An 88318-nucleotide genomic window follows, 5' to 3' on the forward strand; every position below is an offset into this window, starting at 1 on the left:
GTGGTCAGTGCTGCAAGCTGCCTGGAGGTCAGGGCGACAACCTGGTCGCTCTTCAACGCGGCGATCTTGTCGGAACCCAGCGATGCGACCTGCGAGGTCGTGAGCAGAGCGATCTGGCTGGACTTGAGGGCTGCGAACTGGTCCGTGTCGAGAGCTGCGAGCGTCGCGGTCGACAGGCCGGCCAGCGTCTTCGTGTTGATGGCGGCGATCTCGTCGGTCGAGAAGCTCGCAATGTCGTCGGTGGTCAGCGCGCCAAACTGCGCGGAGGAAAGCACTGCGGTCTGGGCGGAGCTGAATGCGCCGACCTGGGCGACGTCGAGTGCTGCGAGCTGGTCGGTGGTGAGGGCTGCGACCTGCGTGGTCTTCAGCGCGACGATCTGGTCGGTGTTGAGCGATGCGATGACGTCGGTGGAGAGCGAAGCAAGCTGCTTGGAGCCGAGAGCGCCGATCTGCGAGCCCGTGAGGACGCCGATCTGGTCAGAGTTCAGGGCGCCGAACTGGGCGCTGCTGAGGAGAGCAACCTGGCTGGTCTTGAGCGCGATGACCTGGTCGCTGGTGAGCGCCGCCATGCCATCGGTGCTGAGGCCGCCGAGAGCCTTCGTGCTGATGGCAGCGATCTCGTCGGTCGAGAACAGGGCGATGCCGTCGGACGAGATGGCGCCGAGCTGAACAGAGGTCAGCGCTGCGGCCTGCGAGGACGTGAACGCAACGACCTGATCGGTGGAGAGACCAGCGATCTGCGCGGAGGAGAGCGCGGCGAGCTGTGTGGTCTTCAGAACCGCGATCTGGTTGGTCGTGAAGGCGGCAACGTCTTCCGTGCCCATCGCAGCGATCTGCTTGGAGGTAAGAGCAGCCACCTGACCGGTCGAAAGCGCGCCGATCTGTTCGGAGGAGAGGTTTGCGACTTCAGTGGTGGAGAGAGCAGCAACCTGCGTGGTCGAGAGACCACCGAGCTGGCCCGTGGTAAGAACTGCCAGCTGCTCGAGCTTCAGACCAACCAGCGCGGTCGCCGATACGGCGCTCATCTGCTGGGAGGAAAGAGCAACGAAGTCCTGGGTTTCGATAGCGCCGAGCTGCGTTGAGCTCAAGGCCTTGATCTGTGTCGTCGTGAGCAGTGCCACGTCATCGGACGACAGATTGGCGATCGCGGTCGTCGACAGCGCCCGGATCTGATTGACGGTCAGAGAAGTTACAATGGAAGTCATGGACGAGCGCCCCTCGCGTTAGCTGATCAAAAGACATCATCCCGCTTCGTCGGTCGGACGCGTATAGCCGCACTTAAGCCGGCCACACGGCGTCGTCGGCATCGACGATCCGGGTTTCCTGTCGGAACAAAATTGGGTCAAACTAAACATGGCTCGGACGAGCCAGCGCAAAAGGAGGGCATCATGCGCCCAGAGCCAAAATGGCTCTGATCCCTACGCCAATGACCGCGAACTTCTTAACCCCCGGCACCGTTTACCAGCGTCCATCATGGACAAACCGGCCAACCGCACTCCTCGGTAGAGCTATCGCGAGCAGTAAAACTCTTATTCGGCAGTCTTTAATTTCGAGTTAACGTCGGCTGTAGCGGAGCTGCACTCTTGTTACAGATTCGGTCGCCGGAAGTTTAAATCGTCATTTTTTTAGATGCAATTGGGACACCATGTCTTTTTTCAAGCCGAAACCGTACGGATCGACTGGCGATTGCAACAATGGCTGCATGCACGGGCCGGTGCTTAACGTATCAATTCAAAACGATAGAATAGGAAAGAGAAAAACTGATCCAGAACCATGATTCTCTTTTTTAATTCCCAGATTATCAATTAGAAATACTGTAGAAATAAAAACGAATCACCATGGAAACGCAAGTTACCTGTCGATCCGAAGCGGCGGATAGCAAATGTCGGCGCGACGCTCCAGCAGCATAGCGCCGCCCGCCCGCAATAATTTCCGACCTTTTTTGGGCCTAACGCACAAATCCTGCCCTGGCGGCGGCTCCGGATGCTGCGGCGCACACCGATTCGTCCCCGAGGCAAGCCCGGCACAAGTAAAATGGCGTTCATGGAGCTATTGGGTGATAGGGACGACCAGAATGCGACTGTCTATATTGATTAGAGGCCATAACTTTCTTGAAAAGGATCGTTTCGGCCTGCCGATGGACGGGCGGGACAACGCCGCGTCCTTGCTTGAGAACGTGATCGCGCCGATCCGCGCGAAGAACCCCGACGCCACGGTCTATCTGGCGACATACGAAAGCCCGGCGCTGGCCGAGTTGCAGGAAAAATTCGCGCCATGCGAACTGATCCTGCTCGACCCCAAGGGAAGCTCGCAGGCAGAGACCTACAAGGAAGCGCTGAAGCATATCTTCGAGAAGACCGATTACGATGCGCTTGTCGTGGTCCGCTTCGACCTGGCCTTCAAGAAGCCGTTCGACGCCTGGGACCTGAAGATCGACATCAACAGCATCCATTTCACCTGGAAGGAATATCGCGACTACTGGCGCGATCACCGCCGCGTCGGCGATGCGATCCACGTGATCGGCAAGGCCGCCATTCCCGCCTTCCACAATGCGCTGATCATGAACCAGCTGGCCGGCCGCGGTCATCTGCACATGATGTACTATTATCTGCGCACGATGCACGACAATCTGAAGTTCATCGAGGACGGTTACTTCGACACCAACACGCTGTTCGCCAACCCCGAATGCGTCAACCCGCTCTACACGGTCTTCAACCGGCCGCGGCTGACCAGCATGGCAGGCAGCACCGGCATGGTTCTGCACGAAATCCGCGCGGAATAACAGGCAAGCAGTCAAACAAGAACGCCCGCATCGAGATCATCGATGCGGGCGTTCTGCTTTATAGGCTGCCTTCAAAGTATAGCGCCCGCGAAACCATCCGCGAACGCCTTTCTCCAGGTAGATCAGACCAGATACTTGTCGTTCTTGGCGCTCGGGATCTTCACGACCGTCACCGTCGCATCGGTCAGTGCCTCGAACTGGTTGACCTTGCCGGGCTCGATATCGATGATGCTTCCCGCTTCCCACACCTGATCGATCATCCGCACCGTGCCGGAGACGACGAGCGTGATCTCGCGCGCGATCTTGTGGTAATGCGCCGCATCCTTGTCGCCGGCCACGTAATGCTTCACGCCGACCTCGAACGCATCCGTCTTGACGACGGTGGGGTCGAAGTCGCCGATGAACCAGCCGCCGATCATGTCGTTGAGGGTGAGTGGCTTGTCGCTCATTTGTCACCTTCCGTGACTGATAGTTCGATCAGCTGGCGATCCGACTTGATGGGATGGAAGTCCTTGGCGTTGATCGGGAAGATCCCGATCTTCTTACCCTCGAGCACCATCTCGTTATAGACGGGGCAGACATAGAACATGTTGTTGTGCCGGGCGTCCTTGCGGATCGCGTTCTTCGCCGCGCGCACAAAATCGCGTCCCTGCCGGAAATAGTAGAAGCCGGCCGTCGCGTTGTCGCTGATCGGATGCTTCTCGGCCGCCTCGACCACCATGTTCTGCTCGTCGAGCCGGACGAAGGAGTAGCGCGGATGCACCGACTTGAAGGTCATCGTGCCGCCATCGAGTTCGCGCTCCACGAAGTTCTGGATGACGCCATCGAAGGGAACCGTCAGGAATTCATCACCGTTGAGGATGAGCAGCGGCTCGTCATTGTCGATATAGCCGGCGGCGAGCAGCGCCGTGCAGGCGGCCCCTTCCGTCTTGTCCTCGACCGAGACCACAGCGGCCTCCGGCGACAGCAGGCGCACGACCTCGTCGAGATGGTAGCGCGCCAGGTCCTTCTTCTGCATGGCCACGATGATGCGGTGACCGGGGATCTTGGCGCATTCGGCCAGCTGCCGCTGCACCAGGGGTACGCCGTTGATTTCCACCAGCGCGGTCGGATAGGCCTCCATCGCCTGGATGCGAGGCTCGCCGGCTATCAGGATCAGAATATTCATCGCAAGCTCATCAACCGTGGATTTTTCGAATGGTCTCGGTGATCGCGGGATAGTTCACATCCGCGATATCGTTCACCACCATGACATGCGCGCCGGAACCCTTGGCCGCCTTGATGCCGTTCTCGTTGTCCTCGACGATCAGGCATTCCTCGGGCGTCAGGCCCATCATGGTGATCGCCTTGGTGTAGATCTCAGGGCTCGGCTTGCCGTGCTTGACGTCCTCGTTGCTCAGCTGAAACTCGAGATAGCCGTCGAGTGCGGCTCTCGACATCATCAGCGACACCGTGCTCTTGATCGAGTTCGACGCCACGGCGAGCCGGTAACCGTCTTCCCTTAGCCGCGCCAGCGCGTATTCCTGCTTGAAGGTCGGCTTGCACTTGGTGTGGATCATCTCGGTCGTGTAGAGCTGCTTCATCTCGTTGATGAAGCCGTGCAGCGCTTCGGGAAGCCCGCGCGTCGTCGTCAGGATCTCCAGCTTGCGCCGCGTCGGCAGGCCGTCGAAGATCGTCAGGTGCTCGTGCAGCGGGATGGTGTATCCGAAGAGCTCGAGCGCCCGGTTCAGTGCCTCATAGTGCCATTCGCGTGCATCGATCAGCACGCCGTCCATGTCGAAGATAATCGCCTTAAGCGTGGTCATGCTGCGTCCCGGCCAGTCAATATCAGTTGCGCGCGCTCCGGAAAGTCGGTGCAGACGGAAAGCCCGTCCTGCTCGTTGAGCCCCGAAGACACCAGCCACTGGAGAAATGGTTCATATTCGTCGTGACGACCGTGAAGATCCGGCGCCACCAGCGTGGCCGACTTGCCGTCGGCAAGAATGCGCTCGATCAGCGCCGCGTCGTACCAGCGCCCCGGCAGGAAGTTGTCGATCCAGACACCGGTCACGCCGGGATCGTCGTAAAGCGACGCCTCGCGCTCATATTCGCTGAGACGCGTGAACGAGACCATCTTGCGCTTCACGCCCTGGATGAGATCGGGGACCGACGCGTCAAACAGAAAATAGTTGCTGTAGCCTTCGCTCGACAGAACCTCCGCCAGCATGTCGTGCAGACCATCGGCCTTGATGTTCAGCGCCAGCAACGGCGAGCCGTGTTGCTTGGCGATCCGAAGCAACTCGGCGAACGAGATCTCTCCCCCGCGCGGAATGTCGTGCGAGATGACGATCGAAGGCGCGCCGTCCGCCTGGCTGTCGCGCACATCGGTCTCCGTGCCGAAGCCGAGCGAGAAGGAGCGAACGAAGGCCTCGACCGAGTTCTTCTCCTCAGGCGTCTTCCAGTAGCCGCGATGGCTGAGAACCTCGATCATACCGCAGCACCCAGCGAACGCGTCACGTCGACGGACAGAGGCAGGCTCTGGAAATGGGTGAGGTCCTCCGGAACGCCGAGACCGTACATGCCCGCATCCACCGAGCCGATCGAATAGGCGCCGATCTTCGAGCCGTCCTCGATCATGAAATTATAGACCGGCGCGACGTAGAACTCGCCGTTGACGCGGAAGTCGCGCTCGATCATCCGGTCCGCATAGGAGACGAAGTCGGAGCCCTTGCGGAAATTGTAGATCCCGACAGTCGCGTGATCGGAAATCACCTGCTTCTCGACGACGTTGTCGATATAGCCATCGGCGCCGAAGGAAACGAAGCTCCACTTCGGATCATCCGCCGTCATGGTCATGATCATCCCGTCGAGATCGCCCATGGCCTCAAGATAATCGTCGATATCGACGTCGATATACTGGTCGCAATTGGCGATCATCATCGGCTGATCGTTGTCGATCTCGTCGCGCGCGAGAAGAACCGTGCAGGCGGCACCCTCGGTCACCTGCTCGACGAGAAAGATTTCGCAGCCCGGCGCCCAGGCGCGCAGGTTCTCGCCCAGCCCATGCTCCTGGACGTGGGCGGCCTGGCAAATGAAGATGAAGCGATGCTCGACCGAGGGGCGAAGGTTTTCGATCACCAGCCGGATCATCGGCACGCCGTGCACAGGCAGAAGTGGCTTGGGGAGAGTATAGCCGGCCTTGGCGAAGCGGCTTCCGTGCCCTGCCATTGGTACGACGATGTTCAACATTGCGTATATCCCGAATTGTATCAGCTTACACCGTGACGTGACCCATAACGGCCGAAGCTGGCGTCACGCTGTCCCGGATGGGCCAAATGCCCGGCTGAGCAGAGAAACTTGCCCGAAATGAAACGACCCGCGCGGATCACTCCACGCGGGTCGTTTCATGTATTCTTACTCAGTGTCTGCCAGACGCATGCGGGAAATATTTCACGAGCTTCCGGCTTGCTTGAAGACGATCTCAGGATTTCTTCGTGAAGACGCCGAGATTGATCAGCTGTACGCGCCGGTTGTTCGATCCCGATGTGTCCGTGCCCGGGATCGGCATGTATTCGCCGACACCGACGGCATAAAGCCGCTGCGGATCGACCGCGAAGGTCGTGGACAAGGCCTCCTTGATGGCTGCCGCCCTCTGCTCGCTGAGATCGAGATTGTGCTTCTCGTCGCCCGTCGAGCTCGAGTGCCCGACAACCAGGAACTTATAGTCCCAGAGGTTCGGATGGTGCAGAGCGTCGGCAAGCAGCCCGAGCGTGCGGTAGGAACTCGGCTGGATCGCGACGGAATCGTTCTCGAAATTGATCTCGACCACCATCTGCGGCAGCTTGGCGATACGCTTCCAGTTCGGCAACTCCGACATCTGCTTGCTGCCGCCGCTGATCGCCTCCTGCCGCAGGATTTCGAGATCGATGGCTGGCGCAGCGGAGGTCAGCTTGCCGAGCCCCTTGACGATACGCTCCTGCGACACTTCCTGCGCCGATGCCAGGGCTGGAACGAGGATAACCGCCGCCGCGAGAATGATTGCTTTCGAAAGAACCCGCTTCATCGCCTCATCTCCATCCCGCATTGGTGATTGTCTGATTGCACTCGTCGCTGACGCGCGGCTGCTTCTTGATCAGGCAGGCAAGGACGAAGCCGTCCCCCTTGATGCCGTTGCAGCTCTTCGACATGTCTCGCTGGCAGACGCGCTCATAGGCCGTCTGCGCCTGTTCGCGCGTCGTGATCGATTGGAAGACGGTGGTAAGCGAAGCCTTGCAGCTCGGCGAAACCTTCGCCGCGTTCTGCTGCAGGCAATCGGCGATGCGGCCGCTGCCGAGGTTCAGTCCCTTGCACAGTTTCTGGATGTCGGCGCCGCAATCGCTTGCGAGTTTGGTCACCGCATCCGCATAGCTCAAGGTCTGCGCCGAGGCTCCCCAGGCAGTGCCCATGGAAACACACGCAACGGCCGCTATCAGAATCCCTCGTCTTGATCTTTTCATCCTATCCGTCCCTGACTGGTCACATCGACGGGCGGGACGATGGCATGATGTCGCGCGAATGGAGCGTATATTACCGTAACGCACATCGGCCTCGGCAGGCCAGAATTGGAGCCGTCACACGATTGCAACTAGGGCCGGATCGACCTCGACGACCGGCATTTGAAGCCGTTTCCGGGCCCTAGCCGTAACATACCGTATCTTACAGCCACCCCCGCGTATCATACTGCCTTCGCTTCTCCATCCGCCCTATCATCCCTGAAGGATGAACTTGGAGGACGTAGAGATGACATCGACGCAGACATCCGCACCCCATTCCATGGCCAGCGCCGAAGAACTGCGCAAACGCGCCCTTGAGCTCCAGATCGCCGAAATGGAGCGCGACGAGAAGATCAAGGCGCGAGAGGCTGAAAAGCATGCCGAGTTCGTCGAGGACTTCTTCCGCAAGCATATCGACGAGAAGGAACGCGCGATGATCAAGCGCCTCGTCATGAAGGCCGCGGCGGATGGCAAGTACGAAGCGATGATCTACAGCTTCCCCTCAAGCTTCTGCGACGACGGTGGCCGCGCCATCAACAACAGCCTTCCAGGATGGCAGAAGACGCTTCAGGGGAAGGCAAAGGAGCTTCTTGATCTGTTCGAACAGCTTGCCAAGCCGCAGGGCTATGGCCTGAAGGCCATGATCATCGACTTTCCAGGGGGCATGCCCGGCGATGTCGGCCTGTTCCTGACCTGGGAACCCCCGGTCAAATAAAGCCCTGGGAGGGGCTGCGAGCACTCATCGATTTCGCGGGAGGCGGTTGTTTCGGACAACCGCCTCCCGAATGCGTTTCGGCCTATTCGGACACGACCGACCAGTTGTTGTCGGGATTGAAGGTCTTGATCGCCGCCGCCTTCTTCTCCGTCTCCGGCCCGAGGTCGCGCTGGTAGATGACGCTCATGCCGTTGGCGATGAATGTCTGCACACCCGTCTCCCTGTACTTGACCGGCCAGGCGATCACCGCGAAGCCCGCCGTCATGTGACCGTTGACGATGTAGCTCTGCTTGCCGCCGAGCACGTTGTCGCCCTGCCCCGTCAGTATCCGGTAGCGATATCCGAAGTAGCCCTCGCCGCGCTTGGCCTTGCCGAAGGCGGCGGTTTCGATCAGCGGACCAGCCGGGCTGTCCTCGTCGCCGGGACCAGCCTGCCAATAGAGGCCGTCCCGCTTGCCGGGCGAGCTGATCAGCTTCTGCGCATACTCGTAGATGCCAGAACCAGTCCGATCCTCCGAGGCATAGATGTGCTGGGCGATGACGAAATTATGGATGGTCTCGATCGTCGCGAGTTCGTTCTCGCCGATGCGGCGGTTGACGATCTCCTCCAGTCCGGTGCGCGTGTCGAACGTCCACTTGCCGTCGGCGCCCTTCGTCAGCGGAAACGGCAGCGGCCAGAGCCTGTCGCCGATGGCGACGACCTTGCGCCCATCGAGATCCTCGAGCTTCATCAGCCGCGACGCGCCCTCGCGGATCAGCGCGTAGCTGACCATGGCCGCGTTGTTGTCCTTGAGCTTGTCGGCCTTCAGCCCGAGCAGTTCCGCAAGCCCGTTCAGATCGTTGGCCGCCAGCACCGCCTTCAGCTTGTCGAGCGCCATGTCAGGCGTGTCGAAGGACGGTTGCGGCGCCTTGCCGATGTACGCCGACAGGGCGGTCTGTGCCAAGGACGAACTTGCGAACGTCAAGGGCAGGACCACGCCAACCAGCAAACGCATCAACTTCAGTCGCAATGCCATGGTTGCCTCCATTGGCTCTGGAAACCCGGTCAGATCCTATCGTCTTCCACCGCCGCCACCGCCGCGCCGTGGCGGCGGACGCGAATGACCGCCGCCACCACGCCCGGCTCCACCGGCATAAGACCTGGGTGCCGGGCGGCTCTGCGCCCGCGGCGCGCCGCGCTGACCGCCTCCCATGCTCTGGCCGCCACGCTGGGACGCGATCGCTTCTCGGCGTCCTGACGATTGCGGGTTGCCGAGCGCGTTGGGCTGCCGTGAGCGGTTGTCCGGCCTCGCCGCCATCTTCGGCGCGCCGGAATTCTTCTTCACATTGCCCTTCGATGGACGATTGGCCCCGGCATTGCCGGGACGCGCATCCGGCCGAGATGCATTCGCGGGACGGTTCCCGGCATTCGGCCGGTCCGCCGGTCTGTTGGCGATGCCCGGCTTGCCGTTGGTCTTCAGGCCGTTGACGGTCCCCTTGCGGATGTCATCGGCGCGCGCCGCTGTGTTGCGCCCCCCTGCCCCGATATCCGCCCGACGATCGCCGACCTGGTTCTTCAGCTGGTTGCGCTTGTCACCTTCAAGGCCGGACTTGATCGCCGTGCGATCCAGGTTGGCGAACTGGCTCTTGTCGATGCTGAGCTTGCTGCGATCGACCTTCGTCCAGTCGACATCGTTCCACTTGACCTTGCCGTTGAAATTCCGGTCGTTGAAGCAATTGTTGCAGTCGATATCGACATCACCGTTCCAGCGTCCGCCCCAGACACCCCAGTCGTCCCAGTTGACGATCGCCGCCCAGGCGACACCGGTGACAGCACCCGCGAAGAACGCGGCGCCCGGATAATAATAGTTGTCGTAGGAACTTGGATAATAGGAGATCGGCTCTGCCGCGTAGCCCGGCTCGTAGAGCATCTGCGGCTCATATTGCGGGATGTAGACCTTCTGGGGATCGGTCGGGCGGATCACCACGTTGTTGTTTTCGGTGACGACGGTCACCTTGTCGTCCGTCTTGATGATGTTCTTCGCCACCGCCTCGTCGCGCAGCTGCTGGATGGCAACGAGCACATCCTTCTGCTGGTTGGTCAGCGCATCGCCGAGCTTTTGCGTCCAGTCGAGATCGTCGCTCATCATCTTCACGATGTCGGGATAGTTGAGCAGCGAGATGACGCTGCCGTCCCAATCATCCTTGGGCTTGAGATCGGCGTTCTTTTTCTTGGCGTCCAGGAAGCGCTGCGCCTCGATGATCTGCAGCGGGAAAAGCGACGCCGCCGAAATCGCGGCGACCAGCTCGTCCGGATAGAGCGCGATACGGGCGACCAGCACCTCCAGCTCATCCTCGGACAAGAGGTCGGTCGCAACAGCAGGCGCCGCCGGGGCCGGCGCGGCAGCGGGAGCCGCCGCCGTTTGCGCCAACACGAAGGATGGCTCCTGCATGGAGATGAGCGCCAGCGCCGTCAAACCAGTTGTCAGGCCAGCGGTTAGTCTGAACGATCTTGATTTCATGACGCGTCGACCTTTCCGTGCAAATGGCGATGAATGCTGCTCTTGGCGCGCTCCATGTCCGAGCACTCAGGAGCGCTTGAGCGATACGACGTTCGATTGCGACAGCGCCTCGCCGATTTCGCTAAGAAGCGCTTTCTCCAGTTCCTTGTATTCCTGCCGACGCGCCTCCCGCTCCGTGCGCGGAAGATCGTCGAGGTGGGCCAGCGTCTCCAGGATCACCGCGAGGTCCTCGCACATGCTGCGGAACGTTTCGCTGACCTGGTAGAGATGCCGAACCCTCTTGGCCTTCTCGGGAAAATGGACCTCGGCGACGGCGAGAGCGGACAGTCGCGGTACATTGCTTTCTCTCCAGCTCATCGCACGCCCCCACCGCCGATCTCCCCCCAGGAAGACCAGCTGATTATAGGGCGGTTGAGCGCAGGCGCAGACGTAAGATACGCGAAGATACGCGGCATCCGCGATCATTTCGGCTTGTACTCGATGGTGGCGAACAGCCCGAATTGACGCCGTGAGCTCGCCGAGCGGCGATGACCCCGACGGCGGCGAAAGACCACTCCCCGCCCCTGATCCGATAGATGTTACGTGATGCTACGGGCGTCTCCGCCCACGCAGGTCTATTGTTTTTGCGTATTCCCCGCACCCGCTGAGGTCGACCATTCGTTGTCGAAAGGCAAAAACCGTGTTCCTCGACTATTTCGCACTGGGCGTTCTGTTCTTCGTCGTGATCACGCTGTTCTACGCGGTGATCGCGATCCACGACATCCCGCACCTGATGGCAAAGGCCAGAAACCATCCGCATCAGGATGCGATCCATGTCGCGGGATGGGTGAGCCTGTTCACCCTCCACGCCATCTGGCCGTTCCTGTTCATCTGGGCAACGATCTACCGCGAGGATCGCGGCTGGGGCATCCGCAGCGATGGAAAACTGTCGCCGGCACAGGAGGCCAACGCTGAAATCGCGCGCCTGCATGCGCGCATCGCGGAACTCGAAGGCCAGTCGGAAGGCCAGACATCGGAGAGGGAGAACGCCTGATGGACCTGCTTCTCATACTGACCTACGCGGCGCTCTGCTACGCGATCTTCAAGATCTTCCGCATCCCTGTGAACCAGTGGACGCTGGCGACATCGGTTCTCGGCGGCATCTTCCTGATCGGGACGCTGTTGCTGCTGATGAGCTACAATCATCCCTACACCAGCGACGCCCGCATCTATTTCACTTCGGCGCCCGTCATCCCGACGGTCGGCGGCCAGGTGGTCGAGGTGCCGGTGACGCCCAATGCGCCGCTGAAGAAGGGCGACGTCCTCTTCCGCATCGATCCGCGCCCCTATCAGTTCACGGTCGACCAGAAGACGGCAGCGCTCGCTGAAGCGAAGCAGACGGTGCTGCAGTTGAAGGCTGCGCTCGACGCCGCCAACGCGGCGGTCACCGGCGCCGAAGCCTCCAGGGATCGTTCGCTGCAGGCTTTCGAGAAATTCCAGGCCTCCAACGAAAACGCCAAGTCGAGCGGTCGTGGCGCCGTCTACTCCGAACTCGAAGTCGAAAACCGCAGGGGCCTCTACCTGACGGCCGAGGCCGCTGTCGATACCGCCCGCGCCCAGGCCACACAGGCAAAACTGGCTTATGAATCGGAAATCAACGGCACCAACCCCACCGTCGCCCGCCTGCAGGCCGAGCTCGCCAACGCCGAATACGAGCTCGATCAGACGACGGTCCGCGCCCCCAGCGACGGCTACGTCACCCAGGTCTTCCTGCGCCCTGGCATGATGGCGAACCCGCTGCCGCTGCGCCCGGTCATGGTCTTTATCGACAGCCAGGACCAGATGCTCGGCGCCGCCTTCATCCAGAACTCGTTGCAACGCGTCAACGTCGGCGACGATGCCGAGGTGGCCTTCAAGGCGGTCCCGGGCAAAATCTTCAAGGCCCGCGTGCAGGGCATCATCGACGTGATGGCGCAAGGCCAGCTGCAGCCCTCAGGCGCGCTGATCGACCCGCAATCGCCAGAACGCGCCGCCCCCGGCCAGACGATCGCCAGCATCGAGCTCCTCGAGAGCACCGAGGGCTACCAGCTTCCCGGCGGTGTCGTCGCCGAGGTGGCCGTCTACACCCACCACTGGCACCACGTCGCGGTTCTGAGAAAGGTGCTGCTGCGGATGAGCAGCTGGATGAACTACGTCTTCCTTGAACACTGAGGGGAGAAGGCCGGTCCCGCTCTGACGGGTGGGGCCGGCACCAATACGGGAACAGCGATGACGAAGTGATAAGGAGCCCGTGGTGATAGGCAGTCTTCCGATGTTGCGAGGCCTGAGCGGTTTCAGCAGGGATTGGCTGAAGAGCGATATCCCGGCCGGGCTGTCGATTGCGGCCGTCGGCCTGCCGAGCGCCATCGCCTACCCCGCCATTGCCGGCCTGCCACCTGAAACGGGCATCTACGCCAGCATCGTCGCGCCGATCGCCTACGCGATCTTCGGCCCCTCGCGGCTCCTCGTCGTCGGCCCTGATGCGGCCACCATGACAGTGCTTGCCGCGGCCATGGGAACGATCGTCGCCGCCTACCCCGCCGGCACCCCGGTCGATCGGGTCGCCATCGCGGCAGCACTCGCGCTCGGCGTCGGCATCTGTTGCATCGCCGCCAAGGTGCTGCGCCTCGGCGTTCTCGCAAGCTTCCTCTCGCGCCCCATCCTCGTCGGCTTCTTCGCCGGCGTGTCGCTGTCGATCCTCGTCGGCCAGATCGGTCGCTTCACCGGCGTGAAGATCGAATCCGACGGGCTGGTCCCGCCGCTCGTCGAGATCGCCGGCAAGAGCGGCCTGATCCACTGGCCCTCGCTGCTCCTCGGCCTTGCGATGTTCGCGCTGCTGTGGCTCGTCCGGGCTTTCCAGCTCAAGATCCCAGGGCCGGTGCTGGTCGTCGTCCTCTCGGTCGTGCTTTCGGCCATCTTCGATTTTCAGGGGCGCGGCATCGCCGTCGTCGGCGACATCCCGAGCGGCCTGCCAAGCTTCTCGCTGCCCGCGCTCCACCAGATGCCACTCGACAAGATCATACTCGGCTCCGCCGCGATCTTTCTGGTGAGCTTCGGCGCGGGCATCGTGGCGGCCCGCAGCTTCGGCTCGCGCACCGGCGAAGAGGTCGATGCGAACCAGGAGCTGATAGGCCTCGGCGCGGCCAACATCGCGCCGGGGCTGTTCGGCTCGTTTCCGATCAGCGTTTCGGATTCCCGCACTGCAATCAACCTGTCGACCGGCGGCGTCTCGCAGGCGGCCGGCCTCGTCTCGGCGGCAACGCTGATCGCGGCCCTCGTCTTCCTGCACAGCGCGCTCCGCATCCTTCCCATTCCGGCTCTCGCCGCGATCCTTGCGATGGCGGCGATCAGCCTCATCGACGTCCACGAGTTGCGCAAGATCTGGCGCATCAGCCGCATGGAGTTCATCTTCGCGCTGATCGCCATGTGGGGCGCGATCAGCTTCGGCGTGCTCAACGGCGTCATTGTCGCGGTCGCTGCTACACTGGTCTACCTGTTGCGCCAGACGATGTTTCCGCGCGACGGCCTGCTTGGCCGCATCGAAGGCCGGCACGGCTTCTTCGACCTTGCCCGCCACCCCGAGGCACGCCCGGTCGACGGCGCCGCCGTCTTCGCGGTGCAGGGCAGCATCCTCTTCTACAACGCCGATTACATCAGGAACCGCCTGACTGCGGTGGCGCGCAACCTGCCCGCCGAAACCCGCTGCCTGGTGCTCGATGCCAGCGCGATCACCCATATCGACAGCACGGGCGCCACCGCGCTCGAGGCCGTGGCCGAGATACTCGCCAAGCGAAACATCACCTTCGCCATCGCCGATCTCAGCGAGGAGAGCCGCGGCATTCTCAGCCGCGCCGGCGTCATCAGGACGATCGGCCCGGACAACATCTTCAACGGCAGAGAAGAAGCACTGCGCGCGCTGATCGGAAATTACGATCAGACAGGCGCGACATCGGCAGGCACGACATCGACAGGCAGCACGGTTTGAGACCACGGAGGGAGAACCATGGACGAGATACTGGAAACCAAGGGGCACGACCCGGAGCCATCGGCAAAGTCCAACGGCAAGGACAAGAAGAAAAAGAAGGCTTGGGATTACGACAAGCAGATCGCCCGCCTGCAGGTGGAGCTGGCGCATCTCCAGGCATGGGTCAAGAAATCGGGCGCCCGGGTGGTCATCGTTTTCGAAGGCCGCGACGCCGCCGGCAAGGGCGGCATGATCAAGCGGATCACCGAGAAGGTCAGCCCGCGCGTCTTCCGCGTCATCGCGCTGCCCGCCCCCACCGAACGCGAGAAATCGCAGATCTACATGCAGCGCTACATCAACTATCTGCCGGCCGCCGGCGAAGTCGTGATCTTCGACCGCAGCTGGTACAACCGCGCCGGCGTCGACCGCGTCATGGGGTTCTGCAGCGAGAAGAAGGTGCAGCGTTTCCTCGAGCTTGCGCCGCGTTTCGAGGCGGCGATCGTCGAGAGCGGCGTGACGCTGCTCAAATACTTCCTGACCGTCAGCGAGGAAGAGCAGGAGCGTCGCTTCCGGCGCCGCATCGACGATCCGGTCCGGCAGTGGAAGCTGAGCCCGATGGACGTCGAATCCTACCAGCGCTGGTGGGACTATACCCGCGCCTATGACGAGATGCTCCGGATGACCGACAGCAATCACGCTCCATGGTGGATCGTCCCCTCGGACGACAAGAAGCGCGCCAGGATCAACTGCATCTCGCACATTCTGCAGTCCATCCCCTACGAGCGCATCAAGTTCGAGGAGCCCGATCTCGGCAAGCGCCAGAAGCGGCCGTCGGACTTCATCGAGGACGGCAGCGTCCGCCACGTCGTGCCCGACACGACACAGTAACGTCAAGCGCGCAAGGGGGCTCGCGGCGCGGGATATGACCATGGACCAGACGAACGACGTGGGCATGGCGGCGAAGGACGCCGGACAGATCTCGATCGAGGCACGGGTCAGCGACCTTGTGCGCCTTGGGATCATCGGCCTTTTCGCCTATTGGACGGTGCTTCTCATCGCGCCGTTCGCGCTGATCGTCGTCTGGTCGGCCATCCTTGCCGTCGCGCTTTACCCGATGTTCAATGCGCTCTCGCGGCTGATCGGCAACCGGCCGGTGATTGCCGCGACGGTCATCGTCGTCGCCTGCCTCGTGCTGATCATCGCGCCCGTGGCGCTCGTGGCGGTCAACTTCGCCGATGCGGTGGAAGGGCTGGTCGGCAAGCTCCAGGCGGAGAGCTTCGCGCTGCCGGCAGCACCCGAGAGCATTCGCGCATGGCCCGTCATCGGCGAACGCCTCTATGCCGGTTGGAACAAGGTCGCCGGCGATCTCGCCTCCAACATCATCGAATATCAAAAGCCGATCCTGCATGTGATGGGGATCGTGGTCGCCAAGCTCGCCTCGATCAGCGGCGGCGTGCTGAGCTTCGTCGCCTCCGTTATCCTCTCCGGCTTCTTCCTCACCCAGTCGACGCGGCTGGCCGAAACCATTCAGGTTCTGGCAAGCCGCATCGCAGGCGACCGGGGCGTCGGCTTCGCCAAGCTCGCGGGAACGACGGTCAGGAATGTCTCGCGCGGCGTGATCGGCGTTGCCTTCCTGCAGACGCTGATGTGCGGCCTGTGCTTCGCCTTCTTCGATCTGCCCGCACGGGGCGCACTGACCTTCATCATCTTCATGCTCTGCGTCATGCAGCTGGGGCCGGGGCTTGTCCTCGTGCCGGCGATCATCTGGGGCTGGCTCTCATGGCCGACATCGGTCGCCTTGGCACTGACAGTCGTGGCGGTGCCGATCATGCTTGTCGACAATGTGCTGAAGCCGATCCTGATGGCGAAAGGTCTCTCGACGCCGATGCTGGTGATCCTGATCGGGGTTATCGGCGGCACGCTATCCTACGGGCTGCTGGGCCTGTTTCTCGGGCCGATCGTGCTCAGCGTGTTCTACGAACTGCTGCGCGCCTGGGCCTGGCCGCCGCGTGAAAGCACGGAAGCAAAGCCGCTTATGCCGGTTGATTGAGACGAGACAAAAGAAGGCTGAACGGCCTCACCCCTGAGATCTGAGCCCGCCGGAGCAATAGAGGATAACCTCCTGCTCGATCTCATGACAAAGTTCGGAATATTCCGCGATCAGACTTTCCTGCAGCGGCTTCTCGCTGCGAAACCGGTCGAGTGCGTCGGCGGCGAGTGCGTAGGACTCGAACATGTCACCGAGCGCTTCCGTGGGCACGCCTGACAGCACATGCCGGAGATCCGGCAGTCTGAGCATCAGCCTCCTCCGTCCGCGCTCCCGGTTCATGGCTTACCTCCGCATTCGCTACTTCTTGTACGAATCCCTGAGAGTGTCGGATTGTTCCGCGATGCAACAAATATCGCTTTTTATCGACAAACGGCCATGATGATGCGGGTCGGCATAAGGTTTACTCCGGCAGCGCGGTCTGCCGGAAGAAGGTGACGATCGCCTCGTCGGGCACGCCGAACCATGTCGTGAAGAGGTCCACGAAATCGGCCGAGGCATAAGTCTGGCTGAGCGCGCGATCGACGGCGAGACGGAAGTCTTCGTCACCGCGCGTGAGTTCCAGCCCCAGCGGCTCATAGGTGAAATGCCGCCTCAGCACCACGAGATTGCCGGCATTGTCGCTGCGGGCGGCCGCATCCATCAGGAGCGGCATGTCGCCGAAGAGTGCTGCCGAACTGCCGTCGACGACACGCTCGATACCGATCGCATAGCTTTCCACCGGCACGGATGTCGCCGCCAGCTGGAAGGTCTTGATCCGCTCGGCCAGCCAGCGCTCGCTGGTCGTCCCCGCTATCGACGAGAAGGTCTTGTGCTCGAGGATGGTGCGAGCGGGAGAGCCGCGCCAGATGGGCCGGCTGGTGGGCTGCCCATAGGCCAGAACCTCGGTCAACGCCAGCGGTGCGCTCTTGCTCAGGACCACGCCGGTGCCGCTCGGAAAGATCGGCAGCGAGAAGGACACTTCGGCGCGGCGGCTGAGCGTGATCGGCTCGGCACCGCAGACGAGATCCACCGTCCCGTCCTTTATCGCCGGCTCCCGCCCCTTCTCCGTCAGCGGCACCCATTCGACATTCAGCTGCGGCAGATTCAGCGCCGTCTTCAGGCTATCGGCGATCTTCCCACAAAGCGCGACGGCGTAGCCGCCTGGCGCCGCCTGCTCGGTCTTGAACGAGAACGGCCGGGCATCCGGCTCATAGCCGAGCTTCAGCGAACTGCTCGTCTTGATCCGGTCGAGCGTCTGTGCCTCGGCGGACGACAACCCCGTGGAGGCAGCCGCGCCGGCGAGGATCGACGCGGTCAGCAATGTCTTCAAGCGCTTTTTCTGTTGCATGACGCATCCTCCCCGGAACTATTCTGCCGCCGCGACACGGTTCAGGCCGCTCGCAAAGCGCGGCGCGATCCGGCCGTAGATGATGAAGCTGATGCCCGTCACCAGCATGCCGCCAAGCACCGCGTCCTTACCCGACGCGTAGATCGCGAACACGCTGTAGAGCATGCCGAGCGTGGCGATGATGGAGTTCAGCCGGTACTTCGCCGGCGGCACACCCGCCTTCTTCATCATCACGAAGAGAGCCGAAAGCGCCACGATGTAAGGCAGCACGTTGGTGACGACCGCGAGGTTGACGAGCGCGGAAAACTGCTCGTTGAGCGTCGGCGAAATGGTCATCAGGGCAAGCCCCGTCTGCACGATGCCGAGGATGATCATGCCCTGGACCGGCGCCCCCATCTGGTTCACCCGCGAGAAGATCGCCGGGAACATCCGCTCCTGCGCCGCCGTGCGCGCCGTCTGCGCGATGGTGAACTGCCAGCCGAGCAGCGACCCGACGCAGGCAAGCACCGCGAGCGCCATGATGATAGACCCGATCGTCGGATTGAACATGGTCGCATAGGCAAGCGCGAATGGACCGGTCGAGGCCGCCAGATCGGCGTTCGGCACGATGCCCTGAATGACAGTCGTCGACAGGATGTAGATGACGGCGGCGCCGAGCGTGCCGAACATGCAGGCGAGCGGCACGTCACGCTTTGGGTTCTCGACGGCATCGGAGTTCTGCGCCGCGGACTCCATGCCGAGGAACGCCCAGAGCGTCAGCGAGATGCTGGATCCCATCCCCTGCGCCAGCGTCAGCCCCTTCGGGTTCCAGGCAGCACCGAACGTGCTCGAACTGAACCAGAACCAGCCGATGATCGAGAGCAGACCGACCGGAATGATCACGCCCCACACGGTGATAGACCCGATCCGCCCGGTGATGCGCGGGCCGCCGAAATTGGCAGCCGTTGTCAGCCACAGGAGAGCGATCAGCGCGACGCAGGTCATGACGGGCGTCGAGGTCAGCACCGGAAAGAAACCGGCGAGATAGCCCACCGCCGAGATGCCGATCGCGACATTGCCGATCGCCAGCGACAGGAAATACAGGAAGAAGACGAGGAAATATCCGTCCTTGCCATAGGCATCCTCGGCGTAAGCCGACATGCCGCCGGGCCGCTGGTTGAACAGCCCGGCCTGCGCGAAACCGTAGGCGATCGCCATCGAACCGAGCGCGGTAACGATCCAGGAGAGCAGCGAGATGGCGCCGACCTGCGCCATGTTCGCCGGCAGCATGATGATGCCCGACCCCATCATGTTGACGGCGACGATGAAGGTCAGCTGCATCAGGTTCATCTTCTTCTTGGCCGTGGTATCGGCCGCAGCATGCATTGTGTGATCGGTCATGATGACACTCCCCTCGCCCTACTCGCGCACGACATATGTGTGGAACTTGATGCTCCCATCGATCCGTTCCTGGAACACGCCCTGGACCTCGTAGTTGAAGCCCGGGAAGCGGTTGAAGGACTCCTCGAAGGCCAGGAAATAATCGCGCATCGGCCGCGCCCGGTCGTCCCAGCGCTCTCCGGGCACGATCACGCCGATGCCGGGCGGATAGATCAGCGCCAGCGTCGCCGAGATGCGCCCGGCGGCTTCCGACAGCGGCACGTAGTCGACATTGTTGGCGACCAGCGCCTCATAGGCCTGCTTCGACGAGATCGCCGGCTCCGGAAAGCTCTCAGAGCGGAAGCACAGGCGCTGCAGCTCCTTGACGCCGGCGGAACGGTAGAAGCTGTGCATCTCCTTGCAGACCTGCCGCACCGTATAGCCCTGATAGCGCTCGCGATTGGCGGCGAAGACGGTCGGCAGCACATCCTGCAGCGGCGCGTCGCGATCCCAAAGGTTCTTGAACTTCACCAGCTTGGCGACCAGCGTGTTGAGCTTGCTCTCGTCTTCGGCCGGCGTCAGCAGGAAGAGCAGGCTGTTGAGATCGCATTTCTCCGGCACGACGCGCTGCTCGCGCAGATAGTTGGCAACGACGGTCGCCGGGATGCCGAACTCGCGATATTCGCCCGTCTTCCGGTCGATACCGGGCGTCAGAAGCGTCAGCTTGTTGGGATCGACCATCGTGTAGCCGGGCGCGTAGCCGGCATAGCCATGCCACGTCGCCTCCGGATCGAACCGCCAGCACTGCTGCTCGCGCTTCAAGACATCGGTCGGCACGTCTTCCCACCTTATGCCGGCGAGATCGCCAGTGTGTTTCGAACCCGTGACGGAGATCTTGTCCGGCACGAAGGGATCGAAGAACCACTGTTCCTCGGCGCTAGTCGCCTTGCTCTCGTAATGCTGGACGAAGCCCCGCAGCTTCTTGCGCACCTCGATGCCGAGACCGATACAGCGGTCCCAGAGCATCTCACCCGCCTTGCCCTCATGCACCTTCGCATTGACGTCGAGCGAGGCGAACAGCGGGTAGAAGGGCGATGTCGAGACATGCATCAGCAGCGATTCATTGAAGCGCTTGTGCTCGATGAAGCGGCGCTGGTCGCTGATATGTTCGTCGCGCTTGTGGATCTGCGACGCCTGCGAGAAGCCCGCCCCCTGCTTGTGCACTGACTGCGTCGAGAACAGGCCGGGCATGTCGGGCTTGAGATCCTTGAGCCGCATCGGGCTATGGCCCTCGAACAGCGGATGGAAGGCGTTGTAGCCGATCCAGGCTTCGTCCCAGAGCACGTAGTCGCAGAGATGACCGATCTTCTCCATCACCTGGCGGACGTTGTAGATCGTGCCGTCATAGGTGGCGAGCTGGATGCAGGCGAGCCGGAATGGCCGCTCGGCATTGGCCCGGCTCTTGTCAGCAAGAAGCGGATGGGCCGCGATCTGCTGGCGCAGCCAGCCCTCGTCCCACGCCGCCCAGTCGACGGCGCCGATCATGCCGAAGGAATTGCGCGCCGTCGGAAGATAGATCGGGATAGCCCCCGCCTGCACCAGCGCGCCCTGATGCAGCGACTTGTGATTGTTGCGATCGAACAGCACGAGATCGCCGGCGCGCAGCACCGCGTTGGTCACCACCTTGTTGGAGGTGCTGGTGCCGTTCAGGATGAAATAGGTGCGATCCGCCCCGAATATCCGCGCCGCCTGCTTCTGCGCCTCGACGGCGGGGCCTTCGTGGATCAGGAGATCACCGAGATCGACGTCGGCGTTGCAAAGATCGTTGCGGAAGATGCTTTCGCCGAAATACCTGAAGAACAACTGCCCGGCCGGAGACTTGCGATAGAACTGCCCGCCCTGGTGGCCGGGGCAATCGAAGGCGATATTGGCCTCGCCGTCATAGGCCATCATGCCCCCGAAGAACGGCGGCAGCAGCGACTTGCCGTAGTTGATCAGGCTGGAGACGATCTGCTTGGCATAGAAGGCCGGCGTTTGCTGGCCGAGATAGACGAAGCCATCCACCTCGCCCGCCATCTCCACAACGTCCATGTCCGAGATGCTGAGCGTATCCGCCATCGCCCAGACCGGCGTGCGGAAACCCGCCTCGCGCAGCGAGCGGAGAAAGCCCCGCGCATAGGGAAGCAGACCGCCTTCGACGGAGCCGATATAGGCGCCCACCGAGGCGTCTTCCGAAACGTCGGCCGTGTAGTCATCGCGGAGTTCGACCTCGAAATTGTCTGCCGCGAGCTGCGCCAGCAGCTCCTGTACTTGGCGGTTGCCGCGATCGACGACGGCGACGATCTTCAGCATCTTGTTGAACGGTATCGCAACCGTCGGGGACTTCACGTCGCGCGGGATCATTGGACCGCCCCCTCCGCCACGCAATCGACGAGGTAGCGGCGCCCGTTGCTGCCGGCCTCGAAGCGCAGGCCGTGAATATCGGTCTCGAAGCCCGGGAACTTGCGGTCGAAATCGCGCGCGTAAAGCAGGTAATCCTGAATGGACTTCGTCGTTTCGGTGATCCGCTCGCCTGGCATGATCAGCGGAATACCCGGCGGATAGGGAACGATCATCACCGCCAGGATGCGGTTCATCAGCTTGTCGATCTCGACGCTCTCGATCCGTCCCTTGACGAGATGGTCATAGGCGTCGGCCGGCCGCAGCGCCATCTCGGGCAGCACCGTATACATCTCGCGCTGCGCCTTCGGCACATCGTCCTTGCGGTAGATGGCGTGGATCTGCTCGCAGAGATCGCGCAGGCCCATGTTCCCATAAGCCTCGGGATGAGAGGCGGCCAGCGCCGGCAGTGCGCGCGTCAATGGCGCGTTGCTGTCGTAGAGATCCTTGAAATTGATGAGCTCGGTGACGAGCGTGCTCCACTTGCCGCGCGTGATCCCCATCGAAAACAGCACGAGGAAAGAGTAAAGCCCGGTCTTCTCGATCTCGATCCGGCGCGAGGAAAGGAACTTGGTGATGACAGCTGCCGGTATCCCGTGCTCCTGCATCGTCCCATCCGCCGAAAGCCCCGGCGACAGGATGGTGACCTTGATCGGATCGACCATCACATGGTTTTCGGCAAGCCCGGTAAAGCCGTGCCAGGCGTCGCCGGGCTTCAGCACCCACTCCGCATGCGTATCGCTCGGCGTCTCCTCGGCGATCGTGGGCTCCCACACGTCGAACCACCAGCTCTGCCCCATCTGACCGCGCACCGCGTTCATCGCCCGGCGGAAACTGATGGCCTCGTCGATCGTCTCCTGCACCAGCGCGCGGCCGGCCGGCTGCTCCATCATCGCCGCGGCGACATCGCACGACGCGATGATGCCGTATTGCGGCGAGGTCGAGGTGTGCATCATGAAGGCTTCGTTGAAGCGCGTGACGTCGAGCTTCTTGTTCTCGGCGTGCTGGATATGGATCATCGACGCCTGCGAGAAGGCCGCGAGAAGCTTGTGCGTCGAATGCGTGGCGAAGGTGATGGCATTTTGCGAGCGCGCCGGCTGCGTCGACGAGATGCCGTGGAAGCCATCATAGAACTCGTGGAAGTTCGCGTAGGCATACCAGGCCTCGTCGAAGTGCAGCACCTCGACGGAATCCTTGAGCGACACCTTGATGGCGTCGACATTGTAGCAGAGGCCGTCATAGGTGGAGTTGGTGATCACCATCAGCCGCACCTTGCCGCTGGTCTCACCGGCAAACGGGCTGGCCGCGATCTTCTTTGCAATCGCCTCGGGCGTGAACTGATCCTTGGAGATCGGCCCGATGATGCCGAGCCCGTTGCGCGAGGGGATGAGATAGATCGGCGTCGCGCCGGTCATGATCAGCGAATGCAGGATCGACTTGTGGCAGTTTCGGTCGCAGAGCACGAGATCGCCGCGCCCCACCATGCCGTGCCAGATGATCTTGTTGGCGGTCGAGGTGCCGCCGACGACGAACAGCGTTTCATCCGTGCCGAAGATGCGCGCCGCGTTGCGCTCTCCCTCCGCGATCGGCCCGACATGATCCAGAAGCGACCCGACGCTGCCGACCGACACCGAGATATCCGACCGCAGCGTGTTCTCGCCGAAGAAGGTGTAGAAGAGCTGCCCGACCGGGCTCTTGCGGAAGGCGACGCCGCCGCCGTGGCCGGGCGTATGCCAGGAATACGCCCCCTCCAGCGTATAATCCATCAGCGCCTTGAACATCGGCGGCGGCAGCCGGTCGAGATAATTACGCGCCGCCTGCACGATGGCGCGGGCCATGAACTCGGCGGAATCCTCGAAAAGCCGCAGGAAGGCGTTGGCGTGGCGCAGCACGCTGGCCGGCACGTCTTCGGCCGTGGTGTCGTCGCCGAACAGGAAGATCGGCAGCCGGTCGTTCTTGCGGCGCTTGGCGCTCAGAACCTCCTCCAACACCTGCCAGCGCGACGCCTTGTCCTCCGTCCCATCGACGGAAACCAGCCAGGCGGACTCCGTGTTGAAGATATGCACCAGACGCCTCGCATCCTCGTAAGTGACGCCGGAGACGACACGAAACCCTTCCGCCTCGATGGCGGCCGCCAGATCGCGCATCCCGCGGCCGGCAGCGCTCTTGCCGTCGAAATCCTCGTCGATGACTGCGATCGGAAATGACTTGTGGAATTCCATGCGCCCCTCCAGAACCCAAGTTTGGACAGCGGCTGTCATGCCGCTGCGTGCGTCTGAGATTGGGCGGATGGTACACGGGAGGTTGCGGACCGTCGTTGATTGCAGTCAACGTGAAGGCAAAAGCATAGGGCGAGGAGAAACGATGCCTATTCGGCCCATTCGGCATCGGCGGTAAAGGCGATCGTCAGCCAGCGATTGGCCCCCTCGCCGCCGATCCGGTCTCCGATATCGTCGCGCAGGGCATCCCATTCCTCGATCGTCTTGGCGGGCAGCCCCTCGGGCACGATGAAATAGAGCTCGACCTCGGTCGCCCTTCCGACGCGCGCGACATAGGCGCGGTAGGAGAGGAAGCCAAGGCGCTGAACGGTCTCCGACGCCACCTGGTCGACATGCTCCTGCAGATCGACAGGCGCGATCAGGAGCACCTCGCTCAGCGCCTTCAAGATCGTGCCGATCGGCAGCGGGATCATCACCAGGCAGACGAGGCCGAGCACCACGGGGTCGACATATCGGGCGATCCAGGCCATCGGCGTCGGCAGCACCGCAAGACCGATCACGAAGGCGACAAGCAGTGCAAACGCGATACCGCCGGACATGATCCAGGCCTTGATATCGAGCGCGATGAAGTCGGACTTCAGGCTGCGGTTCAACGCAATGCCGATCGACGCCATGACCACGCAGACGACAAGCGTGGCGCCGGAATAGACGATCGCGGCGCCGAAATGCAGCTCATGCCCGCCATTGATGACGCTGATGACCGCATTGATCAGCGCGTAGACGGCGACCGTCATCAGCAGGCAGCCGTTGAGCAAAAGCACGATGGGCTCCAGATGCCAGAAGCCCATGGTGAAGCGATTGCGGATGCGGCCGGACTTGGCATTGCTCTCCGCCGACCGCACGATCAGGCTCGACACCCAGAGCGCAAGCCCGGTCATCGCGGCATCGGCCAGCGAATAGACGCCGTCGAAGGCGATGGAAAATGAGCCAGAGATAATGCCGAAGACGATGCCAAGAGCCGCCACCACGACGGTCGCTGCGATCGATATGGTCAAAAAACGCTGCTCGTTCCGCATCACTGTCTCCGCTGGCTACCCATCTCATTTTAGCGCGTTCACACAAATGGTGAAGGCTTCAGGCGTGGCGACCTACTACGCATTGATCCGGATTGCGAGCCTTGCGGATTGGGAAGAGGATGCCGATGGCCGCACAAGCCGGGACGCTATCCCGGGCCGTGCCGAGGCTATCGTCCACAGCGGTTTACCGATCTTCGGGAGGGATTTCATGACGACCTCGCAGAACGGCAAAAGCCTCGGGCTCGCCGCCTGTACCGCCATCGTCGTCGGCAACATGGTCGGGTCCGGCTTCTATCTGTCGCCGGCCGCCGTCGCCCCTTATGGCAATCTGGCGATCCTCGTGTGGATGATCATGGGCGCCGGCGCGATCTGCCTTGGTCTCACCTTCGCGCGGCTTGCCGGCATGGTGCCGGCCGTCGGTGGCCCTTATGCCTATACACGGCTCGCCTATGGCGATTTCGCCGGCTTTCTCATCGCCTGGGGTTACTGGATCTCGATCTGGTCGTCGCTTCCCGTCATCGCCATTGCCTTCACCGGTGTGATGATCGATCTCTTCCCCGCGCTCGGCAACCGGCTTGCAGCAACGGTCCTCACACTCGGCGTCATCTGGACGATCGTGCTCGTCAATCTGCGCGGCGTGCACGCGGCCGGGCTCTTCGCGCAGGTGACGACCTATGCCAAGCTCATCCCCTTCGGCGCCGTCGCCATCATCGGTCTCCTCTATATCGACACCTCGCATTTCGCCGAATTCAACCCTAGCGGCCAGTCGTTGCTGCAATCCTTCGCGGCCCTGGCGCCGCTGACCATGTTTGCCTATCTGGGTCTGGAATCGGCCACCGTTCCCGCTGGCGATGTCCGAGACGCGCGCCGAACAATCCCCCGTTCGACCGTGCTCGGTATCTCCATCGCCGCGGCTCTTTATGTGCTCGGCACCGTCGTCGTGATGGGCGTCGTGCCGCGCCCGCAACTCATCCACTCCGTCGCACCCTTCTCGGAAGCGGCGGGGCTGATGTGGGGGCGCGGCGGCGAATTGGCGATCTCTATCGCGGTAGTGATCTCCTCGATCGGCGCGCTGAACGGCTGGACGCTGCTGATGGGCCAGGTGCCGATGGCGGCTGCCCGCGATGGATTGTTTCCGCCCCTCTTTGCCCGCCTCTCCAGCCGCGGCGTGCCTGCCATCGGCATGGTGGTCTCGGCCACCTTCGCGACCCTGCTGGTCCTCGTCCAGGCGGTCGGCTCCGATAGTTTCGCGGCGGTCTACCGGCTGATGGTGGGGCTGAGCACGATGACAGCAGTCGTCCCTTATGCCTTCTGCGCGCTCGCCGGCACCCTTGTCGCATCGCGGCTGAGCAACGGGCAAAAGACGCCCCGCGTCACCATCATCGAATTGATCGCCTTCCTCTTTGCCATGTTCACGCTCTATGGCTCGGGCGCCGAGCCGGTGCTCTACGGCATGGTGCTTCTGATGCTCGGCATTCCCGTCTATGTCTGGCAACGGCGAAACGGCGATGTCGCGCGCACGCAAGGCGTCGAAACGCAAAACGGGGCGCCGATACGCCCCGCTGCCTCGCTCTAATTTTTGCCTCTTCGGTCCGCCCCACTCACCCGTGCCAGCTGAGCCCACCGAAGCGGCCATCGATGATCGTGCCGAGCTCGCCCCGCACCATGCCTGCAATATCCGCAAGCGCCCCGATCGCCGCAGCCTTGCCCGTCGTCTCGGCGAAATGGCAGGCGGCATCGACCTTCGGCCCCATGGACCCAGCCGGAAAGTCGAACTGCTTCATGTCGCCGGGGCGGGCCTTGTGGATCGCCTTTTGCGACGGCTTGCCCCAATCGAGGCAGACAGCAGGCGCATCGGTCGCCATGATCAAGAGATCGGCGCCGATCTCGCGCGCCAGCAATTCAGAGCAGAGATCCTTGTCGATCACGGCTTCGACGCCAACAAGATGACGCTCCTTGCCCTTCTCGTACATGGTCGGTATCCCGCCGCCGCCGGCGCAGATGACGATGGTGCGCTGCTCGAGCAGCCAGCGCACCGGCCGGATCTCGAAGATGCGCTTGGGAAGCGGTGAGGCAACGACCCGGCGCCACTTGTCGCCATCCTGCTTGAACACCCAGTTCTTCTCCGAGCGAATGCGATCGGCATCCGCCTTCTCGTAAACAGGGCCGACGAACTTGGTGGGGTTCGTAAAACCAGGATCGTCGGCATCGACCTCGACCATGGTGAGCAGCGTCGCCAGCGGCTGCTCGAAGGGCAGCACGTTGCCGAGCTCCTGCTCCAGCATGTAGCCGATCATCCCCTCGGTCTCGGCGCCGAGCACGTCGAGCGGATAGGCTTCATCAGGCTTGTAAGCGGCGCCCTGCAGCGCAAGCAAGCCGACCTGCGGCCCGTTGCCATGGGTGATGATCAGCTGATGCTCGGCGGCCAGCGGCGCGATCGCCTCCGCCGCCACCCGCGTATTGCGTCTCTGGACATCCGCGGTCATCGCTTCCCCGCGCCGGAGAAGAGCGTTGCCGCCAAGCGCGATGACGATCCGCATCCTAGTCTCCCAATGTCGCGACAAGCAGCGCCTTGATCGTGTGCAGCCGGTTTTCCGCCTGCTCGAAGGCCACATTGGCCTCGGATTCGAACACCTCGCCGGTGACCTCCAGGCCGTTGCTCATGCCGTAATCCTCGGCGATCTGCTTGCCCAGTGTGGTCTCCGTGTCGTGGAAGGCCGGCAGGCAGTGCATGAACTTGGTCTGCGGATTGCCGCTCGCCTTCATCAGCGCTTCGTTGACCTGATAAGGCGTCAACAGCTTGATGCGCTCGCGCCAGACGTCCTTCGGCTCGCCCATCGACACCCAGACGTCGGTGTGGATGAAATCGACGCCCTTCACCGCCTCCTTCGGATCGTCGGTGATCAGAAGCCGAGCGCCCGATCGCTCCTGCAATTCCCTCGCGATCTTGATGTATTCCTCTGCCGGCCAAAGCGATTTCGGCCCGCAGATCCGGACATCCATGCCCATCAGGCAGCCGACGATCAGAAGCGAATGGCCCATGTTCGAGCGTGTGTCGCCGATATAGGCGTATTTGATATCGGCGATCGGCTTGTCGGCATGCTCGCGCATGGTCATCACGTCGGCGATCATCTGCGTCGGATGATATTCGTCCGTGAGGCCGTTATAGACGGGCACGCCGGCATAACGCGCCAGCGTCTCCACCCCCTGCTGCGCCGAACCGCGATATTCGATCGCATCATACATGCGGCCAAGCACGCGCGCCGTGTCCTTGAAGGATTCCTTGTGGCCGATCTGCGAGCCGGACGGGTCGAGATAGGTGACGTTCGCGCCCTGATCCGAGCAGGCGACCTCGAAGGCGCATCGCGTGCGCGTCGAGGTCTTTTCGAAGATCAGGCAGATCTCCTTGCCCTTCAGGTGCTGCTGCTCGGTGCGGGCATATTTGGCCCGCTTCAGATCGCGCGCGAGATCGAGAAGATAGCGGAATTCACGCGGCGTATAATCCTGCACGGTCAGAAGCGAACGGTTGCGCAGATTGAAGCTCATTGTCTTGCTCCGTAGGGCTGTTTCAGGATGTCTGCTGTCAATAGGCGGGGTCGCGCCAGATCGGGCATGTCATGCAGTGCCCGCCGCCACGACCGCGGCCGAGTTCGGAACCGCGAACGGTGATGACCTCGATGCCCGCCTTGCGAAGAAGCGTGTTGGTGTAGGTGTTGCGGTCGTAGCCGACCACGACGCCGGGCTCCAAGGCGACGACGTTGTTGCCGTCGTCCCATTGCTCGCGCTCGGCCTGGTAGGCGTTGCCGCCTGTTTCCACGACCCTGAGCTTGCCGACACCGAGCGCGTTGGCGACGATATCGAGCATCGGCTCCGTCTCGGGATGAATGTCGAAATTGCCGTCGTCATCCGTCTGCACCATGCTGTAGCAGCGGATCTGATCGACAACTTCGGCAAAGAGCGTCACCACATCGCGGTCGCAGAAACTGAAAACGGTGTCGAGGTGCATGGCCGCCCGGCTCTTCGGCATCAGGCAGCCGATAACCCTAGTGACGGCCTTGCTCTTGAACAGAGCGCGCGCGACCTGGCCGACCGCCTGGTAGGTGGTGCGCTCGCCCATACCGATCAGCACGGTGCCGTTTCCGATCGGCATGACGTCGCCGCCCTCGATCGAGGCGTTGGCGAAGTCCTCGTCGCTGTCGCCCCACCAGATCTTGAAATCGCCGTCGCGGAACGTCGGATGAAACTTGTAGACCGCGCGCTGGATCAGCGTCTCGGGCTGCCGCGCCGGCCAGAACATCGGATTGCAGGTCACGCCATTGTAGATCCAGCAGGAGGGATCGCGCTGGAACAGCGTGTTCGGGATAGGCGGAATGACGAACTCTGTCTCCGACAGCGCGCTCAGCATCAGGGTCTTCGCCTTCACGTCAGGCAGGTCGGAGATCGCGATGCCGCCGATCATGAAGGCCGCGAGCTGTGTCGCCGGCATCTCGTCGAGCCAGGGCCGCACCGCCTCGGCGATCTGCGAGCCGAGCACGTTGGGTGTGATACGGCGATCGAGCACGAAGTCGCGCGCCGACTTGTCGGCGAGCGTCTGCGCCAGCATGTCGTGCAGCTCGAGAACCTCGACGCCGCGCTCCTGCATCTTCAGCACGAAGTCGTAGTGATCCTTCTGCGCCTCGTGAACCCAGAGCACGTCGTCGAAGAGAAGATCATGGCAATTGCCCGGCGTCAGCCGCTGATGGGCGAGCGACGGTCGGCAGACCATCACCGTTCTGAGCTTCCCGACTTCCGAATGAACCCCAAAACCGCGCATCGCGCTCTCCTCCAAGCTGCCTGGGATAGCGATCGCCCTGCTACCCATGGATGGGATGAGCCTAACGGGACGGGTTCGGCCGTGTCATTGATCGCAAGCAATGCGCGAAGCGGTATTGCCGGTCAGGCGGCCATTGCGACGACCGCGATCATTCCACGTAGAAGACGAGATTGCCGTTGCGCGCCCGCGTGACCCATTCGATATCGTCGGGCGTCAGCTTCTTCGCCTTCAGCTGTTCGACCAGCCACTTGTTGGAGCGCGCCGCCGCCCGAACGGCTTTCACCTCATCCGGCTTGCCCGGCTGATGCAGCGCGCCGGTTTCGATCGCCGTGCGATAGCTGACGACCGAGAACCGCTTGCCGTGATAGGCCTTCACCGCATCCGGCAGGTTTTCGGCCCAGTTCATGCGCCGATACTCTTTGCGATCCTGCTGCGCACCGACAGGGGCCGCCATCACGGCGGCGATCGCAATTCCTGTCGCAAGAACCAGCTTTCTCATCGTAGGGGCTCCATTGAGAATTGGGGGCGCGAATTGGGGAAAGTCCCGCGACGATAGGCCGTTCGATGGCAACAGGCATTGAGCCGGATCAACGCATGCGGGCGCTTGAAACGTCCGACATCAATGTTTTCAACGTGTCGGCTACCACAGATGTTACGCGATGCTACGCCTGAAGAGCGCGGTGTAGTGGTAATATACAGTTAGGTAGAGGGTGGATTGGGCAACCGCGCTCTCACGCTTTCGTTGCATTTGAGGGAGAGTTTACTCGATGGCGAATGACCTGACCGTGCACCTCGTCGACGACCAGGAGATACCGCGGCGATCCCTGACGTTCCTGCTGATATCCTCGGGCTTCGCGGTTCGCGCCTATGAGAGCGCGTCGGCGTTTCTGGATCAGTTGCCGGTCTCCGGCAGGGCATGCCTCGTCAAGGTCACGCGGATGTCCTGCACGGACGGGTTGCAGTTGCTGGAACGGCTGAATGCGCTCAACGCAAACATTCCCACGATCCTCGTTGGCGGCGACGGAGACGTGGAGACGGCCGTGCAGGCCATGAAGGCGGGTGCGGCCGATTTCATCAAGAAGCCGTTCGAGGACCAGGCGCTGATCGCCGCGATCAACCAGGCCACATCGCGTCGTACGCCCCCCTCGCCCACACCTGTCGATACCGAAACAGTCGCCAACAGGATGCGGCAACTGACCGATAGGGAACACCAGGTTCTGGCTGCGGTTCTGGATGGTCTACAAAACAAGATGATCGCCTTCAACCTTGGCATCAGCGCCCGCACGGTCGAGGTTCATCGCGCCAACGTCATGGCGAAAATGGAGGCGCGCAACTTGGCGGAACTGCTGCGCATGGTCTTGACGTCGGGCGGCATGCCGCAACCCGCAGCGCCTCGTGGCCCGGCTCTACCAGCGGTACCGGCCAGGCTACTTTAAGCTGCGCTCGACAAAGTCATTGAAACCACACATGGTTATGGGATATGCTCAATTAGCATGGACTAAAGATGATTGCGTGATCGTGTCGGAGGGGCATCATGAGTAGCGCAAAGGTCGAGTTTTCGGGCGAACCAGGACCTAAACCGGACGACATCCTCCAGCAACTCGAGCGTGTTCTCGCCAGCGACGAGTTTCACTCGCCCGAGCGTGGCCGGAAGTTCCTGCGCTTCGTGGTCACCGAGACCCTGGAGGGACGCGCCCAGTTCCTCAAGGCCTTTACCATCGCCAATGAAATCTTCGGCAGGCAAAGTTCTTTCGACGCACAGAACGACCCCGTCGTCAGGATAGAAGCTGGCCGCATTCGCCGTGGCCTCGAGCGCTATTATCTCGTCGCCGGGCAGTGCGATCCGATCGTGATCACCATTCCCAAGGGCGGCTACGTCCCGCATTTCGATTATGCCGAACCATCGCATCCATCCGCCGCTCCGGCGCCTCGTTCCGAGCCAGCGACGATACACGCACCTGCCGATCGCAAGACGCGAGATACCAGATCATTCGCCGCACTGGCCGTTGGCGCAACACTCCTGATCGCCGCGACAGCCGGTTACTTCCTTTGGCCAGCGGGCTTGCTGAACGGCCGGATCGGAACGCAGCAATCCCCGGTCGCCGATACCTCCAGCCCGATGATCGTCGTCGAAAACTTCCAATCGGATGGAGAAGAGGGCGCCACCGCCGACATCGCCCAGGGGTTGAGGGACGAAATCATCGGCCAGCTCGCAACATTCGACGACATCATCGTCGTCGCCGACCCATCTAGGGCCAAGGACGGAAACCCGCACGGCTTTGCCTTGCAGGGCAGCGTGCAGCGCGATGGCAACAGGCTGCGCTCCATCTCCCGCCTGATCCGCCGCTCGGATGCGGCTGTCATCTGGGCGAACAATTACGACGCCGATCTTGGTGCCAAGAGCATCCTGCAGATCCAGGCCGACATCGGGCAGGATATCGCGGTGTCCGTCGCCCAGCCCTACGGCGCGATCTTCGTCACAGATACCGACAAGATCGCCGAACCGTCCTTGAGCGAAGTGGGCGGAGCCTACGACTGCACGCTCGCCTATTACAGCTACCGCCGGGGAATGGATGCAAAAAGCCATGCCGCCGCCCGCGATTGCCTCCTTCGCGCGACCGAGCGCTTCCCTGATAACGCCACATCCTGGGCGCTGCTGTCGCTCGTCTACATCGATGAAATCCGGTTCCGCTACAAGCTCGGCGCGCAACCATCGCCCGAGGCCATGACATTGGCGACCAAGGCAGCGGAACGCGCAACGACAATAGCTCCAAACAATACCCGCGCGCTGCAGGCAGCGATGCTGGTGAGCTTCTTCACCAACGATATCGACAAGGCGCTGAAACTCGGCGCCGCCGCCTATGCCGCCAACGCCAACGATACCGAGGTCGCCGGCGAATACGGGCTGCGGCTCGCCATGTCCGGCAAATGGCAATCCGGCTGCGAGCTCGTCTCCCGCGCCGTCAACAAGGATGCCGGCCCGAAGGGATATTACGAAGTCGGCATGGCGCTTTGCGCCTATATGCGCGGTGACCTGCAGGCCGCCGAGCTGTGGTCGCGCATGTCTGACCTGGAATACAACCCGATGCACCGCCTGGTTCTGCTCTCCATCCTTGGAGCCGAAGGCAAGACCGAAGAAGCCGTGCAATTGAGAGACTGGTTGAACGCCCACGCGCCCGAGATGATGAAGAACGTCCGCGAGGAAGTGTCCCGGCGTCTGCAGCGCCCGGAAGATCTTGAGCGCATGCTGACCGGGCTACGCGCGGTGGGCGTCGGCAACGAGATGGCCGGCCTCAGCGGCGAGCGCCCGAACGCAAGCAGCCCAAAGTGAACCGACAGAGCGCGGGCGGCCAGCCGAACATTGCTAACGCGGATGCGACGCATCCTTGATTTCACTGACCGCCGCGATGTCCTTGACGACCCGCGTCCCGATCGCGTCCTGCAGATCGAAGACGTTCTGCCCGGTCGTGTCGTGATCGAACCGCTTGGCCCATATCACCCGCCCGTCGGCACTGCGGATCAACCGCAGCTGCACATGCAGCGCATCGTCCTCGAAAGTGACATTGCCCTGCAGCGCAAACACCGCGTTCCCCGCCGCATCCGCGGGGGAAGAACTGGCCGGCGTCATGACCACGACGCCATCGAGCTTCGTCAGCTGCGAGATGATCTGGTCGTTGAGCCCCCTGGCGATCTCCGCGCCGCCTGAGGGAGCGCCGAGGACAGCAAGCGGCTCGACGATAACACGCACGCCACCCACCTGGTCCTGCGCTGCCGCCGGTCGGTCCGGCGCGGGCGCAAGATACTCCTCCAGCGGACGAACAAGCGCCAGCATGGCAAGCGCCGCGAAGACGGCGGGAACGCCAACCGGCACCAGAAGATCGCGATAGCCGGGCTTGCGCGCACTCCGCCCCGGCTGTGCCGAGCCGCTCGCCAAGCCTGAGCTCGCGGCGGGCCCATTCACCGCCCCCTGGGTCGCGGCTCGCCGCTCGAAACGCGGCGCGTAATGCCCCTTGGGAATGGTGATATGCACGGGGTCGCCACCACCGCTGACAAGGTAATAGCGCTCCAGCGCCCGCCGGATGCGGCCGGCCTCGATCCTGACGACAGGATCGCTCTGCGCATCGAAATCCGCGCCGCGACCGAACACCGCCTGCGCGATATTATAGGCGGTCAGCCGCTCGGCTCGACCATCGACCGCCTCTTCGACGATATAGCGCAGAAAACGACGGCCACGATCCGGCGCCTGGAACTCGCGACTTCTCAAGATCCGCTCGAGCTGGTCGATGATCTCGGCACGGTTCTGTTCGGCGTCGCGGTTCTCGCCGTCGCTCGCTGCCATCGATCCCTCCTGCGGAAAGACCCGGTCGTTCTGTGGGGCTGGGATTCTCACCTTGGGCCGTTATACACCCCGTGCGCGAAGTGAGCTTCCGTAGCACTACGTAAGGGGAATTTCGAATGTGCCGCGCCGCCCGATTTGCCTATTCTGTGGGGAATGGAGGGAGATACGATGTTGCATGTTCACGATCTGCGACAGGAGCCTATCCAAGTCCCCACGCGTCCGCGCGCTTTTGAACCTGCCGCCCATGCCGACCAGACGATCAGGCTGAAACAGGACCAGATCGTCTATAGCGAGGGCCAGAAGGTGCTCGCCTTCTACCAGGTGGAGGCCGGCGCGATCAGGATCTACCGGCTGATGCCCGATGGGCACCGGCACATCTTGTCCTTCTGCGCCAAGGGCGATTGGTTCGGCCTAGAACAGGGCGACTGCCGCGCCGACTTCGCCGAGGCCGTCTGCGAAGCAAGGATCCGCCCTTTCGCCACGACAGCAAACAGCACCCCCACGGGCAGCCTGCTCAACATCGCCCTTGCCAATCTAGCGAAGGCCCAGTCGCGGCAGCTGGCGATGATCGAACAGAGCGCCTTAAAACGCGTCGCCGTCTTCATCGAGGAGATGGCCGAACGTCACCCCGGCGAGAGCGAATTCGACCTGATGATGTGCCGCAGCGACGTCGCCGATTATCTCGGCCTGACCATCGAAACCGTGGCGCGCTCCTTCACCAAGCTGCGCGAGAGACACATCATCCGCCTCAAGGGCAAGCTGCAGCGGCGCGTGCAATTGATGGACAGGGACGCGCTCGCCGCCCTCGCGCTCTAGGCCTGGTGAACGCGCAACGACAAATCGCAAACGATATCGCACCGGAAAAACAGGAGATCTCGATGACAGATGCTGCGCTTCGACGTTCCATCAGACGCCTCGTGCCGGCATTGCCGCTAGCGGCCGCCACGATCGTCCTGCCCTATCTCGCCGGCACAGCCACGGCTTACGCCGCCGATGATCCCTTGAAGAGCTTCCCAATCGTCATCCACTGCCAGCAGAAGGATACGACCCACATCTTCTACCTCTCCAGAGTCACCGACGCTGGTCTCGCAACCTACGTCGCCTCCGATCGCATCGCCGGCACCATCTCGCTCGACGGACAGGCCAAGGCAGTCGTCGGCGGCGAAGGCGGCGGCAATTGCGTCGGCAAGACGCTCGCGGATCTGAGGGCCGCCCACCAGGCCTATGATTTGAAGCCGCAGTGAGACCAGCTCTGTGACACCAGCCAAGTGACAAGAGCTAAGTGACAAGAGCCACGTGATGTCGGCCAAGTAATGCCGGCCAAGCGATTCAAGCCACAGGCTTCCGCGCCGCTCAAGCCGTCGCGTCGCGACCAGTGCCGCGTCCACGATGCGCTCCGCCCTACCCGCGTACTGCACCGCCCCCGCACCCCGCCGCCAACAACCCAGCTTCGGCAATCTCGTTGCGGCCTTGCCCTATCGGGGCCGTCAGCGTTAGTGTCAGCCGACCATCGCAGCGATCCTTGCGCCAAGAAAGGCCTCTCAGGAGTATCGCGCCGATGCGCATGAGGCTTGCGAGGAGACGCCGATGGACGCCCCGACAATCGTCATCGACTATGCCGGGATCATCCAGACCTCGCTGGCGCCGGTCTTTTTGCTGGCGGGCACGGCGGCCTTCGTCGGCATCTACGCCACCCGCCTCGGGCGCGTCTCCGATCGGCTGAACGAGGTCGTCGAGAAGAATGAGCCCGACGACAAGCGAGAGCGGCAGCTGATCTATCTGCGCCGGCGCACTTTGGTGCTCGAAATCGCCGTCATCCTCGGCGTCATCGCCGGCATCTGCACCTGCTGCGCGATCCTCAATCTGCTATCCGGCGCGCTCGCCATCCGCATCCGCCCGCTGAACCTCGTCTGGTTCTTCGGCAGCGCCATCGTCGCCCTCATGCTCTCGCTGCTGGCCTTCCTGATGGAGCTGCTCTCAGCCGGCCGCAGCATCCTGCTGCAGATCCGCGACAACCGGCCTCCGAAGGTGGGTCGGTAAGTCTGTCGTGTTTGTTTTGGGAAAGGAAGATTGGTTGCGGGGGCTGGATCTAATCTTCACTTGTTGCCCGAGCAAGTAAAGATGGTTGCGGGGACCGGCATCGATCACAACTTGCAATCGACGCCGGTAAAGATGGTTGCGGGAGGCTGCAACCACCATTACTTGCGACCTACTAACATCCATTTTCCTATCAACGCCAAATCCAACTCGGGGAGAATGGTTGCTAAAAATAGCAGCTTTCATTCCGTCCTATTCCGAACAGCAGCGTGAGTATCGGTTACACTACAATTCAACCGCCACGTCTTCCCGGCGAAAAATCCGGCACTGCGCGCCGAACGCGGTCAGCGCAGGTTCGTTTGTCATCTGTCACCTCTGACCGACCTGGAACGGGACGTAGGACATCGCCATGCAACTGCGCCCTCAGTTCCAGCCAACGCGCCTTGAGAACCTGCCAGTTGTGATCGTCGTATGTGCCACTGACGACAACAGGGTGAACCCGAATGCGGGGCGGGAGACCATCACCATGATCCCTCCATTTCCGCCATTCGCGAAGCCAAAGACTGTTCTTGCGATCCACACGCCCAATCTGCTGCTCGACAATGCCGGGATTCCACTCCGCGTGCAGTAGAATCACTGTGCGACAGGCCTCATGCAGATTCAGGCCCTCACGCCCGACGCGGGATTGCGCGAGGAGCACCATCGGCCAACTGGACGACCGGTTGAATGCAGATTGCAGCATACGCCGCGTTTGCGGTGCGGTTGCGCCTGACATCATCCTGGCGAAGTTGCCCTCGCGCCCGGAATAATCGTTCAGCCAGGCATCCAGCCGGGCTTTCTGCGTATCGTTGTTCTCTGCTTCATCATCCCCGGCAAGCTCCATGAGCAGTTTTTCGAACAGCCCGAGCATTTCCCGCCCCGTCCAGGAAGCGCCCGCAACTTCCCGCCTGCCACCAAGTGCCTCGAGCAATGCCCCGAATTGAAGGTCTTGTTTGCCGTCCTCATGGCGCAGAATCTCTGACAGAAATGCGGCAGCTCCTCCCTCCAGCGCAAGGTCTTCCAACTCCCGATGAAGCCGTGCGAGTTCAGCCCGGCGCTCGCTCGCCCACTCCTGATAGCGGGTTTTCAACATCACATCGATTTCGTCGACCCCACCCGACACCGCAAGATCAGGATCCCTCATCGCCGCAATGACGGCTGCTATATTGCTTTCCCCGATCCCACTGGCAGGCCAGTGCTGTCCGTCTCGCAAACGACGCAGCATCTCACGCGCGTCCAGCAGTCTGGTCAGCACATTCATCGGCGTCAGGAACCTGCCGAAGACGAGCACTTTCTCGCCGGCCCGTGTATAGGCCTCGATTTGTCTCACAGCCGCCAGGATCGCAGGGTGGCTATAGATGTCGTTGCTCTCAGCGGTGAAAGCTTCCGTCCAAAACCCCGCCGGACCAACGAGGTTTGCATCTGTCATGCCTGAAGGGCTGTCTTCCTCATCCTCTCCAAAGCCGAACCCATACCCCTGGGCAACGGCGAGCCTGACCCGTTTCACACGCGGATCATCCTGAGGGAGTAACGACAGCGCCTCAGCCGCACAAAAGCGGCGCAACCAGTCACGGGTAAAACCGTCTGCCTCCGGTGAAACCGGGATATCGGTGACCTCACGATAATCACCATGACTGTCTTTGAAGACGCAGAATTCGGGGTCACTTCGTTTGTCCCGGCGCAGGACGTGTGGTCGCAATGCTGCGTAGAACTGCCGGGCGGAGGTCTCGAATTCCCCGGTCAGCGTCTCGTCCAGTTCTTCGGTTTGAATCCGACGAACAACATCCACATAGCCGGTGATCCATTCCGTCAGCTCTGCGAGCGCAGTAATATCCTGATCGTCATCGCGACCATTGAGTCGCTCCAGCGTGTCGATCCACTGGCTGGAGTCCAGCTCGACCGGGGTTGCGGTCATGCCCAGACGAAAAGGATCATCCGCTTCCCAGCTTACCGGGCCGAGAATGCGCGAAAGGCTTGAATCTGCGCCGCGCGCCTTGTGGGCTTCGTCAACGACTATGAGATCAAACTGACCCAGGCCATAGCCGATCAGCGGCAGGATCCTGTTCTTGTAATCGTCCGCCGAAAGCCATTTCTGATCGCCGTTAATGGCATCGCGCGGCAGTTCGTGGTCCAGAATCGTTTGGGCAATGTGCCGCGCCGCACGGCGACTGGCATATACATAGCCCACCTCACCCGAATGGAAATTTTCGCGCATGAAGTTGCGCCGTCGGCCGTCAATCAGGCGGGCGACGTTGGGTAAGAGTTCCCGGCGCCAGCCTCCAGCGGGGCCTTCTCCACGATTGGGAAACTGCATGTTCGCGAAGGAATGAGAGATCATTATGATCTCTTCGGCGGCCCAGCCGTTCTCCGGCAACTCACGCTGCTTGCGGCGATCCGAAAGCCACTCCTTATGGCTGTGTAACCGTCTTGCGCTCCCCTCCGCATCGGTATCGTGCAAGAAACCGGAGATGAAACCATCATAGCTGCGCAGCGGCAGCAATGTCTTGTCGTCGGCGTTGAACCGTTTCAGTTCCTGTTGCCATTGTGCCCCAAGGCCCGCGGGCAGAACAATGGCGCTGCGCCCGCCCGCCTCCCACACCGCTGCGATCAGCGCCGCCGCAATGCGGGTCTTGCCCATACCCACCTCATCAGCCAGCAGGGCCGAGCGTTGGCCCGCCCGGATACGGCACGCTAGTTCTGTGACACTCGCCTTCTGGCCATGATCTAGCAGGGTATCATCAGACGTCCCTGCGATACGATCCAGAATGCTCGCGACCTCGTTCCAGTCCACCATCACGCGGCCTCCCGTTCCCAGAGCGATGGGTAAGCGCTGAGCTCCCACGCGACGGACACTGCCAAAAGCGCATCTCTCAATAGGTCTGGCGAAACCTCTTCCGGGCGCATACGCGGATCTGCCAGAGCAGGCAGAGGATTTGCCCTGGCGTTCCGGAAGAACTCGAGCATCGTTTTTTCGCGAGACGCGATAGCGCAAAGGTTCTGTTGCAACTCCCGACACCACCTTTGCCAGTCCCGCGGGTCCAACCTTGCCTGTGTCTCACAAAGACGCACCAGAAGTTCCATCATCCTGCGAATGGGATAGGCAGCTGGCGGAGCTTCGGTGGTATCTGAGGCGTCGGTGAGCGGCTCTTCGCCTTCCTCACCCTCATCTTCGCTGTCAGCATCACCTGGCTCGGGAAATGAGCCAAGGCTGGCAAGGATATCTTCGACCGACATATCGGAGGGGCGAGCGACAACAAGTGCTTCGGAAGAAATGACAGGCAGCCGCCAGCCGCCCTCCGCGAGTGTCACAATCGCTGGAGCCGGTGCAGGCCATGGACAAGGTGTCTGGGCCTGAGCCGCATCGACACCAATCACCATCACCGATTTGTCTTCGGGGGCCGAGAGCACCCCGTCTTGCCATATAAGCCACGCAACTGGCGGCTGGGTTTCTGGCTCATCGGGGCGCACAAAGCCTTCCCCTTGCTGCAGGGCCTCGGGCGTCACCACATCAGTGAACTGGATCGGCAAAACAGCGGCGATACCGTTCCGCGTGTCTCTGCGTCGCGGCCATTTCAGTCCTCCCGGCAGATCGACGATCACACCTGCCTCAAGGTTTCCCCCGGCGCTTGCGGCACGCTCAAACCCGTTCATGCTCAGATTGCCGGATCCAAGATAAGCCCGTCCCGAGGCCTCGGTCTCGCCCGACGCCAGCACCACAAATTTTGCATGCAGGCACCCATCAGTTCCATGCAAGACAGAGCGCGGAGGGCGCAAGTTCCAGCCTGCGTCAATCAAGGCACCGGCCCGGGCAGCAAGCCCCTGACAGGAGGACGGGTTGAGAAACAGGTCGAGAGCCGCTGTTTTCGTCAGGGATTTCTCCTGCACCAATGCGCGGCGCAGTCGCTCTGGCAGGCCAGCAGCACCATCGCCGTCGCTCTCGAAATAGCCAGACCCGAGGATGAGACGGTCGGCCTTCTTTTTGGTACCCAGGCGCTCGATCACCTGAGGAAACAGCGCCTGATTGCGGCTGTCGATGAAGCGGGGACGCGCGGATGACCTGGGCAAGGCTGTGATCGCGGCCTCCAGCAGGGCGTCTGGCCGGTGCCCGTCAAAACTGCGTTCGATCAGGGCGCAATCTGCCCGCTCGCGCAGCCATCCAAACATCTCATGCGCAGCGCGGATATCGGCAATGTCCTGTGCGTCAGGCACAGCAGAGTCCAGATCGATCAACCAGAACAGGTCGATGCTGCGAGTAAGCGGATCCTGTGTCCAGTTCCCCGTGCTGACAGCGAGGCGAATGACATAGCCATCTCCGCCGCGCTTGCGAAAACCCAGAAGCGCCACCTTGGCATGGAGAAGGTTGTAGCCGCGTCCCACGAGGCGCATCCACATCCAGGCAAGTCCCGGAACGTCCGAGATCGCATTCACTGTTGGATGGATGAAGGCGGCCAGCACCGGGCGCGCCATCTCGCCTGTGAATGTTCGGCGGATCTGCCCCAGGACCTGCCGCGTCGCGGTGAAGCCGCACATAAGGCCAAAGTCGCCATAACAATCTTCGGGCGGCATGAAGAGGGAGTAGAGCGTCGTGTTCTGCATCAGACGGCCTCCTATCCCGCGTCACGGCTGCCCGGGTTCACCTTTCCGGACAGCTCCGTCACCAGACAATGAAGATTGTGCAGCCGGAAAAGCTGCGGCGCGAAGGCCTCGTCCTGAGGGGGCCGATTCTCGTCCTGGGTCTCCGAGCTGCCCCGCAACTCGCCCGCAGCCGGCCCGAGAACAATGTGGCCTTCGCACTGAAAAATTACGGTAGAATCGCGCGCGGCCAGCCTCTGGATCAGCTGCTGATCGGACAGATTTCGGATTTCCGCGATAAATCTGCGGCTAGTCTCCTCATTGCCCTGATCGACAAGCGCGCCTTTTGCCGAGGCCAGATCGCGCAATTGTTTCAGCGGCTCGGCGGCGACTTCGGCTGCCTCCGCTTCTGACAGGCGCACAGGCTGATTATCGTCGCGAAGCTTCAGCAAGTGCTGTTCCAACTGGTCCAACACCGACAACGCAGCATCGCGCAGATCCATAAAAGCCGCTCCTGCGCGCAAATCCGACCAATGATCCGGCGCCAGCCCCGCCAATGCGGTTTCCTGATCCAAATGCGCGGAGCTGGGGCCAGTGCCGAGGCGCGCCAGGGCCCGGCGCCGGGTCGAGCCGGGATCATTTCCGTCGAGCAATCGGGCAAGGATCAGTTTACGCACCGCTTCCGGGACAGCCCCAACCGGGGAAAGCACTGTCAGGGCCTCCTTCAGGCCATGTGGCTGCCTGCCATGCGCCCAGGCACCAAGCAAACGGCGCGGTTCTTTCATCGCATTCAGCTCCAACAGCTCTCTTCCAGCGCTATGTATGCGGAACGCGCCGTAGCGGCTGCCCTGCACGAACCCGAGTGCGACCAGAGGCTGCACCATCGCCATGCGGATCGGCTGAACCACATAAGTTCCGCGACGCCTGAGATTGTGGAAACTGCTATCCTTCAAGCCCTGCATCTTCCGCGCCCCTCGCACGCGGCGATCCTGCGGACCCGCGATGACTTCAAGCATGACACGCGCTTCGACCGCGTTGCCGACAGGCAGTGCCGGCACACCAAGTTCCTCGGCGATAGAGATCGCCAGAACCGACCAAAGGATGGGCATGGGAAACCACATGCCGCCGATTCCGGGGACCGCCCGATCATTGAAATGACGAACCGCCGCCGCAAGCCCGAGGTTCTGCTGGCGCCGTTGCGAAACCACGGTATCGGGCGCAAGTATTCCCCAGGGCATCAGTTAACTCTGGCCTGTGCGAAAGCTCCCGCCGACGCGCCCTCATCTGCCAGTTCCAGCCAACCGTGATCGACCCAGAACACCGCCACGCCCTGCAGCGGATGCTGCGGGTATAGTCCGGCCAACAGTCCAGCATAGCTGGAAAGCTGTGGCCAATAGGGGCCAAACCCGTCACCGCCGCCGCCGGATTTATGGTCGATCAGCATCGCGCCTGCCGGGCCGATGGCGAGAAGGTCGAGGGCTCCGGGGATCTCTGCACCCTCGGGCGTGTGGCCAAGCACCGGAATCTCGGCGCGCAGGTCCGTATAGCCCTGATCGGCAAGCCAGGCTTTCAGCGCCGTGGCGCGCTCGGCCACTAGCGCAAGAGTGGCGTCGTCAAGCCCGGTCGCGAGAGCCAAAGTCGGGGCCAGATCGGGCCGGGTCAGGTATGTGCGCAGCGCCAGATGCAGTGCTGTGCCGCGGTAGGCATCGTTCAGTGCCTTTGGCCAGGGTGCTCCGATGTTGATACGGCGGGACACGGGCGGCACCCCCGCACTACGGGTTTGCGAGGGCTGCAGCCGCCAGGGTGTCAGCGGTGTCACGGGCAACGGCGCAGCGGCACCGAATCGCAGCGCTGAGGCTGCCGCACCGCCTGCGTACTCGGTAAATCCCGCCTCTTCAGGCAGTTGCGTGATCAGCGCCGGGCAATCCACGCCATTGATGCGCAGGCTGCCCGCCCCGATCTGCGGCGCGCAAGTATCGGACAGGATATGAAACAGGTTCGTAGCCTCGGGCGCGTCTTCTTCGCGGTCCTTCAGAAAACCCGGCCATTCCAGCACCATCCGGTCACGGGCACGGGTCAGGGCGACATAGAGAAGGTTTTTCGCATTGGTTTCAAAATCGGCGCGGCGGTCTTCGATGAAACGGCGGGTCGCCTCGGGCGCGGCAAAGCCGGGCGTGTGGATCAGGCTCGCGGACCCCAGCACCACCGCCATATCGTCGATGCGGTCCAGGGCATCGAAACGGGTCGCAGTGGCCCCCGCACGTTCCTCAATGCCATAGTCGAACTCGGCGACGACAGTGATCGGCCATTCCCGCCCTTTGGAGGCGTGCCAGGTGACGATCTCCACCGCCTCGGCGCTGTTGGCGGAAGGATCGGGATGACGGTCGAAATCGCGCTCGCTCCCACGGGCGTCGAGCCAGCCGAGAAATATCTTGGCAGTCTCGCCGTGGAACCCCGAGGCGGATTTGAGATCGCGATGCGCGGCTTCGAACTCACCCGCCTCAGCCTCTAGCCGCAAAAGATCGGCACGGGATTGGGCGGCGTCAGGCTGACGTTCCGCCCAGAGGCGCAGGCCGGCGGCATCCAACACCAGATCAAGGGCCGCACCCACCGGCAGGCGGGCCAAAAGGTTCGACAGAGCGGCGAGCCGCATCAGCACCGGGTCATCCACCAACCGCCCTTCCATTTGGGCGGATAGCGCCTCCTGCAAGGGCAGCGGGTCCGCGCCAAGCGTGCGCAAGAGCAGCCCGGCATGGATATCCGCCGGATTGGCGGCAAAGGCCAGCGCGGCGCGGGCGGCAACAATCACCGGGCTTTTCGCCCAGCCATCCTCAGCGATCCGCACCGGAACGCCGCGCGCGCGCAATTCCTCGGCATAGCGGGCGGCGGTGGTGTGGCGGCAGACCAAGAGCGCGATATCCGAAGGCCGCGCCGGCCGGGCGGCCTTCGTGTTGCGGTCGGTGATGGTCTCAGTATCAGTCAGGATACGGGCGATGCGCTCGGCGATGTGTTCTGGGGGCTGCGAATACTTTTGTGAGCGCCGTCCCTGCGTAGCGTTCAGAACCTCGATCGCGGGACCTGCGACCGCATCGCGGGTCGGCGCCAGCGGGTTATAGCCCTGCCCAAAGAGGCCAGCCCCCATCGCATTGACGAATTGCATGATGGCTGGGGTCGAGCGCCAGTTGCGGTCCAAAGGCTGGGTCGCATCGGGGTTTGCCGCCGCCAGCGCTATGGATAGGCGCGGATCGGCGCCCTGAAACCCCATGATCGACTGTTTGACATCGCCCACCAGCAGTGTACGCGGCGCGTGCTGGCCCAACTGCCACAAAAGCGCGAATTGCACAGGGTTGGTATCCTGGAATTCGTCGATGATGACGCAGTCGATCTCGTCCAGCACCGCTTGCCGCACGGCGAGGTCGGTGCGGAGCAGGTGCTCAGCCCCGGTGATCATATCAGCAAAGTCGATCAGGCCGAGCGCCTTCTTGCGGGTCTCATAGGCCGCCATCACCTCTTGCGCGCAGGCGATCAGGCAGGACAGGTGCAGCTTAGCATCGGCCAGCGGGCCGGGATGGCAGGGCAGCACATCCGCCGCCGCCATGATCGCCGTGGCAAGGTCGTCATATCCCGCAGGCGTCTTGCTGGAGCGGTTAGAGATGAACAGGCTGCGCAGATCGTTCCAGACCTGCCAATCCCGATCCAGAAGATCGGGCGCGCGATCAACACGTTTGAAAAGCGCGAGGTTTTTCTCCAGCTTCTCGACATTGGTTTTGGCGGTGATCCCGGCCATGCCTCCCTCGGGAAAGGCTGCGATCATGACCTGCACGGCCGTCTGCAACGCGGTGGTCGCGGCGATAGGGTCATCCAGAACCGGCCCGTAAACCGTATCCAGCCGCGTCAGTGCCGGAGCGATCAGGCCAGCGTCACGCCCCTTGTCCCCAAGGCCGCGCAAGAGGTCGATCATCGATAGCACCCGGGCGCGCAAACTGTCTTCGACCGTCTCGCCCTTCACGAAGTTCGGGGCGTAACCGAACCGCTCGGGCGCGGCCTTGATCGGGTCCAGCGCCTTGGCATGTGCCAGTGCCTGACGGATCAGCAGATCCCGCTCGGCATCGCCCAGATGGCGCGGCTGCGGCGAGGCGCCAGCCGCCAGAGCATGTTCGGTCAAAAGCCGCAGGCCCAGTCCATGTATGGTCGAGACATAGGCGCGCTCGACCGCCATCGCCTCGGCGACCAGTCCATCGGCCAGAAGGCCGGCACGGATCCTTTCGCGCAACTCGCCAGCCGCGGCCTCGGTAAAGGTGACGGCAAGGATACGTTCGGGCCGGACAATGCCGCGTTTCACCCAATCGGACAGCTGGGTCTTGATGCGGTGGGTCTTGCCCGCGCCGGCACCCGCGGGAACGATGACCAGACCTTGATCTGCATTGACGGGGGCCATGGTCATTCCTCCTCGAGCGTGCGGATGAAGGCGGTGACCAGGGCCGAGCCATCGGTCAGCGCATATGGGGTGAAGCCGGCTTCTTTCTTGAAGAAGGCCGCATCCTCAGAGGTGTTCAGCACGACCCGTCCTGCACCAAGTTCGGCCAAGCGTTCCGCCAGCTTGGCTACCGCCCCGGCATTCACCGCATCGCCCATGTCGCGGGCGGGCGAGCCCTCGGGCAAGACCAAACCCGAAGTCAGCAGCCCGCCATCATTCATCAGGTGATAGGCGACCGCCACCTTGCGGCCGATCAGCGGGTCCATGCCATCACCCTCGCGCCGCATGGGCCGCGCTATCATATCGGCGTAAAGCCCTGCCTGCAGATCCCAGCCCGCCTCCATCCGCTGCCGTCGGCCCTTGGTGCCGCTTTTCTTGTGATCGATGATCAAGAGCGCACCATCAGGCAGTTCAAGGATCGCGTCGGCCTTGCCATGCAGATTGATGCCATGCGCCTCACCGGCCAGCCAGATTTCATTGCCGATGATCTTGGCATTGAGCGCCAGCAAATGGTCGCGCCAGCGCAGGGCCGCCGCCATGATCTCACGCTCCAAACCGTGGCGCTCCATCTCCCATGACGGGCTGCGCAGATAGCCCGCGTGACGGGTGAGCGCACGGTCATAGGCCTCGGCGATCAGTTCTGCCAGCGCCTCGGTTTCCGGGAACGGCTGATCCTTCAGGAAGACATGCTCAAAGACATCATGGGCGATATTGCCCCTTGCCATCACGTCGAGTTCTTCGGTCGACCAAGACATATCCTCGGCCCCAACCTCGGCCAGAAGCCAGGCGAGCGGGCTGACAAGCAGCGTCTCGAGCCGTGAGGGCGATTGCGGTTTGGCGGTGCCGTCATCGCGCCGACGAAGGGACAGAAGGTCATGCCCCGGGAAAGCAAGCTCCTCAGGCAATTCCGCGGGTTCCGGCACCGGCCTCAGATGGTGATACGCAATCGGCCATTCCGCAGGACTCTGACGCGACAGATCGGTGATCAGATCGCTGGCATCCTCAACGCCCGCCACCGCCCGTGCCACCAGCGACAACCCGGCCGAAGGTTGCAAGCGCCCGCCCGCCAGATCGCGCCATGGGATGAGGAAGGTGACGCTGCCGGAAACCGCCTGAAGCTGTTGATCAAGTAACGCGAGGCTTTGCGCCAGCCCCTCGGCCCGACCGCGAAGGTGAACGCCGGTTCCCGCGTGTATCGCAGCGATCTCGCTGTCAAGAAACAGCGGATTGGCACGCGGGCGAGTCGGGTAAAGCCCGTCGGTGAAATCGCTGACGATCAGATGGCGGCATGGGCGCCACGGGCTTTCATGCGCGGACCAGAGACTGACGCCTTCAAGATTGCGGTCGGGGTCCGCAACCATGGGCGGCGCGACCTGAATGCCACGCAGGATTATCTCCCAATCCGGCGTGCCTTCGCCGGGGGGGACAGTCAGCCGCGCGCGGACCTGATCGCCTTTTCCGATCCGCTCGCAGATCCGGTCCAGCAGGAATCGCAGCTGCGGCAAGCTGCCGGCCGAGGCGCGGATATCGTCCCACAGTTCCTTATGTGCGGGCGTGTCCGTGAGGATGGCGCCTCGGAAATCGCCACCCATGAGGCTTTCGGCAAGATCGCGCCCGGTCTGTGCCGCCCAGGGCATCAAGGGAGAAAGCGCGAGGCTCGCCAAGACCATAGCCGGAGTTGGCGGTCGCTTGGCCAGCGCCAGATGTAGCGCGGTCTCGCCAATGACATCTCGCTCGGGTAATTGGCCCGGAAGGCCCGAGAGCGGCACTCCCTGGGCTGAGAAAGCGCGCGCGATCTGGCGCAGATCATCGCCCGACAGCACGGCGATTTCACGGGCCGAAACGCCGGACTCAATCAGCGCCCGGGCTTGGGCGGCGGCGAAATCGGCGCAGGCGGCGGGATCGCGCAGACCATAGAACGCGAGGCTGTCATCCAGAACCCCGGCCTCGATATCCTGCGCTGAAACACCGCCCTGCAGCGCGTGCAGGCGGCTGCCGATTGCGGCCCGGGGCGTATAGGCGCTTGCGGGAACAGTGCCGAACTCGTCCCGCAACCGGGCAAAAAGCGCCTGCAGCGCCGCAGGAGCTAGAGGATCCAGCGAACCTTCAACCACCGGCAACGAGCCCAGGAACGACCCATGCGGCAGGGCCAGCACATGGGAAATCGGTGCCAGCCCCTCTGGCAGCGCATCCCCCAACCTTTGCCACAACGCGACCAGCGCCAAGAGATGCCGCTTGGCGCGGCTGTCTGGCAGGTGATCGACGTTCGGCACCTTCAGATCCGGCGTGGCCAGCACAAGATCCGTCAGCGCGGCGGTCACCGCCGAGATCGTCTCGACAGGCGCATTGGCAAGACTTTCGGCCCAGACCGGGTCAGGCGCCTCGGCAATGGCACGCCCCGGCGCCCATTCGGCAGAAATGGGGGCAAGGGACAATTCGGCAAGACCGGTATCGGTCAGGCGGTATTGCAGGCCGGAGCGCGGATCAGTGACGAGGAAGGGGTAGTGCATGAATGGCCTGCAATCTGCGGATCAGGAAAACTGTAACGAGGATGAGGGCTTGGGCATCGAGGTCGACTTCTTGCTTCCCGCCGAGCGCGTAGCCGAACCTGCACCGTCAACACGGTCGACGAAGCTAAAGGTTCTCGACATAAGTCACGTAGAAACCACGGACCATCCGGTGCTCCTGCATCCGTTCTCCCAGCGAGAAACCGTTCATCTTGCGAGGCGTTGGCTGGAAAATATCCAATCCGCGATCCAGAACCATCTTCCAGCCGGTATCCGTCGTGATGTCGCGTGCATGGAGAGTGCCGCTCCCATCAAAGGCCCATGTGAAATCGACACCCGTGCCTGTGCAGGCTTCAGCAATCCCATCCAGGCACTCTCGCTGCTCCTGGATGTTCCCATCGTCCGGAGCCGTGACAAGATGCACAGCGATCTGATCTTCAGGCTGTTTGCGCCGGATTAGCATCTCGATCAGTTCCATCACGTTGCGCGCCTGATGGAACTTCCGGATATAGGGGTCTGTGATGATAATCCGCGTCGCACCATCCGTCCAAGGACCAAAGATCTTGTCGAAACTGATGCCCTTGCGGTTTTCTGTGAAAACGACATGTCCGGGAGTTGGGGGTGAGTGCGGGGCAGCGGCAACGGCAGGTGCTGCGGAAGCAGCCACCGTTGAGACCGGCTCTGCCGGTACCAACCCAATCTCTTGTTGATTCATACCTTCACTACCATCGTCGGTTGATCGACGGTGGTAGAACTGGGGGAACTCCTCTTCCTCCAGCGTGGCGACGGCGCGCTTTGCGCCATCCGATGCGATGTAATGGAAATCTGCTGCCTCAAAGGTGCTGTCGATCCGCAGGAGCTGATCCTTCACCCGCTTTCGGCATTCAATCGCAAAGCGCAGCAGTTCTTCAACTTCGGCTTCTGTCTCGCCTCCATTCGGGAAGATCAGCTTCAGCAGACCTGACATGGTCTTGTTGATCGCCGCACGGTCCCGGATATGGGTCTGAACCGGAATAGTGAAATAGCGATCTGGCCGGTGTGAGAAATCCTCAGCACGCAGATGGCGCAGGATTTCGGCGAGATAGTCGACAATGAACCCATAGCCAGATGTGAACATCTCACCCCGGATGATGTCGACCTCCCATCCAGGCAGATAGGCGTGCAATCGATCGATAAAGGCGCTGTCGTGGAACTGCGGCGGCAAAGCTTCGAAGAGGTCGGTATTTTTCAGCATCCAAGGCACGTTATGGTCCGTGTTGCCGACAAAGGCGAAGCTGGCCTCGGCGCCCATCGGATTTACACCACGAGAAAACTGCTTGTTCGCCATGTAGTTCTTCATGATATCGACAAGCGCCTTGTTGGCCGTCTTCTCGCGGCCGGCAAATTCGTCAAAGGCCACGACATCCCAAAAGCCGACCAATCCGATCCGGCCATTGGAATTGTTCACGAAAAGCTTGGGAACCGTGATTTCACCGCCCGAGATCAGCTGACCATGTGGTGAAAACTCGGAATAGATATGAGATTTTCCCGTCCCCTTGGGACCAAGCTCGATGAGGTTGTAGTTACGCTCAACAAATGGCACCAGGCGCAACAGTTGCAAAAGCTTTGACCTGCGCCCGAACAGTGACGGATCAAAGCCGATGCTCTGCATCAGCAGATCGATCCATTCCTCGGTGGTGAACTTGTCCCGCGTCTCGCGATAGCCGTCATAGTCCACACGGGCGATCTGGATCGGTTTCAACGTGTCGATGATCCAGGGGGAGATCCGGCTGTCTTCCGAAAATTCGTACTGCACATCGGCGATGCACCAAATACCCGTAACCAGCAGTTTCGGGTGCGCCTTTACCGTGGCGCTGTCGATGGCAACCCGCTTGATACCGAGGTTTTCAAAGACCGCCTCATAGGCATCGGTCTTTTCATTCAGCGCCACGCTAACCTGATCGATGACCTTGTAGCGGCCACGCTCCTTGATCGTTGATTGTACCAACCCCGCTTCGGAACGATGGACGTAGTGCTTGCGCAGGATGTCCTTGACCGTTTCAATGCCTGTCGCAATCGAGGCTTCGTCATCGGTCGCGCAATACTGGCCGAGAAGGTATTCGAGCACATAAGTGGGGACAATGGCGTTCCCCTTCACGGCCTTCACCAGGTCCTTACGGACCACGAAACCGGCAAAATGCTCATTGATCTTGTCATCAAGGGTCGACATCGGCACCTCAGAAATCGAAATCTGTACTGATCCCGCGTTTCAGCAGCAGCGGCTGCGAAGCGTGATCTTCGAAATGGCTGGTCTTGCCGATGCGCGTTCGCAGCTTCAGGAAGACTGTCTGATTGTTATAGGCGTCTGCCGCCCTGGACAGCAGGAAGCTCCGCGACAGCTCACGCTCGCGCGGGTTCTCGGACGCGAAATCGAACTCCAGCTCGGCTTCGTCAGAGATGAGTGTTCCATCGTCGGCAAAGATGGCTGCATGCACCTGCCGGGGCTGCTGCTTGTCGGTCACTGGCTCCGCCTGATAGAAGGTGACTTGGATCTGGCCCGTGGTGATCTGAGCACGGGGTGGCGGAATGATCTGCAACGAAACTTGTCCGACATCCTCTTTACGCTGCTTGCCGACACGCAGGACAGGCAGGACAATCTCCTGCAGGCTCGCCCCACCATGGACAAAGCGGCTGCCTGATCCTTTGACCCGCAGGCGATTGATCGAGTTCGGGATCAGAATGTCCTGCTCACCTTCCAGCCCAAGCTGCGCGGCCGAGAACTTCTTCATCCCGCCGCTGCTGTTGAGGCCTCGGCCGATCACGAAGCGCCGGTTTCGTGTAACGATCTCGCCTTCCGGCTCGCTCAGCGCGAAGCCGCTCTCTTCCAGAGCCTTGTGCTGCCACAGGAAGCCGTGATCGGCGGTGATCAGGATGTTCGAGAAGTTGGCCGAGGTCAGCTTACGCACCAGCTTCACCAGATCCTCGATGGCATCCTCTGCCGCAGCGGGGACATTTTCCTCGGTGGCTAGCTTGTCGCCAATCGCGTCAATCTGGTTATGATACAGATAGAGGACATCATGATCCCGGAAGAGGTCTTTGCCCTCCCATGATCCCAGATTCATGAAATCCTTCGCCGCGAGAACCTTTACCCGGTCTCCAGCCCGGCCCGCAGCAAGCACCTTTTCACGAGCGGCGGCCCCCATGGTGCTTTCACCGTCCAGCAGTACCAAATCATTGTCGTCGCGGATCGCCAGTTGTCGGTGCGGCAACAGCGCCGCCATGCCAAGCTGGGTATAGCTTGGCAAAATCCCGATCATCGGTTTCAACTCGGCATCGAACCGGTTGAGCTTGCGGATTTCGCGCAGTGCCTCTTCGGCCACCTCATAGCGCAGCGCATCCGAGATGATGACAACGACCTTTTGATCCTTGCGCCGGTATTCAGCGGCCTGTTCCCGGTAGAAATCCACCTGACGCGGAAAGCCCGGGACAGCCCAGTCCGTAAGGCGGGCCACCTGATCCTGCCAGGCATCGTTCAGCTTGAGCACGAAATTCGTGGTGTAGCGGTTCTCAACCGCCTCATAGAGCGCGGACAGCAGCCCCGACTGACCGCTTTTCTGCATGTGATAGATGAACTTGCGATAAAGCTGGTCGAGTCGGAACCAGCTTGCGGAATAGCGCTTCACACCATCGGACAGGCTGGTCATCGTCAGATCAGCCTCGGCCAGCGCCTGCTGAAACTCGGTCGCATAGCCAATGGCCTGATAGACATCGGCGTAGCGGCTATACCAATGGCTCTGGCGGCGATCGCGCACCCATTTCAGCACATCTGTCGCGGACAGGCTCTGCCGGGCCAGGCCCTCAACGATGGCGACGACGATCCGCCGATCCACTTCCTCGAAATGATCATGCGGGATGAGGGTGCGGAAATCGCGTGAAGTCAGATTGTCCCTGATCTTCAGCACGTCCTGATAATCGCCCGACAGTTTCTCGAACGCTTCACCCCACCGGCGCGATGCGCTCCATCGGCGGAACATCAGCGCGGCATGGGTGTTCAGGGGGGCAGCTTCTCCCATCGCCCGCGCCCAGGCGCTGCAAAACAGCGTGATGGCGAAATCCTGAAAATCCGGCGCATCCGCCTCATAGCCATAACGCGCAGAAACTTCCTTCCAGAAGAACTCCGCCAGCCCGACCCGATCCACCAGCTTCAGCGCCTCATCACGGCCTTCAGCCAGCTCGGCCAGCAACGCCTCAATCACCGTATCGAGATCGCCATCCGCACCAGCGCAGACTGCCAGCATCTTGCGGCGGACATCGCTGGCGCTTTGCGAGGGCCGCTCGCGCTCGATCGCGCGCAGCGCTTCCAGCCGCTTGCCGGAACGGTAAAATTCGGCGTGATCACGGACGGCGGCTTCGTATTTTGCGGGGATGCCGAGATCCGCCACCCAGATCGCCGCCTGATCGGCGCGGAACACGGCGCTGGCCAGTTGCACATCCAGCAGCCAGTTCTCGGGCATCGGCGGCTCGGGGCCGTCTTTATATAGCAGGAACCGTGCCTTCGGCTCCTGCCGCAGTATGCGGTATTTCAGGCCGAACTCGTTGTTGGCAATCTCCAGTTTGGTGACGCTGGGCAGGTCAACCGCGTCGAACGTGGCGCGCAGATCGCGGGCGGCGTCATACCAGAAGACTATGCGGTGCCCCTGATCCTCATAGAGGCGCATCAGGCCGGCGGTGATGCGGTCAGTCATCCGCAACCTCCAGCCCCTTGATCGGCTTCAGCGCACCGGCGAACAGCGGATAGTTTCGCTTCACGCCGTCATCCAGATCGATGGCGATCTTCTTCTGCGCCATCGGATAGACGACATCGCGTTCCCATTCGGTCAGCTCAGCGATTTGCTTGATGACCGTGGCTGTTTCCTTCTGCGCCTTGGTCTGCTGGGCGGGCGTGGCGGCAGGATCGACGGCCAGCTTTTCCAGCCGGGCGCGCTCCACCTCCAGCTTATGGATGAATTCGCGCACATATTGGTTCAGCACGACCGAAACCGTGTCAGGCCGGTAGCGGTGCATATAGATCAGCGCATTGAAGCTGCCCTTGGGGCTGGAGAACATCCAGTAGATCGGGCGCTTCTTGTAGCGACGCAGATGATAGTCGAAGAAATCCTTGGTGAACCACTTACGCAGATTCTTGCCGAGGGCGGCTTCGATGAAGGCGAGGTTTTCGCGGAACTTCGTCTCACCAAAGGTCACGCGCAGGAAATCGCGGGCGCGGGTGACGATGTCATCGGCGAACCAGTCAACATCCAGCACCGGGATGACGTTGTCACGGTCGGGGGCAAACGTCGGCTCCGACACGCGCGCCAAATATTCCTCAATCCCTTCACCCTGATTGGCAAGGATTAGGCCGGGCGCGTCGAGGCTGTAGCGCCCGAACATGCAGCCCACGGCATAGTGGAGAAATTCGGCCATCGTATCCTGCAACAGCCGCGCCTCGCGCTCTTCTTCCGTCCCCTTCACACCATAGCGATAGGCAGGGTTGCAGGTGAGCGTGATTTCCTCAATTGGCACCTCGGGGGTGAGTTCGTCTTGTAGGCCATAGGCGTCGATGAAGATGCGGTTGTTCTCTTCTTCAAGCCGCTGCATTTCACCCGTCATTCCCCGCCAATGGACGCGGAGGTTAGCGTAGGTAACCGCCAGCGTCTCACCGCGATGGTCGGACGAGAGCAGCGGAACGACTTGAAACTCTCGTGCTCGCTCGTTGTGTGCCCAATCGGCTTCAGACAGCGTAATGATCTGTTCTGTCGTCGAGTGAGCCGATGACAAAGCTTCTGCGACAACTGGAAGGTTCAATACATCGTTCGTTTGTACGTTGATTGTTGGACTCAATCGCTCCAAAATCTCCATACTGACTTTCGAATTTAGAAATCCAATTGCTCCAAACTTAAATGTATCCTTAACTCCGTCGCGAAGAAATACTGAAGGACCACCCGTTTCGGCGATCATTCCAGACTGGAACCATCGGAAAGTTGGCCCCTTCGAACTAACTTTTGTCCAGGTAATTCCATCTCTATCCCAAAGATATTCCGGAGATATTCTGGCGACATGATCCTTCCGGTAATGGTCGCGCGAGGCCGGATGCCAATCAACTGACACATCCGTGTTTCCAAAATGCTTTCTGCTTTCGCCGCCCTTTATGCATGTTCGGAAGCAATTATTGTCGTCGCGCTTATTTTTCGAAATTTCCCAGTGAAAACGTAGAAAACGCTCATTGTCTCCGGTTTTTGTTAAGCCGTCGCTGAACAGAAATGTCGAAATATACTCTTGTCGATGATAGGCGCTAATGATCCCGTCGCTCAAAGCATATGCGAGCGGCTTTCCGGGTACATCCGAGAAATCGTTTAGAGATGCTCGAAAACGATTTGCTGGCCGTTCCCATTCTCCGAAGAAAAAGCTCTGCTTATCTACAGTCGCAGGTACATCGCTGAGGTCGATGTAACAACCTGACGCTCCGGTGACCCCGGTTTTTAGAATGAAGCCTGTACCCCGGTTATAGACATGCCCTTCTGGAAAGCAGTTCCAGCCCACGTGCAACATTCCAATCACAGATGCCGTTTGGGACATCCAGTCCCTAAACTCCTCGAAGGATGAGATAAACATCCAGCTATCCAGAGTAACGAAGGCCATTAGCGTTGGCCGATTTGACAGCAGGGTTGCGCGGATGATGAACGAAGTCATCAAGTCGTTCTTACCCTCTGGAAAGACCCTTGTGATATAACTAGAAAGCTCTTCGTTTAGCCCTTTAGCGCCAGCATAAGGCGGGTTGGCCACTACGACATGATATTTCGGCGACAGCGCCTCAGCCATGTGCAGCAATGCGATGACGCGCTTTTGCACCTCCTTCAGCAGCAGGTCGGAACCGAAATCCCGCGCTTCGACGACCCGCAGCGTCTCGGCCGGATCGCGTAGCTTCGGCATGATCAACGAGCCGAAGTTCTTGGCCTGCTCGAACTGCCCCAGCGTCTCGCGCAGTTCATCGGTGAACAGATCCTTGCCCACCACGGCGGCCACATCCTGCATCTCGGCGGGCGTGAAGTGCACATCCTGCAGCACGACGATGTCGGGCTTCGCCTCCATCCGCAGGAATCGTCGCCGACCCAGCTTTGCCGCCGCCTTCATCGACAACGCGAAGGCCGCCAACGCCCCGGCGCGGTCGTCAATCTCGATACCGGTCAGGTTGTGCTTCAGGATCAGGCCGGGAATATCGGCCGAGTCATGGCCTTCCTCCGCATAGATTTCGTAGAGCAGGTCAAACGCATAGGTCAGCATATGGCCCGAGCCACAGGCCGGGTCGCAGATGCGGATATCCTCGGGCCGGGTAATCCGCAGAAAATCCGTCTCCGGCTCTTCCGGCGCGATGTAATAGTCCATCTTCGCCGCCAGCTTCGATTGCGGACGGTTCAGCAGCCACAGCCGCCCCAGCGAGTTTTCCACCAGGTAGCGGACAATCCAGTGCGGGGTGAACAGCTGTGTTGCGGCGGGGATATTCTCCGCAGTGATCTTCTGGTTCTTCTTCAGGCCTGCAAAGACCTGATCCTTCTTCTCGCTGATATAGAACTGGTACAGCCAGCCGATGATCTCAACATCCTGGCAGGCCTCTTCCGTCATCACGTCGCGCAGGCGGGCAAGGATGCTGTCCGGCGACAGAAGATCGTCGGGTATCAGCAGCTCGGTATAATCCTCGGCCCGGTTGAGCATATCGGCGCGCTCGAACATATAGGGCATGGCGCCATGCCATTCGTTGCAGGCATGGATCAGCAGCAACCGATAGGCTTCGGCCTGCCCGTCATGGGCGGGACGGGTGCCGTTCAGATATTCGGCGATCTCGGGCCGGGCACGATCGGGCAGGTTGCCCGCCATCGCCTCGGCCAGAATTTCTGGCCGGGTGGCGCCATCCGCAGGCGATACCACGCGCGGGTTGGTCAGGCCCGTGACATCCATAAAGCGCAGTGCGGTGAAGCGGTTGAACCATGTATAGGCGGCCTGTTCGATCACCTGGGCGCGGTTGTTGTTGGCGGCGGCCTCCAGCTTCGCAACTGCTTTGGGATGTTCGCGGCGCGCCGCTGCGCCTTCGGCCAGCACCATGTCCAGCCGGGCGGTGACCTGATCGATCAGCAGGTTGCGCGCACTTTGCGCAAATTTCTTCAGGGCGTTGGTATCCATCAGACAATCACTTTCTTGCCCGCGCCGATCTCGGCCAGCAGGGTCTTCTTCATCGCGTCGAGGTAGCGGGTCACATCGTCCTCATCTTCGAGATAGGTTTTCGTGAAGGAAACGGTGATCGACTGGGCTTTGACATATTGGGGTTTCACCGGTGCCGGCGGCACATATGGCGCTGGCTGAGGCTCGGCCACGCCGCCAGCAGGCTGGGGCTGCGGTGCCGGTGTTTGCGCTGGTGCTGGCGTGAGTTCCGCAATGCGGGTCAGCGTGTCAGCCAGAAGATTGGAGCACACCTCGGTCGCCAGATTGCGCAAGGCCGGGATTAGGCTCTGTGCGGCAAGGCCCGATTTCCGCGCAGTAAGCTCTTCGCGAATGCGTACCTGCTGCTCGGGCGGCAGTGCGCCAAACTCCGAAGTCTGGGCGACTTTTCCGGCAACCTCGTCAATCGCCGTGATGACAGCGTTGCGCTCAGCCAGAACGGTTTGCTCGATACGCTCCTTAAGGGCGTAGAAATCCGCCTTCAGTTCCTGAATTGCGGTGCCCTTGTAGCACTGCGGATCCTCGAGAACCTGACGCAGTTTTTCGGCGGCGACACCTTCGGCATAGCCAAGGTTCTGTTCCTGCCTGCTCAGAAAAGCACGCACTTCATCGTAGATTCCTTTTTGCGGCCCGCGCATGAAGCTGCGGACTTTGTCGAAGACATCCTCTTTTGCATCAAGCAGCTGATCTTCCTGTCCGATCGGGCCGGTGATGAACCAGGTGGAAGACTGATCGCGCATCCCATCCAACAAGGTGCGCAGGGGATCGAGGGCGGCGGCAAAAGGATAGGCTGCAATGGCACGGCTCTCCTGCTCGACATCACCAAGCAGCTTGCGCAGTTGCGTCTGCCACTCCGCACCCAGACTGCGCGCGTCATTCCCCGAGGCGGGAAGATCGAACAGCTCCTGAAACAGTTCGCGCGATTTGCGGATCTGGGCGGCAGTGAACTCGATCTGCGGGGAAAGCAGAATGTTGCCAAGGGCATGGCTGTTGCGCAGCCCCTGTATCAGCGCATCGCCCTCCAGGAGAGCGCTGTCGGCCCGAGCTTCGAGCTTGCCGCGCGCAACAAGGCTCGCGGTCAGGCAGAGAACCGCGATGGCGGGCCAGCCATAAGGTTTTGCTCCGAACTTCTCGACCAAAGCCTTGACCGAGACCCGCGTCCCAAGGCGCATCTGAGCCTGAGCATGATTCAGCACGTCCTGCTCGGCTTCAGTCAGACCGCTGCCTTCGCCTCCGAAAAGCCCGCCATCGACGCGTCCGGCTCGCCCAAGATCTGCTTCGGTGTAAGTGGCACCGCGCAGGACAGGCAGGCTGGTATAGACCTTGTCGACCAGGACCTGGAAACCTTTGACCAGCCGATCCTGCGGATCTTCGCCGCCGATCTCCAGCTCGGCACCGCGCACGAAAAGGCGAGCATCCGCGATCAGGCCGCGCAGCCGCTGCACCAGTTCCTTTTCACGCCGTGTATTCTGGTCACGCTTTTCCGCAATGATACGATCACGACCGGGTTGGGCTTCCCCGCTGGTGACCTGACGCGCAAATTTCACGGTCTGGAGCCAGAGGACGAGATCGCGCGTGAAGCGCACATCACGTCCCAGCAGGACAACCATCTCATCGCTTGCCATGCTGTTCGAGCGAACCACATCCGGCGCGTCGGAATCGTCGCTGAAGGGTGAGATGATGTTCACCGACAGCTCATGCTCCCGGTTCAGGCTGTGCCCGTCGAGCTTGCGGGTAAAAGCATAGTCCACACCCGTGCCAGCATGCTTGATCTTGCTGTGACGGAGGATCGCTCCAAACGCCAGTTCATCGAGCTGCCGTTCTATCTCGGCGGGATCGACGGCAATCGCCTTGATCTCGGCCTCGACGTCCTTTTCTTCATTGGTGAGGAATTCATAGACCTCGCCGTTGCGCTGGATCAGCGTCTGACGCTCCAGAAGCGACAAAGCCTCCTCGATATTGCGGCGCTGCTCGGTCTGGTCCGCCTCGAACCGGGACAACAGGAGGATCGATATGTTGCGGGCAGTCGGTTTGAATTCCTTGACGTATTTGACAAGGAACAACACCTTCAGCACCCGCACGGCAAAATCATCGCCAAGGTTCTTTTCAGCCAGTTGAATTGACTGCTGAACCGATGATTTCAGGGCGGTACGGATCCCCTCAAACATCAGGTCAAAGGTCGCCAGCCCCCCAACCGGCGTGTCGGCCAGCTTTTTGGCCACCTCCTGAAACACCCCCAGCATAGAGCGCTCGCCGACCGAGCTGTGCTTGCCCTCAAACGCGTTATGCTGCGAGAGGCCCATGATCGCGCGCTGGAACAGGTCATACTGGTAGTTCGGGAACGGGTAGCTCGCGACGAACTGGTCTTTTCCGGAGAAGTTCCTGAACTTGAGGGAATTATCTCCAAAATCGAACAGGGTGCGCAGGTTGTTCTCCTCAGCATCGTAAAGATTGCCAAGGGTGATCTGACCAGCCTCGGTCTTAGCCAGAAGGCGGCGCTGGATGACTTCGGCCACATCCTGGGAATTCAGAGGCATCCGGTTGGCGAAGCGTGCCTGAATTTTCGAAAAGTCATTTTCTTGCTGCGCGGTCAGATCCCCGATAACCGAACCCATGTCCTGCTGGGCAGTGACAACAATCCAGGCCTGCCCCTTGCACTTAGTGTTCAGGCTTTCGGCAATGGTTTGCAGGTTCGTCATGAGCTTGACGTTGTCAGCGATATACTGCCCCACCTCATCGACGAAGAAATTCAGCCGGAACTTCGGTCCCTGCGCATCGATCCATGACTTCACCATATTGGCAAAATCTTCGATCGAGACCTTCGTATCCTTGCGATACTGACCAAGAATATCCTTGACCTCATCGCCCGTGACCTCGGCAAAGGCGGTGGCAATGTGCTTGCCTTCCATCAGAGCCTGTTCGCGCCCGCGCTCCCAAGGCTTTCCGGAAGACTGCGCAAAGGCCGCTTTGAAGGCATCGAGCTTGCCGCGGCTGTCGAGATCACGCTCGAACTGCGCGATATGCGGGAGCTTGCCATAATAGCCGCACATCTCGTCAAAGACCTTCTGGAAGACGGCCAGAAGTGCATCGACATCCGTCTTCGAGATCACATCCGCCTTCTGGTCTATATTGAACAAGACCGACCGGGACGGGATCGACACTGCCTTGCGCAAGGCCCCCGCCAGCATCGGGTTGCCCGCGAGCTTGCGCTCAAATATCTCGATGGCGTGCTGCCCCTCGACCTCGTCGTTCTCCAGCAGAAGAGCGAGCATCTTCAGCAGGTGAGACTTACCTGATCCGAAGAAGCCCGAAATCCACACGCCGTTCGCGGTATCGTAATTGTTGTAGGCGTCGAGGAATTGCTCCAGTCGGGCGCCGATCTCGTTGGTGATGACATATTCATCAAGCTCGGTCAGGAGGCTGGCCTTGTCGTCAGCCTTGATCACCCCATCGATCGAACGGTCGACCGGCTTGGCAAAGATATCACGCAGAAAAGTAGCCATCGGTCAGACCTCGTAATTCATGATATTGAACGCGCGGTAGTATTTGTCGTCATGGAGCAAGCCGAACAATTCCAGCGATGCTCCTGTCGCCAGCGCGTGTGTGTATTTTCCCGGAAAGAACATGACCGTCGGGCGATCTTTCGCGGTGCTTTGCAGGTTGTTGAGTACGTTGTGCGACCTCAGGTAAGGGTAAACCTCACCTACGCCTGACAGGAAGATCACGTCGTGCGGGACTTCTTCGATGCGCCGCGCAATCTCTGGAATGAGGTGCGCCTGCGGGTCCAGAACGCCCTGCAACAGCTCCTTGAGCTCCGCCTTTTCCGTTTCGACTTCAACCTCAAGGATTTGCTCGAAGATACCCCGGTCTTCGAGGATCCTGATCGAAAGGTCATAGAGATCGATATCAAGTACGCGCACACCGGCGTGGCTCAGCCGGGCGATCAGATCCTCACGATCCTCGCCCAGGCTCAGTCCGTCTTCGGCATCAAAAGCGCAGATGAAAAAGGGAACCTCGTTTCCCAGCCCTTGCTTTTGCAAGAACCGATCGCTGGAAACTACCCTGAATAGGTGCTCGGCGCGGGCGCGCCGATCAGTTTTCGTGCCCACCATTACCCCCCATTTCCGGGAAAGACCTGCAAGTCCGCCGGATTACTCTCCTCAATCAGCCGCTTCATGCGCCCCGATAACCAAATCGGCTGAATTCTACCCTCGACGCTTATCAAACCAACTTCACGCAATATCCGAAACAAGACCTGACGCAATTTCGCGCAGGTTGAAGCTGAAAGAGCGGCGAGGCCGGGATCGCTTTCAGCCTTCTCCGCGAGAAAGCGGTCAAAGACCTCATGGCCCAGGTCGAGCCGCCATGATTGGTAGCGTTCGCTGATCACCTCGACTGCGAATTCGTGGACAAAACGATAGGTCCGGCAGACCGCCAACCACATCATCGCCTGCTGCTCGGCGCGGTCAGCCTCTACCGACAGGTAATGACGTTCGGCATCGGAGAGATGGCCTATCCGGTCGTACACTTCACGAAGCGCGCGGGTTTGCGAGGCCAGTTTGGGTAAGGATGACGCGCCCTGGGCCAGCAAACGCTCACGAGCAGATGCCCAGTTCTCACCGGGTTGATAAGCTTGAGCAATCACGATGCTCTCATTGAGCATCAGCCCGCCCACGCCAAAGGACATCCGATATTTCGCTGCGGCCACCATCATTTAGGTACCGCCCCGCTTGCTGTGTCAGCCTCATCGAATTCATGCTGCGCACGCTCAAGGGCGGCGGCAACCTCGTCTTCGTCAGCCGCAACGATATGCTGGGTCCGGGGATCACGCAGCCTAGCCCCATCAAGGAGTCCTAGCCGCTTGAGCACATAGAACAGCATGGCGTAGCGAACTGTCAGCACAGCGCGCCCGTCCGCCATGTTGTAATCCTTTGCGACCACCGCCTGCTGACCGACCGACAGATTAGGATGCGGCACAAGGGTGATATCGAAGGTTTCCTGCCACAGCCGGTCCTGTGCCGCAGCAGCACCTGGCTCGCCGAACTCGCCGAATCCAAGGACACGCGAGAGCAGGAAATCCTTGAAGCGCTCCGTCTCATGGCACCAGGCCCGCACATGCCAGCGCAGACCATCAAAGCCGAAGGCATGCGGGGTAATCCGCCGCCATGCCGGATCGGGCCGATCGCGGTTCATGGATTGGTAATGAAGGTCCAGCGACCTTTCCTCCCGCACCGCCGCCAGAACTGAACGCAGAACTTCGGTATCGACCTTACGGCGCAAAGTCAGAGCGATATCCATGTCAGGCGGGGCAGCGAGCCAGTTCGCCCCCGCGTCGGCGAAACCTTCCGCCATCGATCGGAGCCGCATGAGATAGGCGTCCGGGTCCGGGTCTAGAAACACCGGCTGAAATTCCGGGCCGGCTACGTAACGGCGAGCGCTTTTGTCATAGACCGCATTCTGCGGCGCACGCTCCTGATAATGGGTCAAGTCCTTTGACGCCTGCGGAACGGAGACGCCAAACGTATCGATCAGGTCAGAGCGATTGACACCCCCCTCCCAGAACAGGCGGAATTCGATGAACTCCAACCGCCTCTCGACACCCCATTTCAGCATTGCTCGTCCCGCCGCACTTGAAAGGATAAAAAGTATATGGGACACCTTGCGATGTCCGTATATTTTCTATTCTAACAAGCCTCAAACTGTCAAGCCCGAGGAAGGCGGGATGCGCACCGTGTCACCGTGCACAAACACGGCGGGGCAAAAGCGCTATCGAAGTCGGTCAGCCTGGACGTGGGCAGCGCCACGACATCTTCGATACCGGCACGGTCGATGTCGATTGCAGCCAATGCTACGGCGTGATCGTACAGTGCCGTCAAACCCTATTTTCGCCGGGCCAGCCCTGTCAGCGATCGTGCCAGGCTCAACAACCGCCGAGACGCCGGATTGTCGTTTTGCGCGGACCAGACCATGCTGAACGGCAGCACCTCATCCGCAAGTTCCCGGTAGGTGATCCCTGGAAACTGGGCGACGGTCGTTGCTTCGCTCGTCAGAGTGAGGCCGCGACCGAGAGCGACCAGCGATAGGATATTGTCGCGGCCGACCTGCTGAGACTGAATATCGAGGTGGCGGCCGAGACCGGCAAGGTGAGCAACCAAATAGTCGTGGATCTCCTGACCCGGCGCAACGTCACTCACAATGAACCGCTCGGAGACCAAATCGCCCCATCCAAGTTCCGGTTTGCCCGTCAAAGGGTGGTTATCGGGCAGCACCACGAAAACCTTCTCGCACCATAAATGCTCCGCCTCACAGCCATCCCATGCCGCGGTTCCCGTGATGAATGCGACGTCCAGACAAAGTTTCCGGACAGCCGCGATGTGCTCGGGCGGATTGCCGTCAATAAGGTCGACCTGCACGTTCGGGTGGCGCGTGCCGAAGGCACGCAACAGATCGAACAGAAATCCTGACGCAAGGGACGAAAATATCCCGACCTTGATCAGCCCTTGCTCCGCCCGGCCAACCGCCGCCACCTTGGTCACCCCAATGTCGATCTGGCGAAGAGCATGGCGAGCGTTGCGCAGGAATTCCCGCCCGGCAACGGTCAACCGCACCCCGCCAGCATGACGCATGAAAAGCGACGCCCCGAGTTCATCTTCGAGATCACGGATTCGTCGGCTGATGGAGGATTCCTGCACAGAAAGCGCGGCAGCAGCCTTGCGAAAACTCCCATAATCGACGGCGGCCACAAAATATCGCAACTGGTTCAGCCGGACCGCAGATGTGCCGGGTTTCCCCTCAACGACCTTTGTGAGGCTATCATCAGGCGAGGTCTGATTGTTCCCGATCACAGCCATGGTGCATCATCCGAAACAGCGTTCGGTTTCTGACGGGCACCCCGCCATCATCAACGCGAAAATCGATCTGTGTGCGTTCATCGGCTCTCCGCACATCCTCAAACTAAACGACGTTCAGTTACCGAATGCTGCTTCTTGACTTCCGGCCCGTCAACGAAAAAAGTAAATGTCGTTTAGTTTTCACGACAAGTTGCAACAGCCATCCGAATGGCCCGTCCCCGGAAAGAGCAAGAACTTGATATTGCTCGTCGCGCGATCGACGAAACGATCCGGCTGCTGTCAGAACGTGGCGACCTCGACGTACCGCTGACTGCGGTCGCGCACGCCATCGGTTGCACAGCGCCAGCGCTTTACGGCCATTTCCGCAACAAAAGCGCCTTGTTGCGCGCCGTTCGGGACGAAGGTTTCAACCAGCTCTACAGGGAAAAGCTGGCGGTCTTCCAGCAGATGCGCGGCAATCCATTCGGCTATTTGCGTGATGGCAGCTATGCCTATGTCCGCTTTGCCCTCGAAAACCCCACGCTGTACCGACTGATGTTCACACCGCCGCCACGGCTCGGAGTCAGCAATGATCCATGGTCGGGCGAAGCTGGAAGACAGATACTAAATCTATTGCTGGCGGGACTTCGCTGCTCTCAGGACCAAGGCTTTTTGCCCGGCATGGATCTGAGCCGTTACAGCTTCATGTTCTGGTCAACGGTACACGGCGCGGTGAGCCTCACCCTTCAGAACCGGGAAATGGATCAGACCGCCAAATGGGATGCGACACGAAAGGCCGTCGATACGTTGATGGAAATCATCGCCGCGACGCGCCATGACTCGCTCGGCACCTCATGAGCGAAACCTTCGGGCGCTGGCAAAGCCCCGATCTGTCGCAATGAACCGTTCCAGCATCGGCACAATCAACCTGACAGGATCGGCAGCGGGCTGGCCGGTTTCGCGAGCCAGCACTTCTGCATAGGCGGCAAGATCGCGGTGCAGCGGCCCCGGCAGTTCCACCGTCACCTTCACGGGCTTGTCTTCGATGAGGGGGCCGAGTTTCAGCTTCGTCATGGTCAGTTCCTATAAGGTTCGAGTACGAGATCGCGGGTAACGATGACCCTGACCGGGTAGCCCGGCCGGATCGTCAGGGTCGGCGCGACCTGCAACTGGCGCTGGACGATCTGTTGCCCGGCCTGATTGATGGTATCCTGCGCTCCGTCGCGGATGGCGCGGATCAGACGATCCTCGTCGTCGGTCGCCAGTTCCGTGCCGATGCCGAGCAGCGTGGACAGCCCCGCCGCTTTCATCAGATCCCACCAGTGGTAATCAACGCCATCTTCCAGCCCGGCATAGCCGGAAGCGTCCGCACCGGGCTGGCGCTCCAGCACGATGGAGCGGCCGTTGGGCAGGATCAGGCGGTTCCAGACCAGCAGCACGCGGCGCTGACCGAATTGCACACCGGCGTCATACTGACCGATGATGCGCGTTCCCTGCGGGATCAGCAGCAGACTGCCGGTCGGGCTGTCATAGACATTTTCCGTGACCTGCGCGGTGATCTGGCCGGGAAGGTCCGAGCGGATGCCGGTAATCATTGCCGCCGGGATTACGGCCCCTGCCTGAAGGATGTAGGGCGAGGCTGGCGCCATGATCCGATCCATGGCAACGGTCTGCCGTTCCACCGGCCCATTCAGAAATGCCGTGTGGCGGTCCTGTGTTGCGGGCTGGCCACCAAGGTCAAGGCCAGCAAGGCCCGGCATATTGGAGCCAGGCGTCGTCGCTGATCTCTGCCCCGACTGGAAGAACACGGTGCTAAGACGTGCGGCTTCTTCCTCGGCAAGACGTCGCTCCTCGGCAGGATCACGGGTTGGTGTTACCATATTGGGCGGCGTAACGGGTTGCCCCCTGTTCTGGGCATCCAGGATCGGGCCACCGAGATCGCCCGGCAATGCCGGCCCCAGGACCGGCCCGGTATAATCCTTCGGCAGACCTGCCAGTCCATCTGCCGTGGCGCGGTTCTCGGTCGAATAGAGTTCTTCACCGTTTCCGCTCATATCGCGCGTCTGGAGCGCATAGATCAGCGCCCCGCCGATGCCGAGGAGCGCGACGGCGCCAACACCGGCCAGCATTTTGCGCGACAGGCGCGTGACGCGCGGCGACTCGGCACGCAGACGCATCGGCGTTGGATTGGTGGTAGCCTCTTCGCTCATGACGGTTGCTCCCTGGTTTTGTCGGGCTGGGCAGCTTGCCTTTGCTCGATGCGAACGATCCTGACCATCTGCTGCTGCTTGCCGCTACCAAGACGCAACTCAGCCGCTCCGAACAGCCGATCAACGATCAAGATGTTCTGGTGAACGCGGGAATTGACGATCTGGGTCTCGCCCTCGGAACCGATGACGAAAATCGGTGGCATCTCTCCCTGCACGATGCCGCGCGGGAAAACGACATAGACACGGCGGCCATCATCGAAGACGGAAATCGGCCGCCATGGCGGCGTATCTCCGGTCAGGCCGTAACGATAGTTGCGTGCCGCCTCGATCGGGATGATGGGTGCTGCGGGAACGGTCTGGCGCTGACCGGCAGGCAGCGCCGGATAAGACCAGGATACGGACGGCATATAGAGCGCCTCGCGGGCGCGCAGCTCGATCATATAGGTGCGCCGATCGGTCGTCACCACGAGATTGGTTGAGATGTCGGATCGGGATGGTTTGACGAGAATATGGACCCGGCGCGACGTACCGCTCCCGCTCTCGGTATCGCCAATGATCCAGCGGGCGGTGTCTCCTGCCGCGATCGGTCCCGCGCCGGTCAGGCTTTCGCCCGGCTCCAGCGCAATATTGGTGATCTGGCCCGGTGCGGCATAGACCTGATAGAGCGCGCCTTCCGACCAGGGATATATTTGGATGGCGTTATAGTAACCCTCGCGGCGCGGCTCGACGCGGGCGGCGGCATTGGCGTTCTCAACCCGGCCTGCCGGTGTTCCGGCAGCGGTTCCGCCGCGTGCGACCGCCCAGGCCGGCGGCGTGTGAAGCGGCCGAGGCCGGTCATCGGTGACAGCGGTCGGCACGACGGGCAACGCTGGCACATCGGCATCATAGCTGAACTGCGGCGTCTTGTTGGTGGCGCAGCCTGCCAGCATGGTGACCGAAAGCAACAAAGCTGCAAAGGCGGGTTTACGGAAAACCGGCAAGGCGGAATTGCGGGAAGACGCGATGGTCATTGGCTCATCTCCCGCGACCATGAAATTGCATTAACGTAGATGCCGAGCGGATTGGCGCGCAGACGCTCGGCATCGCGCGGCGTCTGGATCACGATGGTCAGGATCGCGGTCCAGCGCTCGGTCGTGGAAAGCTGCCCGTTCTCATAGTGACGCTCGGTCCAGGCGACGCGGAAGCTGTCGTTCGAGGCGCGTATGACGCTGGAAACCTCGACTGCGATCTGCTGGCGGCCGACACGGGTGAACGGATCATTGGCGCGGGCATAGTCGTTGAGCGCGGCCGCTCCCCTATCAGTGGTGAACTCATAGGCGCGCAGCCAGTTCTGGCGCACGATGATGGCATCCGCCGGGATCGAGCGCGTCTGCTCGATGAAACGGCCAAGATGGAAGGCGATCTGCGGATCGGTCGGACGGTAATCGGCGGTGGCTGCGGCGACGGTCTGGGCTTGGCCGAGATTATCGACCTGCACCACCCAGGGCACGACGGTCCCTCGCGCCGATTGCAGAACGAGCGCGGCAGCGAAGCCCGCCGAGAGGATCAGCGAGCCGAAGGCCATATAGCGCCAGTTCTTGGCCTGCACGCGAGCCGAGCCGATGCGCTCGTCCCAGACTTGTGCGGCTTTCTGGTAAGGCGTCTCGGGTTCAGGCGATTTGCCGTAATGGGTCGCTGGACGTCTGAAGATGTTCATGAGCGGTCACTTTCGGAAATGTTGACGGAAGAGCCGCCGCCGTGGCTGTCACCGGAGCGGACGGCATGGGCGGCCATGGTCGTGCCGTGATTGAGCGCCTGGCGGCGGTGCATCTGCTGCGCCCATGCAGGCGGTCCGCCCGCCGGTGCGGAGGCGGGTGCGGCACCGGCCACGCTCGCACCGCCAATGGTTCCCTGCGAGGACGATCCACCGGTGACGCCGAGCCCGCCGCGCGCGCCATCGGAGAAGCTGGATTTGACGCTTTCCGCTGCTTTCGAGGCCGCTCGTTTCAGGGGCGATGCGGCGGCGGAGCCTGCCGCGCGGGCAACGCCGCCGAGGCCGGAGGCAACACCGGCAGCCCCTGACTGGCCGAGCGATCCGACACTATAGGCGACGCTCGCCGCCCCTGCCGCAGCAGCACCGCCACGGACGGCAGCAGCTCCACCCGACAGCGCCGCTGCCCCTCCCTTCGCGGCCATGCCTGCGGCAGCGCCGCCGGCAAGCATCATGCCGCCAGCGGCAAGGCCGGTTCCAACTGCTGCACCTGCGCCAAGCTGCGGGCCGCCAGAAACCAGACCGGAAGCAATGCCGGGACCGAAGATGCCGAGGCCGAGAAGGGAAAGTGCGGCCAGCACGATCGCCATTGCGTCGTCGATGGTCGGCGTCACGCCGCCGAAACCGGCCGTAAACTGCGAGAACAATGTCGAGCCGATGCCGATGATGACGGCGAGCACCAGCACCTTGATGCCGGAAGAGACGACATTGCCGAGCACGCGCTCAGCCATGAAGGCGGTCTTGCCGAAGAGGCCGAAGGGAATGAGGACAAAGCCCGCCAGCGTGGTCAGCTTGAACTCGATCAGCGTGACGAAGAGCTGCACGGCGAGAATGAAGAAGGCCAGCAGCACCAGCGCCCAGGCGAACATCAGACAGGCGATCTGGATGAAGTTCTCGAAGAACGACCAATAACCCATCATGTCCGAGATGGATTCGAGCAGCGGGCGACCGGCATCGAGGCCGGTCTGCGCCACCTTGCCGGGCCGCAGCAGATCGGCGGCGGAAAAGCTGGTGCCCGAACCTTTCAGGCCAAGACCGGCGAAGCTGTCGAAGATGATCTGGGCGAGATTGTTCCAGTTGCCGATCAGATAGGCGAAGACGCCAATGAACAGCGTTTTCTTGACCAGCCGGGCGATGATGTCGTCGTCGGCACCCCAGGACCAGAACAATGCCGCCAGCGTTACGTCGATGACGATCAGCGTGGTGGCAATGAAGGCGACCTCGCCACCGAGCAGGCCGAAGCCGCTGTCGATATAACTAGTGAAAACACCCAGAAAGTTGTCGATGACGCCGGTGCCGCCCATGGTTCACTGTCCCCCGTTCTGATGCGGAGCGGCGGGCACCGGCGTCCGGCCGAGGAACCGGTCGCGGTTCTCGGCCCAGGTGGCGAGGCAGCCGGGGTCGTTCACGGCGGCCTCGCCTAACTGCTGGCAGTGGCGCAGGCTCTGGTGCAGCGGATCGGCAGGCGCCTGAAGCGCCGGCGCCGAACGGGGCTGTGCTGGTTCGTCCTCGCGTGTCATTTCGATCACCGTCGCGGTGATGGCGATGGCCACGAATATGATCGCGCCAAGCCGGGCCAGCATCTTGCCGTCCATGTCGCGCCCCTCCTGTCCGGTCAGTTGCTGCCGTTGCCGAACATCCGGGCATTGCCGGGCTGATAGCCCGATCCCGGTGTCAGGAAACGCTCGCGTTGGATGCGGCCCTGGTCGGCGGCGGTGGCGCGCTCGGCTTCGATCAGAGCTTCGGAGCGACCATTGGCGGACATCAGCGCGATCAGGTCGGAAAGCTGCTGCGACTGGAGCGCGAGAAGCTGATTGCCCGCCTGTGTCGCCTGTAACGCGCCGGTGGCGTTCTGGCTCTGCCCGACAAGGGCGGACATTTCAGCGCGGTTGGTGTCGATATTTCCGACGACACCAGCCTGCACGCGCATGGCGTCCTGCAAACCGCCGACCGTATTCTGCCAGCGGGACCGCGCATCGGCGACGAGCTGGGCGTCGGTCGCGGACAGCGAAACCTTGCCGTATTTCTGTTGGAACATTTGATCGACGTTCTGCACGTCGAAGGCAATGTTCTGCGCCTGGGCCAGAAGCTGCTGCGTGCGCTGGACATTCTGCTGCAAAGTCTGGAGCGAGGAATATGGCAGACTGGCGAGATTCTTCGCCTGATTGATGAGCATCTGCGCTTCATTCTGAAGCGAGGTGATCTGGTGGTTGATCTGCTCCAGCGTACGTGCGGCAGTCAGAAGGTTCTGCGCATAGTTGGTCGGATCATAGACGATGCGGCCGAAGCCAAAAGCGTGAGCGGGGCTTGCCAGCATGGGCGACAGTGCAACAGGCATGGCGAGCGTCAGCGCCAGCACGGATGCACTGACATATCGGGAAACGGGGATACGGATCATGGCAGGGTCTCCTTTTCTTGGCTGTCATCTGGATGGATTTGGTCTGGCGCGACCGGCCGAGCGGGCTCTGTCCGTTCGACAAGATTTGTGAGGTTCGGGATCAGATCGACGGCCCATTCGACGCCGCGATGGCGCAGCCAGGCCGCGAGAAAACCGTCCTGCCCATGCTCGGCGACGAGTTCGGCGATACGGGTCTGATCGGATTTGGATGATGCGGCGCAGAGCGCGAGGCCGACTTCGCTGAGGCCAAGCTCGAACAGGCGATTGCCGCGCCGCGATTGGCAGTAATAGTCCCGCTTTGGCGTGGCCCGCGCGAGGATCTCGATTTGCCGGTCATTGAGGCCGAAGCGGCGGTAGATTGCCGTGATCTGCGGCTCGATGGCGCGTTCATTCGGGAGAAGCAGCCGCGTCGGGCAGCTTTCGATGATGGCGGGCGCGATATTGCTGCCGTCAATGTCCGAGAGCGATTGCGTGGCGAAGATGACGGAAGCGTTCTTCTTCCTGAGTGTCTTCAGCCATTCGCGCAGCTGGTTGGCGAACTCCTCGTCATCGAGCGCCAGCCAGCCTTCGTCGATGATGAGCAGGGTTGGCCGACCGTCGAGCCGGTCGCCGATCCGATGAAACAGATAGGACAGGACGGCAGGCGCAGCCCCAGTGCCGACCAGCCCCTCGATCTCGAAGGCCTGTACATCGGCTGATCCGAGATGTTCGGCCTCGGCGTCGAGCAACCGGCCATAGGCGCCGCCAATGCAGTAAGGGCGCAACGCCTGTTTCAGATCGTTGGATTGCAGCAGCACGGCAAGGCCGGTGATGGTCCGTTCCCCCGCCGGGGCGGATGCCAGCGATGTCAGCGCCGTCCAGATGTGCTCCTTCACCTCCGGCGTGATGATCATGCCTTCACGCATCAGGATCGCGGCGATCCAGTCAGCGGCCCATGACCGTTCATAGGCATCATCGATCCGCGCCAGCGGTTGCAGGGAAACGGAAACCTCCGATCCCTCGGTCAATCCACCGCCGAGATCATGCCAGTCGCCACCCATGGCGAGCGCGGATGCCCGGATCGATCCCCCGAAATCGAAAGCGAAAATCTGGCTGCGATCATAGCGGCGAAATTGCAGCGCCATCAGCGCCAGCAGCACGGACTTGCCCGCGCCGGTCGGGCCGACGACGAGGGTATGGCCCACGTCGCCGACATGAAGGGAAAGCCGGAACGGAGTCGAACCTTCGGTCTTGCCGTACAGCAAGGGGGGCGCTCCGAGATGTTCGTTCCGTTCCGGCCCCGCCCACACGGCCGATAGAGGGATCATGTGGGCGAGGTTGAGCGTCGAGATCGGCGGCTGCCGGACATTGGCGTAGGCATGTCCGGGGATCGAGCCTAGCCAGGCATCGACGGCATTGACAGTTTCCGGCATGGCCGTGAAGTCACGGCCCTGAATGATCTTCTCGACCAGACGCAGCTTCTCGTCGGCGATACGGGGGTCGGCATCCCAGACGGTGACGGTTGCTGTGACATAGGCCATGCCGGCGACGTCAGCGCCCAGTTCCTGCAAGGCCATGTCGGCATCGAGCGCCTTGTTGGACGCATCGGTGTCCACCAGCGCCGATTGCTCGTTGGTCATCACCTCCTTGAGGATCGCGGCGATGGATTTTCTCTTGGCGAACCATTGACGGCGGATTTTGGTGAGGAGTTTCGTCGCGTCCGTCTTGTCCATCAGGATGGCGCGGGTGGACCAGCGATACGGGAACGCGAGCCGGTTCATCTCGTCGAGCAGGCCGGGCGTGGTCGCTGTCGGAAACCCGATAATGGTCAGGACGCGCAGATGCTTGTCACCAAGGCGCGGTTCCAACCCGCCAGTCAGCGGCTGATCGGCCAGCAGCGCATCGAGGTGCATGGGCACTTCGGGCACGCGAACACGATGGCGGTTCGTGGAAATCGTGGAATGGAGATAGGTCAGCGTGCCCGCGTCATCGATCCAGTGGCATTCGGGCATGAAGCCGTCGAGCAGCGCCAGCACGCGGTCGGTGCGGTCGATGAAGCCGCGCATCAGCTCCCATGGATTGACGCCGGATTGCTCACGGCCCTCGTAGAGCCAGGTCTCGGCGCGAGCCGCATCTTCGGCGGGTGGCAGCCAGAGGAAGGTCAGGAAGTAGCCTGACACGAAATGCGTGCCCGCTTCCTCGAAGGCAGCTTTGCGCTCGGCATCGAGAAGAGCGGAGGCCGGATCAGGAAATTGGCTGCCGGGATAGGTCGCGGCTTCGCTTCGTTGTGCCTCAACAAAGATCGACCAGCCGGAGCCGAGGCGGCGCACGGCGTTGTTGATACGCCCGGCGACCGCGACCAGTTCGGCGGCAACAGCGGAATCCAGATCCGGCCCGCGAAACTTCGCAGTCCTCTGGAAACTGCCGTCCTTGTTCAGCACGACGCCCGAGCCAACCAGCGCGGCCCAGGGCAGGAAATCCGCGAGGCGGGTAGCGGTACGGCGATATTCGGTGAGGTTCATCATGGCTGCGCCCTCACACCGACAGATGACCGGGTATGCGCAGATGCTTACGGCCCACCTCGACAAAAAGCGGATCGCGTTTGGCAGCCCATACCGCGAGGAAATGACCGACCGCCCAGATGGCGATGCCAACCAGCCAGAGACGAAGGCCGAGGCCGACGGCGCCGGCCAGCGTGCCGTTGACGATGGCAATCGAACGCGGTGCGCCGCCGAGCAGGATATGCTCGGTCAGCGCCCGGTGAACCGGGATGGAGAAGCCCGGCACCGCATCGAGCTGTTCAAACCCGCCCGCCATCAGATGAGCGCCCCGCCGCCGAACGAGAAGAACGACAGGAAGAAGCTCGACGCGGCGAAGGCGATGGACAGGCCGAAGACGATCTGGATCAGGCGGCGGAAGCCGCCGGAGGTATCACCGAAGGCCAGCGCCAGGCCGGTGGCGATGATGACGATGACGGCGATGATCTTGGCGACAGGACCCTCGATCGACTGGAGGATCGACTGAAGCGGGGCCTCCCAGGGCATGGAGGAGCCGGAGGCGTGTGCGGCAGGCGCCAGCATCAGACTGATGGAAACAGTGGCAGCGGCGGTTGCCATGATGCGGCAGCCGCGTGAAATCGTGCGGATCATGAAGGGTTTCCTTTCGGGGTGGTTGCCAAAGTGATGGGATGCGTGATGGCGTAATCGCCGTCCGGCCCCAGCCCATCGACGCGGGCGAGTTCGACCAGCCGGCGGGAAGAGCCGCGTCCGGCAAGAACGGCGACGAGGTCGATTGTCTCGGCAATCAGGGCGCGCGGGACGGTGATGACGGCTTCCTGGATGAGCTGTTCGAGGCGTCGCAGCGCGCCAATGCCGGAACCGGCATGGATGGTGCCGATCCCGCCCGGATGGCCGGTGCCCCAGGCTTTAAGGAGGTCGAGAGCTTCGGACCCGCGCACCTCGCCGACCGGGATGCGATCCGGGCGCAGGCGTAGCGACGAACGCACCAGATCGGAGAGCGTCGCCACGCCATCTTTGGTGCGCATCGCGACCAGATTGGGCGCGGCGCATTGCAGTTCGCGCGTGTCTTCAATGATCACGACGCGGTCCGAAGTCTTGGCGACTTCTGCCAGCAGCGCGTTGGTCAGCGTGGTTTTTCCGGTCGAGGTGCCGCCCGCGACAAGGATATTGGCGCGCGTGGCGACGTTCAGGCGCAGCACCTCGGCCTGAGCACTGGTCATGATCCCGGCGTTTACATAGTCGTCGAGCGTGAACACCGCGACGGCAGGCTTGCGGATGGCAAAGGTCGGCGCCGTGACGACAGGCGGCAGCAACCCTTCGAAGCGCTCTCCGGTCTCGGGCAGTTCAGCCGACACACGCGGATTGCGGGCATGAACCTCGGCGCCGACATGATGGGCGACCAGCCTGACGATCCGCTCGCCATCGGCAGCCGACAGCCTCTCCCCCGTATCGGCCAGCCCTTCGGAGAGCCGATCCACCCAGATGCGGCCATCGGGATTCAGCATCACCTCGACCACAGCTGGATCTTCCAGAAACCGGGCAATCGATGTACCGAGCGCGGTGCGCAGCATCCGCGCACCACGCGCAATCGTCTCGGGTTTCTGATGTGATGCGGTCATGGCGGCCCCGTTCATGGCGGGACGCGCAAAAGACGGACCCCGGATTGGGGTCGATTAAAAGAACCTGATTTAGGGCCGTTTCAACAGATGTTTACGCGTGTGCGGGCATCGGCGGCGCAGGGCGGTAAATAGGATGGATCGAAAGTTCAGAGCTGGTTTCCATCCGCTTCGGACTGGCCTTGTGACGAAAGATCGTGAAGCGAATCGATATCCCGCGACAACTCTTTCAGGAATCTGTCGCCGGAAGCCAGGCGCTTGCCCAGCGTCTGCATGAAGCCTTCGAAGCGCTCGTTGCCCTTGATGCGTGCCGACTGTTTCGCGCTATCTGACAGCGGCGGCGTCATGGTGAGCCAGAATTGTACGAACAGCGAAAGCGTCTCGCCGAGGATGGCGACATCTTCGTCCAGCATATCGAACTGGCGGCCAAGCTTATCCAGGCGTCGCGACATTGCGGCTTCCAGCCGTTCGGTCGTGTCACCGGACAGGAAGGATGCTACCGCAGCCTCGATCACTGCGGATTTTGAAACATTGCGACGCAGCGCCAGACCCTCGACCTGCTTCAGCAGATCCGGGGAGAAGTAGACATTCATGCGGGTGCGACTCGTCATGCCTGTCTTCCTTCTCAAAGCTCGATGCCGTCATTTGGGTCGAGTGACGCCTGCCGCGCGACCATGCGCATCCGCTGACGCATGGCACGGGCTTTGGCGGCATCGACGTCGGGCTCATCATCGAGAAAATCGAACTCCTGCGATGGCGGCGGTGGTGGCGGGATGATTTCCTCATGTTCGGGAAGCTCCGGCTCAAGACGGATACCGGCATTGGCAGGATCGTCGTCGGACCTGTTCGACGCGGGTCCGTGGCCGGCCGCGGCCGCAACAACACGGCTCGTCCAGTCGTCTGGTGCCGATGTTTCCATCTTCACCGACTGCTTGTGCAGATCGGGCGGCGGCAGCACCCGTTCCTGAAGCCGCGCATCGGCATAGTAGCGCGCCTTGGCGGCGCGGATGGGCGGCACACCCGCTACCATGACGATCTCGTCGGTTGGCGGAAGCTGCATGATCTCGCCCGGTGTCAGGAGCGGCCGCGCCGTTTCCTGCCGCGACACCATGAGGTGCCCCAGCCATGGCGCGAGGCGATGGCCCGCATAGTTGGTGGAATCGCGCATTTCCGTGGCCGTGCCGAGCGCATCACTGATCCGCTTGGCGGTGCGTTCATCATTGGCAGCAAAGGCGACACGCACATGGCAGTTGTCGAGAATGGCGTTGTTCTGCCCATAGGCGCGCTCGATCTGGTTGAGCGACTGCGCGATCAGGAACGCTTTGAGGCCATAACCGGCCATGAAGGCGAGTGCCGATTCAAAGAAGTCCAACCGCCCGAGCGCGGGGAACTCGTCCAGCATCAACAGCAGGCGATGGCGCTTGCCGGAGGTTTCCAGCTCCTCGGTCAGCCGCCGCCCGACCTGATTGAGGATGAGGCGGATCAGCGGTTTTGTGCGATTGATGTCCGAGGGCGGTACGACGAGGTAGAGGCTGACGGGTTCTTTTGCTCCGACCAGATCAGCAATGCGCCAGTCGCAGCGGGCCGTCACGCGGGCCACGACCGGATCTCGGTAGAGGCCGAGAAAAGACATCGCCGTGGACAGCACACCGGAGCGTTCGTTCTCGGATTTGTTCAACAGCTCGCGTGCCGACGAAGCGATGACGGGATGCACACCGGCTTCGCCCAGATGCGGCGTGTCCATCATGGCGCGCAAGGTTGCCTCGACCGGACGGCGGGGATCGGACAGAAAACTCGCGACGCCGGCGAGCGTCTTTTCCTTCTCGGCGTAAAGGACATGCAGGATCGCGCCGACCAGCAGCGAATGGCTTGTCTTTTCCCAATGGTTGCGCTTGTCGAGACTGCCCTCGGGATCGACCAGAATATCCGCGATGTTCTGGACATCGCGGACTTCCCACTCCCCCTGGCGGACTTCCAGCAACGGATTGTATGCTGCGGAATGAACATTGGTCGGATCGAACAGCAGGACGCGGCCGTAATGGGACCGGAAGCCGGCCGTCAGATTCCAGTTCTCCCCCTTGATGTCATGGACGATGCAACTTCCCGGCCAGGTCAGCAGCGTCGGCACAACGAGACCGACGCCTTTGCCTGATCGGGTGGGCGCGAAGCAAAGGACATGCTCGGGGCCGTCATGGCGCAGATAATCCTTGCTGTGTCTTCCCAGGACCACGCCATCGGGGCCAAGCAACCCGGCGGCATGGATTTCCTTATCCTCGGCCCATCTGGCCGATCCGTAGGTGGCGACATTGCGCGCCTCGCGGCCGGATGATCGACATGAAAAAAGCGGCGGCGATAGCGAACAACGCCCCGGACGTGGCGATGAACGCGCCCTCGGTGAAAATACCGGGCGCATAGGCGTCGAAAGAAAACCACCACCAGAAGAAGGCCGGAGGATAATAGACCGGCCATCCGGCAACATCGAACCATGGATTGCCGAGCTGGGGCTGAAAGCCAAGGCGGAAGGCCACCCATTGTGTCGAAGTCCAGACCATCACCAGGACAATGATGAATACGACAATGATCTGGCCCCAGAGTATTCGGCCACCACGCATACAGGCTCCAATCGGCAAGAGAGTCGGAGCCGATCAAAGAATAGACGTTTTCGAAAGCGGCAACAGGAAAAGCAGGGGTGCCGTGTTGCCGGATACTATCGGCGGCACATCGGACAGGCCCTTTCAGATGCCGATGTCGACAGAACAATTTGCGAGGTGCCAGATCGGCAAAGGCTCAAATCCCGAGCCCTCGTGTTCGCCCCATTTGCCACGATACCGATCCACCCTGCACGATGCCCGCAACCTCGCGGCCGAGCTGGCGGTCGATCACTGGCCGCCATGGGACAAGAGTGAACTCGTGGCTCTTTTCGACAATGGCGAACTTGCCGCTCGATAGATGTGCGGTCCCGGTGAACTTGCCGCTGATATTTTCGCCATCGGCAGCCGCCCGGAACGGCAAGCCATTGCTGCTGGCCATTTCCGCACCGACGCGGGCCACTTCCCTTTCTCGCAGATTGGCGAGCAGGTTGCGCCGATAGAGGATGCGTCCATTCTGCTGCCGCGTGGCATCGCCCTGTGCGATATGGTGTTCACGCCGCTGGTCCATAGCCTCGCGCACCTGCTGGCCGAACCCTGCCGGGGTAAGGTCAGAGGCGTCCGGTGTGACCAATCGCCGGTCCAACCAGGTCGCGCCATCGGCGCCGATCTGCTTTTCCAGATCGAAGGTCGAGACGACACGGATGCTAGCTTGCCGGTTGCGACCGGCATCATAGGCGGTGGCGCGGCTCTCGAAGTCTTCGGGGATGCGCCACTGGTCGGCGTCGATCCGCTCGGCAATCCCGGCCCGGCGTAGCGACTCCAATCGCCGGACATGGGCATCGACATAGCCCTCATAGTCGCCACCCGGCACACGTCCCTCGAACTTCGCCTGTTCGAGGTGGCGGCTCGGTCGGTAGATACCATTTTCCGAGATCGCAGCGATGGTGCGATCAGAGGGACGTTGTGCTTTATCGGCGGGACCGACTTCCACGATGCTGCCGATCCGGGCATCTTCGACGCGGGCCGGATCAATGCCGGGAAGATGGTGCGTGCGCCCGTCGATCCCGTCGACCACGAGGGTCAGCTTTTCACCCATCTCATCGGTCAGATATTTGTCGACGACGCGGCCGGTGATGGGTGCCGCGGGTGCGGCATCGTGAAGCTGGAAGGTCATCGGATCACGTTCCTGCCCATCGGCCTTCAGCGCCTCTTGCATGTTACGGATGATGTCACCGCGCTCACCGAGTTCACGCAGCGCTGGTTCCATCTTCGCGCCAAGCTCCCAGACGCCGGGTGCATGTTCCGTTGCCAGCCTCATCTTTTCCAGTTTGGCGAGACGGCGCAGGCGAAGCGTGCGGTTGAACTGGCGGCGCGTGTCGTCGGGATCATGGCGCAGATCGAGGATCCGTTCATCGGCCTCTTCGGTCATTGCCCGGTCGATCCGGGTGAAGCGGTCCTGGTCGATTTCGGCAGTCAACTTGCGGCTCTGCTCGATCTCGGTGGCGGGTCCAAGTTCCAGCGTGACCAGTTCGCTGGCCCGCTCACGAATACCATTTGCGAGATAATCGCCATTGATGACCAGGTTCTCGCCCAGATCGTCCTTGCCCCGAACAATGATATGGGCATGGGGATGGCCGGTATTGTGGTGATTGACCGCCACCCAATCGAGCTTCGTGCCAAGATCGCCCTCAATGCGGCTCATCAGATCGCGGGTGTGCTCGGTGAGATCGGCGGCATCTTCCGGCGAGACGATGAAGCGGAACTGGTGGCGATCATCCTTGCCGCGGTCAAGAAACGCATCTCCATCGGCGCGGTCCTCGTTCGCCGAATAAAGCTGGCCGCGCTCGCCATCACGCGATGTCCCGTCTCGCTGGATATAGCGCAGATGGGCAGCCCCTTTGCCATTCTTTCCCGCGCCTTGGACATAACGGGTTTTGACGACGACGCGGCGCGCTCCGGCCGTACTGTGACGCCAACCGCCCGACAGGGTTCGGGCGCGGACAAAGGCCGCACCACGACCACGCTTGACGCCCGGACCTTTGCCAGCCTGCGACGCCTTCCCGCTCTTTCCGGCAGAACCAGATGAAGACGACGAGGATGTCCGTGATGCGAATGAAGATGATCTGCCGGGGCTGTTGCTATGCTGACGCGCCAGCTTCTTCGCCTGCGTCAGAAAGCTCTTCGCCTTGCCCGCCTTCGGCACGTCCGACCTGATGCGGCCAGGCTTCGGGCGAAAGCGGTTCTCGTCGTCGGCGCTCATGAGCGCATCCCATGCCGTTTAGACACGGAAACGGCAGATATTAGGCTATAGTGCCGGCCAAAACCCAACAAAGCCAAGGCTTTGCGCCATATCGCGGCACGCGAGACCCAAAAGCAGGGTGCCGTGCGCCGCGCCCCAAAACAGTGTGCAGACAAGGGCTTGCCCAGAAACCGCCCCGACAGGGTGCCGGTTTCCTTTATCTTGCCCTCCGCCTTTCCTTCCCTTTTTGCCCTTCCTGCCGGGAATGCTGCCAGGCGCACCCAAGCCTGACTGCACACCGAAAGCGGACCGAAGGCGCGTGGAGACGCCATGCTCATGGCGCATCTCCATTGCTCGCACGGGCCACGAATATGCCGCTGTCCTGCGGCTCCTGAACGGCGGGATCGCGCAGAGAAGCGGTTGCGTGGATGTCGCTCGATGGCTGATCAACCGCCGCTGAAATGCCGCCGGATTGCGCAACGAAGAGCGGGGCTTCGCGCCAATCCTGTGGCGGCGGCGGCACGATCGTCGGCACATCAGGCGCAGTCGCACTGCCGAGAACAGGTGCGAGCGTGGCGACATAGGCGCGTGTTTCTGCGGGCAAAACGCGACCTGTCGCCAGATGCTCGTCATAGCGACCGGGACCGGCATTGTAGGCGGCAAGCATGGCCGCGACATTGCCATAGCGGTCCCACATCTCCCGCAGATACGCCGTACCTGCGAGGATGTTGTCACGCGGATCGTAAGGATCGCGCCCGAGGCCATGGCGGCTGCGCAGGCCCGCCCAGGTATCGGGCATGACCTGCATCAGTCCCATCGCGCCCGCCGATGAAATGGCGCGCACATCGCCCGCGCTTTCCACACCCAGCACGGCCCGAATCCAGTGCTCTGGAATGCTGAAACGCTGTGACGCCTCTGCAATGAAAGCAGCATGGGGATGCGCGGTAACAGGCGCAGGTTGCGGCGTGACCTGCGCCATGGCCGGCATCGAGCCGCTGCCAGCCGACAGAAGGGCCGTGAAGAGAAGAAGGGCGCGGGATCGCATGATCTCAGTCCCGATCTTCGCGGGGCCGCGGGCGGCTCCAGTGCAGCGACCATGACGAGCCTGCATCGTCGTCGCGAAACAGATTGGCGCGGATCGGCTGCGGTAAGGCGGGATCGTCGAGCAGCACCGAGAGATATTCGCCAGCCTTTTCGCCGGTGCGTTTCCATGCAGCACCGACCTCCGGCCCGTCATGTTCAATGAAATGGACGCGATAGTCCGGCGCATTCTCCGCATCGGAATGTTCGGCGGGCACGATAACGAGATCGCGCTTCATGGTGAGCGTGACGAGCTGACCGGCGAAGCCGGATGCGTCACGCGCAAATTGACCGATCTGTGGCATGGTATGTCTCCTGTGTTTGTGGATTTGGCGTGGGTTCAATGCGTGGCCGCCCGCCATTCGTAGCGGCCATCGCCTTCCTCATCGGTCCAGAGCGGGAGCGCTCGCCCGATGACGGAACTGGCGAGAACAGGTCCGAAGTAACGGCCGTCGAGGCTGTCCCGGATGTCCCAATTCATGAGGAAGAGTTCGCCGTCGCGGATGATGCGGCAGCCCTGCCAGACCGGCAGATCGCGGCCCATGCGGTCGCGCTCCAGTGCGGCGCCCATCTCGACGTTATCGACGGTGATCGTCGCACCGCTGCGGCAGACGCGCTGTCCCGGCAAGCCGAGGACGCGTTTCAACAGCGGCACGCCCCGCCCGATATAGCCGCGCTCGACCATGAACTGCTCCAGCGGTTCGGGCGGCGCGATGACGACGAGTTCTGGAATTTCGAGCGTATCGGCGGGAGCAACCGTGTAGAAGCCGATGGGCGCGCTGGCAGTCGCGTTCCAGATCAGCCGGGTTGGCAGATCGGCAACCGCCGTGGCGACAAGCGTGCCGACGGCCAGCATGGACACGGCGAGGATATGACGGCGGCTCATGTCCAGATCCTCCGGCGGTTGAGCCACGCGGCATGGCGTTCCGGGGTGTAGGGGTTGGGTTCCTGACCGGCACTCAAGCGGTTGTGGACGTGCCGCCAATGGTCCGGCGCAACATCCGCCGGATCGATGCCAAGCGCGTCCACGGCATCAATCAGGGCCAGCACCCGCTGGACTTGTCGCCAGCCATCAATACGCAGCAGGATCTCGCAGCCAGGACGAACGAAGGGCACGGTCTGGTACGGTTCGCCGCGACCAACGGCGCGCAGGATGTCGAGCCGCGAGACGATGGTGCCGTAATCGTTGGAGGCCCAGCGGACGAAGGCAAAGATGCTTTCGGGCGCAAAACCGATCAGACTGCAGCGGCGGTCGATGATCTGCTCAAAGCTCTTGTGACCGAACCTGATCCAGCGCTCGACCTTCTTCTTCTGGAAGGTCAGTTCGACCAATGTGGTGAACGGAGCTGGTCCGCCCGGCCGCGGATGTTCATGCACTGCACACGCGGTCTTGCCGGTCATGGCTGATCTCCTTCGGTGGGTGGAAACTCGCGGACCAGCAGCTCGCGCAACATCACGGCGACGGTGACGCCGCGCCGGAAAGCGGCCACCTTGATGCGCCCGCGCAGTTCGGGTGTGATGTCGATGGTCAGGCGGGCGGTAAACGCCTCGGCAGCCATCTTTCCGGTTGCCGGCGCATCGGCGGCCCTGACCCAGCTATCGGGATTACCCGGACGCGATGCGAAGCCGGATTTGGCGGGTGGACGTGTCATCGCACAATCCTCCCGATCCCGAGGCTATCGATCTCGGCCACCAGCGCTGTGACCTCCTGTGCAGCCCGTTCGCCGCCATCGGTCTCTGAGACCAGTCGCCCAGTTTGTGCGGCTTCAGCAAAGGCGACGCGCTGGCCGATGGTCGTGGCCAGCAACGGCGGATCTTGGTCCGCCAGTGTCTCAGCCGTTTCGCGGGCGATGACGGTGCGCGCAGCGCATCGGTTCAGCAGAAAACGGGCGGCCAGTTCAGGACGATAGATGCGTGCTTTGTTCAGAAGCGCCAGCATCTCGGCGGAGGCCCAGCCGTCGAAAGGAGATGGCTGCACCGGGACCAGCACCAGATCGGCTGCAAGCAGCGCTGAGCGCATCAGACCAGCGACACGGGGCGGACCATCGATGACGACATGGTCGGCGTCACGCGCCAGCTCCGGCGCTTCCCGGTGCAGCGTATCGCGGGCCAGGCCGATGACGGTGAACAGCCTTGGCAGCCCTTCATCGCTGCGCCGCTCCGACCAGTCGAGTGCGGAGCCTTGCGGGTCGGCGTCGATCAGGATGACGCGTTTGCCTTCCGCAGCCCACGCACCGGCGAGATGCAGCGCCAACGTGGTTTTTCCGACACCGCCTTTCTGATTGAGGAGAGCGACGATCATCGCTGTCCTCCCGGCTTGCCGAGAGGAAGTTCAGGCGTGCTTGTTGACGCGGGCGATCCTTGCTTTGGGGGTGTCAGCTTGCCTTTATGGGCACCCGATCTGAGGGCCGCACCAGCCTTCGCGATGAGCTTTTCCACATCGCGACGCCGCTCTTCAAAGTTAGATTCTGTGTTAGACTCTAAGTTAAGGGCGCGATTTTCGCTTTTGTTACCGAAGGATAGGAGGTGTTTGGGTTCCCGATAGCACGAGCCTCCGGTTCCTGATGGCACGATAGTCCGGGTTCCCGATAGCACGAGACTATCCACAGGTTTTCCACAGGCCGGGACAGGCTCGAAAGCGAGCAGCATCCGGCCGCCGGTTTCGACCTCGGCGAACAGGGTGTAGCCGGGCAGTGGCTGGCGGCGGATAATGTCGCGCAGCTCGAAGGCGAAGCGCTTGAACGGCGACAGACTGCCCGATTTCTGGTGCAGGTGACGGAAGTCGAACCGCCAACCGTTTTTCTGTCGCCCACCATGCTTGCGCACCAGGCGATAGAGCCAGCGATCCAACCCGCCGGTCAGATTGAAATAGGCCCGGTCGATGGTGAGGATCAGGGCGTCATCCAGAACCGCACTGTAGAACCAGTCGGGCACGATCATCTCGATGCCGTCCGGACGGCCATTGGCATCGGTCCGCTCGTGCCATTCGTTGATCCACGAAAAACGATGTCGCCGTCCATTCGCGCGCTGGCGGATCGAGGTTGCAACCGTGGTCGATTGCAGCCGGTCCAGCGCCGCCTTCAGGCGCTGATAGTCCCTCAGGGAGGTTCCGCGCCCTGTGAATGTCAGGATTTCATAAGGCGTTGCCGCCATCAGGCGCGACGTGCGCAGACCGGCGTCCCGCGCTTCCACGACCTGGCTGGCCGCCCAGATCAGTATATCGGCGTCCCAGATCGTCGCCATACCGTGATCGGGAACAGCTTCGACACGGATCGAGACGTTGCCCAGCGCAAAGTCAATTGGGCGGATACGGTGCGATTTGGAAAGGGAAAAGAAAGGATAAGCCATGAGATCCTGCGCGTCTCGTGGCGCGAGTTCACCGGGAAGCGCCCGAAACAGATCGAGTTGCCCGCGTTCCGAGGCGGATGGGTGCTGCGCTGCCATAGAGGGCTGACCGCCGTGTTCAGCGCGTAATGCGCTTGGGCGAGGTGAATGCGGTCGGCGGCAGAGGTTTCGCCGGGAGAACCTGTCCGCGTGGGTCCGACGTGGAGGTAACCGATCCGCGTGCAACCCAGGCTGCGAGATCCTCGACCGAATAGACAACGCGGCCGCCGAGCTTGTGATAGGCAGGTCCCGTTCCGTAGGTTCTGTGCTTTTCCAGCGTGCGCGCGGACAGGCTGAGGAAATCGGCAGCTTCCTTGGTGCGCAGGTAGCGTGGCGGCAAGGCGGCGAGATCAGGTCGCATGGGGTGGCCTCCGTGGTTGTGCAGGATGCCGCTGACGATCAACGGCATGACATGCGCACGGTGGCGAAGGCGCGGCGGCAAGGGGGATGAGGAAGATCGAAGGGGTAGAATCCTCACCCTCGATCAGACGTCAGTGTCAGGGTTTGCGACGATGGCGCAAAAGGTCCTGATAACCGCCGTCGATCAGCGCGGCGGCAGATCGGACAAGGGCGATGACAGAGGCGCGCAAAGCCGATGTCTTCCACGGCTCAGCGCGAACGCGCGCCTCTCCGTAGATGGCGATGGCAATCTCACGATAGGTCGCGTGGTTGGCGTTTCCGTCGGCAGCTTGCATCATCAGGCGAAACCGCCGGCGCTGATACGGCGTCATCCTGGGGTCGCGGCGCGCGGGTTTCCCGGCCAGCATGTGCCAGAGCCTGAGAATGGCTTCGAGCCGATCCGGCAGATTTTCGTCAAGTGGCAGAATGATCGCCGGCTGCGAATTGGCATCGGTGTCGGCGAGGATCAGATATTGAACGCCGTCTCTGGCGTCACAGACACCATATACCCCCTCTGGTCCGCAGATGGCATCAGCAAGATCTACCGATAAGGCGGACGGAGAAGGCGGAAGAAAATCGGGCGATGCCCCGAGCATCAGCATGTCCGGATTGGCAACAGGCGACCAGATGACCGGTTGGTCGAGCGCGGAAAAGCCGGGGTCTGCCGGGAAATCGCAACCCCCAGCGATGTTGGACGTGATCCGCAAGGGGAAGATGCCCGGCGCCTTGCGCTACAAGGTCATCGAAACTGGCCTGATAGGACGCGTTACGGCGCAGGCATTCCCAGGCGACGCCCTCAACGGGCAGCGCATCGTAGAATTCATACTGGTCCTGGTCTCGCCAGCGGGATGTATCCGGCTTCATTGCTCCGCTCCTGGTTGAAACTGCACAGGTGGAGCGTGAAAGAATTGCGGTGCCTCTACCGAGATGGAAGCCAGAACAAGGACATAGGGTGATGCTCTGAAGGCATCACTGGTGCGACGGCGGCGAGGTCAGGTCCGATCTGTCGGATGACGCAGCAGCTGACGATAGCCGCTCTGTGTCATCCAGCGCGCCCGTGCCAGATGGCTGTCATGGACCTGCCGGGCGCGTTCAGGTTCCCGAACAGGGTCAATTCCGAACAGCACATTGACGGCTTCGGTCCATTCCGCCCCATCACCGGCGGCATCGAGCAGCCGCATATAGAGCTTGATATGCGCGCGATCATATTTGGTCAGCTCGTCGCTAACAGGTGCAATATCGTCGAAGGGAGGAACCGGAGATGTCATGTCGCGGGTCGCCACAGAGCATAGGCCGCCGCAGCGGATCGATGATGCCGCCCGCGCCGGTCAGGCGTCATGGATCTGTCGGTGTCTCTTCTCGTCTTGGCCATGTACCAGCAACACTCCTTGCCCGCGATCCGTGGACAGGAGAACGATCCCTGCTGCTTCAAGCGCCCGGCGCACCTGATCCCGCGTTGTCTCATACACCTCCAGCCGGTTCTCGGACTCGAGGCGCTTCAGGGCAGTTAACGATATTCGGGCCTTGTCAGCGAGCGTCTCCTGCGTCCAACCCAGTAACGCGCGCGCGGCCCGCGACTGTCGAGCGGTGATCATGCATGATCACTTCCCATCGCGACCGGCGCGCATTCCAGAACTACGGCTATTTTAGTCGTTCTTGCTCAATCCGCCACATGAAATCGCTGAGGCACACCGTGAGGCGATTTGCGCAGCACAGCGTTCGATGTGCCCGATTCGCTGGCCATGGCTCGAAAGAGCAGCACTTCTGCCTTGGATTAGTTCGGCGTTGCTCCGCGATTGATTGAGCCCCAAACGATGCAGCCGACATCTGAATGATTCGTTTAGAGATCATATCCTTGACGTTCGCAATAGACCAGGATACGTATTCAGATCAAAGCGACAGTAATGATCCGTAAAGGCATCACATGAAGGCGGAAAAAGAAACACTGGGGCTGATCGGCGACCATTTTCGCCGCGCGCGTCTTGCAGCGGGGTTGACCCAGGAGCAGGTGGCCGATCTTGCGGGCATTTCGCGCCCGCGCTACCGCGACATCGAGACGGGGGCAGCAGCCGCGCGCACCACGACTTTGATCAACATTGCCAGGGCGCTTGGGCTGGAAATGATGCTGGTTCCACAGACGATGGTGCCAGCCATCGAGGCGCTCTTGCGCCCGGATGCCGAGGACGATCACCCGGCCTTCAGCCCGCAACCGGAGAGCGACGATGACAGCCGTCCGTACCGCTGAGACCATCACCGCGCTGGACGTGTTTCTGAACAGTGCGAAGGTTGGCACGATCGTCAGGACGCCGGGTGATTTCAACGCCTTCAGCCTTGATCCGGCCTATCGCGCGACCGGCGGCATTCCGGTCCTGAGCCTGTCACTGCGCGCGGCATCAGGGGGCTTGCGCAAGGATCCGCGACCTGTCGCAGGCAGCCTGCCGCCCTTCTTTGCCAACCTGCTGCCCGAAGACCGGCTGCGTGAGGCGATGGAAAAGCACCATGCGGGCAATGTACGGCCGGGGAATGATTTCGATCTCCTGACAGCTCTGGGCGCGGATCTGCCGGGTGCCGTTCGGGTGCTGCCCAGTGACGGTCAACCGGGCATCGCAACAGCGCCCGCCCAAGGGCGGCCAAAAGCCCGCTTCTCGCTGGCGGGTGTGCAGATGAAGCTCTCGGTGATGAAGAACACGGGCAAGGGCGGGGGGCTGACCTTGCCGCTCGGGGATGACGAGGGCCAATATATTGCAAAATTCCCCTCGACCGCCTTTCCGGGCGTGTCGGAAAACGAGTTTGCGAACCTCGCGCTTGCCGAAGCAATCGGCATGGACGTGCCCGAGCGGGAACTGGTCAGCCGAGACCAGTTCGAGGGGATACCCGAAGAGTTCGAAACACTTGCCGAGGGGCTGATCCTGCTCGTGCGGCGTTTTGATCGCGGGACACACGGGCAGCGCATCCATATCGAGGATTTCGCGCAGGTTTTCGGCCTGTACCCGGCGCGCAAATATGATGGCGCCGCCTCCCACGACATCGCCTCTGTGCTGAATGTTGCGATCTCGCCGTTCACCGCGCTGGAGTTTGTTCGGCGGCTGACCTTCTCGGTGGTCATGGGCAATGGCGACATGCACCTCAAGAACTGGTCGCTGATCTATCCGGGCGACGGCGACACGCCCGCTCTTGCACCGATCTACGACATGCTTTCGACCGTTCCCTATATTCCGGCAGATGGGCTGGCGCTGTCTCTGGGCGGCGAGCGAGCCTTCAAGGGCCTGGCTCCGGCCCGCTGGAAGACGTTTGCCAATCGGGCAAGGCTTCCCGAGCCAGCCGTTCTCAAGGCCGTTGTCGAGACGGTGAAACGCATTGATACGAAATGGTGGACCCTGCCGGAACGCGAAGTGGTCCCCCCGCTCGTGCTGGAACGGATCGACGCCCATGTGAAAACCATGATCCCGATCCTGACCGGCTGAGCAGTTCCAGCCCGGACAGGTCACCGGGCCTAGCGGCTTTCCCGCAGGCATGAGAAAGGCCCCGACCTTGCGGTCGGAGCCTTTGTTCCGCGCCTCAGTCGCCGCGGCGACCGTTGGGGCGGGACCAGATGAGGGAGAAGGTTTCGCCGTCTTCTTCGTCGAAAAGGTTGGCGTAGATCGGAGCGTTGAAGCTCGGATCGTCCAGCTTGAGGCCCAGATAGTCGCGGCCCTCGTTGGAGCGCTTGGACCAGGCGGCGCCGATTTCAGCGCGGCCGACCAGAACGCGGTGGCTGGGGGCGTTCTCGCCGGTGGCGCGCAGGTCGGGGATGATGCGCACGCCCTTGGCCTGGACGCTGAGGGTGACGATTTCGCCGGTGAATTCGTTCGAGCCGGTCTTCTTGAAGGTGCCGATGGTTGCCATTTTAAGTCTCCGATTTCCGTTTCCGAGCCCGCACCATTGCGGCCTCTATGGCGATCGACCGGCCGGAGACGAACGCTGGCGCACCCCCTCGGGGGCTGGACAGCACAGGAGGAACTTTCTTGTTCCGCGCGGAATGGCGGCTCTGCCGTCAGGGGAAGAAAGTTGTGACGACGCTGTTGCGCTAAAGCGGTCGAAGCGCATCGCGCTGCTCTTCGGCCAGATCAGGCCATTGAAGAGGCCGTTTGGAGCGGTCGAGACACGGGGGTTGAACGGGGACGGTGGCAACCTCGAGGCTCCATCAGGATGACCAGACCGGCAACACCGGCCTTTCCTGTCACCCTGCGTCTCAGATCATGCGCATCTCTGCTTCCGGCCTGTTCCACCGGCATGCCACCACCCGCGGGTTCCCGTCAGTCTGCACGCGCTGGTGCCGACCGTCCTGCGCTCCTATGGGCCGCGTCTGTGCCCCAGGTTGATCCGGTGATTGGCCGCTGTCTGTCACCATTTTCCTGACGAAGACGGAAAACGATCAGCATCCGCTTCTGGTCGCCATCAACGGATCATTGCGGTTCAGGTTCGTGCAAAGCCGCCGTCCGCGTGGTCGGTTGCCGCCATGCCGGCAACGCGCAGGAACGCCGTCACGCCCACCGCAACCGCTCCGATCACCGAGAAGATGAGTTGCCATATCTCCGAGGGCATCATGTGCTTGACAATACCGAGCGTGGCGTAAAACCCGGCCATTCCCGCCGGAGCGACGAAGGCCAGAGCAATCAGCAGACGCGCCCACATCGGGCGGATCAGCATGAGCAGGCCCTGACCAACAGCCAGCGTCAGACCGGCGGCGAGAAGACCAACGACGATGCCGCCGAGCCAGCCAGCCCCAGTATCATAGGCCAAGGCGCCTGCATTCAGGCCAATAAAGAACGGCAAAGCGAATACGGCGAGATTGAACAGCAGCCAGCACATGGTGCCGATAGCTGCGATGGAAACGAGGATTCCGAGAACGATCATGGTGGTGTCTCCGTGCAAAAGGTTGGACGGTTGCGCCTTCCACCACCACCACGGCGCAGCCACAGAATAGCAGCATTCCTCTCACCGGGCGAGATGAGATAGTTTGTAAGGTCAAGCCTCTCTGTAAACTCGCCGCTTGAACAAGAAAGCTTATGCGTCTGGTGGACCAGTATCTGCTGCACCTCTACGATGACCATATCGTTGGGCGGAAGGATGCGGGTTAAAGTTTATGGCAGAAGTCGATTGGTCAGACAGGGCAATCGCATATGGCTCACGCGAGTAAGCCATTGAGAACGTTTCGGAGAAAGTCGTCATCCCAGCCTGCCCTCTTGAGCTTGATGGAGAGCGAGCCCTTCGACGTGTCCCTGCGCATGACGTCGAGAGCACGGCGACGCAGGATGGCGATGTTGCCCGGGCTGTTATCCTTGCGGTTGCGTGCCGCGTCTTCGCGGAA

Annotated in this window: 78 protein-coding genes and 2 pseudogenes (1 of these 80 cut by a window edge); 16 read left to right on the forward strand and 64 right to left on the reverse strand. The window is 61.7% G+C overall.

Features of this window, described 5'->3' with window-relative positions:
- Positions 1 to 1205, reverse strand: the beginning of a protein-coding gene (locus tag ACODTZ_RS18475) for a beta strand repeat-containing protein (RefSeq protein WP_489027126.1). It extends 4033 nt beyond the left edge of the window; only the first 1205 of its 5238 coding nucleotides appear in the window; it begins with the start codon at positions 1203 to 1205; the stop codon falls past the left edge of the window.
- Between the two features lie 869 nt (positions 1206 to 2074).
- On the opposite strand from ACODTZ_RS18475, the gene ACODTZ_RS18480 reads away from it, so the two are divergent.
- On the forward strand, positions 2075 to 2782 hold the full coding sequence (locus ACODTZ_RS18480; RefSeq protein ID WP_146618528.1) for a hypothetical protein: 708 nt from the start codon (positions 2075 to 2077) through the stop codon (positions 2780 to 2782).
- A 122-nt stretch (positions 2783 to 2904) separates the two neighbouring features.
- Here the strand turns inward: ACODTZ_RS18480 and ACODTZ_RS18485 are convergent, their stop codons facing one another.
- From ACODTZ_RS18485 to ACODTZ_RS18515, 7 genes are all read right to left on the reverse strand, one after another.
- Positions 2905 to 3231: a cupin domain-containing protein gene (locus ACODTZ_RS18485; protein ID WP_112980746.1), complete on the reverse strand. Its 327-nt coding sequence runs from the start codon at positions 3229 to 3231 to the stop codon at positions 2905 to 2907.
- Entirely contained in the window at positions 3228 to 3950 is a 723-nt protein-coding gene (locus ACODTZ_RS18490; protein ID WP_047514016.1) for a glycosyltransferase family 2 protein, read from the reverse strand. The genes ACODTZ_RS18485 and ACODTZ_RS18490 overlap by 4 nt, the downstream gene beginning before the upstream one ends.
- Positions 3951 to 3960: 10 nt before the next feature.
- Positions 3961 to 4587: an HAD family hydrolase gene (locus ACODTZ_RS18495; protein WP_047514019.1), complete on the reverse strand. Its 627-nt coding sequence runs from the start codon at positions 4585 to 4587 to the stop codon at positions 3961 to 3963.
- Positions 4584 to 5252: a PI-PLC domain-containing protein gene (locus ACODTZ_RS18500; protein WP_489027128.1), complete on the reverse strand. Its 669-nt coding sequence runs from the start codon at positions 5250 to 5252 to the stop codon at positions 4584 to 4586. Before ACODTZ_RS18500 ends, ACODTZ_RS18495 begins: the two co-directional genes overlap by 4 nt.
- Complete coding sequence (locus ACODTZ_RS18505) at positions 5249 to 6010, reverse strand: glycosyltransferase family 2 protein (protein ID WP_489027130.1); 762 nt, start codon at positions 6008 to 6010, stop codon at positions 5249 to 5251. Before ACODTZ_RS18505 ends, ACODTZ_RS18500 begins: the two co-directional genes overlap by 4 nt.
- A gap of 232 nt (positions 6011 to 6242) precedes the next feature.
- On the reverse strand, positions 6243 to 6824 hold the full coding sequence (locus tag ACODTZ_RS18510; RefSeq protein ID WP_489027132.1) for an OmpA family protein: 582 nt from the start codon (positions 6822 to 6824) through the stop codon (positions 6243 to 6245).
- Positions 6825 to 6828: 4 nt separating this feature from the next.
- Complete coding sequence (locus tag ACODTZ_RS18515) at positions 6829 to 7257, reverse strand: hypothetical protein (RefSeq protein WP_489027134.1); 429 nt, start codon at positions 7255 to 7257, stop codon at positions 6829 to 6831.
- Between the two features lie 316 nt (positions 7258 to 7573).
- On the opposite strand from ACODTZ_RS18515, the gene ACODTZ_RS18520 reads away from it, so the two are divergent.
- Positions 7574 to 8008, forward strand: coding sequence for a hypothetical protein (locus ACODTZ_RS18520; protein WP_402928721.1), 435 nt, complete (start codon positions 7574 to 7576; stop codon positions 8006 to 8008).
- Positions 8009 to 8090: 82 nt separating this feature from the next.
- On the opposite strand, the gene ACODTZ_RS18525 is transcribed toward ACODTZ_RS18520, so the two are convergent.
- The 3 genes from ACODTZ_RS18525 to ACODTZ_RS18535 form a co-directional block, all read right to left on the reverse strand.
- The gene (locus tag ACODTZ_RS18525; protein ID WP_489027136.1) at positions 8091 to 9023 is read right to left on the reverse strand and encodes a DUF2950 domain-containing protein; all 933 of its coding nucleotides are present in this window, start codon (positions 9021 to 9023) and stop codon (positions 8091 to 8093) included.
- A 36-nt stretch (positions 9024 to 9059) separates the two neighbouring features.
- Positions 9060 to 10508, reverse strand: coding sequence for a DUF3300 domain-containing protein (locus tag ACODTZ_RS18530; protein ID WP_489027138.1), 1449 nt, complete (start codon positions 10506 to 10508; stop codon positions 9060 to 9062).
- A gap of 66 nt (positions 10509 to 10574) precedes the next feature.
- A complete protein-coding gene (locus ACODTZ_RS18535; protein WP_113235358.1) occupies positions 10575 to 10865 on the reverse strand; it encodes a hypothetical protein in 291 nt (96 codons plus the stop codon).
- Positions 10866 to 11187: 322 nt separating this feature from the next.
- Here ACODTZ_RS18535 and ACODTZ_RS18540 point away from each other — a divergent pair, with 322 nt between their 5' ends.
- From ACODTZ_RS18540 to ACODTZ_RS18560, 5 genes are all read left to right on the forward strand, one after another.
- Positions 11188 to 11541 (forward strand): DUF3302 domain-containing protein, encoded by a 354-nt coding sequence (locus ACODTZ_RS18540; protein WP_018896912.1) that lies wholly within the window; start codon positions 11188 to 11190, stop codon positions 11539 to 11541.
- A complete protein-coding gene (locus ACODTZ_RS18545) occupies positions 11541 to 12698 on the forward strand; it encodes an HlyD family secretion protein (RefSeq protein WP_209191432.1) in 1158 nt (385 codons plus the stop codon). The genes ACODTZ_RS18540 and ACODTZ_RS18545 overlap by 1 nt, the downstream gene beginning before the upstream one ends.
- An 82-nt stretch (positions 12699 to 12780) precedes the next feature.
- Positions 12781 to 14511 (forward strand): SulP family inorganic anion transporter, encoded by a 1731-nt coding sequence (locus tag ACODTZ_RS18550; RefSeq protein WP_489027141.1) that lies wholly within the window; start codon positions 12781 to 12783, stop codon positions 14509 to 14511.
- 18 nt (positions 14512 to 14529) lie between these two features.
- Positions 14530 to 15378, forward strand: a complete 849-nt coding sequence (ppk2, locus tag ACODTZ_RS18555) for a polyphosphate kinase 2 (RefSeq protein WP_047514045.1) — start codon at positions 14530 to 14532, stop codon at positions 15376 to 15378.
- A 40-nt stretch (positions 15379 to 15418) separates the two neighbouring features.
- On the forward strand, positions 15419 to 16540 hold the full coding sequence (locus ACODTZ_RS18560) for an AI-2E family transporter (RefSeq protein WP_489027143.1): 1122 nt from the start codon (positions 15419 to 15421) through the stop codon (positions 16538 to 16540).
- Between the two features lie 27 nt (positions 16541 to 16567).
- Here the strand turns inward: ACODTZ_RS18560 and ACODTZ_RS18565 are convergent, their stop codons facing one another.
- The 6 genes from ACODTZ_RS18565 to ACODTZ_RS18590 form a co-directional block, all read right to left on the reverse strand.
- Positions 16568 to 16819: a hypothetical protein gene (locus ACODTZ_RS18565; protein WP_489027145.1), complete on the reverse strand. Its 252-nt coding sequence runs from the start codon at positions 16817 to 16819 to the stop codon at positions 16568 to 16570.
- Between the two features lie 121 nt (positions 16820 to 16940).
- A complete protein-coding gene (locus ACODTZ_RS18570; RefSeq protein ID WP_489027147.1) occupies positions 16941 to 17867 on the reverse strand; it encodes an amino acid ABC transporter substrate-binding protein in 927 nt (308 codons plus the stop codon).
- Positions 17868 to 17885: 18 nt separating this feature from the next.
- Positions 17886 to 19247 (reverse strand): putrescine-ornithine antiporter, encoded by a 1362-nt coding sequence (gene potE, locus ACODTZ_RS18575; protein WP_018896905.1) that lies wholly within the window; start codon positions 19245 to 19247, stop codon positions 17886 to 17888.
- A gap of 18 nt (positions 19248 to 19265) precedes the next feature.
- Complete coding sequence (speC, locus tag ACODTZ_RS18580; protein WP_489027150.1) at positions 19266 to 21629, reverse strand: ornithine decarboxylase; 2364 nt, start codon at positions 21627 to 21629, stop codon at positions 19266 to 19268.
- Positions 21626 to 23887 carry an Orn/Lys/Arg family decarboxylase gene (locus ACODTZ_RS18585; RefSeq protein WP_489027152.1) on the reverse strand — a complete coding sequence of 754 codons (2262 nt, stop codon included), beginning with the start codon at positions 23885 to 23887 and terminating at the stop codon, positions 21626 to 21628. Before ACODTZ_RS18585 ends, speC begins: the two co-directional genes overlap by 4 nt.
- A gap of 146 nt (positions 23888 to 24033) precedes the next feature.
- Positions 24034 to 24960 (reverse strand): cation diffusion facilitator family transporter, encoded by a 927-nt coding sequence (locus tag ACODTZ_RS18590; RefSeq protein ID WP_489027154.1) that lies wholly within the window; start codon positions 24958 to 24960, stop codon positions 24034 to 24036.
- A gap of 208 nt (positions 24961 to 25168) precedes the next feature.
- Between ACODTZ_RS18590 and ACODTZ_RS18595 the strand changes: the two genes are divergently transcribed.
- Positions 25169 to 26536, forward strand: a complete 1368-nt coding sequence (locus ACODTZ_RS18595; protein ID WP_489027198.1) for an amino acid permease — start codon at positions 25169 to 25171, stop codon at positions 26534 to 26536.
- A gap of 25 nt (positions 26537 to 26561) precedes the next feature.
- On the opposite strand, the gene arcC is transcribed toward ACODTZ_RS18595, so the two are convergent.
- The 4 genes from arcC to ACODTZ_RS18615 form a co-directional block, all read right to left on the reverse strand.
- Positions 26562 to 27500 carry a carbamate kinase gene (gene arcC, locus ACODTZ_RS18600; protein WP_018896900.1) on the reverse strand — a complete coding sequence of 313 codons (939 nt, stop codon included), beginning with the start codon at positions 27498 to 27500 and terminating at the stop codon, positions 26562 to 26564.
- A 1-nt stretch (position 27501) separates the two neighbouring features.
- Positions 27502 to 28506 carry an ornithine carbamoyltransferase gene (locus ACODTZ_RS18605; protein WP_047514062.1) on the reverse strand — a complete coding sequence of 335 codons (1005 nt, stop codon included), beginning with the start codon at positions 28504 to 28506 and terminating at the stop codon, positions 27502 to 27504.
- Positions 28507 to 28543: 37 nt separating this feature from the next.
- Positions 28544 to 29773 carry an arginine deiminase gene (gene arcA / locus ACODTZ_RS18610; protein WP_489027156.1) on the reverse strand — a complete coding sequence of 410 codons (1230 nt, stop codon included), beginning with the start codon at positions 29771 to 29773 and terminating at the stop codon, positions 28544 to 28546.
- Between the two features lie 148 nt (positions 29774 to 29921).
- Positions 29922 to 30272: a hypothetical protein gene (locus ACODTZ_RS18615; RefSeq protein ID WP_111564052.1), complete on the reverse strand. Its 351-nt coding sequence runs from the start codon at positions 30270 to 30272 to the stop codon at positions 29922 to 29924.
- Between the two features lie 268 nt (positions 30273 to 30540).
- Here ACODTZ_RS18615 and ACODTZ_RS18620 point away from each other — a divergent pair, with 268 nt between their 5' ends.
- Positions 30541 to 31209: a response regulator transcription factor gene (locus tag ACODTZ_RS18620; RefSeq protein WP_047514070.1), complete on the forward strand. Its 669-nt coding sequence runs from the start codon at positions 30541 to 30543 to the stop codon at positions 31207 to 31209.
- 98 nt (positions 31210 to 31307) lie between these two features.
- Positions 31308 to 33104, forward strand: a complete 1797-nt coding sequence (locus ACODTZ_RS18625) for a hypothetical protein (RefSeq protein ID WP_489027159.1) — start codon at positions 31308 to 31310, stop codon at positions 33102 to 33104.
- A 33-nt stretch (positions 33105 to 33137) separates the two neighbouring features.
- On the opposite strand, the gene ACODTZ_RS18630 is transcribed toward ACODTZ_RS18625, so the two are convergent.
- Complete coding sequence (locus ACODTZ_RS18630) at positions 33138 to 34112, reverse strand: hypothetical protein (RefSeq protein WP_489027161.1); 975 nt, start codon at positions 34110 to 34112, stop codon at positions 33138 to 33140.
- Between the two features lie 168 nt (positions 34113 to 34280).
- Here ACODTZ_RS18630 and ACODTZ_RS18635 point away from each other — a divergent pair, with 168 nt between their 5' ends.
- The 3 genes from ACODTZ_RS18635 to ACODTZ_RS18645 all read left to right on the forward strand — a co-directional run bounded on the left by ACODTZ_RS18635 (position 34281) and on the right by ACODTZ_RS18645 (position 36152).
- The gene (locus ACODTZ_RS18635) at positions 34281 to 34928 is read left to right on the forward strand and encodes a helix-turn-helix domain-containing protein (RefSeq protein WP_413395166.1); all 648 of its coding nucleotides are present in this window, start codon (positions 34281 to 34283) and stop codon (positions 34926 to 34928) included.
- Between the two features lie 62 nt (positions 34929 to 34990).
- Positions 34991 to 35356: a hypothetical protein gene (locus ACODTZ_RS18640; protein ID WP_413395164.1), complete on the forward strand. Its 366-nt coding sequence runs from the start codon at positions 34991 to 34993 to the stop codon at positions 35354 to 35356.
- Between the two features lie 343 nt (positions 35357 to 35699).
- Positions 35700 to 36152 (forward strand): DUF2721 domain-containing protein, encoded by a 453-nt coding sequence (locus tag ACODTZ_RS18645; protein ID WP_209191447.1) that lies wholly within the window; start codon positions 35700 to 35702, stop codon positions 36150 to 36152.
- Positions 36153 to 36441: 289 nt separating this feature from the next.
- Here the strand turns inward: ACODTZ_RS18645 and ACODTZ_RS18650 are convergent, their stop codons facing one another.
- The 13 genes from ACODTZ_RS18650 to ACODTZ_RS18710 all read right to left on the reverse strand — a co-directional run bounded on the left by ACODTZ_RS18650 (position 36442) and on the right by ACODTZ_RS18710 (position 62824).
- Positions 36442 to 38982, reverse strand: a complete 2541-nt coding sequence (locus ACODTZ_RS18650) for a DEAD/DEAH box helicase family protein (protein WP_309588360.1) — start codon at positions 38980 to 38982, stop codon at positions 36442 to 36444.
- The gene (locus ACODTZ_RS18655) at positions 38982 to 40784 is read right to left on the reverse strand and encodes a phospholipase D-like domain-containing protein (RefSeq protein ID WP_309588358.1); all 1803 of its coding nucleotides are present in this window, start codon (positions 40782 to 40784) and stop codon (positions 38982 to 38984) included. The genes ACODTZ_RS18650 and ACODTZ_RS18655 overlap by 1 nt, the downstream gene beginning before the upstream one ends.
- Positions 40785 to 40795: 11 nt before the next feature.
- Positions 40796 to 41998 carry a hypothetical protein gene (locus tag ACODTZ_RS18660; RefSeq protein WP_113944576.1) on the reverse strand — a complete coding sequence of 401 codons (1203 nt, stop codon included), beginning with the start codon at positions 41996 to 41998 and terminating at the stop codon, positions 40796 to 40798.
- Positions 41998 to 45198, reverse strand: coding sequence for a UvrD-helicase domain-containing protein (locus ACODTZ_RS18665; protein ID WP_488995018.1), 3201 nt, complete (start codon positions 45196 to 45198; stop codon positions 41998 to 42000). Before ACODTZ_RS18665 ends, ACODTZ_RS18660 begins: the two co-directional genes overlap by 1 nt.
- Before the next feature lie 2 nt (positions 45199 to 45200).
- Positions 45201 to 47747: a PD-(D/E)XK nuclease family protein gene (locus ACODTZ_RS18670; RefSeq protein WP_309588354.1), complete on the reverse strand. Its 2547-nt coding sequence runs from the start codon at positions 47745 to 47747 to the stop codon at positions 45201 to 45203.
- 124 nt (positions 47748 to 47871) lie between these two features.
- Positions 47872 to 49953: a BREX system Lon protease-like protein BrxL gene (gene brxL / locus ACODTZ_RS18675; RefSeq protein ID WP_309588352.1), complete on the reverse strand. Its 2082-nt coding sequence runs from the start codon at positions 49951 to 49953 to the stop codon at positions 47872 to 47874.
- A gap of 7 nt (positions 49954 to 49960) precedes the next feature.
- Positions 49961 to 52468, reverse strand: coding sequence for a BREX-1 system phosphatase PglZ type A (gene pglZ / locus ACODTZ_RS18680; protein ID WP_309588350.1), 2508 nt, complete (start codon positions 52466 to 52468; stop codon positions 49961 to 49963).
- On the reverse strand, positions 52461 to 55937 hold the full coding sequence (gene pglX / locus ACODTZ_RS18685) for a BREX-1 system adenine-specific DNA-methyltransferase PglX (RefSeq protein ID WP_309588348.1): 3477 nt from the start codon (positions 55935 to 55937) through the stop codon (positions 52461 to 52463). The genes pglZ and pglX overlap by 8 nt, the downstream gene beginning before the upstream one ends.
- Positions 55937 to 59476 carry a BREX system P-loop protein BrxC gene (brxC, locus tag ACODTZ_RS18690; protein ID WP_489027167.1) on the reverse strand — a complete coding sequence of 1180 codons (3540 nt, stop codon included), beginning with the start codon at positions 59474 to 59476 and terminating at the stop codon, positions 55937 to 55939. The genes pglX and brxC overlap by 1 nt, the downstream gene beginning before the upstream one ends.
- Positions 59477 to 59479: 3 nt before the next feature.
- Positions 59480 to 60085, reverse strand: a complete 606-nt coding sequence (locus tag ACODTZ_RS18695; RefSeq protein ID WP_066700610.1) for a DUF1788 domain-containing protein — start codon at positions 60083 to 60085, stop codon at positions 59480 to 59482.
- Positions 60085 to 60687, reverse strand: coding sequence for a DUF1819 family protein (locus ACODTZ_RS18700; protein ID WP_069709526.1), 603 nt, complete (start codon positions 60685 to 60687; stop codon positions 60085 to 60087). Before ACODTZ_RS18700 ends, ACODTZ_RS18695 begins: the two co-directional genes overlap by 1 nt.
- On the reverse strand, positions 60684 to 61586 hold the full coding sequence (locus tag ACODTZ_RS18705) for a BrxR family helix-turn-helix transcriptional regulator (RefSeq protein ID WP_309588343.1): 903 nt from the start codon (positions 61584 to 61586) through the stop codon (positions 60684 to 60686). Before ACODTZ_RS18705 ends, ACODTZ_RS18700 begins: the two co-directional genes overlap by 4 nt.
- A 266-nt stretch (positions 61587 to 61852) precedes the next feature.
- Positions 61853 to 62824, reverse strand: coding sequence for a LysR family transcriptional regulator (locus ACODTZ_RS18710; protein WP_075657532.1), 972 nt, complete (start codon positions 62822 to 62824; stop codon positions 61853 to 61855).
- A gap of 207 nt (positions 62825 to 63031) precedes the next feature.
- On the opposite strand from ACODTZ_RS18710, the gene ACODTZ_RS18715 reads away from it, so the two are divergent.
- On the forward strand, positions 63032 to 63661 hold the full coding sequence (locus tag ACODTZ_RS18715; RefSeq protein WP_489027170.1) for a TetR/AcrR family transcriptional regulator: 630 nt from the start codon (positions 63032 to 63034) through the stop codon (positions 63659 to 63661).
- Here ACODTZ_RS18715 and ACODTZ_RS18720 read toward each other — a convergent pair.
- From ACODTZ_RS18720 to ACODTZ_RS18845, 26 genes and pseudogenes are all read right to left on the reverse strand, one after another.
- A complete protein-coding gene (locus ACODTZ_RS18720) occupies positions 63656 to 63877 on the reverse strand; it encodes a DUF2274 domain-containing protein (RefSeq protein ID WP_113944565.1) in 222 nt (73 codons plus the stop codon). The two genes, ACODTZ_RS18715 and ACODTZ_RS18720, sit on opposite strands and share 6 nt — an antisense overlap.
- 2 nt (positions 63878 to 63879) lie before the next feature.
- Positions 63880 to 64980: a TraB/TrbI/VirB10 family type IV secretion system protein gene (locus ACODTZ_RS18725; RefSeq protein ID WP_473198093.1), complete on the reverse strand. Its 1101-nt coding sequence runs from the start codon at positions 64978 to 64980 to the stop codon at positions 63880 to 63882.
- 29 nt (positions 64981 to 65009) lie between these two features.
- Positions 65010 to 66023, reverse strand: coding sequence for a P-type conjugative transfer protein TrbG (gene trbG, locus ACODTZ_RS18730; RefSeq protein ID WP_309588336.1), 1014 nt, complete (start codon positions 66021 to 66023; stop codon positions 65010 to 65012).
- Positions 66020 to 66709, reverse strand: coding sequence for a conjugal transfer protein TrbF (trbF, locus tag ACODTZ_RS18735; protein WP_020818572.1), 690 nt, complete (start codon positions 66707 to 66709; stop codon positions 66020 to 66022). Before trbF ends, trbG begins: the two co-directional genes overlap by 4 nt.
- On the reverse strand, positions 66706 to 68067 hold the full coding sequence (trbL, locus tag ACODTZ_RS18740) for a P-type conjugative transfer protein TrbL (protein ID WP_309588333.1): 1362 nt from the start codon (positions 68065 to 68067) through the stop codon (positions 66706 to 66708). Before trbL ends, trbF begins: the two co-directional genes overlap by 4 nt.
- Before the next feature lie 3 nt (positions 68068 to 68070).
- On the reverse strand, positions 68071 to 68358 hold the full coding sequence (gene trbK-alt, locus ACODTZ_RS18745; RefSeq protein WP_024707398.1) for a putative entry exclusion protein TrbK-alt: 288 nt from the start codon (positions 68356 to 68358) through the stop codon (positions 68071 to 68073).
- A gap of 20 nt (positions 68359 to 68378) precedes the next feature.
- On the reverse strand, positions 68379 to 69161 hold the full coding sequence (trbJ, locus tag ACODTZ_RS18750) for a P-type conjugative transfer protein TrbJ (protein ID WP_309588331.1): 783 nt from the start codon (positions 69159 to 69161) through the stop codon (positions 68379 to 68381).
- On the reverse strand, positions 69158 to 71665 hold the full coding sequence (trbE, locus tag ACODTZ_RS18755; protein WP_309588329.1) for a conjugal transfer protein TrbE: 2508 nt from the start codon (positions 71663 to 71665) through the stop codon (positions 69158 to 69160). The genes trbJ and trbE overlap by 4 nt, the downstream gene beginning before the upstream one ends.
- A gap of 10 nt (positions 71666 to 71675) precedes the next feature.
- Entirely contained in the window at positions 71676 to 71957 is a 282-nt protein-coding gene (locus tag ACODTZ_RS18760) for a VirB3 family type IV secretion system protein (protein WP_035746326.1), read from the reverse strand.
- Positions 71957 to 72289, reverse strand: a complete 333-nt coding sequence (locus ACODTZ_RS18765; RefSeq protein ID WP_009450539.1) for a TrbC/VirB2 family type IV secretion system protein — start codon at positions 72287 to 72289, stop codon at positions 71957 to 71959. Before ACODTZ_RS18765 ends, ACODTZ_RS18760 begins: the two co-directional genes overlap by 1 nt.
- A complete protein-coding gene (gene trbB / locus ACODTZ_RS18770; protein ID WP_035746328.1) occupies positions 72286 to 73278 on the reverse strand; it encodes a P-type conjugative transfer ATPase TrbB in 993 nt (330 codons plus the stop codon). The genes ACODTZ_RS18765 and trbB overlap by 4 nt, the downstream gene beginning before the upstream one ends.
- 146 nt (positions 73279 to 73424) lie before the next feature.
- A complete protein-coding gene (locus ACODTZ_RS18775; protein ID WP_015740163.1) occupies positions 73425 to 73886 on the reverse strand; it encodes a ribbon-helix-helix domain-containing protein in 462 nt (153 codons plus the stop codon).
- Between the two features lie 14 nt (positions 73887 to 73900).
- A pseudogene (locus tag ACODTZ_RS18780) lies at positions 73901 to 75887 on the reverse strand (conjugal transfer protein TraG).
- A 175-nt stretch (positions 75888 to 76062) separates the two neighbouring features.
- Entirely contained in the window at positions 76063 to 78126 is a 2064-nt protein-coding gene (locus tag ACODTZ_RS18785; protein WP_489027175.1) for a relaxase/mobilization nuclease domain-containing protein, read from the reverse strand.
- A gap of 313 nt (positions 78127 to 78439) precedes the next feature.
- Positions 78440 to 79150, reverse strand: a complete 711-nt coding sequence (locus ACODTZ_RS18790) for a lytic transglycosylase domain-containing protein (protein WP_405048942.1) — start codon at positions 79148 to 79150, stop codon at positions 78440 to 78442.
- Positions 79151 to 79154: 4 nt separating this feature from the next.
- On the reverse strand, positions 79155 to 79490 hold the full coding sequence (locus ACODTZ_RS18795) for a DUF736 domain-containing protein (protein WP_010336155.1): 336 nt from the start codon (positions 79488 to 79490) through the stop codon (positions 79155 to 79157).
- 35 nt (positions 79491 to 79525) lie between these two features.
- The gene (locus tag ACODTZ_RS18800) at positions 79526 to 80071 is read right to left on the reverse strand and encodes a S26 family signal peptidase (protein ID WP_015740155.1); all 546 of its coding nucleotides are present in this window, start codon (positions 80069 to 80071) and stop codon (positions 79526 to 79528) included.
- On the reverse strand, positions 80068 to 80586 hold the full coding sequence (locus ACODTZ_RS18805) for a DUF2840 domain-containing protein (protein ID WP_015740154.1): 519 nt from the start codon (positions 80584 to 80586) through the stop codon (positions 80068 to 80070). The genes ACODTZ_RS18800 and ACODTZ_RS18805 overlap by 4 nt, the downstream gene beginning before the upstream one ends.
- A complete protein-coding gene (locus ACODTZ_RS18810; protein WP_309588320.1) occupies positions 80583 to 80837 on the reverse strand; it encodes a hypothetical protein in 255 nt (84 codons plus the stop codon). The genes ACODTZ_RS18805 and ACODTZ_RS18810 overlap by 4 nt, the downstream gene beginning before the upstream one ends.
- Entirely contained in the window at positions 80834 to 81487 is a 654-nt protein-coding gene (parA, locus tag ACODTZ_RS18815) for a ParA family partition ATPase (RefSeq protein WP_309588318.1), read from the reverse strand. Before parA ends, ACODTZ_RS18810 begins: the two co-directional genes overlap by 4 nt.
- On the reverse strand, positions 81484 to 82629 hold the full coding sequence (locus ACODTZ_RS18820; RefSeq protein WP_309588316.1) for a replication initiator protein A: 1146 nt from the start codon (positions 82627 to 82629) through the stop codon (positions 81484 to 81486). Before ACODTZ_RS18820 ends, parA begins: the two co-directional genes overlap by 4 nt.
- 19 nt (positions 82630 to 82648) lie before the next feature.
- On the reverse strand, positions 82649 to 82930 hold the full coding sequence (locus ACODTZ_RS18825; protein WP_010336149.1) for a helix-turn-helix transcriptional regulator: 282 nt from the start codon (positions 82928 to 82930) through the stop codon (positions 82649 to 82651).
- Between the two features lie 136 nt (positions 82931 to 83066).
- Complete coding sequence (locus ACODTZ_RS18830; RefSeq protein ID WP_489027179.1) at positions 83067 to 83570, reverse strand: DUF2285 domain-containing protein; 504 nt, start codon at positions 83568 to 83570, stop codon at positions 83067 to 83069.
- The gene (locus tag ACODTZ_RS18835) at positions 83500 to 83832 is read right to left on the reverse strand and encodes a transcriptional regulator domain-containing protein (RefSeq protein ID WP_309588310.1); all 333 of its coding nucleotides are present in this window, start codon (positions 83830 to 83832) and stop codon (positions 83500 to 83502) included. The genes ACODTZ_RS18830 and ACODTZ_RS18835 overlap by 71 nt, the downstream gene beginning before the upstream one ends.
- A 128-nt stretch (positions 83833 to 83960) precedes the next feature.
- The gene (locus ACODTZ_RS18840; protein WP_309588308.1) at positions 83961 to 84236 is read right to left on the reverse strand and encodes a DNA -binding domain-containing protein; all 276 of its coding nucleotides are present in this window, start codon (positions 84234 to 84236) and stop codon (positions 83961 to 83963) included.
- A 60-nt stretch (positions 84237 to 84296) separates the two neighbouring features.
- The gene (locus ACODTZ_RS18845) at positions 84297 to 84563 is read right to left on the reverse strand and encodes a helix-turn-helix domain-containing protein (RefSeq protein WP_020818551.1); all 267 of its coding nucleotides are present in this window, start codon (positions 84561 to 84563) and stop codon (positions 84297 to 84299) included.
- A gap of 329 nt (positions 84564 to 84892) precedes the next feature.
- Between ACODTZ_RS18845 and ACODTZ_RS18850 the strand changes: the two genes are divergently transcribed.
- Complete coding sequence (locus ACODTZ_RS18850; RefSeq protein WP_309588304.1) at positions 84893 to 85213, forward strand: helix-turn-helix domain-containing protein; 321 nt, start codon at positions 84893 to 84895, stop codon at positions 85211 to 85213.
- Positions 85191 to 86432 (forward strand): type II toxin-antitoxin system HipA family toxin, encoded by a 1242-nt coding sequence (locus ACODTZ_RS18855; protein WP_309588302.1) that lies wholly within the window; start codon positions 85191 to 85193, stop codon positions 86430 to 86432. The genes ACODTZ_RS18850 and ACODTZ_RS18855 overlap by 23 nt, the downstream gene beginning before the upstream one ends.
- Positions 86433 to 86526: 94 nt before the next feature.
- On the opposite strand, the gene ACODTZ_RS18860 is transcribed toward ACODTZ_RS18855, so the two are convergent.
- From ACODTZ_RS18860 to ACODTZ_RS18870, 3 genes and pseudogenes are all read right to left on the reverse strand, one after another.
- Positions 86527 to 86853 carry a DUF736 domain-containing protein gene (locus ACODTZ_RS18860; protein ID WP_009450558.1) on the reverse strand — a complete coding sequence of 109 codons (327 nt, stop codon included), beginning with the start codon at positions 86851 to 86853 and terminating at the stop codon, positions 86527 to 86529.
- Between the two features lie 570 nt (positions 86854 to 87423).
- Positions 87424 to 87864, reverse strand: a complete 441-nt coding sequence (locus tag ACODTZ_RS18865; RefSeq protein ID WP_038146389.1) for a hypothetical protein — start codon at positions 87862 to 87864, stop codon at positions 87424 to 87426.
- 271 nt (positions 87865 to 88135) lie between these two features.
- Positions 88136 to 88318: pseudogene (locus ACODTZ_RS18870) on the reverse strand (ISAs1 family transposase); the annotation flags it as partial.

It is taken from the genome of Rhizobium sp. FG113 (genome assembly GCF_057809895.1).

Excerpts from the sequence above, each read along its gene's own strand:
- ACODTZ_RS18535 (WP_113235358.1), bottom strand. The coding sequence starts at position 10,865 with ATGAGCTGGAGAGAAAGCAATGTACCGCGACTGTCCGCTCTCGCCGTC.
- ACODTZ_RS18605 (WP_047514062.1), bottom strand. The coding sequence starts at position 28,506 with ATGAGCTTCAATCTGCGCAACCGTTCGCTTCTGACCGTGCAGGATTAT.
- trbF (WP_020818572.1), bottom strand. The coding sequence starts at position 66,709 with ATGAACATCTTCAGACGTCCAGCGACCCATTACGGCAAATCGCCTGAA.
- ACODTZ_RS18485 (WP_112980746.1), bottom strand. The coding sequence starts at position 3,231 with ATGAGCGACAAGCCACTCACCCTCAACGACATGATCGGCGGCTGGTTC.
- ACODTZ_RS18775 (WP_015740163.1), bottom strand. The coding sequence starts at position 73,886 with ATGACGAGTCGCACCCGCATGAATGTCTACTTCTCCCCGGATCTGCTG.
- arcA (WP_489027156.1), bottom strand. The coding sequence starts at position 29,773 with ATGCGCGGTTTTGGGGTTCATTCGGAAGTCGGGAAGCTCAGAACGGTG.
- ACODTZ_RS18655 (WP_309588358.1), bottom strand. The coding sequence starts at position 40,784 with ATGCAGAACACGACGCTCTACTCCCTCTTCATGCCGCCCGAAGATTGT.
- pglZ (WP_309588350.1), bottom strand. The coding sequence starts at position 52,468 with ATGACTGACCGCATCACCGCCGGCCTGATGCGCCTCTATGAGGATCAG.
- ACODTZ_RS18545 (WP_209191432.1), top strand. The coding sequence starts at position 11,541 with ATGGACCTGCTTCTCATACTGACCTACGCGGCGCTCTGCTACGCGATC.
- ACODTZ_RS18725 (WP_473198093.1), bottom strand. The coding sequence starts at position 64,980 with ATGCGTCTGCGTGCCGAGTCGCCGCGCGTCACGCGCCTGTCGCGCAAA.
- ACODTZ_RS18765 (WP_009450539.1), bottom strand. The coding sequence starts at position 72,289 with ATGATCCGCACGATTTCACGCGGCTGCCGCATCATGGCAACCGCCGCT.
- ACODTZ_RS18660 (WP_113944576.1), bottom strand. The coding sequence starts at position 41,998 with ATGCCCTGGGGAATACTTGCGCCCGATACCGTGGTTTCGCAACGGCGC.
- ACODTZ_RS18520 (WP_402928721.1), top strand. The coding sequence starts at position 7,574 with ATGGCCAGCGCCGAAGAACTGCGCAAACGCGCCCTTGAGCTCCAGATC.
- ACODTZ_RS18490 (WP_047514016.1), bottom strand. The coding sequence starts at position 3,950 with ATGAATATTCTGATCCTGATAGCCGGCGAGCCTCGCATCCAGGCGATG.
- parA (WP_309588318.1), bottom strand. The coding sequence starts at position 81,487 with ATGATCGTCGCTCTCCTCAATCAGAAAGGCGGTGTCGGAAAAACCACG.
- ACODTZ_RS18710 (WP_075657532.1), bottom strand. The coding sequence starts at position 62,824 with ATGGCTGTGATCGGGAACAATCAGACCTCGCCTGATGATAGCCTCACA.
- potE (WP_018896905.1), bottom strand. The coding sequence starts at position 19,247 with ATGACCGATCACACAATGCATGCTGCGGCCGATACCACGGCCAAGAAG.
- ACODTZ_RS18615 (WP_111564052.1), bottom strand. The coding sequence starts at position 30,272 with ATGAGAAAGCTGGTTCTTGCGACAGGAATTGCGATCGCCGCCGTGATG.
- ACODTZ_RS18630 (WP_489027161.1), bottom strand. The coding sequence starts at position 34,112 with ATGGCAGCGAGCGACGGCGAGAACCGCGACGCCGAACAGAACCGTGCC.
- ACODTZ_RS18505 (WP_489027130.1), bottom strand. The coding sequence starts at position 6,010 with ATGTTGAACATCGTCGTACCAATGGCAGGGCACGGAAGCCGCTTCGCC.
- ACODTZ_RS18635 (WP_413395166.1), top strand. The coding sequence starts at position 34,281 with ATGTTGCATGTTCACGATCTGCGACAGGAGCCTATCCAAGTCCCCACG.
- ACODTZ_RS18640 (WP_413395164.1), top strand. The coding sequence starts at position 34,991 with ATGACAGATGCTGCGCTTCGACGTTCCATCAGACGCCTCGTGCCGGCA.
- ACODTZ_RS18620 (WP_047514070.1), top strand. The coding sequence starts at position 30,541 with ATGGCGAATGACCTGACCGTGCACCTCGTCGACGACCAGGAGATACCG.
- ACODTZ_RS18705 (WP_309588343.1), bottom strand. The coding sequence starts at position 61,586 with ATGCTGAAATGGGGTGTCGAGAGGCGGTTGGAGTTCATCGAATTCCGC.
- ACODTZ_RS18855 (WP_309588302.1), top strand. The coding sequence starts at position 85,191 with ATGACAGCCGTCCGTACCGCTGAGACCATCACCGCGCTGGACGTGTTT.
- ACODTZ_RS18570 (WP_489027147.1), bottom strand. The coding sequence starts at position 17,867 with ATGCAACAGAAAAAGCGCTTGAAGACATTGCTGACCGCGTCGATCCTC.
- ACODTZ_RS18595 (WP_489027198.1), top strand. The coding sequence starts at position 25,169 with ATGACGACCTCGCAGAACGGCAAAAGCCTCGGGCTCGCCGCCTGTACC.
- ACODTZ_RS18785 (WP_489027175.1), bottom strand. The coding sequence starts at position 78,126 with ATGAGCGCCGACGACGAGAACCGCTTTCGCCCGAAGCCTGGCCGCATC.
- ACODTZ_RS18565 (WP_489027145.1), bottom strand. The coding sequence starts at position 16,819 with ATGAACCGGGAGCGCGGACGGAGGAGGCTGATGCTCAGACTGCCGGAT.
- ACODTZ_RS18715 (WP_489027170.1), top strand. The coding sequence starts at position 63,032 with ATGGCCCGTCCCCGGAAAGAGCAAGAACTTGATATTGCTCGTCGCGCG.
- ACODTZ_RS18805 (WP_015740154.1), bottom strand. The coding sequence starts at position 80,586 with ATGACCGGCAAGACCGCGTGTGCAGTGCATGAACATCCGCGGCCGGGC.
- ACODTZ_RS18665 (WP_488995018.1), bottom strand. The coding sequence starts at position 45,198 with ATGGCCCCCGTCAATGCAGATCAAGGTCTGGTCATCGTTCCCGCGGGT.
- ACODTZ_RS18865 (WP_038146389.1), bottom strand. The coding sequence starts at position 87,864 with ATGATCGTTCTCGGAATCCTCGTTTCCATCGCAGCTATCGGCACCATG.
- pglX (WP_309588348.1), bottom strand. The coding sequence starts at position 55,937 with ATGGATACCAACGCCCTGAAGAAATTTGCGCAAAGTGCGCGCAACCTG.
- ACODTZ_RS18560 (WP_489027143.1), top strand. The coding sequence starts at position 15,419 with ATGGACCAGACGAACGACGTGGGCATGGCGGCGAAGGACGCCGGACAG.
- ppk2 (WP_047514045.1), top strand. The coding sequence starts at position 14,530 with ATGGACGAGATACTGGAAACCAAGGGGCACGACCCGGAGCCATCGGCA.
- speC (WP_489027150.1), bottom strand. The coding sequence starts at position 21,629 with ATGATCCCGCGCGACGTGAAGTCCCCGACGGTTGCGATACCGTTCAAC.
- trbJ (WP_309588331.1), bottom strand. The coding sequence starts at position 69,161 with ATGATCCGTATCCCCGTTTCCCGATATGTCAGTGCATCCGTGCTGGCG.
- ACODTZ_RS18700 (WP_069709526.1), bottom strand. The coding sequence starts at position 60,687 with ATGATGGTGGCCGCAGCGAAATATCGGATGTCCTTTGGCGTGGGCGGG.
- brxC (WP_489027167.1), bottom strand. The coding sequence starts at position 59,476 with ATGGCTACTTTTCTGCGTGATATCTTTGCCAAGCCGGTCGACCGTTCG.
- trbG (WP_309588336.1), bottom strand. The coding sequence starts at position 66,023 with ATGACCATCGCGTCTTCCCGCAATTCCGCCTTGCCGGTTTTCCGTAAA.
- trbE (WP_309588329.1), bottom strand. The coding sequence starts at position 71,665 with ATGATGAACCTCACCGAATATCGCCGTACCGCTACCCGCCTCGCGGAT.
- ACODTZ_RS18830 (WP_489027179.1), bottom strand. The coding sequence starts at position 83,570 with ATGCTGATGCTCGGGGCATCGCCCGATTTTCTTCCGCCTTCTCCGTCC.
- brxL (WP_309588352.1), bottom strand. The coding sequence starts at position 49,953 with ATGTCGACCCTTGATGACAAGATCAATGAGCATTTTGCCGGTTTCGTG.
- ACODTZ_RS18860 (WP_009450558.1), bottom strand. The coding sequence starts at position 86,853 with ATGGCAACCATCGGCACCTTCAAGAAGACCGGCTCGAACGAATTCACC.
- ACODTZ_RS18790 (WP_405048942.1), bottom strand. The coding sequence starts at position 79,150 with ATGCGATCCCGCGCCCTTCTTCTCTTCACGGCCCTTCTGTCGGCTGGC.
- ACODTZ_RS18835 (WP_309588310.1), bottom strand. The coding sequence starts at position 83,832 with ATGAAGCCGGATACATCCCGCTGGCGAGACCAGGACCAGTATGAATTC.
- ACODTZ_RS18530 (WP_489027138.1), bottom strand. The coding sequence starts at position 10,508 with ATGAAATCAAGATCGTTCAGACTAACCGCTGGCCTGACAACTGGTTTG.
- ACODTZ_RS18590 (WP_489027154.1), bottom strand. The coding sequence starts at position 24,960 with ATGCGGAACGAGCAGCGTTTTTTGACCATATCGATCGCAGCGACCGTC.
- ACODTZ_RS18625 (WP_489027159.1), top strand. The coding sequence starts at position 31,308 with ATGAGTAGCGCAAAGGTCGAGTTTTCGGGCGAACCAGGACCTAAACCG.
- ACODTZ_RS18695 (WP_066700610.1), bottom strand. The coding sequence starts at position 60,085 with ATGGTGGGCACGAAAACTGATCGGCGCGCCCGCGCCGAGCACCTATTC.
- ACODTZ_RS18720 (WP_113944565.1), bottom strand. The coding sequence starts at position 63,877 with ATGACGAAGCTGAAACTCGGCCCCCTCATCGAAGACAAGCCCGTGAAG.
- ACODTZ_RS18670 (WP_309588354.1), bottom strand. The coding sequence starts at position 47,747 with ATGCACTACCCCTTCCTCGTCACTGATCCGCGCTCCGGCCTGCAATAC.
- ACODTZ_RS18795 (WP_010336155.1), bottom strand. The coding sequence starts at position 79,490 with ATGCCACAGATCGGTCAATTTGCGCGTGACGCATCCGGCTTCGCCGGT.
- arcC (WP_018896900.1), bottom strand. The coding sequence starts at position 27,500 with ATGCGGATCGTCATCGCGCTTGGCGGCAACGCTCTTCTCCGGCGCGGG.
- ACODTZ_RS18585 (WP_489027152.1), bottom strand. The coding sequence starts at position 23,887 with ATGGAATTCCACAAGTCATTTCCGATCGCAGTCATCGACGAGGATTTC.
- ACODTZ_RS18510 (WP_489027132.1), bottom strand. The coding sequence starts at position 6,824 with ATGAAGCGGGTTCTTTCGAAAGCAATCATTCTCGCGGCGGCGGTTATC.
- ACODTZ_RS18650 (WP_309588360.1), bottom strand. The coding sequence starts at position 38,982 with ATGGTGGACTGGAACGAGGTCGCGAGCATTCTGGATCGTATCGCAGGG.
- ACODTZ_RS18495 (WP_047514019.1), bottom strand. The coding sequence starts at position 4,587 with ATGACCACGCTTAAGGCGATTATCTTCGACATGGACGGCGTGCTGATC.
- trbK-alt (WP_024707398.1), bottom strand. The coding sequence starts at position 68,358 with ATGGACGGCAAGATGCTGGCCCGGCTTGGCGCGATCATATTCGTGGCC.
- ACODTZ_RS18645 (WP_209191447.1), top strand. The coding sequence starts at position 35,700 with ATGGACGCCCCGACAATCGTCATCGACTATGCCGGGATCATCCAGACC.
- ACODTZ_RS18500 (WP_489027128.1), bottom strand. The coding sequence starts at position 5,252 with ATGATCGAGGTTCTCAGCCATCGCGGCTACTGGAAGACGCCTGAGGAG.
- ACODTZ_RS18840 (WP_309588308.1), bottom strand. The coding sequence starts at position 84,236 with ATGACATCTCCGGTTCCTCCCTTCGACGATATTGCACCTGTTAGCGAC.
- ACODTZ_RS18850 (WP_309588304.1), top strand. The coding sequence starts at position 84,893 with ATGAAGGCGGAAAAAGAAACACTGGGGCTGATCGGCGACCATTTTCGC.
- trbL (WP_309588333.1), bottom strand. The coding sequence starts at position 68,067 with ATGGGCGGCACCGGCGTCATCGACAACTTTCTGGGTGTTTTCACTAGT.
- ACODTZ_RS18760 (WP_035746326.1), bottom strand. The coding sequence starts at position 71,957 with ATGGCGGGCGGGTTTGAACAGCTCGATGCGGTGCCGGGCTTCTCCATC.
- ACODTZ_RS18845 (WP_020818551.1), bottom strand. The coding sequence starts at position 84,563 with ATGATCACCGCTCGACAGTCGCGGGCCGCGCGCGCGTTACTGGGTTGG.
- ACODTZ_RS18480 (WP_146618528.1), top strand. The coding sequence starts at position 2,075 with ATGCGACTGTCTATATTGATTAGAGGCCATAACTTTCTTGAAAAGGAT.
- ACODTZ_RS18525 (WP_489027136.1), bottom strand. The coding sequence starts at position 9,023 with ATGGCATTGCGACTGAAGTTGATGCGTTTGCTGGTTGGCGTGGTCCTG.
- ACODTZ_RS18800 (WP_015740155.1), bottom strand. The coding sequence starts at position 80,071 with ATGAGCCGCCGTCATATCCTCGCCGTGTCCATGCTGGCCGTCGGCACG.
- ACODTZ_RS18810 (WP_309588320.1), bottom strand. The coding sequence starts at position 80,837 with ATGACACGTCCACCCGCCAAATCCGGCTTCGCATCGCGTCCGGGTAAT.
- ACODTZ_RS18825 (WP_010336149.1), bottom strand. The coding sequence starts at position 82,930 with ATGCGACCTGATCTCGCCGCCTTGCCGCCACGCTACCTGCGCACCAAG.
- ACODTZ_RS18820 (WP_309588316.1), bottom strand. The coding sequence starts at position 82,629 with ATGGCAGCGCAGCACCCATCCGCCTCGGAACGCGGGCAACTCGATCTG.
- ACODTZ_RS18515 (WP_489027134.1), bottom strand. The coding sequence starts at position 7,257 with ATGAAAAGATCAAGACGAGGGATTCTGATAGCGGCCGTTGCGTGTGTT.
- trbB (WP_035746328.1), bottom strand. The coding sequence starts at position 73,278 with ATGACCGCATCACATCAGAAACCCGAGACGATTGCGCGTGGTGCGCGG.